100 protein-coding genes, 2 pseudogenes and 1 riboswitch are annotated in these 104,159 nt (G+C 47.3%); of the genes and pseudogenes, 65 read left to right on the top strand and 37 right to left on the bottom strand.

The window, feature by feature from the left end:
* On the top strand, window positions 1-128 hold a 128-nt coding region (locus FJM67_RS08115), incomplete at its 5' end, for a transposase domain-containing protein (RefSeq protein ID WP_140588298.1).
* 458 nt (window positions 129-586) lie between these two features.
* Here FJM67_RS08115 and FJM67_RS08110 read toward each other — a convergent pair.
* The 5 genes from FJM67_RS08110 to FJM67_RS08090 all read right to left on the bottom strand — a co-directional run bounded on the left by FJM67_RS08110 (window position 587) and on the right by FJM67_RS08090 (window position 4,531).
* A complete protein-coding gene (locus FJM67_RS08110; protein ID WP_140588296.1) occupies window positions 587-1,078 on the bottom strand; it encodes a cytochrome b in 492 nt (163 codons plus the stop codon).
* A gap of 91 nt (window positions 1,079-1,169) precedes the next feature.
* On the bottom strand, window positions 1,170-1,853 hold the full coding sequence (locus FJM67_RS08105) for a hypothetical protein (RefSeq protein WP_140588294.1): 684 nt from the start codon (window positions 1,851-1,853) through the stop codon (window positions 1,170-1,172).
* Between the two features lie 5 nt (window positions 1,854-1,858).
* Window positions 1,859-2,854, bottom strand: a complete 996-nt coding sequence (locus FJM67_RS08100; protein ID WP_140588292.1) for an ABC transporter permease — start codon at window positions 2,852-2,854, stop codon at window positions 1,859-1,861.
* Window positions 2,847-3,785 carry an ABC-2 transporter permease gene (locus tag FJM67_RS08095; RefSeq protein ID WP_140588291.1) on the bottom strand — a complete coding sequence of 313 codons (939 nt, stop codon included), beginning with the start codon at window positions 3,783-3,785 and terminating at the stop codon, window positions 2,847-2,849. The genes FJM67_RS08100 and FJM67_RS08095 overlap by 8 nt, the downstream gene beginning before the upstream one ends.
* The gene (locus FJM67_RS08090) at window positions 3,785-4,531 is read right to left on the bottom strand and encodes an ABC transporter ATP-binding protein (protein WP_140588290.1); all 747 of its coding nucleotides are present in this window, start codon (window positions 4,529-4,531) and stop codon (window positions 3,785-3,787) included. The genes FJM67_RS08095 and FJM67_RS08090 overlap by 1 nt, the downstream gene beginning before the upstream one ends.
* 208 nt (window positions 4,532-4,739) lie before the next feature.
* Here FJM67_RS08090 and FJM67_RS08085 point away from each other — a divergent pair, with 208 nt between their 5' ends.
* From FJM67_RS08085 to FJM67_RS08050, 7 genes and pseudogenes are all read left to right on the top strand, one after another.
* Window positions 4,740-5,414 (top strand): response regulator transcription factor, encoded by a 675-nt coding sequence (locus FJM67_RS08085; RefSeq protein ID WP_140588289.1) that lies wholly within the window; start codon window positions 4,740-4,742, stop codon window positions 5,412-5,414.
* Window positions 5,415-5,429: 15 nt separating this feature from the next.
* Window positions 5,430-6,830, top strand: a complete 1,401-nt coding sequence (locus FJM67_RS08080) for an ATP-binding protein (protein WP_140588288.1) — start codon at window positions 5,430-5,432, stop codon at window positions 6,828-6,830.
* A 119-nt stretch (window positions 6,831-6,949) separates the two neighbouring features.
* Window positions 6,950-7,642, top strand: a pseudogene (locus tag FJM67_RS18035) (IS110 family RNA-guided transposase).
* Between the two features lie 4 nt (window positions 7,643-7,646).
* A pseudogene (locus FJM67_RS08065) lies at window positions 7,647-8,330 on the top strand (IS5 family transposase); the annotation flags it as partial.
* Between the two features lie 538 nt (window positions 8,331-8,868).
* Window positions 8,869-11,064, top strand: coding sequence for an OsmC domain/YcaO domain-containing protein (locus FJM67_RS08060; protein WP_140588285.1), 2,196 nt, complete (start codon window positions 8,869-8,871; stop codon window positions 11,062-11,064).
* Window positions 11,065-11,221: 157 nt separating this feature from the next.
* A complete protein-coding gene (locus FJM67_RS08055; RefSeq protein WP_140588284.1) occupies window positions 11,222-12,778 on the top strand; it encodes a sensor domain-containing diguanylate cyclase in 1,557 nt (518 codons plus the stop codon).
* 160 nt (window positions 12,779-12,938) lie between these two features.
* Window positions 12,939-13,250 carry a high-potential iron-sulfur protein gene (locus FJM67_RS08050; protein WP_140588283.1) on the top strand — a complete coding sequence of 104 codons (312 nt, stop codon included), beginning with the start codon at window positions 12,939-12,941 and terminating at the stop codon, window positions 13,248-13,250.
* An 81-nt stretch (window positions 13,251-13,331) separates the two neighbouring features.
* Here FJM67_RS08050 and FJM67_RS08045 read toward each other — a convergent pair whose 3' ends face one another.
* The 6 genes from FJM67_RS08045 to FJM67_RS08020 form a co-directional block, all read right to left on the bottom strand.
* Window positions 13,332-14,129 (bottom strand): M48 family metallopeptidase, encoded by a 798-nt coding sequence (locus FJM67_RS08045; protein ID WP_140588282.1) that lies wholly within the window; start codon window positions 14,127-14,129, stop codon window positions 13,332-13,334.
* A 9-nt stretch (window positions 14,130-14,138) separates the two neighbouring features.
* Window positions 14,139-14,498: a DUF2750 domain-containing protein gene (locus tag FJM67_RS08040; protein WP_140588281.1), complete on the bottom strand. Its 360-nt coding sequence runs from the start codon at window positions 14,496-14,498 to the stop codon at window positions 14,139-14,141.
* A 136-nt stretch (window positions 14,499-14,634) separates the two neighbouring features.
* Window positions 14,635-15,702: a BMP family ABC transporter substrate-binding protein gene (locus tag FJM67_RS08035; RefSeq protein ID WP_140588280.1), complete on the bottom strand. Its 1,068-nt coding sequence runs from the start codon at window positions 15,700-15,702 to the stop codon at window positions 14,635-14,637.
* Window positions 15,703-15,758: 56 nt separating this feature from the next.
* Window positions 15,759-16,691 (bottom strand): ABC transporter permease, encoded by a 933-nt coding sequence (locus tag FJM67_RS08030; RefSeq protein WP_140588279.1) that lies wholly within the window; start codon window positions 16,689-16,691, stop codon window positions 15,759-15,761.
* A gap of 3 nt (window positions 16,692-16,694) precedes the next feature.
* The gene (locus tag FJM67_RS08025) at window positions 16,695-17,765 is read right to left on the bottom strand and encodes an ABC transporter permease (protein ID WP_140588278.1); all 1,071 of its coding nucleotides are present in this window, start codon (window positions 17,763-17,765) and stop codon (window positions 16,695-16,697) included.
* Window positions 17,762-19,312 carry an ABC transporter ATP-binding protein gene (locus tag FJM67_RS08020; RefSeq protein WP_140588277.1) on the bottom strand — a complete coding sequence of 517 codons (1,551 nt, stop codon included), beginning with the start codon at window positions 19,310-19,312 and terminating at the stop codon, window positions 17,762-17,764. Before FJM67_RS08020 ends, FJM67_RS08025 begins: the two co-directional genes overlap by 4 nt.
* Before the next feature lie 332 nt (window positions 19,313-19,644).
* On the opposite strand from FJM67_RS08020, the gene FJM67_RS08015 reads away from it, so the two are divergent.
* A complete protein-coding gene (locus FJM67_RS08015) occupies window positions 19,645-20,325 on the top strand; it encodes a pseudouridine synthase (protein WP_140588276.1) in 681 nt (226 codons plus the stop codon).
* Entirely contained in the window at window positions 20,322-21,377 is a 1,056-nt protein-coding gene (rlmM, locus tag FJM67_RS08010; RefSeq protein ID WP_140588275.1) for a 23S rRNA (cytidine(2498)-2'-O)-methyltransferase RlmM, read from the top strand. Before FJM67_RS08015 ends, rlmM begins: the two co-directional genes overlap by 4 nt.
* 74 nt (window positions 21,378-21,451) lie before the next feature.
* Here the strand turns inward: rlmM and FJM67_RS08005 are convergent, their stop codons facing one another.
* The 5 genes from FJM67_RS08005 to gatC form a co-directional block, all read right to left on the bottom strand.
* Entirely contained in the window at window positions 21,452-23,137 is a 1,686-nt protein-coding gene (locus FJM67_RS08005; RefSeq protein WP_140588274.1) for a L,D-transpeptidase family protein, read from the bottom strand.
* Window positions 23,134-23,412 (bottom strand): YkgJ family cysteine cluster protein, encoded by a 279-nt coding sequence (locus FJM67_RS08000; RefSeq protein WP_140588273.1) that lies wholly within the window; start codon window positions 23,410-23,412, stop codon window positions 23,134-23,136. The genes FJM67_RS08005 and FJM67_RS08000 overlap by 4 nt, the downstream gene beginning before the upstream one ends.
* A gap of 91 nt (window positions 23,413-23,503) precedes the next feature.
* Window positions 23,504-24,949, bottom strand: coding sequence for an Asp-tRNA(Asn)/Glu-tRNA(Gln) amidotransferase subunit GatB (gene gatB, locus FJM67_RS07995; RefSeq protein WP_140588302.1), 1,446 nt, complete (start codon window positions 24,947-24,949; stop codon window positions 23,504-23,506).
* Between the two features lie 2 nt (window positions 24,950-24,951).
* A complete protein-coding gene (gene gatA / locus FJM67_RS07990) occupies window positions 24,952-26,412 on the bottom strand; it encodes an Asp-tRNA(Asn)/Glu-tRNA(Gln) amidotransferase subunit GatA (RefSeq protein WP_140588272.1) in 1,461 nt (486 codons plus the stop codon).
* 9 nt (window positions 26,413-26,421) lie between these two features.
* Entirely contained in the window at window positions 26,422-26,709 is a 288-nt protein-coding gene (gene gatC / locus FJM67_RS07985) for an Asp-tRNA(Asn)/Glu-tRNA(Gln) amidotransferase subunit GatC (RefSeq protein WP_140588271.1), read from the bottom strand.
* Window positions 26,710-26,948: 239 nt separating this feature from the next.
* Between gatC and FJM67_RS07980 the strand changes: the two genes are divergently transcribed.
* The 7 genes from FJM67_RS07980 (at window position 26,949) to FJM67_RS07950 (ending at window position 36,041) form a co-directional block, all read left to right on the top strand.
* Complete coding sequence (locus tag FJM67_RS07980) at window positions 26,949-27,992, top strand: rod shape-determining protein (protein ID WP_140588270.1); 1,044 nt, start codon at window positions 26,949-26,951, stop codon at window positions 27,990-27,992.
* 64 nt (window positions 27,993-28,056) lie between these two features.
* Window positions 28,057-28,845 carry a rod shape-determining protein MreC gene (mreC, locus tag FJM67_RS07975; protein WP_235890017.1) on the top strand — a complete coding sequence of 263 codons (789 nt, stop codon included), beginning with the start codon at window positions 28,057-28,059 and terminating at the stop codon, window positions 28,843-28,845.
* On the top strand, window positions 28,842-29,315 hold the full coding sequence (gene mreD, locus FJM67_RS07970) for a rod shape-determining protein MreD (RefSeq protein ID WP_140588268.1): 474 nt from the start codon (window positions 28,842-28,844) through the stop codon (window positions 29,313-29,315). Before mreC ends, mreD begins: the two co-directional genes overlap by 4 nt.
* 8 nt (window positions 29,316-29,323) lie before the next feature.
* On the top strand, window positions 29,324-29,920 hold the full coding sequence (locus FJM67_RS07965; RefSeq protein WP_140588267.1) for a Maf family protein: 597 nt from the start codon (window positions 29,324-29,326) through the stop codon (window positions 29,918-29,920).
* Window positions 29,913-31,367, top strand: coding sequence for a ribonuclease G (gene rng, locus FJM67_RS07960; protein WP_140588266.1), 1,455 nt, complete (start codon window positions 29,913-29,915; stop codon window positions 31,365-31,367). The genes FJM67_RS07965 and rng overlap by 8 nt, the downstream gene beginning before the upstream one ends.
* Before the next feature lie 30 nt (window positions 31,368-31,397).
* Window positions 31,398-35,192 (top strand): YhdP family phospholipid transporter, encoded by a 3,795-nt coding sequence (locus FJM67_RS07955; RefSeq protein ID WP_140588265.1) that lies wholly within the window; start codon window positions 31,398-31,400, stop codon window positions 35,190-35,192.
* Between the two features lie 24 nt (window positions 35,193-35,216).
* Window positions 35,217-36,041: a carbon-nitrogen hydrolase family protein gene (locus tag FJM67_RS07950; protein ID WP_140588264.1), complete on the top strand. Its 825-nt coding sequence runs from the start codon at window positions 35,217-35,219 to the stop codon at window positions 36,039-36,041.
* A gap of 4 nt (window positions 36,042-36,045) precedes the next feature.
* Here FJM67_RS07950 and yjgA read toward each other — a convergent pair whose 3' ends face one another.
* From yjgA to FJM67_RS07905, 9 genes are all read right to left on the bottom strand, one after another.
* Window positions 36,046-36,588 carry a ribosome biogenesis factor YjgA gene (gene yjgA, locus FJM67_RS07945; protein ID WP_140588263.1) on the bottom strand — a complete coding sequence of 181 codons (543 nt, stop codon included), beginning with the start codon at window positions 36,586-36,588 and terminating at the stop codon, window positions 36,046-36,048.
* A 4-nt stretch (window positions 36,589-36,592) separates the two neighbouring features.
* Window positions 36,593-37,945, bottom strand: a complete 1,353-nt coding sequence (mgtE, locus tag FJM67_RS07940; RefSeq protein WP_140588262.1) for a magnesium transporter — start codon at window positions 37,943-37,945, stop codon at window positions 36,593-36,595.
* Window positions 37,946-37,964: 19 nt separating this feature from the next.
* On the bottom strand, window positions 37,965-38,234 hold the full coding sequence (locus FJM67_RS07935) for an HPr family phosphocarrier protein (RefSeq protein WP_140588261.1): 270 nt from the start codon (window positions 38,232-38,234) through the stop codon (window positions 37,965-37,967).
* A 10-nt stretch (window positions 38,235-38,244) separates the two neighbouring features.
* Window positions 38,245-38,694 (bottom strand): PTS sugar transporter subunit IIA, encoded by a 450-nt coding sequence (locus FJM67_RS07930; protein WP_140588260.1) that lies wholly within the window; start codon window positions 38,692-38,694, stop codon window positions 38,245-38,247.
* A gap of 10 nt (window positions 38,695-38,704) precedes the next feature.
* A complete protein-coding gene (locus tag FJM67_RS07925) occupies window positions 38,705-40,171 on the bottom strand; it encodes an RNA polymerase factor sigma-54 (RefSeq protein ID WP_140588259.1) in 1,467 nt (488 codons plus the stop codon).
* Window positions 40,172-40,246: 75 nt separating this feature from the next.
* Window positions 40,247-40,972 carry an LPS export ABC transporter ATP-binding protein gene (gene lptB, locus FJM67_RS07920; RefSeq protein WP_140588258.1) on the bottom strand — a complete coding sequence of 242 codons (726 nt, stop codon included), beginning with the start codon at window positions 40,970-40,972 and terminating at the stop codon, window positions 40,247-40,249.
* Window positions 40,973-40,974: 2 nt separating this feature from the next.
* Entirely contained in the window at window positions 40,975-41,481 is a 507-nt protein-coding gene (gene lptA, locus FJM67_RS07915) for a lipopolysaccharide transport periplasmic protein LptA (RefSeq protein ID WP_140588257.1), read from the bottom strand.
* On the bottom strand, window positions 41,468-42,028 hold the full coding sequence (gene lptC, locus FJM67_RS07910; RefSeq protein ID WP_140588256.1) for an LPS export ABC transporter periplasmic protein LptC: 561 nt from the start codon (window positions 42,026-42,028) through the stop codon (window positions 41,468-41,470). The genes lptA and lptC overlap by 14 nt, the downstream gene beginning before the upstream one ends.
* Window positions 42,029-42,039: 11 nt before the next feature.
* The gene (locus FJM67_RS07905; protein ID WP_140588255.1) at window positions 42,040-42,990 is read right to left on the bottom strand and encodes a calcium/sodium antiporter; all 951 of its coding nucleotides are present in this window, start codon (window positions 42,988-42,990) and stop codon (window positions 42,040-42,042) included.
* Window positions 42,991-43,151: 161 nt separating this feature from the next.
* On the opposite strand from FJM67_RS07905, the gene FJM67_RS07900 reads away from it, so the two are divergent.
* The 11 genes from FJM67_RS07900 to FJM67_RS07850 all read left to right on the top strand — a co-directional run bounded on the left by FJM67_RS07900 (window position 43,152) and on the right by FJM67_RS07850 (window position 50,951).
* On the top strand, window positions 43,152-43,961 hold the full coding sequence (locus tag FJM67_RS07900) for an ABC transporter ATP-binding protein (RefSeq protein ID WP_140588254.1): 810 nt from the start codon (window positions 43,152-43,154) through the stop codon (window positions 43,959-43,961).
* Window positions 43,958-44,740 (top strand): lipid asymmetry maintenance ABC transporter permease subunit MlaE, encoded by a 783-nt coding sequence (gene mlaE, locus FJM67_RS07895; protein ID WP_140588253.1) that lies wholly within the window; start codon window positions 43,958-43,960, stop codon window positions 44,738-44,740. Before FJM67_RS07900 ends, mlaE begins: the two co-directional genes overlap by 4 nt.
* A 1-nt stretch (window position 44,741) precedes the next feature.
* Window positions 44,742-45,200, top strand: a complete 459-nt coding sequence (gene mlaD / locus FJM67_RS07890) for an outer membrane lipid asymmetry maintenance protein MlaD (protein ID WP_140588252.1) — start codon at window positions 44,742-44,744, stop codon at window positions 45,198-45,200.
* A 3-nt stretch (window positions 45,201-45,203) separates the two neighbouring features.
* On the top strand, window positions 45,204-45,815 hold the full coding sequence (locus FJM67_RS07885; RefSeq protein WP_140588251.1) for an MlaC/ttg2D family ABC transporter substrate-binding protein: 612 nt from the start codon (window positions 45,204-45,206) through the stop codon (window positions 45,813-45,815).
* Window positions 45,815-46,099, top strand: coding sequence for an STAS domain-containing protein (locus FJM67_RS07880; protein WP_140588250.1), 285 nt, complete (start codon window positions 45,815-45,817; stop codon window positions 46,097-46,099). The genes FJM67_RS07885 and FJM67_RS07880 overlap by 1 nt, the downstream gene beginning before the upstream one ends.
* Before the next feature lie 79 nt (window positions 46,100-46,178).
* Window positions 46,179-46,415 carry a BolA family protein gene (locus tag FJM67_RS07875; protein ID WP_140588249.1) on the top strand — a complete coding sequence of 79 codons (237 nt, stop codon included), beginning with the start codon at window positions 46,179-46,181 and terminating at the stop codon, window positions 46,413-46,415.
* 21 nt (window positions 46,416-46,436) lie between these two features.
* Complete coding sequence (murA, locus tag FJM67_RS07870; RefSeq protein ID WP_140588248.1) at window positions 46,437-47,699, top strand: UDP-N-acetylglucosamine 1-carboxyvinyltransferase; 1,263 nt, start codon at window positions 46,437-46,439, stop codon at window positions 47,697-47,699.
* Between the two features lies 1 nt (window position 47,700).
* Window positions 47,701-48,339 carry an ATP phosphoribosyltransferase gene (gene hisG / locus FJM67_RS07865; RefSeq protein ID WP_140588247.1) on the top strand — a complete coding sequence of 213 codons (639 nt, stop codon included), beginning with the start codon at window positions 47,701-47,703 and terminating at the stop codon, window positions 48,337-48,339.
* Window position 48,340: 1 nt separating this feature from the next.
* A complete protein-coding gene (gene hisD / locus FJM67_RS07860; RefSeq protein WP_140588246.1) occupies window positions 48,341-49,645 on the top strand; it encodes a histidinol dehydrogenase in 1,305 nt (434 codons plus the stop codon).
* A gap of 4 nt (window positions 49,646-49,649) precedes the next feature.
* Complete coding sequence (locus FJM67_RS07855) at window positions 49,650-50,180, top strand: hypothetical protein (protein WP_140588245.1); 531 nt, start codon at window positions 49,650-49,652, stop codon at window positions 50,178-50,180.
* Window positions 50,181-50,192: 12 nt separating this feature from the next.
* Entirely contained in the window at window positions 50,193-50,951 is a 759-nt protein-coding gene (locus tag FJM67_RS07850; RefSeq protein ID WP_140588244.1) for a Nif3-like dinuclear metal center hexameric protein, read from the top strand.
* 77 nt (window positions 50,952-51,028) lie between these two features.
* Here the strand turns inward: FJM67_RS07850 and FJM67_RS07845 are convergent, their stop codons facing one another.
* A complete protein-coding gene (locus FJM67_RS07845; protein ID WP_140588243.1) occupies window positions 51,029-51,487 on the bottom strand; it encodes a ZapG family protein in 459 nt (152 codons plus the stop codon).
* Window positions 51,488-51,618: 131 nt separating this feature from the next.
* Here FJM67_RS07845 and zapE point away from each other — a divergent pair, with 131 nt between their 5' ends.
* The 8 genes from zapE to FJM67_RS07805 all read left to right on the top strand — a co-directional run bounded on the left by zapE (window position 51,619) and on the right by FJM67_RS07805 (window position 57,746).
* Window positions 51,619-52,725: a cell division protein ZapE gene (zapE, locus tag FJM67_RS07840; RefSeq protein ID WP_140588242.1), complete on the top strand. Its 1,107-nt coding sequence runs from the start codon at window positions 51,619-51,621 to the stop codon at window positions 52,723-52,725.
* A 154-nt stretch (window positions 52,726-52,879) separates the two neighbouring features.
* Window positions 52,880-53,308 carry a 50S ribosomal protein L13 gene (gene rplM, locus FJM67_RS07835; protein WP_140588241.1) on the top strand — a complete coding sequence of 143 codons (429 nt, stop codon included), beginning with the start codon at window positions 52,880-52,882 and terminating at the stop codon, window positions 53,306-53,308.
* A 14-nt stretch (window positions 53,309-53,322) separates the two neighbouring features.
* Window positions 53,323-53,715 carry a 30S ribosomal protein S9 gene (gene rpsI, locus FJM67_RS07830; protein ID WP_140588240.1) on the top strand — a complete coding sequence of 131 codons (393 nt, stop codon included), beginning with the start codon at window positions 53,323-53,325 and terminating at the stop codon, window positions 53,713-53,715.
* Window positions 53,716-53,909: 194 nt separating this feature from the next.
* On the top strand, window positions 53,910-54,512 hold the full coding sequence (petA, locus tag FJM67_RS07825; protein WP_140588239.1) for a ubiquinol-cytochrome c reductase iron-sulfur subunit: 603 nt from the start codon (window positions 53,910-53,912) through the stop codon (window positions 54,510-54,512).
* A complete protein-coding gene (locus tag FJM67_RS07820) occupies window positions 54,512-55,747 on the top strand; it encodes a cytochrome b (RefSeq protein ID WP_140588238.1) in 1,236 nt (411 codons plus the stop codon). The genes petA and FJM67_RS07820 overlap by 1 nt, the downstream gene beginning before the upstream one ends.
* A gap of 4 nt (window positions 55,748-55,751) precedes the next feature.
* Window positions 55,752-56,540: a cytochrome c1 gene (locus FJM67_RS07815; RefSeq protein ID WP_140588237.1), complete on the top strand. Its 789-nt coding sequence runs from the start codon at window positions 55,752-55,754 to the stop codon at window positions 56,538-56,540.
* A 117-nt stretch (window positions 56,541-56,657) separates the two neighbouring features.
* Window positions 56,658-57,290 (top strand): glutathione S-transferase N-terminal domain-containing protein, encoded by a 633-nt coding sequence (locus FJM67_RS07810; RefSeq protein ID WP_140588236.1) that lies wholly within the window; start codon window positions 56,658-56,660, stop codon window positions 57,288-57,290.
* A 66-nt stretch (window positions 57,291-57,356) separates the two neighbouring features.
* A complete protein-coding gene (locus FJM67_RS07805; protein WP_140588235.1) occupies window positions 57,357-57,746 on the top strand; it encodes a ClpXP protease specificity-enhancing factor in 390 nt (129 codons plus the stop codon).
* Window positions 57,747-57,754: 8 nt separating this feature from the next.
* On the opposite strand, the gene FJM67_RS07800 is transcribed toward FJM67_RS07805, so the two are convergent.
* The 3 genes from FJM67_RS07800 to FJM67_RS07790 are packed head-to-tail and all read right to left on the bottom strand — an operon-like array spanning window position 57,755 to window position 60,515.
* Window positions 57,755-58,348, bottom strand: a complete 594-nt coding sequence (locus FJM67_RS07800) for an SIS domain-containing protein (RefSeq protein ID WP_140588234.1) — start codon at window positions 58,346-58,348, stop codon at window positions 57,755-57,757.
* Between the two features lie 12 nt (window positions 58,349-58,360).
* On the bottom strand, window positions 58,361-58,735 hold the full coding sequence (locus tag FJM67_RS07795; protein ID WP_181161450.1) for a YraN family protein: 375 nt from the start codon (window positions 58,733-58,735) through the stop codon (window positions 58,361-58,363).
* Window positions 58,698-60,515 carry a penicillin-binding protein activator gene (locus tag FJM67_RS07790; RefSeq protein WP_140588232.1) on the bottom strand — a complete coding sequence of 606 codons (1,818 nt, stop codon included), beginning with the start codon at window positions 60,513-60,515 and terminating at the stop codon, window positions 58,698-58,700. Before FJM67_RS07790 ends, FJM67_RS07795 begins: the two co-directional genes overlap by 38 nt.
* A 34-nt stretch (window positions 60,516-60,549) precedes the next feature.
* Between FJM67_RS07790 and rsmI the strand changes: the two genes are divergently transcribed.
* The 5 genes from rsmI (at window position 60,550) to thiH (ending at window position 66,431) form a co-directional block, all read left to right on the top strand.
* A complete protein-coding gene (gene rsmI / locus FJM67_RS07785) occupies window positions 60,550-61,401 on the top strand; it encodes a 16S rRNA (cytidine(1402)-2'-O)-methyltransferase (RefSeq protein ID WP_140588231.1) in 852 nt (283 codons plus the stop codon).
* Between the two features lie 39 nt (window positions 61,402-61,440).
* Window positions 61,441-61,542: riboswitch (TPP riboswitch) on the top strand.
* 88 nt (window positions 61,543-61,630) lie between these two features.
* The gene (gene thiC, locus FJM67_RS07780) at window positions 61,631-63,562 is read left to right on the top strand and encodes a phosphomethylpyrimidine synthase ThiC (protein ID WP_140588230.1); all 1,932 of its coding nucleotides are present in this window, start codon (window positions 61,631-61,633) and stop codon (window positions 63,560-63,562) included.
* Window positions 63,559-64,500, top strand: a complete 942-nt coding sequence (gene thiE, locus FJM67_RS07775; protein WP_140588229.1) for a thiamine phosphate synthase — start codon at window positions 63,559-63,561, stop codon at window positions 64,498-64,500. Before thiC ends, thiE begins: the two co-directional genes overlap by 4 nt.
* A 3-nt stretch (window positions 64,501-64,503) precedes the next feature.
* Complete coding sequence (locus tag FJM67_RS07770; protein WP_140588228.1) at window positions 64,504-65,277, top strand: thiazole synthase; 774 nt, start codon at window positions 64,504-64,506, stop codon at window positions 65,275-65,277.
* Window positions 65,274-66,431: a 2-iminoacetate synthase ThiH gene (thiH, locus tag FJM67_RS07765; protein WP_140588227.1), complete on the top strand. Its 1,158-nt coding sequence runs from the start codon at window positions 65,274-65,276 to the stop codon at window positions 66,429-66,431. The genes FJM67_RS07770 and thiH overlap by 4 nt, the downstream gene beginning before the upstream one ends.
* A gap of 51 nt (window positions 66,432-66,482) precedes the next feature.
* Here the strand turns inward: thiH and aroA are convergent, their stop codons facing one another.
* Window positions 66,483-67,760: a 3-phosphoshikimate 1-carboxyvinyltransferase gene (gene aroA, locus FJM67_RS07760; RefSeq protein WP_140588226.1), complete on the bottom strand. Its 1,278-nt coding sequence runs from the start codon at window positions 67,758-67,760 to the stop codon at window positions 66,483-66,485.
* A 303-nt stretch (window positions 67,761-68,063) separates the two neighbouring features.
* Here aroA and FJM67_RS07755 point away from each other — a divergent pair, with 303 nt between their 5' ends.
* From FJM67_RS07755 to FJM67_RS07745, 3 genes are read left to right on the top strand one after another with little or no spacing between them, the layout of a single operon-like run.
* Window positions 68,064-68,558, top strand: coding sequence for a molybdopterin-dependent oxidoreductase (locus tag FJM67_RS07755; protein WP_140588225.1), 495 nt, complete (start codon window positions 68,064-68,066; stop codon window positions 68,556-68,558).
* Between the two features lie 8 nt (window positions 68,559-68,566).
* Window positions 68,567-71,296 carry a hybrid sensor histidine kinase/response regulator gene (locus FJM67_RS07750; RefSeq protein ID WP_140588224.1) on the top strand — a complete coding sequence of 910 codons (2,730 nt, stop codon included), beginning with the start codon at window positions 68,567-68,569 and terminating at the stop codon, window positions 71,294-71,296.
* Between the two features lie 8 nt (window positions 71,297-71,304).
* Window positions 71,305-72,369, top strand: coding sequence for an HD domain-containing phosphohydrolase (locus tag FJM67_RS07745; protein WP_235890016.1), 1,065 nt, complete (start codon window positions 71,305-71,307; stop codon window positions 72,367-72,369).
* Here FJM67_RS07745 and FJM67_RS07740 read toward each other — a convergent pair.
* Window positions 72,366-72,872 (bottom strand): YchJ family protein, encoded by a 507-nt coding sequence (locus tag FJM67_RS07740; protein WP_140588223.1) that lies wholly within the window; start codon window positions 72,870-72,872, stop codon window positions 72,366-72,368. The genes FJM67_RS07745 and FJM67_RS07740 overlap by 4 nt on opposite strands.
* Window positions 72,873-72,942: 70 nt before the next feature.
* Here FJM67_RS07740 and sbcB point away from each other — a divergent pair, with 70 nt between their 5' ends.
* The 8 genes from sbcB to FJM67_RS07700 all read left to right on the top strand — a co-directional run bounded on the left by sbcB (window position 72,943) and on the right by FJM67_RS07700 (window position 83,018).
* Window positions 72,943-74,391, top strand: a complete 1,449-nt coding sequence (gene sbcB, locus FJM67_RS07735) for an exodeoxyribonuclease I (RefSeq protein WP_140588222.1) — start codon at window positions 72,943-72,945, stop codon at window positions 74,389-74,391.
* 45 nt (window positions 74,392-74,436) lie between these two features.
* A complete protein-coding gene (locus FJM67_RS07730) occupies window positions 74,437-75,465 on the top strand; it encodes an AI-2E family transporter (RefSeq protein WP_140588221.1) in 1,029 nt (342 codons plus the stop codon).
* A 103-nt stretch (window positions 75,466-75,568) separates the two neighbouring features.
* Window positions 75,569-77,419: a DEAD/DEAH box helicase gene (locus tag FJM67_RS07725; RefSeq protein ID WP_140588220.1), complete on the top strand. Its 1,851-nt coding sequence runs from the start codon at window positions 75,569-75,571 to the stop codon at window positions 77,417-77,419.
* 74 nt (window positions 77,420-77,493) lie between these two features.
* Window positions 77,494-78,528, top strand: a complete 1,035-nt coding sequence (gene pyrC, locus FJM67_RS07720) for a dihydroorotase (RefSeq protein WP_140588219.1) — start codon at window positions 77,494-77,496, stop codon at window positions 78,526-78,528.
* A 69-nt stretch (window positions 78,529-78,597) separates the two neighbouring features.
* A complete protein-coding gene (locus FJM67_RS07715) occupies window positions 78,598-79,329 on the top strand; it encodes a DUF599 domain-containing protein (RefSeq protein WP_140588218.1) in 732 nt (243 codons plus the stop codon).
* Window positions 79,319-80,023: an O-methyltransferase gene (locus FJM67_RS07710; RefSeq protein WP_140588217.1), complete on the top strand. Its 705-nt coding sequence runs from the start codon at window positions 79,319-79,321 to the stop codon at window positions 80,021-80,023. The genes FJM67_RS07715 and FJM67_RS07710 overlap by 11 nt, the downstream gene beginning before the upstream one ends.
* Before the next feature lie 140 nt (window positions 80,024-80,163).
* A complete protein-coding gene (htpG, locus tag FJM67_RS07705) occupies window positions 80,164-82,086 on the top strand; it encodes a molecular chaperone HtpG (protein ID WP_140588216.1) in 1,923 nt (640 codons plus the stop codon).
* A gap of 80 nt (window positions 82,087-82,166) precedes the next feature.
* Window positions 82,167-83,018, top strand: a complete 852-nt coding sequence (locus tag FJM67_RS07700; RefSeq protein ID WP_140588215.1) for a DNA ligase — start codon at window positions 82,167-82,169, stop codon at window positions 83,016-83,018.
* A 9-nt stretch (window positions 83,019-83,027) separates the two neighbouring features.
* Here the strand turns inward: FJM67_RS07700 and FJM67_RS07695 are convergent, their stop codons facing one another.
* Window positions 83,028-83,336 carry an ArsR/SmtB family transcription factor gene (locus FJM67_RS07695; protein WP_140588214.1) on the bottom strand — a complete coding sequence of 103 codons (309 nt, stop codon included), beginning with the start codon at window positions 83,334-83,336 and terminating at the stop codon, window positions 83,028-83,030.
* Window positions 83,337-83,456: 120 nt separating this feature from the next.
* On the bottom strand, window positions 83,457-84,266 hold the full coding sequence (gene xthA, locus FJM67_RS07690; RefSeq protein ID WP_140588213.1) for an exodeoxyribonuclease III: 810 nt from the start codon (window positions 84,264-84,266) through the stop codon (window positions 83,457-83,459).
* 133 nt (window positions 84,267-84,399) lie between these two features.
* Between xthA and gorA the strand changes: the two genes are divergently transcribed.
* From gorA to FJM67_RS07655, 7 genes are all read left to right on the top strand, one after another.
* Window positions 84,400-85,761, top strand: coding sequence for a glutathione-disulfide reductase (gene gorA, locus FJM67_RS07685; protein ID WP_140588212.1), 1,362 nt, complete (start codon window positions 84,400-84,402; stop codon window positions 85,759-85,761).
* A 232-nt stretch (window positions 85,762-85,993) separates the two neighbouring features.
* On the top strand, window positions 85,994-86,767 hold the full coding sequence (locus FJM67_RS07680; protein WP_140588211.1) for a PAS domain-containing protein: 774 nt from the start codon (window positions 85,994-85,996) through the stop codon (window positions 86,765-86,767).
* Between the two features lie 230 nt (window positions 86,768-86,997).
* Window positions 86,998-87,693 (top strand): septum site-determining protein MinC, encoded by a 696-nt coding sequence (minC, locus tag FJM67_RS07675; protein ID WP_140588210.1) that lies wholly within the window; start codon window positions 86,998-87,000, stop codon window positions 87,691-87,693.
* Window positions 87,694-87,729: 36 nt separating this feature from the next.
* Window positions 87,730-88,539 (top strand): septum site-determining protein MinD, encoded by an 810-nt coding sequence (gene minD, locus FJM67_RS07670; RefSeq protein ID WP_140588209.1) that lies wholly within the window; start codon window positions 87,730-87,732, stop codon window positions 88,537-88,539.
* Window positions 88,540-88,542: 3 nt separating this feature from the next.
* A complete protein-coding gene (gene minE, locus FJM67_RS07665; RefSeq protein ID WP_140588208.1) occupies window positions 88,543-88,797 on the top strand; it encodes a cell division topological specificity factor MinE in 255 nt (84 codons plus the stop codon).
* Window positions 88,798-88,903: 106 nt separating this feature from the next.
* Window positions 88,904-90,064 (top strand): cytochrome-c peroxidase, encoded by a 1,161-nt coding sequence (locus FJM67_RS07660; RefSeq protein WP_140588207.1) that lies wholly within the window; start codon window positions 88,904-88,906, stop codon window positions 90,062-90,064.
* 99 nt (window positions 90,065-90,163) lie between these two features.
* On the top strand, window positions 90,164-91,216 hold the full coding sequence (locus tag FJM67_RS07655) for an aldo/keto reductase (protein ID WP_140588206.1): 1,053 nt from the start codon (window positions 90,164-90,166) through the stop codon (window positions 91,214-91,216).
* Between the two features lie 71 nt (window positions 91,217-91,287).
* Here FJM67_RS07655 and fusA read toward each other — a convergent pair whose 3' ends face one another.
* The 4 genes from fusA to FJM67_RS07635 form a co-directional block, all read right to left on the bottom strand.
* Window positions 91,288-93,378: an elongation factor G gene (gene fusA, locus FJM67_RS07650; RefSeq protein ID WP_140588205.1), complete on the bottom strand. Its 2,091-nt coding sequence runs from the start codon at window positions 93,376-93,378 to the stop codon at window positions 91,288-91,290.
* 147 nt (window positions 93,379-93,525) lie between these two features.
* Window positions 93,526-94,695, bottom strand: a complete 1,170-nt coding sequence (locus FJM67_RS07645; protein WP_140588204.1) for a cation:proton antiporter domain-containing protein — start codon at window positions 94,693-94,695, stop codon at window positions 93,526-93,528.
* Window positions 94,696-94,716: 21 nt separating this feature from the next.
* Complete coding sequence (locus tag FJM67_RS07640) at window positions 94,717-95,382, bottom strand: TIGR04211 family SH3 domain-containing protein (RefSeq protein WP_140588203.1); 666 nt, start codon at window positions 95,380-95,382, stop codon at window positions 94,717-94,719.
* Window positions 95,383-95,569: 187 nt separating this feature from the next.
* Window positions 95,570-96,154, bottom strand: coding sequence for a superoxide dismutase (locus tag FJM67_RS07635; RefSeq protein WP_140588202.1), 585 nt, complete (start codon window positions 96,152-96,154; stop codon window positions 95,570-95,572).
* A gap of 148 nt (window positions 96,155-96,302) precedes the next feature.
* On the opposite strand from FJM67_RS07635, the gene FJM67_RS07630 reads away from it, so the two are divergent.
* The 6 genes from FJM67_RS07630 to aspS all read left to right on the top strand — a co-directional run bounded on the left by FJM67_RS07630 (window position 96,303) and on the right by aspS (window position 103,937).
* Window positions 96,303-97,274, top strand: a complete 972-nt coding sequence (locus FJM67_RS07630; RefSeq protein ID WP_140588201.1) for a coiled-coil domain-containing protein — start codon at window positions 96,303-96,305, stop codon at window positions 97,272-97,274.
* Between the two features lie 117 nt (window positions 97,275-97,391).
* Window positions 97,392-98,756: a prephenate-dependent tRNA uridine(34) hydroxylase TrhP gene (gene trhP, locus FJM67_RS07625; protein WP_140588200.1), complete on the top strand. Its 1,365-nt coding sequence runs from the start codon at window positions 97,392-97,394 to the stop codon at window positions 98,754-98,756.
* Between the two features lie 156 nt (window positions 98,757-98,912).
* Window positions 98,913-99,821, top strand: a complete 909-nt coding sequence (gene cysD / locus FJM67_RS07620; RefSeq protein ID WP_140588199.1) for a sulfate adenylyltransferase subunit CysD — start codon at window positions 98,913-98,915, stop codon at window positions 99,819-99,821.
* A gap of 18 nt (window positions 99,822-99,839) precedes the next feature.
* A complete protein-coding gene (cysN, locus tag FJM67_RS07615; protein ID WP_140588198.1) occupies window positions 99,840-101,441 on the top strand; it encodes a sulfate adenylyltransferase subunit CysN in 1,602 nt (533 codons plus the stop codon).
* 74 nt (window positions 101,442-101,515) lie between these two features.
* Window positions 101,516-102,007, top strand: coding sequence for a GreA/GreB family elongation factor (locus FJM67_RS07610; protein WP_140588197.1), 492 nt, complete (start codon window positions 101,516-101,518; stop codon window positions 102,005-102,007).
* A 160-nt stretch (window positions 102,008-102,167) separates the two neighbouring features.
* Window positions 102,168-103,937, top strand: a complete 1,770-nt coding sequence (gene aspS, locus FJM67_RS07605) for an aspartate--tRNA ligase (protein WP_140588196.1) — start codon at window positions 102,168-102,170, stop codon at window positions 103,935-103,937.
* The last annotated feature ends 222 nt before the right edge of the window (window positions 103,938-104,159 follow it).

Below are 104,159 nucleotides of genomic sequence, written 5' to 3'. Positions count from 1 at the left end.
AAACCGCCAAAGCTAATGGCCTAGAACCATCGAGTTACATCCAATACGTACTCGACCACATTGCCGACGCGGATACATTAGAAAAACTCGAAGCGCTATTGCCTTGGAACAGGGCGAAAGCAGGCTAGATTAGCAGGGCAAGACAAACCATTTTAGAGGGCTAATATAAGATCGCTTACCTTGAACAACAGAAGACACCCCAAAGACAAATTTTGCTAAATCGAAGCCGACACACATACTTTGCTTGGGGATGCCCCTACTCAATTGATTAACCCACCTGCAACATAGCGGCAAGATATCGGGATTGGGGGAGTACATTAAAAATATTCTCTAGCTGCATAGAACACGAAGTAATGACTATGGCTATTCGGACAGCAAGCCAAATATCAGGAAAAAACTCACGAAATGGAAATGAGAAATTCACGCGTAGGGTGGGCATGGAGACTCCGGGCTAAGTGAGAAGATTTCAACGCCCGGAGTGTAACCAGTTCACGTAGCTAGCGAAGCGAAAAGGATAGATAAAGAGAACTAGGGTCAGGAAATACGGCGATATTCATGTCTTAACTGCATAGTAAAAAGCCATCTCTTAACTGCGTCTTAAAAAGCTCATTCGTTCGATAACGCCATCTTTCAAGACAAAGCGATGGTAGAGCGCGCCAACAATATGTAAGCCGACTAGCCCAAGCATGACGTTCATAATAATAACGTGCACGTCGCCTAATTCATGAATATTGCCGTACCAAGCACCAATCCCGGCGAGAGGGACGAGTAGCATTAAGACATAAAGTGCTTTGTGTGCAATTAAGGCGAGTTTGTCTAGTTTCTTATTCGCGGTTTCAACGGGCTCTGGCGCACCAGAAAACAGGCGTACGACGATGCGAAGAAGTGCAAAGCCTAAAAAGGCCAATCCCACATAGACATGGAAATTCACCACGAATTCCTGACTCACATCTTGGCCCTCTAAATGCTTTCCTAACATTGGCCCCATACCATCACTGACAATGTAATTGGCTCCGAAGAGCAGAGCCACCCACCAATGTAACCCGATTTGTGCTAAAGAATAGTGTTTAGATTTCATGAATTTGCGCCTCAGAAAGATGAAGTAGGCCCCAAATGGAGCCCACTGATTGTGTCGTTAATTTATGACCAGTGAATGAAGACTTTGTGACTTAATCAGCCTGTTCTGCACCACCTGCATCTTTGTGAATGTTAGTGGTTACAGGTTGATAACCGCTAGCAGAAATCCAAACCGTGAACTGTTTTTCATCAGTGTTGGTTTTATACATGGAATTTGGATTCGCGCGGAAATGACCCGGTTTTACGCCGTCATCAAAATGCACGCGCTGTTCCTCTCCCGGTGCTAAAGTGAATTTACCAAGTTGAACGTGGTAACGCTCCATTTCGTCAGTAGCGAGGTTTTTAATCTGATAATCGACGTTCATGCCGGATAGGGTTTGTTTGCCGGTATTTTTAAGTAACAGCTCTAAGTGATCTGTTGCATCTTTTCGGAGTGCGTAGTCGTAGTTGTCTTCTACAAGCGCTTCTTTGATATCAATAGACACCTTGCCATTGCCCGCTGTTTGAGGCTCTATTTCAGAGAACACCGGTGTTTTATCATTTAGGTCATTTGTGCCATCGCCATCGGTATCTGCTATGGCGGGATCTGTATGAATCAGGGCTTCAGCGGTATCGGGAATACCATCTTTGTCTTGATCAGCCGCAGCGAATGCTGGTGTGGTTAGCATTAGTGATAACGCTGTTCCCATCGCAAGTGCCTTGATGTCAAAAGCAGATTTCAGCTTAGTTTGAGTAGACACGTTTTGATTAGACACGTTTTGATTAGACATAGTCATGAGTATTACTCCTTAACGAGTTTAGAAAATTGCAGTGGTTTGATGATGGTGATGAAAGCCAAGCCAAGGAAACTGAACAAAACCCACAGTAAATCACTGAGTTTTTCGCTGAGGATCGGCAGCAATGGTTTTCCGGTGTAGTTATCTTTAATACCGAGCACAGCGAAACTCGCACGCTCAAAGTGTTTGGTAATCGACGCGACTTCCACCCCATTACGAATGGTTTCGAAGGTGGCGTAACCCTGTTTAATTTTGTCCTGTTCCGCCTTTTGTACATGAAGCTGTTTGAAAACACCGCCAGCGACTTGGTTATCTGGGTCAAGCGTGTCACCGATCTGAGGTGCGATCAGTACCAAAATAAGCCATGTGATGAATCCAGCGAGTAACGCTGTTGCAGGATTCTTCAAATGAAGACAAAGGAGCAAAGTCAGTAGGAAAAAGGCACTGACATAAAGGGTAGAAAGCCCCCAAATTAGCCCGATTCGCGTCAAGTCGTCCGTAGAAAGACCAACACCGGAAATCACTATGAGAAAAATTGTCAGGGCAGCGAAGACCATCAACAAACTGCTCGCGATAAGGCTGATTCCTGCTAGGGCTTTACTCATTACAAACTGACGATGTGTGACAGGGCGCGTCAGTACGAGAGCGAGCGTTTGGCGACCACGTTCACCGCTCGCAGAGCGAAATCCAACAATAATGCCCAACACGGCACCGACGATTTCAATTTGCTCGATCGCGCCTCGGAGCAATTTGAGAGGATAGAACTCACCGGCGTCCAGATTGGTTATGGACTTACCCAGTGAAAGCAGTAGGTCCTTGGCAGATGTGAAATCTGCGACTTCAGCGGCTAATGCTATCGCGCCGGTGGTCAGGGAAATTAGAGCCGCCAATAGCATGAATCCAGTCAGTGCCGAGAAAAAGCGGTCACGTCGTGCTTCGAGCCATTCTTTGCGCACCATAGCAAATGTTTGATGGATGGTTGATTGCGCCGGATTAGACATCGAATTCACCTCGCTCTAGGGATATGTGAGTTAAGCCATACCATGCCGCACCAGCCGCGATCACGACGGACACAACCATTTGCATCAGTGCGCCTGTCGGAAAAACACTGCCATTCGGGCTGTAATCAAGCCAGTAGGCACTGAGACTTTTAAAGCTTTCGACCGTGGAAAAAGGGGCCAAAAACTGTTGGCTGAAATGGAAGAATGCGTTGTCGGGTGTCGCGGCAAGCGAAGATATTGGGTTAATCGCTGCGGTTGGGTGAATATTGGCGCTCAAAGACGGAAAGATGAATGTGAGCGTAATCCACAACGTCACTGGTAGAAGAAGGGCAACCGACTCTTTTGCTACTAATGCAGTAGATGCAAGGGCTAACAAGCCAAAAAATAATAGAATCAAATAGGCGCAGGCCATAAAAGCAACCAGCTGCCCCCACATCGCCGAGGTCAACACTACGCTTGGGAGTAATATCAAGGTGATAGCGGCAACGAATGCTGCAATCCCCGTCACGCCACCAAGTAAGGTCAGGAGCGCCTTAATTTTGCCGTCGAGATAATCGCTTCGAGACTCAATGCGAGTTCCAATTAGGGGCAACACGCCTTGTTTACGATCGCTGGCGATCAATTGGTGGCCGATGACCATCGCGGCGAGGCTACCAATTAAGCTGATGTAAATCGTCATGTTGCGCAACATACCCAGTGGCGAATCTAATTGGGCTGGATTCGGTGGGACTGGTTGGCCACTGGCTTGTAAGTAGATCACAGCGTCGGCGTAAATGGCGTTTACCGTCGATGTGGCGGAATACCCCAAGTACGCAGACAGCAAAATTAAGCCAACAAAAATTCCAGTAATGATCTTTATCGTGCCGAGCTGGATGGTTTGTGCGACCGATTGGCTGGCAATCAGCGAAGCCCGAGATGTGAAAATGGCCATCAAACGGTCTCCTTTTGCTGCGTTTGCAGCACATTCACATAAAGATCTTCAATGGCACCTTCGTGGGCAAAACGTTGATTAACTTCTGCGATTGTGCCGTGAAAAACCAATTTTCCTGCACTTAGAATCCCAATAGAGGTACACGTTTTTGCGATTTCACTGATCAAATGAGTATTCATGAAAATGGTCATGCCCATTTCTTGGTTTAACTTGGTGATCAGTTCACGAAGCATTTTCATGCCCAAGGGGTCGAGACCAGAAGCGGGCTCATCGAGAAACAAGAGTTTTGGTTGATGCAAAATGGCTTGTGCTAAACCGACGCGTTGGCGCATGCCTTTAGAAAAGCTGCCAACCTTTTTATTTGCTAGGTGTTCAATGTCTAAAAACGCTAGGGCAGATTGAATCGCACTGTCGATGTCTTCAACGCCGGAAAGCCCGGCAAAAAAAGCCAAATTTTCTTTCGTCGTTAGATTGTCATATAGACGCACATTTTCAGGGACGTAACCGATCAAACGGCGAATGTCTTGTGCTTGATCGTGAAGGTCGAATCCGAACACTTGCCCTTGGCCACCACTTGGTTGGGTCAAGGTCGTTAACATATGTACGGTTGTGGTTTTACCTGCGCCGTTATGGCCCAAGAAACCAAATATCTCGCCTTCTGGAATGGTGAGGGTCAAATGATCAACGGCGCGATGGACACCGTAGTGCTGACATAAATTGGTTAGATTGATTGCTGGGGTGCTCATCGTTCGCTCCATGTTGGTTGATGAGTACAGCTTAATGGCGTGTTGTTTGGAGATTCTTGGCGAATTCTTACAATCCTGTAAGAAACAGCGATTTGTACGTCGACTTATTGGCCAAGGTCGAGTGTTGTTCGGTACTCTAAAGAGACAAACCGAATGTATTCGATGCTTGAATAGACATTAATCAGCTAAACACCGGAGCTGCGCCAAAATGAAAATACTCTACGCTGAAGACGATTTAGAAACCGCGACCTTTGTTCAGGGCGCGCTGACTCAAGCCGGACACAGTGTTGATGTGGTTGGTGATGGTCGCCACGCTCTTGCACAAGCGAGCTTGCAGAAATACGACTTATATGTGTTTGACAGAATGATGCCGGGATTGGATGGCCTTGCCGTAATTAAGGCACTGAGAGCGGCCGATGATAGTACACCGGCAATTTTCTTAACGGGGTTAGGTAGTGTCGATGAACGCGTGAGTGGCTTGAAGTCAGGTGCCGATGACTACTTGGTGAAGCCGTTCTCGATGGCCGAATTGATGGCTCGGATCGAAGCCTTGGCAAGACGACCACAGATAAAAGCCGAAACCACACAGCTTGATTTAGGCGGGTTACAAGTAAAGCTACTCAGTCACGAGGTGTATCGTGATGGGCTTAAAATTGACCTGCAGCCCAAAGAATATGCCCTCCTAGTGTACTTAATGGAGCGGCCCGATCGAGTTCAGACGCGAAGCATGATTCTCGAAGCGGTCTGGAATATCAATTTTGATCCAAAAACCAGCGTCGTCGAAACTCACATCAGTCGCCTACGTGCCAAAGTCGATAAACCATTCGGCACCCGCAACATTCAAACACTTCATGGCTCTGGCTATGTCTTTAAATCGATGTAGGCATTAAGGGGTAACATGTCATCCATTTCTCAGCGCTTTACTTCATCGGTTGGCTTTGCGGCATTAATTACGGGCGTGTTTGCGATTGCGACCACATTGGCGGCGTGGATTGCCGTTAGTTTGCATAAACAGGAATTGGTCCAACGATTATTTTTCGACACACAATATCAAGCGGAATCCCTGCAGCGGGTCTATCAGCACCGCGGATTGGAAGAGTTACTCAGTCAAATCGATTTTCAACTGACCTACGATGATCAAGGCGCGATGTTGGTGGCCTTTCACGGTAAAAATGGTGCTCACGTCGGCGACTCATTTATATCCGAACCATTTGTTCACCAGCGCGTCTTGCAAGTTGGTAAGGACATTACCTTACCGGAAAAAATCGATGAAGAAAGTGATGGTACCTATTTTGGTTATGGGGTTGAAACGCCGGACGGGTGGATATTGGTTGCACGAGACAGCCGTTGGGTAACGGACAGTCAAGAAGTCCTTGAGCAATCAATTTTATGGGGGTTAGCGGCTTCCATGGTGTTAATTGCATTAGTTGTTTTCTACATTGCGCGATTTAACGAACGCCGAGTTCAATCCATTCGCTCCGTGTTAACCAAAGCTGCTGCGGGGAATATGGCGGCGCGTTGTGAGGTGAGTCCTGATACTGGCGATGCGTTAAATCAGGTGTCAGTTGGGATCAACCAAACACTGGATCACCTGCAACGTTCTATGGAGAGTTTGCGACAGGTATCGGCCGATATCGCGCATGATTTACGCCGACCGCTCACACGTTTAAGGCTTAAATTGGAACAAGTGCAATTGCAAGGAAATTTGGACCCTCCGAACGAGGGTGAAATCGACAGTCATCTAGAAAGTGGAATTTTGGCAACAGCTTTGGATGATATCGATCAAGTATCGACGACGTTCGATGCCATTTTGCGTTTAGCGCAAATTGAGAGCGGCGCCCAAACAATCGCGCGAAAACCGGTGGATTTAGTTCAACTCAGTCACGAGCTATATGACTTATTCGTAGCTGTTGCTGAAGACAACCAGCAAACACTCACGCTTCAAATTCAATGTCCAGCTGTGTTCGTCAATGGCGACATAGACCTGATTCGTCAAGCTGTCATTAACCTACTCGACAACAGTATTCGTTATGCAGAACCCAATGCGAACATAATCTTGCGATGTGGTGTGGACGATGACCGACGATATATTCAGGTTCAGGATAATGGACCGGGAATTCGGACTGAGTTGCATGAGAAGGTCACGGACCGCTTTTTTCGCGTGGATTCGAGTCGACATTTGGCAGGAACTGGACTGGGCTTGAGTCTAGTGAAGGCCATCGCACAGCGTCACGATGCCGAACTCCGACTAGAAGACGGTAAACCGGGGTTGGCGGTTACCGTGATATGGCGGAATTAATGGCGCTGCTACTTTTATTTCAAACCACTTGCAGTAAGGAAATGGGATGGACTCCCCCAACCCCGGCATCATGTGCCATATTGAAGGTGAATTAATCAATTAAATAGCGGGAGTCCACCATGAAAAGTATGCGTATCGGCTTGGATTTAGCAAAAAATGTCTTTGAGGTGTTTGCTGTTGATCAGGATGAAAAAGTACTACTTAGGAAGACCATTAAACGCTCCAAAGTACTCGAATTCTTCATTCAACAAGAACCTTGTGTCGTTGGTATAGAGAGTTGTGGCGGTGCGCACTACTGGGCAAGAGAGCTTCAGAAGATGGGGCATGATGTCCGTATGATGGCCCCACAGTTTGTCGCCCCTTATCGTAAGAGTTAGAAGAATGACCGCAATGATGCCGAAGCCATATGTGAGGCTGCAGGGCGGCCCAATATGCGTTTTGTTCCGATTAAGAATGAAGAACAGCAAGCCATTTTAACGGTTCATCGCGCTCGCTCCTTATTGGTTGCAGAGCGAGTTGCGTTGGTCAATCAGATTCGTGGTTTCCTAACTGAATATGGCATTGTTATACCGCAAGGTAGGCTCCATTTAAGGGCGAAATTACCAGAGATCTTGGAAGATGGAGAAAACTCATTACCCTATTTGGCACGAGAGGTTTTCGCTGATCAATATCGTAGATTGTGTGAGCTGGATCGCGTGATAGATGATTATGATCAGAAACTAGCATCGTTGGCCAAATCACAAGAAGTCACTCGACGAGTGATAATTGCCACGAAGTGGTTATGGACGTACAACAATGAAAGGCCAAACTAAAGGTGCGATTCCAGACCACACTACCATCATGAACTTCCGTCACTTACTTGAGAAGCACAAACTGGGTCGTAAACCCTTTAAAGAAGTAAACAAATGGCTGTCTGATTCCGGTATCTACTTTAAAGAAGGGACAATCGTGGATGCGACGATCATCGAGGCTGCGAGTTCGACTAAAAATAAGTCAAACGCCCATGATCCCGAAATGCATCAGACGCAAAAGGGCAAGCAATGGTTCTTTGGCATGAAAGCTCATATTGGCGTGGATGCAAAACGAGGTCTGGTGCACAGCTTCACTACGACGTCTGCTAATGATCATGATTTAAACCAACTGCCGGAGCTCCTTCATGGTAATGAATCCTTTGTATCGGCGGACTCTGGCTACCGTGGCGTTGAAAAGCGCGCAGAAACTAAGGATCGGAAAGTCGATTGGTTGGTAGCTGAGATGCCTAGCAAGATACGCGCTTGGAAAAAGCACCCTCGTAAAAATAAACAGCTGATCCGAACAGAATACTTAAAGGCAAGCATCAGGGCGAAAGTTGAGCATCCATTTAGAATGTTGAAATGTCAGTTTGGTTTTCGAAAAGCTGTCTATAAAGGGCTGACTAAAAATGACAACAAGCTCGCCGTGCTGTTTGCGCTTGGAAATTTGCTACGAATAGAGCAGATGATCAGGTCTGCAAAGGGTTAATCCGTCCAAAAGGCGGATTTTGGCTCCTCAGAGCAGCTAATAGCGGAAAAGTACGGCAAACTGCCACGATTTTAGCGTTGCTGGTATGTGGAACAAGTCAGACCAGAACTATCTTACTTGTTCGCAGCTTCCTTAGACAAATTTTTCTTTCAAAATCAATGACTTGGTGTTTCGACTAAGTTATAAACCTATATTTTTGGTCGCAAAAACCTCCTCTAAGTCATTGAAATAAAAATATTTTCTTAGTTCATTCATTATTTTTGGTCACACCTATAATCTAAATGAACTAACTTTACCTTTCATTGTGATCACTTGCTGATTTTGTCACATTATTCTTATTAATTAGAAGTTTATGATATTGTGTCGCTATCTTGTTTAAATTTTATGCAAAAAATCACTGTGGCGAATCTGTGACCAAAATCCTCTGGAAACACCTAAAGTTTCGAACTGAAAAATATCTTGGTTGGTCATCCGCTAGCCGACGATCTGCAACGCAATTGGTGGTAGACTTCGCGCCATATTGAGTTAGAGGTCCAGCATGGAAATCAAGGTAAATTTTTTAGACAATCTCCGCTTAGAAGCCAAATTCGACGACTTTACGGTTGTGGCGGATCAACCCATTCGTTACAAAGGAGATGGCTCGGCGCCAAGTCCTTTTGATTACTTTCTGGCCTCTTCTGCCTTATGTGCCGCCTATTTCGTAAAGGTGTACTGTAAGGCGCGGGATATTCCCACTGAAGATATTCGCCTGTCCCAAAATAATATCGTTGACCCGGAAAACCGCTATAACCAGATTTTCCAAATTCAAGTGGAGCTGCCCGAGTACATCAGTGAAAAGGATCGTGAGGGTATCTTGCGCTCAATTGATCGTTGTACAGTGAAAAAGGTAGTGCAAACTGGGCCGGAATTTAAGATTGAAACTGTTGATGACCTAGATGCCGGCGCTTCTCTTATGGCGCTGGCGCAACCTAATGGTGGCGAAAAGACAACGATCCTAGGTAAAGATCTTCCTTTAGAAGATACCATTGCGAACATGTCTGGTTTGCTAGCAGATTTAGGCATGAAGATTGAGGTGGCGTCCTGGCGTAACATTGTGCCAGGGGTGTGGTCGCTGCATTTACGAGATGCCGCGTCGCACATGTGTTTCACCAATGGTAAAGGGGCAACTAAAGAAAGTGCGCTGTGCTCGGCCTTGGGTGAATTTATTGAGCGTGCGAGCTGCAATTTCTTTTACAACGATCAATTCTTTGGTGAAGAGTTAGCTAACGCGGACTTTGTGCATTATCCAACGGAAAAATGGTTTCCCCTCACCGAAGATGATTCATTACCAGAAGGTTTGTTAGACGATTACTGCTTGGACATTTTCGATCCTGAGCAAGAATTGCTAGGTTCGCATCTTATCGATACTAACTCTGGCAATATCGAGCGAGGTATCTGTGCAATCCCCTACGTGCGCCAGTCGGATCAGGAAACGGTTTACTTCCCATCCAACCTGATCGAAAACCTATTCCTAAGTAACGGCATGAGTGCGGGGAATACGCTACCGGAAGCAATGGTGCAGTGTTTGTCGGAGATCTTCGAGCGGGCGGCGAAGAAGCAGATTATAGAGCAAGAGATCGTCCTGCCGGATGTGCCGATGGCGGTATTGGAAAAATACCCGCGCATTCTCGAAGGCATCAAGAGCCTTGAGGAAAATGGTTTCCCAGTGGTGGTGAAAGATGCCTCACTGGGAGGGCAATTCCCGGTAATGAATGTGACCCTGATGAATCCTCGTACAGGTGGTGTATTTGCCTCCTTCGGTGCGCATCCGAGCTTTGAAGTGGCCTTAGAGCGTAGCCTAACCGAGCTATTGCAGGGCCGTAGTTTCGAAGGCTTAAATGATGTGCCACTACCGACATTTAACTCGTTTGCAGTGCAAGAGCCAAATAACTTTGTGGAGCATTTTATCGACTCCACCGGCGTGATTTCTTGGAAGTTCTTTAGCGCGAAAGCTGACTACGAATTCTGTGAGTGGAACTTTTCCGGCACCACGGAAGAAGAGCGTGATCGCCTAATGGGCATCCTCGAAGAAATGGGCAAGGAAGTGTATATGGCCGTATTTGACGACTTAGGTGCAAATGTCTGTCGTATCCTAGTGCCAGATTATTCAGAGGTGTACCCTGTGGATGATTTGATTTGGGATAATACCAACAAGGCGTTGTTATTCCGCGAAGATATTCTCAACATCCATTCCCTTGACGATGATGCCCTAGAAGCATTACTAGAGCGGTTAGAAGAGAGTGAGTTGGATAACTACACCGATATTCGCACCTTAATTGGTGTTGAATTCGATGAAAACACCCCGTGGGGAAGGTTAGATGTCGGCGAGCTAAAGCTCTTGTTGTTCCTAGCGCTACAAATGCACGAAGAAGCGAAAGATCAGGTGCAGGAATTTTTAAGCTACAACAACAATACGGTTGAGCGTGGTTTGTTTTATCAGGCGATCAGCGCTGTTCTTGAAATTACCCTAGATGACGAGCTAGCGCTAGAAGACTTCCTGCCTAACTTGTCACGCATGTTTGGTAAAGCGACGATGGAAAATGTAGTGGGTTCCGTAAATGGCACAGTGAAATTTTATGGTTTAGCGCCGACGAATATGAAACTTGAAGGTCTGGATCGTCATTTGAAATTAATCGACAGCTATAAAAAGCTTCATGCCTATCGTGCGCAAAAGTATTCTGCTGCGACTAATTGAAAAAAGTACGTTTTGGTTTAATGGACGGGGGGCCGATATTGCATAATTTTGTTTAGCGATATCGGTAAAACTGATAAAATTATGCCCCGTTTTTGGGCTCTGACCGCCGTGTTTTTTCATGGTGGTAGTTTACTGACCGTAAGGATGCGAGGTTCCTTTGAAAATCCGCTTGTCGATTCGCTTTCTTATCATCGCGCTAGCCATTGTTGGTGTGTTGTTTACCTTTATTAACGGTTACTCTGCGACCTACCGTGCTCAGAAAGCGATGCTAGTAGAGATGGCGTTGGATTCGAACCGCGTTTATGCCGAGAAGTTAGCTAGTACCACGGAAGCGTTCCTCAGCCATGCCCGTTCCCAGTTAGCGCTTGGCGCCGAATTGGTTGCTCCTATGATGGAGGAAGGGGCTGATTATCAAAAAGTCCAATTAGAACTCGACCGTATTCAGGCGCTTAGCGAGGGATTTAACTCTGTCTCAGTAGTTAATCCTGCCGGTATGTTCGTATCTATTTCGCCCCAGGTGTTGGGGTTGAGGGGAATGTTTGTTCCCGATTCCTTAAAGTCAGTGCTGAAAGCAAACAAACCACAAGTCATTGGACCAATGATTGGTCCAGCTGGTAAGTATTTGGTCTCTTTGACACACCCGATACAGAACCTAGCTGGAGAGCACATGGGTGATGTGGTCGGTACTATCTATCTACATAACAACAACTTTCTCGATGGTTTATTGTCCCATCATGGCTATGACGATGACTCCTATATATATGTGGTTTCATCTAGCAAAGCCCTGATCTATCACGCCGATAAAACCCGTATTGGTGAAATTGTAAATGGCAATCGGGTAATAGATCGTGTTACGCAAGGCTACAGTGGCGCCCAGGAAGTTGTGAATTCGCGTGGTATTGCCATGGTGTCTGGCTACGCTTATGTAGAGGATACTGGATGGGGGATTGTGACTCAGCGCCCACTTACTTCTGTACTCAACGAGTTGGATCAGCAAATGTGGCTGGTCCTGTTAGAGGCATTGCCAGCCCAAGCTGTGATCCTACTCGTGATCGGCTTCTTGGCATTTCTAGTGGCACGGCCGTTACGCCAGCTGGCTGAAAGCACCATCAGCCTCGATTTAGACCGCCTCTCCCGCATCAATGCTTGGTATTACGAAGCCTATCAACTGAAGGGAGCTATCAACCACGAGGTTGATCTGTTGCACGAGAAGATTTCTCGATTTGATAATGATCGGAAAAAAGACCCATTGACTGGGTTGTTAAATCGCCGTGGCATGGAAGAAATGGTCCAAGCCAGCGTGGTAAAAAATACGAATTTCGCCTTGATTGTCTTTGATATTGATTACTTTAAAAAGGTAAATGATCAGTTTGGTCACGAAGTAGGGGACCAAGTATTGCAGTTTCTGGCGCAATCCTTGGGGCGCTATATTGGTCAAAAAGGTACCTTGATTCGTACCGGTGGCGAGGAATTCGTCGTATTTTTACCGGGACTTTCGCTTGAGCTTGCTGGCCAGTATGCGGAAGAAATACGCGCTTATACGGAGCAAGAGCCGATCGAGGCGATTCATCGTCCAGTAACCATTTCCCTTGGTGTGAGTTATTGGCAAGCGAATGAAGAGGTAAAAGAGGCTTTTCGACGTGCAGATATGGCTATGTATGAATCGAAAGGCGCGGGTCGCAATCGTGTGACCGTATTGGGAATAAATGATTGAGCCAAAAAATCGTTATATTCGTTTAATCGCATGATGTAAGTCATGCTGTGAGAATGATTCCACCCTTACTCTCATTGCACTAGTTAGGTTGGTTAAATCCTTGGTCTTAGGCAGTGATTTCACGTCATAGTCCAGCATTCAGTCTTTGAGAGGTTTTATTATGGTTGATAAGAGCCGTCGTTCGTTTATCCGTAAGGGTATGTTTGGTTTAGCTGTGCTTCCATTTGGCGCTGGCGTTCTGACAAGCAAGGCATTTGCAGCACTTCCTAAAGTGGATCCAAGTGCACCAAATGCTAAAGCTCTAAATTATGTTTCCGTTGCCGCAAATGCTTCTGGTCATGCTGCTTATCAAGCTGGCCGTGTTTGTGAAAACTGCAATTTCTTCCAGCCAGCGACAGGGGCTTGTCCGCTATTCCCTGGTCATGCTGTTGAACCAGCAGGCTGGTGTCAAGCTTGGATCAAACGCCCATAACAGCAGCACTAGCTTCTGGTTTGACCTAATAAAAAACGGAGCATTTCGCTCCGTTTTTGTTTATTAAGGCGTTATTGCTGTTCAATAGCAATTGGCTTGTCTACCCTCGGATACAAGCTTGTTGTACACCGCTAGCGGTCCCGGCATACCTTTTGATAAGTCATCAATACGGGTGCTGTTGGACGGGTGGGTAGAAAGCATCTCTGGAGTGCTACTGCCGCCTGCCGCTGACATGTTCTGCCAAAGTGTCACGCTTTGCTGTGGGTCAAAACCGGCTTTTGCCATCAGATCTAAGCCAATCAGGTCTGCCTCAGTTTCATGGGCGCGGCTAAAAGGTAATATCACACCGACTTGAGCGCCAATTCCTAACCCTTGAAAAATGGCTGTCTTAGTAGCTGATTCTTCACCGGCAAGTTCGTAACCCAAAGCCAGTACTTGGCTGGTGGCAAGCTGCGTCGATACGCGCTCATTTCCATGGCGAGCGAGTACGTGCCCGACTTCATGACCCACCACGGCTGCAAGCTGGGACTGATTAGTAGCCACGTTGAGTAGGCCGGTGTACACACCAATCTTGTAACCAGGCAAGGCGAAGGCGTTTACTTGTTGATCATCAAATACGACAACTTCCCAGTCTTGCTGACGGTATTTATCTGGTAGTACCGCAATAATTCGATCAGCTACACACTGAACGTTGCTCTTGGTGGCATCGCTACTGGAAATGGGGACTTCTTGCTTCATTTCATTAAATGAAGTGACGCCCATCTCGTTTATCTGTGCATCAGGCAATAGCACAAACTGCTTTCTGCCCGTCGGAGAGGAGCTACAGGCAGACATTAGAATGGCGCTAGCCAGTAGCGTAGTAACGATTCTTTTGTTCATAGTCTCTTCCTACTGTTGAGTTATGTCAGATAGAAATTCATTGGCATCCAAAACGATACATTCACCTGCAAGGTTTGGTACCACAGCAATCTGGAAACCATCGGCTTGCATGCCAGGCAGCCACTTTTCTATTAGGGCCTCTTGGCTAACGGTAAGAACTTGAAAGTCCCCTTCCTCTTTTTCCTGCCATGCCTCCGCCTGTTGTTCGGAGAGCCAGATAGGTAAGGCATTACCATCTCCAGTGGGAAGTACCAAACACCCAGAATCATCGGCGAGTGCATAAACACTTGCGCCTTTACGAATGGCGTCTACGGCAGTATCGTAACGTTGAGCACTGGGAAAACGGAAAAAGTCGATTGTGGTAGTCATACGTTGCTCGTCTCAAAATTTAGAGCAGTATATTACCATGTTGCAGCGGACAGACTGCAGTGAGAAGGATAAGAAAAAGCGCCATATTCATGAAGAATAGGGCGCTTTATTTTAGATATATTCGTGCTAAATGAAATTAGCGTGGCGCGGCATCAGTAATGCCTTCCACGTACCAGTTCACTTTCGCAAGTTCTTCATCAGTCAGTGTATGACCAGCAGGAACGACTAAGTTACCTTGGTTGTCCTTGATAGGACCGGTAAATGGATGAAACGCACCAGATTTGATAGAGGCATAAGTCTCATCGATTTTAGCGCGCACATCCGCAGGCAGATTGTCATTAATAGAAGCTAGTACTAGCATGTCTTCCGCGAAACCACCCCAGAAGTCAGAAGGCTTGTAAGTGCCATCCATAACCGCCTGTGTGGCCTTGATGTAGTAGGGTGCCCAGTTGTCACGTACTGAGAAGATATGGGCGTTCGGAGCGAATTGGCTTTGATCGGAAGCTTGACCGATGCCACGGATTCCGCGTTTTTCAGCCGCAATCAGCGGCGCTGCACTGTCAGTGTGTTGCAACATTACGTCAACACCTTGATCCATTAGCGCATTGGCAGCATCCGTTTCTTTACCTGGATCAAACCAGGAGTTCACCCAAACTATCTTCATTTTTACATCTGGGTTGACGCTTTTGGCTCCCATGTAAGCAGCGTTGATATCGCGGAATACTTCAGGGATTGGGAATGAACCAATGTAGCCGATGGTGTTGGTTTTGGTCATCAAGCCAGCGGTCACACCAGACACATAGCGGCCTTCGTAGGTGCGTAGGGCGTAAGTGCCTAAATTGTCAGCGCGCTTATAGCCAGTGGCGTGCTCGAAGGTCACATTAGGGAATTGTTTAGCTGCACGTACCGTTGGGTTCATGAAGCCAAACGAGGTTGTGAAGATAAGGTCATTGCCAGACTTGGCTAGTTGAGACAGTACTCGCAGGGCGTCCGCACCTTCAGGTACGTTCTCTACAAAGGTGGTTTCTACTTTATCACCAAAATGTTCCTGTAGTCCTTTGCGGCCTAGGTCGTGCTCGTAACTCCAGCCTAGGTCACCTACTGGGCCTACATAGATGAAGCCAACTTTAAATGGCTCTTCAGCCTGTACGCTGGCAGCGCCTGCCAGGATGCCTAAACCAACCAGTAAACTTTTTAATTTCATTTATTGCTCCTTTTGTGCCAACGTGGCGATAGTGATAAGGGTAATTGCCCGTGCTACTAAGCCATTTGTCTTGGGTCAAATGGTTTGCCTAAAGAGCGCGGTGCCAATAATTTTTCTTTAAAGTGATCAGCGCTGATGATGACCATGACGACGACCGTCGCAACGTAAGGGAGCATCGCCAAAAGGTTTGGTGAAATGCTCCAGCCCAGCCCTTGTAGCACTAGATGCAGAATACTTGCCATTCCGAATAGATAAGCTCCCAAGGCAATATTGCCGATACGCCAAGAGGCAAACACCACCAGTGCCAAAGCTATCCACCCCCGCCCAGCGGTAATATTCTCGACCCACATCGGTGTATACACCAGTGACATGTAAGCACCGCCAAGACCAGCCATAGCGCCACCAAACATGACCGCTAGGTAACGTACTCGCAACACTTTAATGCCGATGGCATTGGCGGCATGAGGATTCTCACCGACGGCTTTAAGGGTTAGGCCAATTCTTGTTTTATTCACAATCCAAGCGAGAATAAAGCACGCCAGCACGGCGCTGTAAACCAAAATATCATGGTTAAACAATGCTGGCCCGATAACCGGTATATCAACGAGGTAAGGGATGGGTAGTTGCTTAAAGCCTTGAATGGTCTGACCGACAACGCCAGAGCCGATGAAGGCACTGAGCCCTGTACCGAAAATAGTCAATGCAAGCCCAGTTGCCACCTGATTAGCACCAATATGGATCACTAAAAAGCCGAACAGTAAGCTCATTAATGAACCAATTAGAACGGCTCCCAAAATACCCATACCCAAAGAGCCAGTAGCCACTACCGCCATAAAACCAACCACCGCTCCCATCAACATCATGCCTTCTTGACCGAGGTTGAGAATACCGGACTTTTCGCAAATCACCTCACCCAACGCCACGAGCAATAGGGGCGTGCCAGTCTTAATGGCGGCAAATAGTATTTGTGTTAACAATTCGATATCCATGGCTTACCCTTTAAAAGACGATTTGGTAAATGTGATGCGATGGTTAATCAAGAAATCGCAGGCCAATAGGAAAAACAGTAAAGTCCCTTGAAACATACCAACTACCGCGATCGGGATGCCCATCTCGATTTGGGCTAAATCGCCTCCCATATAGAGTACCGCTAGGAAGATCGCCGCAATAATGGCGCCCATGGGATGCAAGCGCCCCAAATAGGCGACAATAATTGCAGAATAGCCGTAACCAGGAGAAACCACCGGTGTCAGCTGGCCAATCGGCCCAGCCACTTCCGCCACTCCGGCAAGTCCAGCTAATCCCCCAGCCACAAGCATCACAAACCAGCTAATACGGCGGCTATTAAAACCTGCGTAACGGGCAGCGGGTTCATCCGCTCCGAGTACGCGAATCTGAAAACCTAAGTGAGTTTTGCTGAGAACGATCCAAGCGCCAATAGCCGCTAGAAAAGCAAATAACACGCCTAAATGAACCCGGCCAAAGTCTGCTAAAACTGGGAGCGTGGTAGCATCGGAAAACAGTGCCGACTCAGGGAAGCCAAATCCATCCGGATCACGCAATGGGCCATGTACCGCCCACACCAAAAGGTACAAGGCAATATAGTTAAACATGATGGTGGTTAGGATGAGATTAGAATTGAAGCGTAGTCGCAAGAAGGTGGGAATGGCTGCCCATACCATGCCTGACAGGATGCCGGCCACTAGGGTGGCAACCAATGCCAGCGGAGAATCAAACTCGATCAAGGCTAGAGCCATGGCGCTACCGCCAAGTGCGCCAGCGAGTAGCTGGCCTTCCGCACCAATATTCCAAAGGTTGGCGCGGTAGCACAATGATAGGCCGACAGCACATAACAACAGGGGGCCCATTTTGACCAGCATTTCGCTAATGTTATAGGCATCCGAAAGAGGCTGAATGAGTAGCACATGGAGTGCCTGCAATGGGCTTTTATCGAGAGCTAAAAACAGTATGCTGCCAAAAATAAGCGTTAAGACAATCGCCATCACCGGCGACAAAAAGGTCATCAGCGTGCTGGGTTCTTTGCGTTTTTGAATTTCCATTATGGGTTCGCTGCCTCGATGTCAATAAAGGTGCCGGCCATCCATTCGCCGATTTGTTCGATACTGGTGGATTCTGTTGCTACGATCGGAGAAAGGTGCCCGTCACAGAGCGCTCCCATGCGATCCGCCAGCAGGAATAGCTCGTCGATATCCTCTGAAATCAATAATATCGCGGCTCCTTGATCCCGTAATTCCAGCAGAGCCTGATGAATAGCTAACGCCGCCCCCACGTCTACTCCCCACGTGGGGTGGGAGCACATCAATACCTTTGGCTCCTGTTCGATTTCACGACCGACGATAAATTTCTGTAAGTTGCCGCCACTTAAGCTTCTGGCTTCAGAATGATCACCGTGGCATTTCACCCGAAAGCGTTCAATCAGGCCTTGGGTATAGCTTTTAGCTTGCTGCCAATTTACCCAGCCATGTTTCACGAAGGGCTTATGGTTAGTTAGCAACATATTTTCAGTCAGACTCATTTCCGGTACTGCCCCGCGACCGAGGCGCTCTTCTGGGACATAAGTGAGTCCTAGACGTCGCCGCTTACCCGCATTGGCACGGCCGATCTCGGTGCCGTCCAGAAACAAAACGTTGGCAAGTGGTCGGCCATCTTCACCACTGATGGCTGCCATTAGCTCGTCTTGACCATTACCGGCGACACCCGCGATCCCGAGAATCTCACCAGCTTTTAGTTCGAAGTTGATATTTTTTAAGCTAGTGCCAAATGGTTGTTTAGCGCTGAGTGAAAGCCCTTTACTAACTAGGACTGGTTTTGTGCCCTGGGCTTTGCGGTAACCGGCATCTTGCTCGGCCAAGTCGCCCACCATCATTTTGGCAATACTGTTAGGCGTTTCTTCACTCGGTACACAGGTATCGATGACCTTACCGCCACGCAGTATCGTTGCGTGATGACACACCTCAGTGACTTCGTTCAGCTTGTGACTAATAAACAGAATACTGCAGCCTTCTGCAGACAGGGTGCGCATAATGCGGAACAAGCCCTCTACTTCCTGTGGCGTCAACACCGAAGTCGGTTCGTCGAGGATAAGTAAGCTAACGGACTGAACCAAACAGCGCATTATCTCTACGCGCTGGCGTTCACCAATAGATAGGGAATGGACATAACGCTCAGGGTCAACATTCAGTTGGTAATGATCCGATAGCTCTCGGATACGCTTCGCTAAATCACCAATTTCATGAAGTTGTGCTGGGGTGAGGCATAATTCGATGTTTTGCTTAACGGTTAGGGTTTCAAACAGGGAAAAGTGTTGAAACACCATGCCAATGCCTAAATCCCGAGCATGGGCTGGGGAGCGGATTTCAACCGGACGGCCATTCCAGAAAATGGTGCCTTTGTCCGGCGCGACGATGCCGTAGATGGTTTTCACCAAGGTGCTCTTACCAGCACCATTTTCACCTAGCAATGCATGGATTTCCCCAGGTTCAAGACTTAGGGAAATATGATCATTCGCCAGACACCCTGGATACTGCTTGGTGATATTGGCCAGCGCCAAGCGTGGGGTGTTGTCAGTGGTTGTATTCGTTGCAGACACCTTGTCAACTCTATGTTACGCAACAGCTTTAGGCTGTTAGCTGCGGGTGGGTGAACTGGACATAAACAACTTTTGTGCCAAAACGGCATTGTATGTCTACCGAAATATGGCGCCGAAGGATACGAAATTTTTGCTTGTTTGTCTGCACGGTCAGGAATAATTTTGTGTTGCTCTTGTCTTGTATCCCCATCTATTGCCAGTTGACTCAGTTTGACTTGACTTAATCCGGTTAGCTAGCCATCTGCTTTCAATGTTATTATGACGCTCATAATTTTAGCTTTGGCGTTATTCGGTGCGTCATTTTCCGGATGTGCCTCTTTCTGGTGCTTTTTATGTACGAGATTCTTTTGCGTCATCCTGATTTTTGGGTGGTGCACAAGCCTGCTGGGGTGAGTTTTCATAGTGAATCTGGCCTTGGTTTTATTGAGTTGCTGCGACAGCAGTACCCAGATGGGAATTTTTGGCCGGTACATCGATTGGATAAGATGACATCTGGGCTTGTTATTGTCGCAACGTCCGCCGAAGCTGCTGCCTTATTTGGTCAGCTGTTTAGTGCAGGCCAAATTGAAAAACGTTATCTGGCCTTAAGTAAGCGCAAGGGCAAGAAAAAGCAGGGGACGATTCAAGGTGGTATGCAGCCGGGCAGGAACGGCAATTGGTTGCTTGATCAAAGCTCGCAGAATCTTGCTTGCACGCAGTTTTTTAGTTGCGCTTTTAATGGCGTGCGGTTGTTTTATTTGCGCCCAATTACCGGTAAAACCCACCAGCTTCGTGTCGCCTTAAAGAGTAACAGCAGCCCAATTTTAGGGGATGCACGTTATGGTGGCGAAGCTGCCGAGCGTGGCTATTTACATGCCTACAGTGTGTCTTTTGACTGGCAAGGTGATTCCATCAATGTGATTTCTCGTGTGCCGGACGGACGTTTTGATAGCGCCTTGTTTGACCATGTTGCCACCCATTTTAATGAGGCTGAGTTAACTTGGCCGCAAACTAAATTAAGTAAAGTTGAATGAAAAATCTAGTGATTTACTGTCGCCCAGGCTTCGAAAAAGATGCCTTGGCGGAAGCGATTGACAAGGCTGCTGAAGCAGGAATATCTGGTTTCGGGCGAGTGCAGGAACAGGCTGGTTATGTGGTATTGGAAACAACGGAAGCCGATGCTGGTGAGCGTATCATTGCTAGCCACCACTTTAATCAGTGGATTTTTGCACGCCAGTTGATAGCCGCCAACGATTTGGTGAGTTTTGCTCAAGGAGAGCGTGTACAGGGACTCTTAGAGGCGGCAAGGCAGTTGCCTCTAGCCCAAGAGTTATGGTTAGAGACAGCGGATACCAACGATGCCAAAGCTCTCGCGCCGCTACTGAAAAAAATCGACAAGCCTTTGCGCCAAGCCTGGAAAAAGTCGGGTTTGTTACGCAATAAAGCGGTAGGTTTACGTCATCATGTGTTTTTTCTCAATACGGGGCAAGCCTATTTAGGGGTCAGCTACGCCGACTGTCGTAGTGAATTTGTGCAGGGTATCCGTCGATTGAAATTTCCACAAGATGGACCAAGTCGCTCCACTTTAAAACTGGAAGAGGCGTTTTTGCAATTCACTCCAGCGGATTTGTGGCACGGTGAGTCTCCCGAGCAGATGCGAGCGGTGGATCTTGGTGCTGCCCCCGGCGGTTGGACGTATCAGTTTGTTAAACGGGGCGTATATACCTACGCGATTGATAATGGCCCGATGCAAAAGCAACTTATGAAGACAGGTTTGGTTGAGCATATTATGGCGGATGGCTTTAAATATCAGCCGGAAACTCAAGTAGATTGGTTGGTGTGCGATATGGTTGAGCGTCCGATCAAGGTGGCTGAACTGATGGCCGATTGGCTGATTAACGGTTGGTGTAGCCGGACAATTTTTAATTTGAAGTTGCCGATGAAAAAACGCTATGCCGAAGTGACCCAGTGTTTAGTCTTGATAGAAGATCGTTTGCGTCAAGCGGGCTTAGGTTATCAGCTGCAGGTAAAGCATCTATTTCACGATAGGGAAGAAGTGACAGTATTTATCGAATTAATGGATTGATAGCCATTTGTCGTTCAGATTGAAAAGGGGAGCGTTTTGCTCCCCTTTGTTTTGCTGACTGCTACGGTCTTGGCTTAGAGACTTTCACCAGTACCAAACGCCAAGTAACCCATGTTTTCTTCCATGAGTTTATCCCGATCATAAACGTCATAACGGAACTCTGGCATACCGTTTTCATTTGGAACGACGGTGAAGTACACCAAGTAAACCGGCAATGACTGTTCTAATGAAATCACCGTTGTTTCACGGGTCAAACGCGCTTTATCCAACGCACTTTTGAGTTTGCTGTTATTGGCAATAATGAAATCTGCAAAATCGCCAGGGCGCTCTAAGCGAATACAGCCCGAGCTAAAGGCGCGATCCACTTCTTGGAACAAGTGCTTTGCGGGAGTGTCATGCAAGTAGATGTCGTTCTTGTTTGGGAACATAAACTTATAGGCTCCCAATGCGTTGCCTTCATCTGGAGTTTGTTCAAAACGGTAGCTCAGCTTACTTTGATCAATAGCCTTCCAGTCAATGGTGGTTGGATCAAGTTCTTTGGCACCAATGCTCCAGCTGGCGAACACTTTGTAACCGTGACGAGCCAAATAATTCGGATCCTTTTGAACCTTCGGCAACAAGTTTTCTCTTGCGATTCGGTGAGGAACGCGCCAGGTGGGGTTGGCCACCATATAGGTCATATTGCCAAAGAAAACTTGGGTTTTGCGTTCCGGTTTGCCGATGACTACTTTCATGGTTTGAGTGTTGCCATTTAGGCGGGTTTGCACCTCGTAGCCAGTAAGGTCTACCCACACTCGGTCCGCCTCTAGTTTGGACGGCAGCCAGCGCCAGCGCTCTAAATTGTAGGCAATTTGCTTCGCCCGCTGGGTCATGGGGATGTTAAGCATCTGAATGGTTTGGGAGCCAGCTGTACCATCCGCTAACAGATGATGGCGGCGTTGAAAGCGAATCAGGGCCTGTTTAAGTTCGTTATCAAAGACATCCTCCTGTACCTTACGGGTGGAGAAGCGAATGTCACCAAGCTGCACGAGTCGGGCGCGAAGTTGTGCGACACGGGGTCCTTCGTCACCTTCAAACAAGGGTACACCGACATCGATCTGAATATCGTTTTCTTTAGCGCTCAACTCTTGGTAGTACACCAACCATTTTTGCAGTACTTGGTAGTGGGGGTGGCTCGGTGCCAAGGTAGGTAAGTAGTTAACCATATCCGTGGCGTTCTTGAGGAAGAGTAGGTCGCGCCAAGTATTACTGGGAGCGTCCAATTGCCAGTTAGGGTCGATAAGTTGTGGCTCGTAACGACCGATACTTAAGTCATGGGCATAGGAGGACAAAGCAATGGTAGCGATTACGTCGAGCTCTGCTAGGTCTTGGGATGTAGGTGTCGGATTATCGAGATATTCTTTGAGTACATCCACATGGTAATGAATTGGATTGAGGCCATGTTGGTTGGCATCTTCCAAAATATCTACCAGTTTGTAGATGGACATATTCAGTGTTTTATCTTGAATCCACAGTGGCTCAAAATCGCGGAATTCGTAGGCTTCCAAGACGCTGTTGTTGGGTAAGGCCTGACCGGCAATCGGTGTAAAAGCCTCCAGCATCAAGGCAACTTGGTCACGAACGCTTTGCTCTATTTGCTTCTCACTGGGCGGTTCTACACTAAAGGTAATCGCAGTAGGGTTTTTAGGGGCTGATGAACAGCCACTCAGTACTGCGGCAACTGCCAGAGTGAGGGCAAACGATTTCGCTGGGAACTTCATTGAATCTCCTTGTTTGATACTGACATAGCGGTGTCTTTTTCCAGATCAGAGATAATCAGCATAGCTTCTGATGCGGAATTGCCACAAATGTATTCCATCGGTTGAAAATCCGCACAAACCTTAGGCCGGCGCGGATCGGTAAATATTAGGCAGCGTTTGTGCTCATCCAGATGGAGGCAAGGTACACCGGCGGGCTTGCCATTTGGCATGCCGGGAATCGGTGAGCTGATAGAAGGGGCAATACAGCAAGCCCCGCATTCTGGACGACATTGCACAGTGTTAATCTATCCTGTAACTCAACAAATAATTGTAGTGCTCGTTAGGCAAAAAAGGTGCCCATCAGAGCACCTTTTTTGACAGGCTAATTTAGCCATTAAGTAATTTGGTTAAAATTGGAGTCACTACACCTGGGTTGGCTTTGCCTTGGGAGGCTTTCATTACTTGCCCCATAAAGAAGCCAATCATCTTCTTACGCTTGTCTTCGTCAGCGGCGCGATATTGCTCCACTTGGGCGGCATTGGCGTCGATGATGCCTTGAATCATGGTTTCAATCGCACCCGTGTCGGTAACCTGCTTCAGCCCCTTGGCGCTGATAATTTCATCGGCACTGCCTTCACCGTCCCACATCGCCTGTAATACGCTTTTCGCGGTTTTGCCATTGATGGTGTTATCTTCGATACGAACTAATAGTTCGCCCAAAGCGGTTGCCGAAACAGGACTGTCCGTAATATCTAGGTTGGACTGATTCAATAGCTTGCTCAGTTCCCCCATTACCCAGTTAGCAGATACTTTGGCGTTGTTGCAGGTGGCGGCAACGGTTTCGAAGTAGTCGGCCATGGCGCGTGAGGCAGACAAAACTCCAGCATCATACTCGCTTAGCTGATAGGCTTCTTGGAAGCGAGCCGCTTTTTGACTGGGTAGTTCAGGTAAGCTGGCTTTGATGGCGTCTACATATTCCTGATCAATCACCACCGGTAGCAAATCTGGGCATGGGAAGTAGCGGTAGTCATTAGCATCTTCCTTGGTACGCATGCTACGAGTTTCGTCTTTGTCGGGATCGTAAAGACGTGTCTCTTGTACAATTTTGCCGCCATCTTCGAGGATATCGGCTTGGCGCTCAATTTCGCACAAAATCGCTTTTTCAATAAAACGGAAGGAGTTTACGTTCTTAATCTCGGTGCGGGTGCCGAACTCTTGCTGACCTTTCGGGCGTAATGACAAGTTAACGTCACAGCGCATGGAGCCTTCCGCCATGTTGCCATCACAAATGCCTAAGTAAGTGACAATGGAGTGAATCATCTTTACATAGGCGACAGCCTCTTTAGCAGAACGAATGTCTGGCTCGGAAACGATTTCCAGCAGAGGCGTGCTGGACCGGTTTAAGTCAATGCCTGTCATGCCATGGAAGTCTTCATGTAGTGACTTGCCAGCGTCTTCTTCTAGGTGAGCGCGAGTAATGCCCACGCGCTTAACGCTGCCATCTTCCATCGGAATATCTAGATAGCCCTTACCAACAATAGGATCGTCCATTTGGCTAGTCTGGTAGCCTTTGGGTAAGTCAGGGTAAAAATAGTTTTTGCGGGCAAATACGGACTTCATGCCGATTTCTGCATTTACCGCATGACCAAACATTACCGCCATGCGTAGGGCTTCTTTGTTGAATACTGGCAGTGCTCCAGGCATGCCCAAATCCACTAAAGTGGTATTGGTATTTGGCTCCGCGCCGAAACTGGTGGCAGCGCCAGAAAATAATTTTGATTTGGTCGATAGCTGAGCGTGAATCTCAAGACCAATCACAACTTCCCAATTCATCATTATGCTCCTTCTGCCAGGTTCGGGGTTTGCTGGTGCCAATCTGTGGCCAATTGGTACTGATGGGCCACGTTTAAAAGCTTAGCTTCGGCAAAGTAATTGCCCATGATTTGCAAGCCAACTGGCATGTTATCCGCAAAGCCAACAGGGATAGACATAGCCGGAATACCCGCCAAGTTCACAGAAAGGGTGTAAATATCCTCTAAGTACATGGCAACCGGATCATCGGTTTTGGCGCCAAGACCAAAAGCAGTGGTCGGTGCAACCGGCCCCATAATGACATCCACTTGTTTCAGAGCATTGACGAAATCTTCTTTGATAAGGCGGCGAATACGCTGGGCTTTCAAGTAGTAAGCGTCGTAGTAACCCTCAGAGAGAGCATAAGTTCCCACCATGATTCGTTTCTGTACTTCTTTGCCGAAGCCTTCTGCACGGCTGCGTTTGTACATATCCATCAAGTCTTTAGGATCTTCGCAGCGGTAGCCGTAACGCACACCGTCAAAGCGAGATAGGTTTGAAGACGCTTCAGACGGAGCGATCACGTAGTAGGACGGGATGCTAAGCTGCAAGTTAGGCAGCGAAATATCCACCACAGTTGCGCCAAGCTTTTCAAACTCTTTCACCGCGTTTTGAATTGCGACGGCAACGCCTTCTTGTAGACCTTCGCCAAAGTACTCTTTAGGTAGGCCGATGCGTAAGCCGTTTAGTGGTTGGTCGAGTCCAGCAAGATAGTCCTCGGTGGCTACTTCGGAGCAGGTAGAATCATTATGATCGAAACCTGCAATGGCTTGTAGCAAGTAAGCGCAGTCTTGGGCAGAGCGAGCCATTGGACCAGCTTGGTCAAGGCTGGAAGCATAAGCAATCATTCCGAATCGTGAAACGCGACCGTAAGTTGGTTTTAAACCAGTGATGCCACAGAAGGAGGCTGGTTGACGTATAGAGCCCCCCGTGTCTGTGCCTGTCGCTGCAACACATAGATTGGCTGCTACTGCCGCAGCACTACCGCCGGAAGATCCGCCAGGGACTTTGGTTAGATCCCATGGGTTTTTCACCGCTCCAAAATGGCTGTTTTCGTTGGATGACCCCATGGCAAATTCGTCCATGTTGGTTTTGCCAAGCATAACAGCCCCCGCAGACTTGATGCGTTGGGTCACTGTGGATTCGTATGGCGGTACGAAATTATGCAGCATTTTTGAAGCACAGGTCGTCAGTACACCGTCGGTACAGAACAAGTCCTTGTGGGCAACAGGGATGCCGGTAAGCGGAGAGGTATTACCCTGCTGAATCAGCTTGTCTGCATACTCGGCTTGGGCTAATGCTATTTCTTCCGTCACTGTGATGTAACTATTAAGAGCGCCGTCATGTTGTTTAATGCGGGCTAAGTAGTCTTTTGTCAGTTCAACGCTGGACACTTCTTTGTTGGCGAGCTGTTGGCTAAGCTCAGCAATGCTTTGCGTGGTCATGTCGCTTCCTTAATCAATTACTTTAGGTACGAGGAACAAGCCAGCTTCAGTCTGTGGCGCATTCTTTAGGAAGGCTTCCCGACGGTCGCTCTCGGTTACAATATCTTCACGCAAGCGTTGGGTTGCTTCATGTGGATTTGATAGCGGCTCAATGCCATCCGTATTGACACTTTGCATTTGTTCGACAAGATCAAGCACACTAGAAATGGCATGGTGATATTGCTCGGCATCCTGATCGCTGAGCCCCAAGCGAGCGAGGTGTGCAATCTTTTGCACATCTTGTTTATCGATTGACATGTTTCACCCAATTGTTTGGTTTTCAAAAATGGGGGTGATTGTAGCTTTATTGGCACGGGGTAGGAAGCGTCAGGCGGGAATTTGTCGTAACGCCGGCAAACGGTCGAAAAAAATCGAATAAACAACGAAATAGGGGCAAGTTAATGGCATAATACTGGCTAATCAGCTTGCCCTAAGCCAAGTGGATTGTTACATTTTTCGCTTACTTTCGTATCGTTTCTTTCAGGGTGTAGAAATTCATGTTTAAGAAAATCAGGGGAATGTTCTCGAGCGACTTGTCTATCGACCTAGGGACAGCCAATACCCTCATTTACGTTCGCGACCGCGGCATCGTTTTGGACGAGCCTTCAGTGGTGGCGATTCGTCACAACGGCAACCAAAAGACGGTTGCAGCGGTGGGTGTCGATGCTAAGCGCATGCTCGGTCGTACGCCTGGTAATATCACTGCAATTCGCCCGATGAAAGACGGTGTGATCGCAGACTTCAACGTCACCGAGAAGATGTTGCAGTACTTCATTTCTAAGGTGCATGAAAACAGCCTGCTCAAGCCAAGCCCTCGTGTTTTGGTCTGTGTGCCTTGTAAATCCACACAAGTAGAACGACGCGCTATTAAAGAGTCTGCCCAAGGGGCCGGTGCTCGGGAAGTATTCATTATTGAAGAGCCGATGGCAGCAGCGATTGGTGCTGGTTTGCCAGTGGCTGAAGCCTCAGGTTCTATGGTTATCGATATCGGTGGTGGTACCACGGAAATCGCTATTATCTCGTTGAACGGTATCGTGACGTCAGAATCTATCCGTGTCGGTGGCGACCGTTTTGATGAAGCCATTACTACTTACGTGCGTCGTCAATACGGTAGCCTAATTGGTGATGCCACCGCAGAAAAAATCAAAACTGAAATCGGTATTGCTTACCATACCGGCGAAGAACTACAGATTGATGTGCGTGGTCGTAATTTGGCTGAGGGTATTCCACGTCTGTTTACTTTACGTAGTTCAGAAATTCTTGAAGCCTTACAAGAGCCGTTAGCTCAGATTGTTCAAGCAGTTAAAGGCGTGTTGGAGCAATCTCCTCCGGAATTGGCGGCGGATATCGGTGAAACTGGTTTGGTATTGACCGGCGGTGGTGCCTTGTTACGTGAGATTGATCGCTTGATCAGTGAAGAGACTGGCTTGCCCGTTATCATTGCTGATGACCCGCTAACTTGCGTTGCCCGCGGTGGTGGTATGGCTCTGGAAATGATGGATAAGCATGCCTCCGAGTTGTTTTCGGCCGATCACGACTAACTGTAAGTAGGGTAGCCCCATTAGCAAGTTCTTCTACCCTGGTAAGGTATCCAGCGCCAAGTTTGTGTTGCTGGTTGCCTTGTCCGTATTGATTATCCTATTAGATGTGCGTACCAAAGTCTTTGCACCGGTGCGCCCCTATCTCTCTTGGTTGGTAACCCCAATTCAGTTGCTAGTTACTACACCGCGAAAAATCGTTGTTTGGACAGGGGAGCACTTAGAAAGCCGTGAAGATCTTGTGGCGCAAAATCAAGCGCTGAATGCCGAGATTTTGGTGTTGCAAAGTCAACTACAACGACTTAATTCACTCAAGGCAGAGAACGTGCGCTTGCGGGAATTATTGGACGCCTCTCAACGGGTTGATGAGAAGGTCGTTATGGCCGAGGTAATTGGTTATGACCAAAATGCTTACAGCCATAAGATCTTGATTGACAAAGGTTTCTCCAACGGAGCTTATGTTGGACAAGCGGTGTTAGGAGCGACCGGCGTTCTTGGCCAAGTAGTGGAAACCGCAGCCTACAGTAGCCGCGTGTTACTGATTGCCGATGCGAGTCACTTTGTCCCAGTGCAGCTAGCGCGTACTGGTTTTCGCAGCATTTTGCGTGGTACGGGCGATCTTAAACGCCTAGAGTTAATGAGCGTCCCCCATACTACCGATATCAAAAAAGGTGACATTCTCAATACCAGTGGTTTGGATAAACGCTTTCCTCAAGGCTACCCAGTGGGTGTTGTTAAGTCTGTAACTCACGTTCCCGGTAAACCTTATGCAGATGTTGTGGTCGTACCATTGGCGCAACTGGCACGTAGTCGGCATGTGATGTTGATTGACCGACAAGCGGAGTCTAAAGAATGAAGTCCGGTTTTATCTTTTTGCTGACTTTTATTGTTGCTTTGATGTTAGAGGCAATGCCTATCCCTGAGCAGTTTGTCTGGTATCGTCCGGAGTGGGCGTTATTGGTGTTGCTCTACTGGATTATTGCGTTGCCGTTTAAGGTAGGTATTGGCGCGGCTTGGGTGCTAGGCTTGTTGGTTGACCTATTGCAGGGGAGTGTGCTCGGGCAGCATTCATTAACTTACGTGCTAATTGCTTACGTTTGTGCGGTACTCTATAAACGGTTGCGGATGTATTTACGTTGGCAGCAAGGAGTATTTGTATTTCTGCTGGTCAGTGTCAACCAGTTAGTGGGCTTTTGGATCGACCATTATTTAGGTGTTGCCGAGCCAACGTTAATGATCTTTATGCCGGCAGTAATTACTGGTCTGTTGTGGCCTTGGTGTTTTGTCATTTTGCGTAGTGTGCGCAGACTGTATTCAATTAGTTAGGAGTATTCATGATTATCCTCGCGTCGGCGTCTCCGCGCCGCAAGGACTTACTATCGTTATTGGTCAATGAGTTTGAAGTAAGGCCAGCTGATATTGATGAAACTCCCCATGCTGGTGAAACACCAGAAGATTATGTGCTGCGTATGGCAGCAGAAAAAGCAGCCGCGATTGCTGAAACTGGGCGATTTCAGCCTGCCGATATTATTATTGCCTCCGACACTAGTGTGGTAAAAGATAATGCCATCTTAGGTAAGCCAGAGAGTTTATCGGATGCTAAGCGCATGTTGCGGCTACTGTCAGATACCCAGCATCAAGTCATGACTTCCCTATGTGTGAGGAACGTGGACGGAAGCCGAATCGTGACCAAAAATGTGGTTTCTACTGTCACCATGCGTCCTATTTCAGATTTAGAAATCGAGCAATACTGGCGTTCGGGGGAGCCCCAAGATAAAGCGGGCAGTTATGCTATTCAAGGTTTGGGAAGTGTATTTGTTAGTCATATCAGCGGTTCGTTTTCTGCGGTAGTTGGTCTACCTACTTTTGAGACAGCGCGCTACCTATCTGAATTTGGCGTTGCGGCGTTAAGGGAGAAGATTTGTGAGTGAAGATGTTCTAATCAACGTAACGCCCATGGAAGTGCGTGTCGCGCTAGTGGAAAATGGCGTGCTGCAGGAAGTGTATATCGAGCGCTCTAGTCGTAAAGGTATTGTCGGCAACATCTACCAAGGGAAAGTGGTGCGTGTTTTGCCAGGTATGCAAGCGGCATTTGTCGATATTGGTCTTGAACGTGCCGCGTTCATTCATGTGTCCGAAGTGGCGGATCGCGATGCGGTCAACGCCAGCGATCAAATTGGTGACTATCTACGCGAAGGGCAATCCTTAGTGGTGCAAGTTACCAAAGACCCAATAAGCACCAAAGGTGCGCGTCTCACTACTCACTTGTCTATCCCTTCTCGCTATCTAGTCTACATGCCGGACCAATCCCATGTGGGAGTGAGTCAGCGTATCGAGGACGAAGAAGAGCGTGAGCGACTCAAAGGTGTGGTTTCCAAGGCACTAGAAGACAGGGATGAGACCAGTGGTTATATTTTGCGCACTGCGGCGGAACGTGCCGGCGAGACAGAGATTTTAGCCGACATTAATTTCTTGACCCGCCTATGGCAGTCGGTCAAAAAACGCATTACTAATGCCAAGGCGCCTTCCATTATCTACGAGGACTTACCGCTGCATTTGCGTACCATGCGCGATTTAGTTTCCTTAAATACGGAAAAAATCCGCATTGATTCTCGTGAAAACTACGCCAAATTGAGAGGTTTCGCCGAGGACTTTATTCCAGACCTTTTGGATCGCATTGAGTATTATCCCGGTGAGCGTCCAATTTTTGACCTATATAGTGTTGAGGACGAAATTCAACGGGCGTTGGATCGTAAAGTTCAGCTCAAGTCCGGTGGCTATCTACTCGTGGAGCAAACCGAATCGATGACCACCATTGATGTTAATACCGGGGCATTTGTCGGTAGTCGCAACCTAGAAGAAACCATATATAAAACCAACTTAGAAGCCGCGACCGCTATTGGTAGACAGCTACGGTTGCGTAACTTAGGTGGCATCATCATCATCGATTTTATCGATATGGAAGATGAAGAGCACAAACGCCAAGTTTTACGTATGTTAGAAAAGGTACTGGAAACAGACCATGCGAAAACTAAGATTACCGGAGTTTCTGAGCTGGGTTTGGTAGAGATGACCCGCAAGCGTACCCGGGAGAGTCTTGGGCAGGTATTATGCGAACCGTGCAAGTCTTGTCGTGGCAGTGGTATTGTCAAAACGCCCGAAACGGTTTGTTATGAAATCTTTCGTGAAATCTTACGGGCAGATCGTGCCTATAACTCTGCTACTTACACAGTACTGGCTTCGACATCAGTGGTTGATCGTTTATTGGATGAAGAAAGTGCATCGGTTGCCGAATTGGAAGCCTTTATCGGCAAAACCATTCGTTTTCAGGTAGATCCTGTTTACACTCAAGATCAATACGACGTAGTGTTGCGGTAATTATTTTCAGGCTACCTTGGAGGAAGTCTCATGGTGTGGCTGTTTAGCGTTTTAGTCAGGACGATATTTTGGGGTGTAACAACCCTAATGGCGCTGTTCGCACTGGGTGTTGTTTTTTCTGACACTTTATTTCCTCTGGTGGATGAATACCGGCCACAGATTGAAAAGAATATTTCGCAAATTACTGGAATGGATGCCAGCGTCGCCAAACTCAACGCAAGATTAGACGGTTTGACGCTTGTGCTGCAGGCAGAAAAAGTTGCACTAGCGTTGCCCCAGCAAGAGCCGGTTATTCAATTGGATCAAGGGGAGGTGGCGTTAGATTTAGTGCAATCTTTGCTTAAATTTGCGCCTCAATTCACTAGCGTTTCCTTATCTGGCCCAACGATCAAGTTGGCAGAACAAGACGGTCATATTAGCCTACAGGGAATGCCGCCAGAAACTCAGTCCCAATCAGATCCCAATATTGCCGTTAGACGTGTTCTAAATTACATTTCCGATCAGCGTGACGTGCGCATCAGTGATGTCGCTTTGAGCTTCACGAGCCAGCGTTTTGGTCGTCACCAAGTGATGATTCCCTCGATTCGTGCAGCGCAACAAACGGATGGCAGCTACCTAGCGGCAGATGTTTATCTCAACGAACAAACTGCACCGCTAGTGCTGCGCGGTCATTCCAGCAAGACGGACTCTTTGCTCCCAGGTAAGCAATTCACCTTGTTCGCTAAGTTACCAGAACAACATGTGGAATTAGCCACTTTATTTAACGGTGACGGTCCCTTGCGGCGCTGGCAATCCCTTGATGTTGGTGGCCAGGTTTGGCTGCATTTGAGTGAGAATGGCGTAACGACGGTCAAATCTCAACTAGACACATTGACATTGAAAAGTGTCAGTGGAGATCAATTCCACTTGCCAGCCTTGCTGAATGCGCGACTTGATCAAGGCAATGTGCGAGGTGCTCTATCGCAAATTCAATGGCGATTGAATAACCAAGCTCTACCCACAACAAACATGGAGTTTGCTTGGTATGGTTCCGATCAGCGCATGGAAATGGCGTTTGACCGGTTAGATGCTCAATTCGCTAATCGTCTTGCACTTAATTTTTTGGAAGAGGAGTGGCGTGTACATGGTCTGCTTAGCGGGCTTGATCCGAGTGGCGTGGCTGCTAATGGTAGTTTGACATTACGGCTCGCGGATCAGGTTAGCTACCAATATCGTAGTAATCTAATTGGTGCGGCAGTGAAGGGAAATAATGGGATTCCACTCGCTTCTGGTGTGAATGGGGTGTTTTCCTTGAGCGATCAAGGTGGCTCGATAGAGTTTGTAGCCCAAGATAGCACCCTTGGCTTCCCGACGGTTTATGATCAAGTTTGGCAGACACAGCGGTTATCAGGTCATGTGGAGTGGCGACGTCAACAGGATGCTTTTATCGTCTCTGGCAAAAAGCTGCATGTTATCCGCAATGGCGCGGATATTCGTGGCGGTTTTCGCTTAGAGGTGGTGGAAGATGGTGAGGATTGGCTGGATCTTAATTTAAATGCCGTCAATATTCCGATCGACGACCGACTCGACTACATCCCACCGCGAGCCTTATCCCAGAATCTTACTGATTGGTTGCAAAATGCGTTTCAAGGTGGTCAAGTTGATAGTACTGACGTGCTCGTTCACACCAATTTAAGCAATGGTGCTACGCAAGTTAGGATCGACCTTAGCGCCCAAACTGAAGCCGTAAGTTTTGACCCGAGCTGGCCGGCAGCCACTGATGTGACGGCTCGATTTGTCTACGACCGTAGCGGTGTGAATGTCTTAGTAAGTAAGGGTGATCTTGAAGGGTTGGCTGTGAAAGACCTCAATATCACCGTTCCTATATCCCATGGGCAGGCAAACTGGCTAACCTTGGCGGGACAAGTGGAAGATGATGTGCCGACCATATTAAATGCACTTCGTAGCACGCCCCTTGGCGATAGTGTGTTAAGCCCCTTTGCACGTTGGACGGTATTAGGTGCTGCGGTTGGTAAGTACGCCGTCGCTATCCCTTTGGTGGCTGGCGAAAACGAGCCTAAAGTGAATTTGGATATTGAGTTTGCTGATAACGCTATGTACATGGAAGATTTGCAACTTGCGCTGCAGATTGATAAGGGCAAGCTACTTTACCGATCAAATGAAGGTTTAACCGGCAGTTGGTTTGAGGTCGAGACTTTAGGTGGCACCAGTCGAGCGGAGCTTAGTTCTAGGACGGTAGATGATCGCTTTGTGGTGCAATTAGGGTTATCAGGTACCGCATCCGGCCGCGATATTGCCCTATGGCGTCAGCTTGGTGATGGCGTTGCTGGTAAGCTTGCGGGAAGGTTGGCCTACGACGGTACTGTTGCTATCAATCAATCCCAACTAGGGCAAGTGGATATTGCGTTAGCGGCGGATCTTACCGACAGCGAGATGAAGCTACCGGCACCATTGGCTAAGGCTAATGGCGAAGCCGCGCAAGCTAAAATTGACGTACGTGTGTTTGAAAATCAAGCGCTTATCTCTGCGGATATTGACGACCAGATACACAGCCGTAGTTTATTTATTGATGGGCAAGCGGCCAGTGTTGATATAGCAATAGGGCAGCCATTAGACATTGACAGTCAATCCTTTCCGGAGGGAATGGCGCTTTCTGGGCAGGCAAAATCTACTGATCTACGTGATTGGATGGAGCTTATTCAATCCTTTGCCGATAGGGAAAGCCCTAGCACTCTTGAGTTAAGCGCGCCGAGTTGGTTGCGCAGTGCCAATATCCTTGTTGATGAAGTGGTTCTCAATGATAGCAATACCCTCCACAATGCTAAATTGGCGTTTGACCGAGCCACTGGAACGGATCTTAGTCTTTCTTCTGACGAGATTAACGCCAAGTTGGGGCGCAAAGACGGTTTGCCCCTGTTGCATGTGGGGTACTTAAATTGGCGTACTTCGAGCAGCGAAGACAAAGTCGATGATAGTAATGAATCCCCTATCTCGGTAGAGAGCCTGCCATCTGCCTACATTCGCATTGACAATATGTTTATTGATGACCAGCCTTATGGCGATTGGCAGGCAACCATTACGAAACAGAATGACAGCGTGGTTATTAATCCTATTACCACTTCGCTAAAGTCGGGTAACTTCTCTGGCTCTCTATTCTGGCAAGGCGGTAGTTCTCCCAATGTTGAGCTAGTGGTTAAAGTATCGGGTAAAGATGCAAAGGAGCTAACCAGTAAGTTCTCCCCAGTGCCATTTATTTCCTCGCAGAACTATGAATTGGATGTGGTGCTCAGTTGGCAAAGTCATGTGTTTGATTTTGACCGCGACACTTTAGATGGGCGCATTGCTTTTGCAGTCGAGAACGGTAACTTCAACCAAGTTGATAAGTTGCCGCCTTTCTTGAGAGTTTTGGGGATTTTCAATATCAACGCCCTCACTAAACGTCTAGCATTTAATTTTAAAGACTTGTATGAGCCAGGCATGCCTTTCGATGATTTTACTGGTCTGTTAAATATCGAAAATGGTCAGCTATTAACCACTGAACCTGTATTGGTATCGTCGCCAACTGCTGAGGTGAGCCTATTCGGTAAGGCGGATTTGGTGAATGAGGTATTGGATGAGCGTCTTACCGCGACAGTACCGATCAGTAGTTCTTTGCCAATTGCAGGGTTGCTGTTAGCGACACCTCAGATAGCGGGTTTGTTATTTATTACTGATAAATTGATCGGTGATCAGATATCGAAGGTAACCAGTATTCAATACCAAATTGACGGCCCCTTTGATAACCCGAATGTTGAGCCGGTTAAATACAAGCCAGTTCAACGTTAATTCGATAATAGGAACTTGACCCCTATGCGTATCGCAGCCGTGCAAATGACGTCCACCGCGGATTGGCGTGCCAACTTGATAAAGGTAAAGCAGCAGGTGCGAAATGCCGTAGATAGCGGTGCACGGCTTGTTGTCTTGCCAGAAAATGCCTTGTTGTTTGACGGACCTGCGTTGCGACAATTTGCCGAGTCAAACGAGTCTCAGTTGGTGTTGCAAGAGTTGGCGCAGTTGGCAGCCGATTTAGCGATCTATTTGGTGGTAGGAGCTTATCCTATGATCAGCCGGGAAGATGGCTCCACTGTGGATCAGGGGCGAGTGCGTCAGTCCTGTCTAGTGTTTTCCCCCCAGGGCGAGCTGGTCGCCCGCTATGATAAGATTCACCTGTTCGACGTAACCGTAGCGGATCAAAAGGGAACTTATCAGGAATCAAAGATTATTGAACCTGGGCAAATCTTTGTACCAATCTTTGCCGTTGACGGTATTAAGGTGGGTCTTTCTATTTGCTATGACATCCGCTTCCCAGAGTTTTATCGAGAACTTGCCATGGCGGGTGCAGAGCTAATCCTAGTGCCTTCAGCTTTCACTTATAAAACTGGTGCAGCCCACTGGCAGGTGTTGCTACAAGCTAGAGCAATCGAAAACCAATGTTATCTGCTGGGGATAGACCAATGCGGTTGGCATTCTGAGACGCGCCAGACTTACGGCCATTCGATGCTAGTGAATCCTTGGGGCGATGTGGTAGCGGCGTTAGGGGAGGATGAGTCAGTGCTTATTGCGGATTTAGATTTATCAATGCTGCAGCAAACCCGACAGGCTATGCCGGTGCTGCAGCATCGACGCATCAAATGAGAACTTAGATATCCAACCCCAACTTGCGGTCTTGATGTTCCCTTAGTAACTTGAACAGTTTCTTGCGGGCAGCAGTGCCAGCGCCTTCCTTGTTAGCTTCTTGCTGTGCCGAGCGAATAGCTTGGCGTAAGGCTTGGATATCAATGTCGGGATTGTCATTAATATACTGGGCCATAACATCATTTCCGTTTTCACCGATAAGGGCATCGCGGGTATGCTCAAGTTGATGAAAGCGTTTATTGTGTAATGCAGAAGTAGTGTCGAATAGATCCAGCTTTTCCTGAATGGCTTCAGCATCTTCATTACGCATTACCTTGCCTATGTATTGTAGATGGCGTCGCTTCGCACCCCATTGTTTAATGCGATCAGCTTCGACCAGTGCATCCCTTAGGGTATCGGACATAGGGATTTTTTGACGTTGTGCTTTGGAAAGCTTCGTTAGTTTTTCGCCGAGATCTTGCAGCGCTTCCATCTCGCGTTTAACGCGAGTCTTACTCTTGAGTAGTTCTTCTGGGGTATCGTCGTAGTGTTCGAATTCTTCGGTCATAGTCTTACAGTAGGAAAATTGTGGCTAACCCCAGGAATGACAAAAAGCCAATCACATCGGTTACTGTGGTTAGAATAACACTACCGGCCAGTGCCGGGTCGATGCCAAGCCGCTTGAGCAATATCGGTAGTAACGTGCCGGTTAAAGCGGCAAAGATCAGATTGATCACAATTGCGCCCGCAATGATATAGGCTATTTCGAGACTGTCAAACCAAAACGCGGTTAAGGCGGCAATAACCGTAGCCCAAAGCAGGCCATTTAACAGCCCAACGACCAATTCTCTATTCAATAACCAACTGGTATTAGCTGCACCTATCTGATTTAAGGCAATACCGCGGATGACAAGGGTAAGCACTTGAGAGCCAGCGATACCACCCATGCTTGCAACAATTGGCATTAGAATGGCGAGAGCCACCACCTGGTCAAGGGTGTTTTGGAACAAGCCGATCACGTAGGAAGCAATAAAAGCAGTGATGAGGTTGATACCAAGCCACACAGCACGCCGTTTAGTTGTCTGCATAATCGGAGCGAAGGTATCTTCATCATCGTCAAGGCCGGCCATAGAAAGCATCGAGTGCTCAGCCTCATCCCGAATGACATCTACCACGTCGTCGATCGTGATACGCCCCAATAGTTTTTTGCTTTCTGCATCGATAACCGGGGCCGATACTAGGTCCATCTTCTCAAACAGGGAAGCCACCTCAGAAACCGGTTGGTTAGCCGTAATGTAGGGGCAGTCAGTGACCATAATATCTCGCACCGTATCACTTGGATCGGCTACCAAGAGCTTAGTAAGTGGAAGTGTTCCCAGGAAACGATCGGAACGGCTCACGACTAAAAGATTGTCGGTCATATCGGGGAGTTGGGTGTGGCGCCGTAGGAAACGGAACACAATGTCGACTGTGATATTGGGACGGATAGTAATGGTGTCCGTGTTCATTAAGCCGCCCGCTGTATCGTCGGAGTAGCTTAACAAGGCTTCCATGCGGGCACGATTCTGTGCTGTCATCGACGCCAAGACTTCTTTTACTAGCGTCTCGGGCAGCTGTTGCAGAATGTCTGCAAGGTCGTCGTTGTCAAAGCGCTCAGAGGCGGCGAGTAGCCGTTCGGTATCCATGGTTTTCATGAATTGGATACCGATTTCTTCCGGCAAGTACTGGAGCACTTCCCCTTCGTTTTTATCGTCGATCAATTCCCACAGGAGCTTCCTTTCTTTTGGTGGAGAGGACTCTAGTAGGCGGGCAACATCCTGTACTGGTAGTGCGCCATTAAGCAAATAGCGTACACGAGCAGTGGCCCCTGATTCGAGGGACTCTGAAACGGCCTGTAAATGATCAAGGGTCGTCTGTTCGCTCATGATAGCTTAACCAGTGACGCTATTCGGCTTCGCCAAACCGATTATTGATAAGGGCGATAACGGCTTCCATCGCCTCGACTTCGTCATCGCCGTTAACTTTCACTGTAATAATCGTACCCTTGGCGGCAGCTAGCATCATCATTGCCATAATGCTTTTGCCATCCACATTGCGCCCATCTTTATCAATGGTGATATCGCTGGAAAAACGGCTAGTTGTTTCTACTAATTTGCCGGCAGCCCTTGCATGTAAGCCCAGTTTATTAATGATTTCTACGGATTGTTCGAGCATATTCAGTATCCTACAGGCTGCTTTGAAAACGGGCCAAGAGAGCAGCATTATCACCTGCTGCACGTAACTGCGATAGTTTATCAGTAGATTGAGCTAATTCGGCGATAGCAGCCAAGGTTTGTAAATGGCTGTCACACTGCTCGGGCGGCACGATTAACGCGAAAATCAAGTCTACAGGTTTTCTATCGATAGAATCGAAGTCTATCGTATCCGCTAGTGAAATAACTACCATCGTGGCTTGATGGGCCTTGTCCAGTCGACAATGGGGAATACCAATACCGTTACCAACACCGGTACTACCAAGCTTCTCTCGGCTCAGTAGGGCATCATACACCTCATCAGCTTCACAATGCAGGCGGTCGCCTACCGCTTGGGCGATAAATTCAAGTACGCGCTTCTTACTAGAAAGCGCTTGTTTGGCAAATACTAACTCGGGTTTTACTAAATCTTTTATGGCCATCGATGTTGCCTTAAATCAGTCGTTTACGCTCGTTCGAAGGGGGGATATTCATTGCTTCGCGATACTTGGCAACAGTGCGTCGTGCTACTTGGATGCCTTGATCTGCCAAAATACTGGCTAATTTGTTGTCACTAAGGGGCTTTTTCGCTGGCTCTTCGGCAACTAATTTCTTAATCATGGCGCGAATTGCGGTGGAGGAACACTCTCCACCGGAGGCGGTATTAACATGACTAGAGAAGAAGTATTTTAGCTCAAAGATACCCCGAGGAGTGTGCATGTATTTTTGTGTCGTGACACGAGAAATAGTGGATTCATGCATGCCAACTTCTTCGGCTACATCATGCAAGACCATGGGCTTCATGGCTTCTTCACCAATCTCGAAAAACTCAATCTGTTTTGAAACGATGCAGCTAGCTACTTTAAGCAGGGTCTCATTGCGGCTCTGCAAACTTTTTATAAACCATTTTGCTTCCTGCAGCGAATTCTTGATGTAGGAAACATCTTCCGAGGATGCGGTTTCTACCATCGCAGAATAGGTTTCATTGATTTTTACAGGGGGCAAGGCGTCGTTATTTAGTTCTACCTGCCACACACCATTTCGCTTTTTCACCGTGACATCTGGAATCACGTAATCTGTATCGCCGCTATCAATAGCCGCGCCTGGTCTCGGATTCAACTGTTGTATTAGGGTGATAACCTCAGATAAAGCCTGCTCTTTTAGCTTGGTTTTGCGCGAAAGCTGGGCATAATCTCGACTACCGAGCAATGCTAAGTACTGATCAACCACCAACACGGTGCTGCGATAGAGGGGATGCTCCGTGAAGGCTTCCAACTGGATGAGTAGACTTTCGCGTAAGTCCTGAGAGCAACAACCAACTGGGTCAAAGCGTTGCAATCGATGTTGTACAGCGACCAATTCATCCATTTCTAGGTCATCTAACGTATCGGATAAAGCATCAAATAATTCATCCAGAGTAATCGATAAATAGCCGTCTGGTTGAACGCATTCCACAATAGAGTAGGCTATCTCAAGATCCCGCTCTGACATCGGTGTTAAATTAAGTTGCCAAATAAGATGGTCTTGCAGGTCTTCGGTAGCGGAATTGCGACTATCGAAATCAAATTCCCCATCGTAGCTTGGGCTGTCACTAGCACTAGCGGCATTTTGGAAAGTATCGTCCCAATTACTATCGATAGTTAATTCAGACGGGATGGAGTCGGTCCATTCGGAATCGACACGATCCTCTTCCGAAGAGGTTGTCTTCTCTTCGTTGTTTGATTTGTCTTGCTCTATCGATGACGTATCGGTAATGAGTTGTTCGTTATCATCAAGTTCCAGCAGGGGATTAGATTCTAAAAAATCATGAATTTCTTGCTGTAGATCCAACGTCGACAGTTGCAGTAAGCGAATCGCCTGCTGCAACTGGGGGGTCATTGTAAGTTGTTGGCCTAATTTAAGTTGCAACGACTGCTTCATAACGCAACTCTTGTCTCATAGTTTGAATATGGCGAGTGCCGCATACTACTCCCTTTTGCCAAGGAACTTAAGTGGTTACAGACGGAAGTCATCGCCCAGATAGATTTTTTTAACCTGTTCATTCGATATCACTTCTTCAGCACTACCGGAGGCAATAATATGTCCGTTCCCGACAATAAAGGCTTTATCGCAAATGTCCAAGGTCTCTCTGACGTTGTGGTCGGTGATCAGTACTCCAATACCGCTTCGTTGCAAATGACGGATAATCTGTTTGATATCCCCAACAGAAATGGGATCGACACCCGCGAAAGGTTCATCTAACAAGACAAATTTCGGGTTCATAGCCAAAGCGCGAGCGATTTCAACACGTCGTCTCTCACCGCCAGATAGGGCCATGCCTAAGTTGGTGCGGATGTGAGTAACGTGAAACTCTTCTAGTAACTGCTCTAGTCGTTCATGGCGTTGAGCTTTATTTAGTTCCTTTCGAGTTTCTAAAATAGCAAGAATGTTGTCTTCCACCGACATTTTACGGAAGATGGAGGCTTCTTGTGGCAAATAGCCAATGCCTTTCTGCGCCCGTGTATGCATGGCGTCTTTAGTAACATCTAAATCATCAATAAAGATACCGCCGGCATCATTGGTGATCATGCCTACAATCATGTAGAAACAAGTGGTTTTTCCGGCGCCATTAGGGCCAAGTAAACCCACAGCTTGTCCGGATTCGACGCGGATAGAAACGTCCTTTACGACTTGACGTTTCTTGTAGCTTTTAGCTAGGTGTTTTGCTTCTAAAACCGCCATAATCAAGGCGTCTCTTCATTCTTGGCAGGCTGCAAGGTCATGTTCACACGTCCTTGCCCCCTGTTCTCGGCGCGAAAGGTTTCGTCATTCAGCATGTATAGAATGTATTCGGCGTCGATTTCATCTAGGTCTCGTTTTAAATAGCTGTCACCGTTTAGCTCAAGTTTAGATGCTACCGTATCGTACTCTAAAGCATCTCCCTCGGAGATGATCATGGCGCCGGTTTCGTCGAGTTGTTGCCGAAACTTGCTGGGGGTGCCTTTGGCTTCGAGTCGCTTTAGCTCCCCAGAGGTGGGGTCACTAAATATCTTCAAGTAGTCTGCTTCGATTTCTATGGTACCTTGACGCACCAAAACTGAGCCTTCATAAATTGCGGTTCCGGCTTTTTGATCCATAAACGCCTTGTCGGCCTCTATCTGAATCGGTTGGCTGGTATCGCTAGGAAGAGCGAAACTTGAGCCACAAAAACAAAGTGTTGCTAGAGTGATGATTAAACTAGAGTTTTTCATAATACCCCGTGACGTTTCCTTCTAATTGGGCCTGCTCGCTAGCTTGGTCGTACTGTATTTTATCTGCTTTGGTGGAGCCCTCGGCTGAGATGACGGACGCATTACCTTCGCTGACTAAGATCTGTTGGTTCTCCAGATAATGAATCGCATCCGCTGTGAGGGTCATTGTACCACCGTCTTGCCGTTGTCGTACTACCGTTGCTGCTCCCTTTAATAGTATATCCTTGCTCCCATCTTTTATTTCACCATTTTCAGCACTCGCGTGCCACACCGAGCGGTCTTGGCTCCACTGTTGTATATCGGGAGTGGTTAATAGGGTGATATCACGATCAGCATAATGCAGCAATTTTTCCGATACGATGGTGCGCTGTTTAATACCATTCGCATCAAATTCATTCGCCGTTACGCCTTCCAGAAAGTAATCTGGCGTGCTTTCCAATGCCTGGTTGCTGAGCAAATCAGCTGGCGGAGTTAGGCCAAACCAAAAGATGCCAACAGTCAGTACGCCGCCACCCAGGAGAAGAGGGATTTTCTGGATTTTAAACATAAACGCTGTCCTTAGCTGGCGAGAATAAAGAGATAGATAGCATAGCTCCCCAACAAGGGAAGGGCGATAATGCGCGGAATCTGTTGCTTATTGGAGCGAACGAATAATACACACACTAGTGCTATAAAGACCGTCAGACCTAACATCCAACCGTAGTCACGGGACACAACACTTGCTTGTAGTACCCCGGGAGCGATGAAGGCAGGCATAGGTAATACAGTCGCTAGGTTAAAAATGTTTGAGCCAATGACATTGCCAATCGCGATATCGTGGTGACCTTTACGTACGCTGGTAATAGATGCTGCTAATTCCGGCAGGCTAGTGCCTATCGCGACAATGGTTAGACCAATGACTAATTCACTGACACCTAGCGCCGAGGCAATACCGGTTGCTCCCCATACCAATAATTTCGAACTGCCAATAAGTACTATTAATCCCAGTAAAGATTTCGCGAGTGTCTGCCAAAGTGGCGCGTTGTCCTGGGGAGGTAACTCTTCAGTCAATTCTGCCTCAAAGTCTTTTGCGCCTCGTAGAAGTAGCACTAAAGCAATTGCAAACGCAGTTACCAAAATAGTGCCGTCGATCCAGTCTAGGGTGCCGTCGAAGAAACAGTATCCGGTGAGCAAGGTGATACTAATTAAAATCGGAATTTCTTTACGGATTAAGCCACCGTTTACCGGGATAGCGCCAAATAGCAGTGTCGCGCCAAATACTAGTGCGATGTTAGCAATATTGGAGCCAACAACGTTGCCAATGGCGATATCGGCGGCTTGATCAATTGCAGCGACGGCGGAAACAACCATTTCTGGTGCAGAGGTGCCTAATGCTACTAAGGTGACCCCAATAATGATCGGGCTGACATTTAGCTTTTCTGCAACGATAGCTGCGTTTTCAATAAAGAGGTCTGAGCTCCAAACCAATAATACAAGGCCTAAAACTAAGGCGATGGAAAACAATAACATAGTATCTATTACCTAAAGGAATGAGTGGCATGGGCCGAGGAACGGCGCACATTTAAGATGGTTTGACTACAAAATTCAAGTTCGTATCCGTTAAGTGCGTTTTATTTGTTCGGGTAGGGTGCTAGTATCCCAAATCATTTTTATAAAGGCAGGAGTTACCCGTGCTTCAAGAAGAAGCGTTTGTAGCAATTAAGGATCTCGTCTTTAGGCGTGGAGAGAGGGCTATCTATGATGGCGTCTCTTTGACCATTCCAAGAGGGAAAGTTACCGCAATTATGGGGCCTAGTGGTACTGGCAAGACGACTCTGTTGCGTATCATTGGTGCTCAACTATATCCCGATTCAGGCTCTGTCATCGTTGATGGGGTCGATATTCATCGCGCATCCCGTGCCGAGCTTTACAAACTGCGTACCAATATGGGTATGTTATTCCAGAGTGGCGCGCTCTTTAGTGATATGAGCGTCTACGAAAATGTTGCGTTCCCTCTGGAAGAGCATACTGCATTCGATGAAGAAACTATCCGTGATATCGTGCTAATGAAGTTAGAGAGTGTTGGACTTCGCGGCGCAGCGGAGTTAATGCCTGCTGAGTTATCCGGAGGTATGGCGCGACGTGTGGCACTCGCCCGGGCTACAGCCCTTGACCCCAGTCTAGTCATGTATGATGAGCCGTTCGCCGGACAAGACCCAATTTCTAAGGGCGTTTTGGTGGCGTTGATCAAGCAATTAAATCAATCGGCCGGTATCACTTCGGTGTTGGTTTCACACGATGTTGAAGAGTCCCTCTCTATCGCTGATCATGTTTGTATTTTGGCGGGTGGTAAAGTCTTGATTGAAGGTGGGCCAGATGATATCCGCGCTTCAACTCATCCAGAGGTGGTGCAGTTTCTGAATGGTCATGTAGATGGTGCGGTGCCGTTCCATTTTCCGGCCCCAGATTACCGCTCCCAATTACTAGGAGGTAAGTCATGAGGCCATTTCGACATACCGGTGGTACCTTGTTTGACTGGATTGAGTCGGTTGGCCGAGCTAGTGTTTTCCTGTTTCAAACCTTGTTCCGCTGGCCAACACGCTGGGACGAAGCTTGCACTCTATTGATCCGCCAGATTTATACGGTTGGTGTACAGTCTCTTATCATTATCATAGTGTCTGGTACCTTTATCGGCATGGTATTAGCGCTTCAGGGCTATTCAATTTTATCTCGTTATGGTTCAGAGCAAGCGGTAGGGCAATTGCTGGCGCTTACTTTACTGCGTGAGTTGGGTCCAGTGGTGACGGCGTTACTATTCGCGGGTCGGGCAGGGTCTGCCCTTACTGCGGAAATTGGCCTGATGAAAACCACGGAGCAACTTTCAAGTTACGAGATGATGGGAGTTGATCCTCTGCGTCGGGTAATTGCTCCCCGTTTACTTGCAGGCATGATGTGTATGCCGATGCTGAGTATTATCTTTAATGCGACAGGGATCCTCGGTGGCATGCTAGTGGCGGTAAACTGGCTTGGTGTGCATGATGGTTCATTTTGGTCGCTGATGCAGCAGTCGGTTTATTTCGATCGTGATGTATTCAACGGGATCGTCAAAGCCATCTGTTTCGCCATCGCTGTTACTTGGATCGCGGTCTATCAGGGGTTTGAGTGCGTTCCGACCTCTGAAGGTATCGGACGAGCTACAACACGTACGGTTGTACAAGGTTCTCTTGCGGTACTGGCACTGGACTTTATTTTAACTGCAGCTATGTTTGGAGATTTTTAATATGAGAAATAAGCACACGGAGTTGCTAGTAGGGATATTCGTAATTCTCGGATTATCTGCCTTTGCTTACTTGGCGATTCAAGTTAGCGGACTTGCTTTCAGTAAAAAAGATCAGGGCTATACTTTGATTGCTCGGTTTGACGATATCGGTGGTTTAACTGAGCGTGCTAAAGTCACCATAGCGGGGGTGACTATCGGTGAAGTGAAGTCGATTACCTTCGATAAGGAATACTTTATGGGTAAGGTAACCATGAGCCTAGATGCGGATGTGAATAACATTCCGGTGGATAGCTCGGCAGCCATTTTGACCAGCGGTCTTTTGGGTGAAAAATACATAGGTATTTCCATTGGTGCCGAATCAGATGTGCTGAAAGATGGCGATGAAATTTTTGATACCCAATCGGCTCTAGTTTTGGAAAATCTGATTGGGCAGTTCTTGTTTAATTCCAGTGAGGAGTAGGTCATGTTACTGAGATTCTTGTTGGCTTGGGTCGGTGTAATGGGGTTTGTTTGGCATGCCAATGCTGATGACTCTGTCGCCCGCGATACGGTAGTAGCTGTCGTTGATGCATTCAAAACGGAAATTGTCGAAAAGAAGGCAGTATTGAAACAGGATGAAGTGGCTCTACGCAAAGCGGTGAGAGAGGTGATTTCCCCGGTAATTGATTTTGCGGATTTGTCCAAAAAAGTTATGGGTAAATATTACCTTCGAGCAACGGATGAGCAGCGGGAGCGTTTTGCGGTGGTCACAGAGCAAACCCTGTTAAAAACCTACGGTGCTTCTATGTTGGATTTTGATCCGAGTAAAATCAATGTTCTACCGGAAGTTCGTCCTAATCGGAATGATACCGTGTGGGTTGACACTGAGTTTTATACCGATGCGGGCGCTGCAGTGAACGTGGCGTTTCTGATGGAGCAGATTGAAGGGCGTTGGTGGTTGAGTAATGTGGTGATCAATAATATTAACTTCGGTCTTACCTTTCGTAAGCAATTTGGTCTAATGGTGCAAAAGAGTCGTAATGATCTCGATGAAGCGATCACTGCCTGGGAAGCCTCATTGGCTCAGGGGCAATAATGCTAACTTTTGCATGTGATGCTAGTTGTTGTCGGTTGACGGGAAGTTTCACTGCCGAAAGTTTTCGGGCAGTGAAGCAGGATGTGAGGGTGAAGGTATCGCCGAACAGTCCTTGTTCGTTAGACGTGTCTGGCTTGGCGGTTGTTAATAGCCCAATTTTGTCGCTGCTGCTGGAGGTGGCTAGAATTTCCGGTCACCCGGTAAGTTTGGTTGGTGTCACGGATTCTATCCAGCGTATGGTGGCCTTATATGGCTTACATCCGGTGCTGAAAATTTCTGACTAACTTATTAATCGGATGACACAAGGTTAAGAAAGTCAGGTAAAATCGGCTTTTTTAAAGATATGATAGTTTTGGAGCTGAAGTGAACGCGACAGAAGTAAAAGCATTGTTAGAGCAAAAAATAGATCAGAGCCAAGTTTTTGCTGAGGGTGAAGGTTGCAACTTCCAAGTGGTAGTCGTTTCTCCTGTATTTGAAGCTCTGAATACCGTAAAACGTCAACAGCTCGTTTACTCCCATCTGCAGGAAGCCATTGCTTCCGGTGCCATCCACGCGGTTACCATGAAAACCTATACCCCAGATCAATTCGCTAAGCTGTAACCGCCTGCACGAGACTTTGTTATGGATAAATTACTGATTACCGGTGGCAATACGCTTGAGGGTGTAGTGCGTGCATCGGGCGCTAAAAATGCCGCTCTTCCAATACTCGCTGCTGCGTTATTGACCCAAGAAAAAATCACCATCAAAAACCTACCGCACTTGCATGATATAACGACCATGCTTGAGTTATTGGGCTCTATGGGTTGTGGTGTTGTAGTTGATGACAAGATGGGGGTGGAATTAGACGTATCCACATTGGTCAATTGTGAGGCACCTTACGAATTGGTAAAAACCATGCGGGCGTCAATTCTAGTGCTTGGACCATTAGTGAGCCATTTCGGTAAGGCAATTGTATCTTTGCCTGGTGGCTGCGCCATTGGTAGCCGCCCCGTGGATCTGCATTTACGCGGTTTAGAAGCGATGGGTGCTAATATCGTCGTCGAAAACGGCAATATTATCGCCACGGTTGACGGTCGCCTTCAGGGCGCACGTATCTTTTTTGATAAAGTGACTGTTACAGGGACAGAAAACTTACTCATGGCGGCTGTGCTTGCTGAAGGCAAGACTGTTATTGAAAATGCTGCTAAAGAGCCTGAGGTTGTTGATCTTGCAGAATGCTTGATTGCAATGGGGGCGAAGATTACTGGGCATGGCACAGACACCATTACTATTGAAGGTGTGGCTAAACTTGGCGGCACGACTTATTCAGTAATGCCTGATCGTATAGAAACGGGTACCTTTCTCGTTGCTGGTGCCATTACTGGTGGTAAGGTTCGAGTAATAGATACGGACGTTGGCGCCTTAGAAGCCGTTCTTGCAAAACTCGAAGAGGCCGGTGCCACTATTACCACTGGTGACAACTGGATCGAGCTTGATATGAAAGGGCGTCGTCCCAAGTCAGTCAATATTAGTACGGCGCCATATCCTGCTTTCCCTACTGATATGCAAGCTCAGTTTATGGCTTTAAATGCAGTGGCCGATGGTGTTGGTCGAGTCGTTGAGAATATCTTCGAAAACCGTTTTATGCATGTGAATGAAATGGTGCGTATGGGTGCGGACATTGAGGTCACTGGTAATACAGCCATTATTAAAGGTGCGGCTTCTCTTAAAGGGGCGCCGGTGATGGCAACAGACTTGCGTGCATCAGCATCACTAGTTTTATCTGCTCTAGTCGCCCAAGGAGATACCAAAATCGACCGTATTTATCACATCGACCGTGGGTACGAGTGTATCGAAGAAAAACTAGGGTCACTGGGTGCAAAGATTTCGAGGGTAATTAATTAGTATGGCTGAAACATTAACCATCGCCCTGTCAAAGGGGCGAATTTTGGAAGAGACGCTGCCGCTATTGCGTGACGCAAACATTGTACCGGCGGAAGATATCAGCAAGAGTCGTAAACTCATTTTTGATACCAATCACGATCATATTAAGCTAGTGATCTTGCGTGCCACGGATGTTCCAACCTACGTCGAACATGGTGTAGCTGACCTTGGCGTTTCTGGTAAAGACGTGTTAATGGAGGCCACTACTAAAAATTTGTACGAGTTGTTGGATCTGCAGATTTCAAAATGTCGATTGATGACGGCGGGTGTGGTTGGGCAGCCCCTACCAAATCGCCGCTTAAAAGTGGCGTCCAAATTTGTGCATACGGCAAAGCGTTATTTTGCTGAGCAAGGCATTCAAGCCGACATCATCAAGCTGTACGGGGCGATGGAGCTTGCGCCGATCATGGGATTGGCTGATTTGATCGTAGATATCGTTGATACGGGTAACACCCTCAAGGCGAACGGTCTTGAGCCTCGTGACCATATTGCAGACATCAGTACTCGTCTCGTGGTTAACAAAGCTGCATACAAAACTAAATATGGTCAAATTCAGCCAATCGTCGATATGTTAAATGCCGCGGTTCAGGCAAGGGGGTAATATGAAACTGGAAATTAGACGTCTCGATGCGGCTACCGAAGGTTTTGCCGAGCAATTGGATGCGCTCTTGGCATGGGAAAGCGTATCGGATCAGCGCGTTCAATCTGCTGTAGATGAGATTGTTGAGCAAGTACGCTTGCATAAAGACGCAGCTCTAATCGAATACACCAATCGCTTCGACCGCCGCCAGGTTGTCGCTGGTGTTGAATTGGTAATTGAGCATGACCGTCTTGAGCAGGCAGCCAAATCTATTCCCACCCAATTGTTAGAAGCACTAGAACAGGCGAAAGAGCGTATTACTCGCTATCACCAGCGTCAGGCGCAAACTTCTTGGCAGTATACAGAAGAAGATGGCACCGTGCTCGGTCAGCAAATTACACCACTGGATCGTGTTGGTGTTTATGTTCCGGGTGGTAAAGCGGCGTATCCATCCTCTGTGTTGATGAATGTACTGCCAGCTAAGGTAGCAGGCGTAAAAGAGATCGTTATGGTTGTACCTACCCCTGACGGTTTTGTTAATGAGTTGGTGTTAGCGGCTGCACATGTGTCGGGCGTAGACCGTGTTGTGACTGTAGGTGGCGCCCAAGCGGTAGCTGCATTAGCGTACGGTACCGAGACAGTACCCAAAGTTGACAAGATCGTTGGGCCAGGCAATATCTTTGTTGCAACAGCCAAGAAGAAAGTGTTTGGTATTGTTGGTATCGACATGATCGCTGGGCCGTCCGAAATTTTGGTTGTTTGCGATGGTAAAACGGATCCGGATTGGATCGCTATGGATCTCTTCTCCCAAGCCGAGCACGATGAAGATGCACAGTCAATATTGATTTGTCCTGACGAGGTTTACCTTGATCAGGTGAAGGCGGCGATGGAGCGTCTTATCGAACCCCAAAGTCGTAAAGACATTATTAAAACCTCGTTAGAGGGGCGCGCCGCCTTTATTAAGGTCGCTGATATGGCTCAGGCCATGGAGGTGGCGAATTTAGTAGCAGCTGAGCACTTAGAGTTATCCGTAGATGAGCCGGAGCAATATCTGCCCCAGATTCGCCATGCCGGTGCTATATTCATGGGGCGTCACACGCCGGAAGCGTTGGGTGACTACTGTGCTGGGCCAAACCACGTGTTGCCGACCTCTGGTACTGCTAGGTTCTCATCACCACTTGGTGTTTATGATTTCCAGAAACGTAGTTCTATTATTTACTGTTCTGCGGACGGCGCATCCGAGTTGGCAAAGATTGCTTCACCCTTAGCTCGAGGAGAGTCTCTAGAGGCTCACGCAATGTCAGCCGAATACCGTATCAAATCTTAGTGTAATGGCAGAAACTCTACGCAATCCAACTTATTTGCTAGTGAGAAGCGGCATGCGTGTGGCGGCTTTAGTCGTCACACTCTTAGTCGTTGCTGGCTTTTTTCTACCCTCTGATTACGTTATCCGTCGTTCCCAATTGATCAGCTCGGATCAAATGCAATCGATAGGGCTGGCTTGGCAAGATGCGAGACTATGGCATCGATGGATGCCTTTGCCAGAAGGTAGTTCGGTGCGGGCAACTGCTTTACAAGATAGGTTTGAAGTTTTGGATGGTGCAGACGTGATTCGTCAAACTATCCAAATAGTAGACCGTACGAGTGATGGCTTTCACTTCATTGTACAGCCTGTAGCGAATTCCTCTCCAATTGATAATAAGCTGTTTCTAGATTCGAAAGGAGACACTTTGGAGCTAGTGTGGGAGATCCGCGGCGAGTTGTCAGTGGGTTTTCTCGGGCCTTATTTGGCTCTAGTAGCGGATAGTATTGCTGGTGATAATCTTGTTAAGGGGTTATCTGTATTATCTAAACTTGATTAATGGAGCAAAGCTATGCAGCGTCAAGAGTTAACGTCCTTGTTGTCAGGGCTGTATGAGCCGCAGAAGTTTCGCGACTATGCTCCTAATGGTCTTCAGGTGGAAGGCAAGCAAGATATTGTCAAAATCGTCACTGGTGTAACGGCGAGTGAAGCGCTGATTGATCGCGCTATTGCTGAAAAAGCGGACGCTATCATTGTTCATCACGGCTACTTCTGGAAGGGTGAAAGTGAAGTAATTACCGGCATGAAGTATCGCCGTATAGCCAAGCTAATTCGTAATGATATCAATTTATACGGTTATCATTTGCCCATGGATGCACATCCACAACTGGGTAACAATGTGCAGCTTGCGTTAGCGCTTGGTTTAGAGGGATTGGCTCCGTTGGAGTCTGGCAAGGAGTTGGATGAATCTATCGGTGTAGTGGGAAGTTTACCGGGCTCTGTTGCTACCATGGATTTTATCGAAAAAGTTGCCACTGTTGTGGATCGTCAGGTGCTTGCAGAGGTGGTGATTCCGACAGTTCAGCGCGTTGCTCTTTGTACTGGTGGTGCTCAAGGCTACATACACAAAGCTATCGCTATCGGCGCTGATCTTTTCATTACTGGAGAAGTATCAGAGCAAACGATCCACGTGGCAAGAGAAGAAAGTATCAGTTTTTGCGCTGCTGGGCATCATGCTACCGAGTGCTTTGGTCCTAGGGCATTAGCTGAGTATCTTAATCGTCTAGAGGGAATTGATGCTTTATTCGTCGACGTGCCGAACCCTGCGTAAGAGTAACTTCTATGTAGAAAATTGAGTAATAAAAAAGGGCTAGATAAACACTAGCCCTTTTTTGTCGGTGTACATGTTTACGATGCTTTAGGTGTGGAAGGCTCGTCTTGATCGCGGCGCAAGCCAAATCCCTCGCTTAATGTGCCAGCCTCGTTTTGTTCTTTATTGGCGTAGTCGCGAGGTACGTAAGCTAGATCTAGCTCTGTGGTTTCTTCTTCATTTGTCGCCATTTTAATAGCAGGGGTAGCTGAAATACTAATGCCGCTGAGTTGACTTGAGCCTTCTGATAGAACTTTGCGTAAATCGGCAATTTTGCGATCTAGGGCTGTTAACTGGGTGTTGACCTGCATGAAGTGGTCATCTGCCAACACTTGACGGCGCTCGATATCCTGCTGCAGTGCATCTATCGTCGCTGTAGTTGCTGAAGACTTTAATTGGGACGAACGTTGGCTCATGCTCTTGAAGGCTAATGCAGCGACAAAACCAAGAATAATCCCCGTAACAAACACAATAATATTAATAACTTCAAATTCCATGGCTAACTCCAAATTACAACTTAGGCCATTATAGCGGATTTACTCGTGTGGCAATATAGGATTAGGTGTGGTTTTCGCTAGGTTTTGCTAATATTCGTGCCTTCATGTAACCAGAGGTCGGTTAATTGCCAATGACTCCGTTAGAACGCTACCAGCAAGATCTGAAACGTGCAGATTTCAACTATGATCCCGCTCAGGAAGAAGCGGTGAAGGAATTGCAGGATTTATTTGATCGTATTGTGAAAAATCCTGGCAGACCAAAGCCTAAACGCTCGCTGTTTTCTGCGCTTAAAAAGCAAAAGCCGGAAATTACGGTGGAAACCGGTTTGTATTTTTGGGGTGGGGTTGGACGTGGCAAAACGTACTTGATGGATACGTTTTTTGACTGTTTGCCTATCGAAGATAAGTTGCGCTTACACTTCCACCGTTTTATGCAAATGGTCCATCAGGAGTTACGTAAGCTCGAAGATGTGAAAAATCCACTGGAGATTGTTGGTAAACAAATCTCCGCCAAGGCCAGAGTCTTATGCTTCGATGAGTTTTTCGTAACCGATATTACTGACGCTATGATCCTAGCGGGATTGTTGGAGCAGCTGTTCTTGAATGGCACTGTGCTTGTGGCGACATCAAATATTGAGCCAGATGGTTTGTATAAGAACGGCTTACAGCGAGCGCGTTTTTTGCCTGCAATAGAGTTGGTTAAGAAACACACTAAAGTGTTAAATGTGGATGGTGGTGTGGACTATCGGCTGCGGACTTTGAAGCAAGCCAAACTCTACCATTTCCCAATTGATGCCAGTGCAGACGCGGCACTGGAAGAGCGTTTCAAAAGCTTGGTGTCTGATCCAAAGCATGTGCAAGAGGGGGGCGCTATAGAAATTGAGGGGCGCAATATTCCTGTAGTGCGTAGTGCTGAGGATTTGGTGTGGTTTGATATCAAAGCTCTGTGCGATGGCCCCCGCAGTCAAGTGGATTACATCGAGATAGCAAAGTTATTTTCGACTATCATCATTGCTAATGTGCCCCAGTTTGACTCTTCCCGGGATGATATGGCGCGTCGTTTTATTAACTTGATTGACGAGTTTTATGACCGGCACGTTAAAGTGATTATTTCCGCCGCTGTGGCGATACCAGATATCTACGTGGGGACGCGTCTATCCTTTGAATATGATCGTACTGTAAGTCGTTTGTTGGAAATGCAATCGGAAGAGTATTTAAGTTTGGAACACCGTCCATAGCGCTGGTATTCATAAGGCTGGCTGTGTATAATGCGCGCGCCTTGATTATTTAAGGTATGAGATTGTTAGTTGTTGTCCTGTTGTTTGTAACACAACAACTAACCAATAATAATAGGTATTGACATGCTGCGGCATGAAAGATAAAGGGTTTTTGATGAAAACTTTTACTGCTAAACCTGCTGAAGTGCGCCGCGACTGGTTCGTGGTTGATGCTGAAGGTAAAACTCTAGGTCGCTTGGCTACTGAAATCGCTCGCCGTCTACGCGGTAAGCATAAAGCGGAATACACTCCACACGTTGATACTGGCGATTACATCGTTGTTATCAATGCAGAGAAAGTTCGCGTAACTGGTAACAAAGCGTCTGCAAAACAATACTACCGTCACACTGGTTACCCAGGTGGCTTGCGTTCTATGAATTTCGAGAAGTTGATCGACCATGCTCCTGAGCGTGTTCTTGAACTTGCTGTGAAAGGCATGTTGCCAAAAGGTCCTCTAGGCCGCGCAATGCACAAGAAAATGAAAGTGTATGCTGGTACTGAGCATCCACATGCAGCACAACAGCCACAAGAACTTAACATTTAAAACGGAAGGTCATTATGTCAGCTACTCAATACTACGGTACTGGTCGTCGTAAAACGTCTACCGCGCGTGTATTCCTAAAAGCAGGTTCTGGTAACCTAGTTATCAATAACCGTTCTTTGGATCAATACTTTGGTCGTAAAACGTCTCGCATGGTTGTTCGTCAGCCATTAGAATTGGTTGAAGCAACTGAGAAATTTGACGTTTTCGTTACTGTTAAAGGTGGTGGTATCTCTGGTCAAGCCGGTGCTATCCGTCACGGTATTACTCGTGCTCTAATGCAATACGACGAGACTCTACGTCGCACCCTTCGTACTGCTGGCTTTGTTACTCGCGACTCTCGTCAAGTTGAGCGTAAGAAAGTTGGTCTACGCAAAGCGCGTCGTCGTCCACAGTTCTCTAAGCGTTAATAAAACGTACGATATTAGAACAAAACGCCTGCTTAGTCAGGCGTTTTTTTATGCCATAAATCAGTGTTTTGGTGATTGTGTAAAAATGGTGCCTTGCTAGAGCAGGGGGTTTTTCTTAATATGCCTTGGGCAATTAACCCCTTGCACGATTAGTGTTTGGGCTAATTATAGTAAATTGGTGGGAGAGAACCATAATGAGTCAAAGCGGCGTAAATAAAGGACGTCGTCGGTTCTTGATCGGAGCCACTAGCGCTATTGGTGCTGTTGGTGCGGTTGGGATCGCGACCCCCTTTGTTGCTTCTTGGAATCCAAGTGCAAAAGCCAAAGCGGCTGGTGCACCGGTGAAAGCAGATGTCAGCAAATTAGAAGTTGGACAACAAATGATTGTTGAATGGCGTGGTCAGCCTGTATGGGTTGTGCGTCGTTCTGAACAAAATCTCGCTGATTTAGGTAAAATCGGTGAGCAGCTTGCTGATCCTAAGTCTCAAGTAGAGCAACAACCGACTTATGCGCAGAACGAGTTCCGTGCAATCAAGGCGGAATATGCTGTAATGCTCGGTATTTGTACGCACTTGGGCTGTTCTCCAACATACCGTCCTGAAGTGGCTCCTGAAGATCTAGGGCCAAAATGGGTTGGTGGATTCTTCTGTCCGTGTCACGGTTCCCGTTTTGATTTGGCTGGCCGCGTCTACAAGTCTGTGCCTGCACCAACGAACCTAGTTATTCCTCCACATCGTTACCTTTCTGATACAGTAATCGAGGTTGGTGTGGATCCAGAAGTTGGAGGAAACGCTTAATGGCTGCGCTCAAGAATTTAATGGGATGGATTGATGATCGCCTCCCAGTTACTCAGGCTTTTGAAAAGCACATGAGTAAATACTACGCACCAAAGAACCTAAACGTTCTCTATATCTTTGGTGTGTTGTCTCTTTTAGTGTTGGTTAACCAAATCCTCACCGGTGTATGGTTGACTATGAGTTTTAACCCGTCTGCCGAAGGTGCCTTTGCGTCTGTCGAATACATCATGCGTGATGTCGAGTACGGCTGGTTGATTCGCTATATGCACAGTACCGGAGCCTCTGCTTTCTTCGTAGTGGTTTACCTGCACATGTTCCGCGGCCTGTTATACGGTTCTTACCAAAAACCACGCGAATTGGTTTGGTTGTTTGGTATGGCCATTTACTTGGCGTTGATGGCAGAAGCTTTCATGGGTTACCTGTTACCATGGGGACAAATGTCTTACTGGGGCGCTCAAGTAATCATCTCACTATTCAGTGCGATTCCTGTAGTTGGCCCAGACTTGGCGCAATGGGTTCGTGGTGACTATTTGATTTCTGGTATCACGCTAAACCGTTTCTTCTCCTTGCACGTTATTGCATTGCCATTGGTTCTAGTGGCATTGGTCGTGTTGCACTTGTTGGCGCTTCACCATGTGGGTTCGAACAACCCTAAAGGTGTGGATATTAAGAAACACAAAGATAAAAACGGCGTGCCATTAGATGGTATTCCTTTCCACCCTTACTACACTGTCCATGACATTGTTGGTGTTGCGGTGTTCTTGTTTGTCTTCTGTGCGGTTATCTTCTTCTTCCCTGAAATGGGTGGCTACTTCCTAGAGAAGCCAAACTTTGAAGCGGCCAACCCGCTGAAAACTCCTGCACACATTGCGCCAGTCTGGTACTTCACGCCTTTCTATGCGATTTTGCGTGCTGTGACTTATCCATTATTTGGTTTAGATGCCAAGTTCTGGGGTGTGGTTGCTATGGGTGGTGCAATTGCCATTCTGTTTGTATTGCCTTGGCTTGATCGTAGCCCAGTGAAGTCTATGAAATATAAAGGCTGGATGAGCAAAATTGCTCTGATTGCTTTCTGTATTGCATTCGTCATTTTGGGTGTTTTGGGTGTGTTGCCTGCAACAGAAGCTCGTACAACAGTTGCTCAGATTGCGTCGGTTGTTTACTTTGCTTACTTCATTCTGATGCCTTTCTACACTCGTTGGGAAAGCACTAAGCCAGTGCCAGAGAGGGTTTAACAACATGAAAAAGATTTTCGCAACTCTAGCGCTAGCGGTTGCTCCGATGCTTACTTTTGCTGCGGGTGGTGCTGGTGTTCATTTGGAAGACATGCAGGCTGATCTGCATGACAAGGCTTCCTTGCAGCGTGGTTTGCAAATTTTTAGCAACTACTGTGCTGGCTGTCATGATGCGGGCTACGCCCGTTATGAGCGTGCTGCTACGGATCTTGGTATCCCGGCTGATATTTTTGAAGCTAATTTATTGCCAGCAGGTAAGAAAATTGGTGATCTGATGTCCAATGCTATGGCAGCGGAAGACGGTAAAGGTTGGTTTGGTGCACCACCACCAGATTTAACACTTGAAGCGCGCCTACGTGGAGAGGATTGGGTCTACACCTACTTGAAATCTTTCTACGAGGATGAGACTCGTCCATGGGGTGTAAACAATACCGTATTCCCTAACGTAGGTATGCCAAACGTACTAGAGCACCTACAGGGTGTGCGTCACAAGACTTGTGCTCCAGCACCTGCGGTAGATGCCCACGGAAAGCCTTTGTTCGATACCTTGACTGGTGATGTGTTGATGGAGCAGAAATGTGATGTCATCGCTCAAAAATCTCCAGGTCAACTATCAGAGGAAGAATTTGATCGCGTTGCGTATGACGTTACCAACTTCCTAGTTTACATGGGTGAGCCAAGTCGTCTGCAATCAGAGTCATTAGGCTTGAAGGTTCTATTGTTCATTGTTCTATTTGGTATATTTGGTTACTTATTGAGCAAGGAATACTGGCGCGATATCGACGGACACTAATTAATAGTGTAAATGTCGGCTAACTTAAAGGCGGCGTCTTTATCAGGCGCCGCCTTTTTTGATACTATAAAACACTCCTGTTTGGGGTATTCTTTGTTTTTGGATTAGGGGTTTTTCATGGGTGTTATCGCCAAGCGCTCTTCAATGACATTTTTCTCCGATGGAGAAGATCATTACAGTCATCGTGTTCGTATTGTTCTAGCGGAAAAAGCCGTTACCGTAGATGTTATTGATGTTGATCCATTTAACAAACCAGATGAATTGGCTGACATCAATCCTTATAACGAGTTGCCTGCTCTGGTGGACCGTGACCTGGTGTTGTATGAGCCAAACGTGATGATGGAGTATCTTGATGAGAGATTCCCACATCCGCCGTTGTTGCCAGTTTATCCGGTTGCCCGTGCAGAGAGTCGTTTGTTCATGTACCGTATCCAACGTGACTGGGCTGGGCATGTAGATTTGATTCTTTCTAGTAAAGATCGTGAAGCGGTAGAAAAAGCTCAGAAGGAACTGCGTGAAAGTTTGACTAGCATTTCTCCGATTTTCGATGAAAAGCCATATTTTATGAGCGATGAGTTCACTATTGTGGACTGTTGTCTTGCGCCAATTTTGTGGCGTTTGCCGATTTTAGGAATCGATATTCCTAAAGAGCAAGCGCGTGGTTTATACAAATATATGGATTTGGTTTTTTCTCGTGATTCATTTAAAGAATCACTTTCAGAAGCTGAGCAGGAAATGCGTTTGGATTGAAATGTTCTGACGTGAAGAAATTTCAAAGGGGCAAATAGCCCCTTTTTCTTTGATTTGAGGTTTTCTATGACACCAAAACGAAGCTATCTGTTAAATGCTGTGTATGAATGGATTGTCGACAACGGCATGACTCCTTATTTATTGGTTGATGCAGAGTATCCAGGAGCCATTGTACCGTTAGAGTTTGTTAATGATGGTCAGATTGTACTAAATATCGGCATGGGAGCAGTAAGACACTTACATGTTGATAAAGCGGCGGTATCCTTTAGTGCCCGCTTTGGTGGTAAGCCAATGGATGTTTATGTGCCAATGGGCGCTGCTTTAGCCCTATATGCCAAAGAAAATGGCGATGGCTTGATGTTTCCGCCGGAAGACTTTAACTCTGATGTAGATGATCCTGAGCCGACAACACCAGCCAAGCCAGAAAAAGGCTTTACCTTAAAAGTAGTCAAATAGCCTGCTTTTTAGTCTTCGTAGCCAAACAGTTGCCGCTCTAATAGGTCTATCAGGGTGTGGATAATCACTGTTTGGCACTCATGCACCCTCGCTGTGCCACTGAGATTTACTTTTATCTCAATGTCATCGCGAGAGGTTAGGGATGAGACATTCTTAGCGTCTGGTGATGTAATGGCGACAAGATTCATCTTGCGTTCATGGGCGGCTTGAATAGCCTGAATAATAGGTGACGTGTTGCCACGATTGGCAATGACAAACAAGGTGTCGCCAGGGTTGCCAAGAGCGGTAATTTGCTTCGAGAATACATCATGATAGCTGTCGTTATGAGTGATAGCGAGTAAGGTGTTGCTATCAGCCGTGAGCGTGATAGCAGGCAGCCCTGGCCGCTCTCTATCCATTCTATCCATCATTAACGTTGTGAAATACTGTGCAAGCACTGCTCCGGTTGCATTTCCTACCGCAATAACTTTTCCGCCATTCGCTACGCAGTTAAACAGTACTTTTGCAGCATGTTCCAAATGGGGGGTTATCGGCTCCAATCCATATTGCTGTGCTTCAAAACTTTGTGCGAATTGTAGGTAAATTGCTTCTTGAAAATCCATCGTATGCCATTCTTATAAGGTAATATTTTTTAGCCAGCGAATCCTTGGATTGGATAACTCGCCGTCGATCGCTACCACATCTATTTGAAAGAAAGCCCTGTTCAGGTGGTTTTGCTTTAGCCAATACTGGGCAGCCTTAATACATTTTTGTCGCTTGCTGTGTGTGATGGTTGCTGCTGCACCACCAAATTCGGCGTTTCTACGATGACGCACTTCAACAAAATGGAGGCGCTGATTGCGTTGGCAAATTAGGTCTATTTCGTAGCGCCCACAGCGGACATTGCGCTGTAGAATCTGCAATCCTTGTTGTTCCAAATAGCTCCCAGCAAGTTGCTCTGCCTGAGTGCCATCAATTTGTTTCTGTGTAGAAGTTGTCGTTGGTTGCATCCTGCAATACCCCATTCCTATAGGTGACGATATTCGGCCTACGCGAAAAAGTCTGGTTGTCGTTCAAGCTAAGAACCCCTGTTTGAGACGATAACTTAGCGTGCTGTACTTTCTTGAACAAATGTAATCGAGTTGCCAACAGGTAACTATCTGTACCAAGAGCGCTCAGCCTTGCTAGCGTATAGTTGGGTTGGCTACCTGATTTTTTCACTAGCTCCGGTATCTCAGTAAAAACAATGCGCTCTATATCCTCTACTTTACTGATGTTGTTGGGTGGAGCGTCATGTAGGCTACTGGTTGCCACCATGGTGATCTTATTCGCAAAGTAAAAATCAAGCATCGGTCTGATTTGCTTGGCGTTATCTAGCTTGCCGGCGTAGAAAACAAAGTCTAGATCGTTACGAGCTCGGCTACTCGCCTCTAAATCGGGTGTACCAAGCCATTGTTTTATTGACTTGATTCGCTCTTCACTTTCGTCAACTAGCAACAGCTTCTTTACTGCCTGTTGTCTGCCAAGAGGGGTATCTTCGTAGCTTAAATGGGCTAAGACCGGCATTCCTAACTGCTGAGCCTCATCGACAAACTGATCCCCTTGGCGCAACGCCCAGGTCGACTGTAAGGTGAGTACCGCGCCTGAACGAGCTCCCTCACGCTTTGCAAATGTTAGCAACTCGTCTATTTCATCAATGGGGTTGAGAGAAAAATGGTATAAATTCTCTTGGGCGGTGGAGTTGTCTAATTGGTTTAAGGCAATCACTGGCCGGTCTAGCTGGTAACGCATTAGCTGTGCAACGTTTTGTTTGCGCAGTGGGCCAACCATAACATCAGCGTTAAACGTAAACGCTTGAGTCATTACCTCATCAAAGGTTGTGTATCCATCTGTGTCTATCACATGTAATTTTGGTCTGTCACCGATACCTGCAAAATAGCGGCCGATGATGCCATCAAGTATTGCTTCCGATGCCGCTGACAACTCTTTGCTGAGTGGCAACATCACAATGATGGTTTTGGGTTTAAAAGATTCCAGGTCTGCCATTACCTGGAAATCTAGTGGTGCTGTTTGTGCTGCAGGGTGCAACGGATTGGTGCGTGTCCATTCTTCGTAGCTGGCGAGCTGCTGATCTATCGTTTGATCAGCTCGTCGTAGCATTTTATTTACGGCAACCCAGCCAGGTAGAAGCTCTAGTGGGTAATTCTCTAGGGCGGCTAATTCATTGTCTGTCAGGTTCTGTAAGGCCTGCCATAGTTGTTCTTGGTTCTCTTGACGAGCTTCAATGGGTAACAACAGAGAGAGTCTAACTCTATCTTTGGCGACGTTGGTCCAGCTACCTAGTGTTTCTAATACGGGAATGCGTTGTTGGTAATAGCGAATTTGATTCTGTGGCTGCCGAAATCCCGCCAAACCACGGGCATAACTTAAGCGCCCTAAAGCTCGCAAGGGTTGTTCTTGCTTAAGGTACACTTCACTTAAAAGTAAATTAGCGTCGTATTGGCGGGCGAAGGAAATATCAACCACATGTTGTTCGAGAATATCTTGCGCGACTGTGAATTCTTGATCCTGCTTGGCGATTATCGCCGCGTTGTAATAGTACGGCGCAGCTGAAGTCTTGGAAGCCTGCTGTTCTGCTAACCAGACTTGGTATTGCAGCGGATCACTCGGTACCGGATTTGTCTCGGATTGCTGAACTTGCGCCGGTTCCGGCATATTTAACTCAACTGATCCACAGCCAACTAACGCCACAACCAGTGTGCTTAATGTTAAGATACGCGACAACCACATGAATTCGAATCTTCTGCAAAACTAACGAGGGCACATGTTACCACAGACTGAAAATGAAGTAAGAGGGCGGCTGTACATAGTGGCGACGCCAATTGGCAATTTGGAGGACATGTCTGCCCGCGCACTACGGACCCTTGCGGAGGTAGATGTGATTGGTGCGGAAGATACCCGCCATACCCGTAAATTACTCACCCACTTTGGCATAGATAAGCCTCTGTTTGCGCTTCATGATCATAATGAAAAAGACAAAATCAGTGATATCGCCAAGAGTCTGGATGCCGGCAAAAATATGGCACTAGTATCTGATGCAGGCACACCGCTAATTTGCGATCCCGGTTATGCCGTTGTGAGTGAGTTGCGCCAATTAGGTTATGATGTCACACCGATTCCCGGGCCAAGCGCCGTCATTACCGCATTATGTGCGGCTGGTTTGCCAACCGATAGGTTTACCTTCATTGGTTTTCTACCGGCCAAGGCGATGGCGAAGCAGGGGGTTGTCGAGCAATGGTCACCACAAATGGGGACCATCGTTTTCTACGAATCGACACATCGCATATTGGATACCCTAGAAGTGTTGTCCGAGATACTTCCAAATGATGCTAAGGTGGTTTTGGCTCGTGAATTGACAAAAACTTTTGAAACATTTTTGTCTGGTAGTGCCTCAGAGGTACTTGGTTATTGTCAGATGGATGGTAATCAAACCCGGGGAGAATTTGTGGTTATGATCTCGTTACCACAAGCCGAAGTTACCGATGCCGAAGCGGAGCGAGTACTCCGTATTTTGATGAAATCCATGCCCACCAAACAGGCTGCTGCCACCGCTGCAGAATTGCTCGGAGACAAAAAAAACCGGTTATATAAACTAGCGCTTACGTTAGCCGAATAAGCTCCCCATTTACTTTAGTTAGTTTATTTGTATACTGGAATCCACTTGTCGGAGTGCCTTTATGGCTGAGATCGCATTTATGCGGGATCCGCAGAACCTGATCGGGGTAACCCCCGCGTAGGGAACAAGAAATCCTCTTGGTATCCATTCTGCATGGTATCGCCACTGTTCTAGTGGTGAGGCCCTTTCCGGCAAGCATTCCTCAAATTAACTGAACTGGGAAATGCTCATGTCGCAACAAGTAAAACCAACCAAAGCTGATCGTGAACAAGCGCGTTTAGCGGCTAAACAATTTATCGAAAACCTTCAAGCCAGCCCTTTTCCTTCCTCTGAGCGCATTTATCTTGCGGGTACCCAGCACAATGTGCGCGTGCCGATGCGCAAAATATCACAGACACCGACACCTATTGGTCAAGACGAAAACCATCTAACCTTCGAAACCAACGAGCCCATCTATGTTTACGATACAGCGGGGCCTTATGCCGATCCTGATGTTAAGTTGGATGTGAATCGTGGGATTCATCCGCTGAGGGAGGAATGGATCGCCGAGCGTCAAGATACTCAATTGCTAGATGGTCTTAGCTCTAAGTTCGCGCAACAACGGCACAATGATATAGCACTCGAGCCATTGCGGTTCCAGCGCCAAACTTCCATACGCAAGGCTCTGCCACAACAATGTGTGACGCAGTTACATTACGCCCGCGCCGGCATTATCACGCCAGAAATGGAGTTTGTGGCGATCCGTGAAAATCAAAATTTTCAAGCAATACAAAGTGAGCTACTACGTCGCCAGCACCCTGGGCAAAGTTTTGGTGCCAATACCCCGACAGAAATCACCCCTGAATTTGTGCGTCAGGAAGTGGCTTCGGGGCGCGCCATTATTCCAGCCAATATTAATCACCCGGAGAGCGAACCGATGATTATTGGTCGCAATTTTTTGGTGAAGGTAAATGCGAATATCGGCAACTCTGCTTTAACTTCCTCCATAGAAGAAGAGGTGGAAAAGTTGGTGTGGGCCACGCGCTGGGGCGCTGACACGGTCATGGATCTTTCCACCGGGAAAAATATTCACGAGACACGGGAATGGATTCTGCGTAATTCGCCTGTACCTATCGGCACCGTTCCTATCTACCAGGCTCTGGAAAAAGTCGACGGGGTGGCTGAGCAACTGAATTGGGAAATATTCAAAGACACCTTAATTGAGCAAGCCGAGCAAGGAGTAGACTACTTCACTATTCATTGCGGTGTGTTATTGCGTTACGTGCCCCTGACTGCCAAACGACTCACTGGGATTGTTTCCCGTGGGGGCTCTATTATGGCGAAATGGTGCTTAGCCCATCATCAGGAAAACTTCCTTTACACCCATTTTCGTGAAATTTGTGAGATATGCGCGGCCTATGATGTGTCCTTGTCCTTGGGTGACGGCCTTCGCCCGGGCTCCATACTTGATGCTAATGACGAAGCTCAATTATCTGAGTTACGTACGCTTGGCGAGTTAACCAAAATTGCTTGGGAATATGATGTCCAAGTCATGATTGAAGGCCCTGGCCATGTGCCGATGCAACTGATTGAAGAAAACATGACCAAACAGTTAGAGGCATGTCATGAGGCCCCGTTTTACACTCTTGGGCCATTAACCCAAGATATTGCTCCGGCCTATGATCATATTACCTCTGGCATCGGTGCCGCCCAGATCGGCTGGTATGGCTGTGCCATGTTGTGCTACGTGACTCCCAAAGAGCATTTAGGTTTGCCGAACAAGGAAGATGTAAAGGAAGGTCTGATCACCTACAAAATAGCGGCCCATGCGGCGGATTTAGCAAAAGGTCATCCGGGTGCCCAAGTACGTGATAATGCGCTTTCGAAAGCTCGTTTCGAATTCCGCTGGGAAGACCAATTTAATCTATCCCTTGACCCCGAACGCGCCCGTGCCTATCACGATGAAACCTTGCCTCAGGCTTCTGGAAAAGTGGCACATTTTTGCTCTATGTGTGGCCCCAAGTTTTGTTCTATGAAGATTACTCAGGAAGTAAGGGAATATGCAGCCAACTTTGAGCAGGGTGCCGATCCGCAAGCAGGTATGCAAGCCATGTCTGAGGAGTTTAAAAAGCAGGGCGCTCAGGTTTACGTCGATGTGACAAAAACGGAGCAAGCTGGATGATGGAAAACCGTTACCTCAAGTTAATTGAGCGCCTTGAGCAATCCCAAACCTCGGATGCTCAAGAGTTGTTAGCGTACCTAGGTCAGATCAAAGCTCAACCTAGGTCCTTCCTGCCTATTGATAGGGAAAAGTTGGCTGTCTATCCTGTGGTGGATAGTCTTGAATGGGTAAAATTATTACTCAATGAAGGCGTAAAAACCCTTCAGTTACGTATAAAAGATGCGCCTTCTCCGACGTTACAGGCGGATATCAAGCAAGCTATAGAGCTTGGGCAAGACTACGATGCTCAGCTTTTTATAAACGACCACTGGCAGCTAGCCTTGGAGCTGGGCGCTTATGGTGTTCACCTAGGGCAAGAGGATTTAGCGGATGCCGATTTGCACGCCATTGCTTCGGCTGGTCTACGCTTGGGCGTTAGCACCCACGATTTAGCTGAGGTGGCAATTGCCGCCTCTGTTAACCCAAGCTATATCGCACTGGGCCATATTTTTCCCACTACAACAAAGCAAATGCCTTCTGCTCCTCAGGGGGTGATGGCATTGCAGCGTCAGGTGGCTTTGCTACAGGATAGCTTTCCACTGGTGGCTATTGGAGGAATAACCCTAGAGCGAGCCCCAAGCGTTTGGCATACCGGAATTGACAGTATCGCTGTGGTAAGTGCCATCACCAAAGCAGCGCAACCGCTTCAGGCGTTACAGCAACTCAATGATTTGACTCAGCAAGTGCGCCACAACCATCAACTAATGTTGTTGGTCAATGGGGAGCGCTACCGCTCTAATACTCGTAACCTAGCTCAGTTTGTGTCTGGTGTAATACTGGAACCTGCTCGCATCGTGGTCGCCATAAATAGCGAAGTCGTGCCTAAATCTCAGTGGCATCGAACAGAGCTAAATGAAGGCGATACGTTAGATATATTTGAATCCATCGCGGGGGGCTAGCCAATGTCATTGATTATTGCTGACCATGAATTTCACTCCCGTTTATTTACGGGTACCGGTAAATACGCCAGCTCACAGGCGATGCTTGCTTCTATTTCTGCTAGTGGCAGTGAGTTAACGACATTGGCGTTACGGCGCATCGATCTCAAAACGCAAAGTGATGATCTCTTGCCCCCTTTGCAGCAGTTGGGGGTAAAGCTGCTGCCCAATACGTCCGGCGCACGAACAGCAGCAGAAGCGATTTTTGCGGCGCGATTAGCTCGGGAGATGCTGCAGACGAACTGGGTTAAATTGGAAATTCACCCAGATCCACGCTACTTGATGCCTGATCCTATAGAAACTTTGGCCGCAGCAGCTACGTTGGTCAAGGAAGGATTTGTAGTGATGCCCTATGTTCATGCTGATCCCGTGTTATGCAAGCGTCTGGAAGAGGTGGGATGTCAGTGTGTGATGCCCCTAGGGGCGCCAATCGGTTCAAATCAAGGGCTGGCGAGTAAAGCATTTTTAGAAATTATTATTGAACAGGCTCGCGTTCCGGTCATTGTGGATGCTGGAATCGGCGCGCCTTCCCATGCTGCGCAAGCCATGGAAATGGGTGCGGATGCTGTGTTAGTTAACACGGCTCTAGCCAGCGCCCGTGATCCGCGGGCTATGGCGGAAGCATTTAAGTTGGCGGTACAAGGAGGGCGCTTGGCATTTGAAGCAGGGTTAGGAGGTCGATCCCAAACCGCAGTCCCTTCAAGTCCGCTGACAGATTTTGTGCAGGGGTTGGTATGACAGACGTTATAGCCAGCTCCGTTAATAGCGAGCCAACAAAAGGTTATTTTGCACAGCAGTTAAGTGATCTCAATTGGTCAGAAATCACTGCTTTGCACCAAAACGCAACGAGCTCCGATGTGGACCGTGCTTTATCTGCGAGTAAACGTACACTTGCTGATTTCGCAGCATTGATTTCTCCGGCTGCGGTGCCCAAGCTGATGGACATGATAGCTCAAGCTAATGCCCTGACTCGTGCTCGGTATGGGAATACAATGAGTTTGTTTGCTCCCCTCTATCTGAGTAATACCTGTGCCAACGAGTGTACTTACTGTGGTTTTTCCATGAGTAATCCATTGAAGCGCCTCACCTTAAATCAAGCTCAAATAGAACAGGAAATAGCAGCCATCAAAGGCAAAGGGTTTGATCATGTTTTGTTGGTTACCGGTGAGACCAGTAAAGTTTCCATGCCTTATTTTCAAAAAGTGTTGCCCTTGTTCCGGCAGCATTTCAGTCAAGTGTCCATGGAAGTGCAGCCCCTATCCCAGCAAGACTACCAGCAGCTTCAGGCGCTTGGGCTTGATGGCGTGCTGGTGTATCAAGAGACATATCATCAGCCTACATATCAGAAGCATCATCTGCGTGGTAACAAAACGGATTTTGTCTATCGCTTGGAAACGCCAGACCGGCTGGGGCAAGCGCAGATGCATAAAATTGGTCTTGGGGTACTGCTTGGGCTGGAAGACTGGCGCACCGATACGTTAATGATGGCGAGTCATTTGCGTTTCTTGCAGAAAAAGTACTGGCGCTCTCGTTTCAGTATTGGCTTTCCACGATTGCGTCCCTGTGTAGGTGGCATTGAGCCGAAATCGGTGATCACAGATCGTGAGCTTGTGCAGTTAATCGCGGCTTGGCGTTTATTTGACGCGGATGTGGAATTGAGTCTTTCTACGCGGGAATCGCCGGAGTTTCGTCGTTTCGCAGGACAATTCGGGATTACTACCATGAGTGCCGAATCGAAGACACAGCCAGGGGGGTATGCCGAGGAAACGCCCAAAGCGCTAGAGCAGTTCAGTATCCACGATGATCGCAGTGTGGCGGAAGTGGCGAAAATGTTAACGGAGCAAGAATTGCAGGTGGTTTGGAAAGATTGGGATCCAGCGCTACGCAGCTAACGGACACCTCACCGGCTTGGGGCCGGTGAGGTGAGCCAGAAAGATCAAAATCTATTCGGTGATACCTGTGAAAAGATCAAAATATGTTGGGAAGGTCTTTGATGTGCAGCCTGGGTCATTGATCGTAACCGGGGTATTAGAGAAAGCTACTAGCGAAAAACACATGGCAATACGATGATCGTTGTAAGTGTCGATAGCGGCGTGTTGTAGATTGCCGTTTGGTTCAACACGGATGAAGTCATGCCCCTCTTCCACTACTGCCCCAAGTTTCTTCAACTCCGTCGCCATCGCATTCAAACGATCCGTTTCTTTTACTCGCCAGTTATAGATGTTACGAATAGTTGTCGGCCCCTTGGCGAAAAGCGCCGTGGTGGCGATGGTCATGGCGGCGTCAGGAATGTGGTTCATATCCATATCCACGCCATTTAGTTCACCACGGGAGGCTTCTACCCAAGTTGGCCCATAGGTGATTTTTGCACCCATAGCGGCTAGCACTTCCGCAAATTTAACGTCCCCTTGTACGCTTTCAGAACCAATGCCGTGTACCCGTACCGTGCCACCGGCGATTGCTGCTGCAGCAAGGAAATAAGATGCCGAAGAGGCATCGCCTTCGACCATAATTTCCCCGGGGCTAACGTACTGCTGTCCACCTTTAATCACAAAGGCAGCGTAGTCTTGGTTTTCTACCGCGACGCCAAACTGGGACATAACATGCAGCGTGATATCGATATAGGGCTTAGATACAAGTTCACCATCTACGCGAATCGTTAAGTCTTGTTGGGCCATTGGTGCTGCCATCAACAATGCGGTCAAGAATTGGCTGGAAATGTTGCCTTTAATGGAGACCTCGCCGCCCATCAAGCCATTGGCGTTGATCGTAATCGGTGGGTAGTTGTTATTGCCATCGTATTGCACATCAACGCCGAGCTGCTGCAATGCATCAACTAGATCGCCAATTGGGCGTTCATGCATACGTGGCTCGCCGTGAAGTTTGAATGTGCCATGACCAAGGCAAAGGGCGGCTGTCAAGGGACGCATTGCCGTTCCGGCGTTGCCCAGGAATAAATCCGCCGATGCGGCATTAAATGGAGCACCGTTACCGACGACTTCACAGACTGTTTTATCGGCGCTTAGTTGATATTCCACACCAAGGTTGGTGAGAGCGTTCAGCATGTGGCGAATATCATCACTATCCAGCAAATTAGTGATCTTAGTGGTGCCTTTTGCCAGTGCGGCCAACAGTAAAATGCGGTTGGAAAGGCTCTTTGAACCGGGGATTTGGATCTCGCCATTTGCCCGAACCAGTGGGCCAAGGGTAATCGAATTCATGGAAGTGTCCATCATAGTGTGCTAGTTAGAAGTATGGCTGATCGTTATTCTAAGTGCGTGATCATACCTAGCTGAGACGCGCAGCGTTAGGCGCCACAGATATACGTGAAAGAGCTCTATAATACCCTTTCATGAAGCGGAATGGTATTGCTGTGTTTTATCGTAAAAAGTGTTGATTTAGTTGGTGTTTTGATCGCAATGAACTGATTAAAACGTAGCAAATCGTAACAAGAGCGTACACCGTGCTGAAAGCAAGATATACTCAAGCAAATCTTCTTACGACTGGTATTGCGGGAGTGAACAATGTTGAAAAAGTCTGTTTTTCTTTCTTTGCTGATTGCAGCAGCATCACAAGTAATGGCGTTAGAGCAACCGGTAGGCCGTGTTATCTTGACGGTAACAGGCGCAATTTCAGAAACCAATCAACAGGGCGCTGCCGTGTTTGATCGGAAAATGCTGGAAGATCTCGGTATGAAAACTCTAGTGACATCCACACCTTGGACGGAAGGCGTTAATACTTTTAAAGGTCCTAAGTTGCAGTCGTTGCTGGATGCGGTTGGGGCTAACGGAACTACCTTAACCATTACCGCGTTAAACGACTATGCGGCGGAAATGCCGGCAGCAGATGCAGCAGCCCACGATGTACTGATGGCAATGGAAATGAATGGCGAAAATATGCGGGTGCGTGATAAGGGGCCAATTTTCATGTTGTATCCTTTTGATAACGAGCCCTCGTTGAATAACGAGGTTATTCACAATCGTTCAGTTTGGCAGGTAAAGTCAATTCACGTTCAGTAGTAGAGTGAATGCGCGAATTTCTTAAAACTAAGGTTAAAGCAACTCTTGCAGTACTGGTAACCACTGCCGCCATTTTTCTGGCGGTGGTGGTTTTGTTGTATGTGGAGTTGATGGATCGACAAGCCGCACTTCTATCTGCGGCAGAAGAGGATGCACTTTGGGCTTCCTACCAGCTTGATCGAGAAGCGCTAAAACTGCGTAACTCCGTTCGCTTACTAAGAAATAACCCAACAGATTATGATTTGTTGGATGAAGCCCAACTGCGTTTTGATATTTTATTTAGCCGCATCAACATTATATCAGCAGGGCAGCTGAAGGAATTGTTTGAGCGTCTCCCTGATGCCTACAAAAATAAAGATTTGCTGCGGGCGCAGTTATCAAGCATTGACGGTTTGCTGTTTTCTGATCGCCTTACGGAAAGGCAGTTGAATGAAATTCTGACGCGAGTCGAAACAGTATTGACCTTGACGGAACAAATAGTGCTTGATGCCTTAGCAAAGCGCTCCCAAGATAAAGTTGATGCTCGTAACGATATGACTAAGCTGTTCAGCTACCTTGGAGCACTAGTCGTGTTGTTGACCTTCACCATGATGGTGATTATCGGCATGCTCTTTAGTCAAGTGAGACAGAGCCTAGAGTCTTACCGCAAGACCAAGCAACTCGCTAATGAGCTACAGAAGACGGCGATAGCGGCACAAGCGGCTACAAAGGCGAAGAGCGAATTCCTTGCAACCATGAGTCATGAAATTCGTACGCCGATGAATGCCATTATCGGTATGACTCATCTGGTGTTAGATACCGAGCTTTCCGTCAAGCAAAAAGATCACCTAACTAAAATCCAATCTGCAGCCCACGGCCTGCTCGCCATCATAAATGACATTCTCGACTTTTCCAAAGTGGAAGCGGGGAAGATGGAGCTAGAGCGCGTGGAATACAACCTCGATGAAGTGCTGCAATATGTGTACGAGATTTGTTGCTCTAGTGCCCATGCTGAAGGGTTAGACATCATGGTAAGGAGAGATTTTAATCTTCCCGACAATTTAGTCGGTGATGTAACGAGATTAAAGCAAATTCTGGTCAATATTGTCGGTAATGCTATCAAATTTACCCATGAAGGTAGTGTAGACGTTGATGTAACGCGACTTGATGGGAATTTCGTTTTTACTGTACGTGATACTGGCATCGGTATTGGCGCAGATGTAGATATTTTCGAAGGGTTCACCCAGGCTGACAACAGTACTACGCGAAAGTATGGTGGTACTGGATTAGGTTTGGGTATCACCAAGCGTTTGGTGGAAATGATGGGAGGGGAGATTCACTACCGCAGCTTACTTGGGCAGGGAACGACTTTTAGTATCAAGATACCACTTGAATTAGCTGAGCAAAAAAGTTTGGTGCTTAAACGAACAGTACTCGCTGTCATGGATGATGACCGAGATGCACAAAGCATCTTCCAAGGAACGTCAGTGCAGCTGTCCCGTTATCGTCCTGATAATTTGGTTGCGAGTCCGGAGGAAGCATTGGTTCTAAGTCCTCATTGGTGTGAAGCCCAGTCAGCGCAGACCTTGTTGGATGTGGCGGCGAAGTGGCATAAACCCACCATAGTGCTTGGCACCAGTTCAATTCGTTACTTGCCCCAAAACTGGCAACAGTCGCCGCTGCTAACTCCTTTCGTGTTGCAGAAGTTAATAAAAGGCGAGTCTGAGCAGAAATCTTCTGGTGGTGCTTTAGCGGCTTACCATCAAGCTGGAAGTTTGTTAGGTAAGCGTATTTTATTGGCGGAAGATAATCCAATAAACGCTGAAATCGCCAAGGCCCTGTTGGAAAAACTGGGCGTTATGACAATACATGCGGCAAATGGTCGTCTTGCGGTTGAGATGCTGGCACACAATGAAGTTGATTTGATTTTGATGGATGTGCAGATGCCGGAGATGGATGGTTTTGAAGCCACGGAAGCTATCATTGAACGTTATGGAAATCAGCGACCGCCAATTTTGGCACTTACCGCAGGTGTACTAGAGTCTGATCGCAATCAGGCGCTCCAAGCTGGTATGGATGACTTTCTAACTAAGCCGCTCGATCCGTTGTTGCTGCTTAACAAGCTGGAGCAGTGGATTTTAGGTGATGAAAATGAGGCTCTCCCGCCACTTGAGACCCAGTCTAAGCCGATTTTGATATTGGATGTAGATGCGGGTCTGATGCGCTTTGGCGGCGACAGTGAGCGCTATCGTCAAATCTTGGAGCGCTTCGAGCTAATGCTAAAGGTGTATCTCGATGACGCTAAAAAGCTGCCGACTAGCGGTTATGAACTGCACTCTATGAAAGGCGCAGCGGCTAACATCGGGGCCGATGCCTTCGCTGTAAAACTCGCTGACTACGAGCACCAACTGGGCTCTGATGATTCGCGTATAGACGATGCGGATATCCGCCTTGCAGCTAAGCATTTATCCCTTGCGATTGTGGAGTTCAAAGAGTCTGGTCGTGTTAGTCAAGGTTTCCCGCAAGCTCCAATATCTACTAATCTCCCAAGCCTGACTAGTGTTCACGCTGACCAGTTGAAAAAGTTGCTTGAGCTATTGGATGAGGGTGGTGCTGATGCGTTGGATGTGTTTGATCAGTTGGACTTACCATCCCAAGGTAAGATTGCTAAAGAACTCGCTGCGATTCGCAACGATCTACAAGAATATGATTTCGATGATGCCCGTGAGCGTATCGAAGCTCTATTGGAACAATGTTAGGAGCGATTTTGTTAGACCTTGATTACATGAACGATTCGCTAGCTCTCCACGATGCGGATATCGCTCCTCGGACTATCCTTGTGGTAGATGATATGGCCGATAATATTGATATTCTGCGCAGCATATTATCCCATCATTATCAAGTGCGAGTAGCGAAGAGTGGCGAGCAAGCGCTGGCGCAGATAGAAAAAAAGGCTCCCGATTTAATCTTGCTAGATATCATGATGCCGGGCATGAATGGCTTTGAGGTATGTCGTTCTATCAAGCAAAATCCCCATACAAAAGCGATTCCAGTGATTTTCGTCACTGCTATGAGTTCTGTGGAGGATGAGCGTTTAGGCTTTGAAGTTGGGGGGGCCGACTTTATTACTAAACCCATTACACCGCTAACGACATTGGCCCGGGTTCGTAGTCACATTGAGCTTGCAGAGCGTCAATATCGCCATGAACTTCTAATCGCCCAACGCACACAGCAGCTTGAAGAATCTTTGCGTTCGGCGGTTTCTATGCTGAGCGTCGTCAGCAATTATAAAGATGAGGATACCGCCAGTCATATGGGACGTATGGCTGACTATAGCGCCTTGTTGGCAAGTGCTATCGGTTGGAGTAATGAGGAATGTGAACGTATACGCCTTGCTGCGCCGTTACACGATATCGGTAAGATTGGTGTGCCGGATTCGATACTAAAAGCCCCTCGGGCATTAACAGACAGCGAGCGTCTGGTCATGCAACAGCATACCCAGTTTGGCTACGATATCCTTTCACAAAGTCAGGCTCCCTTATTTAAAATGGCGGCACAGATTGCGTTGGCTCATCATGAGCGTTGGGATGGGACCGGCTATCCTAGAGGATTAAAGGCAGATGACATTCCGCTCGCTGCTAGAATCATTACCCTAGCTGATGTGTTTGACGCCCTAACCAGTAAGCGGCCATACAAAACCGCTTGGGGCTTAACAGAGACATTTCACCACCTAAAAAGCGAGGCGGGTAAGCTGTTTGATCCGAACTTGGTGGAGTTGTTTATTCAGTGTGAACCACAAATCCGTGAAGTGATGGAGAAGTGGAGCGACTAAGCGCAACACTTCTTAAATTTCTTTCCTGATCCGCAATGGCATGGGTCGTTGCGGCCGATCTTGTGTTCTTCGGGTAGTATATGAGGCGTATTGCCTTGAATCTGATGGCGGCCACCAGTGTAGTACCACTTGCCGTCGATTCGTTCAAAGTTGGATGTTTCGGTAAGCTTGCCGGTATTGCTGCCTTCTTTGAACTGAGCACAAAAGGTAACCTGTCCAGTTTTGTCTTTCTCAGAACCGTTTACGGAGTCCAAAATCTCCAGCTTAATCCACTGGGTGGCGCCATTGCTGTCTTCAATGGCTGCTGCGGTTTCTGGCGTTTCCCCAAGCTGTTGAGTGGCAATGATATAGTCAAATTGCTTTAGCGCAAACGCACTGTAGCGGGAGCGCATTAAAGTTTCTGCAGTAGGGGCAGTGCCAGGGTTATGATGGTACATACCACAGCACATCTCATAGGGCATGGATGTGCCGCAAGGGCAGTGTGATGGAATCGTATTATTCATTACTATGATCGCCAAGCCATTGATTACCTGCGTATAATACCTATTTATTTGGCGACAAACAGGGCTTATTGTGAGTAATTCCACCGAGCAGACCTATTTTTGGTTCGACTTCGAAACGACGGGTACGGATCCTATTCGGGATCGCCCGATGCAATTCGCCGGTATGCGTACCGATATGAACTTTAATCCTATTGGTGAGCCAGTAATGCTCTACTGCAAGTTAGCAGATGATGTGCTGCCCCATCCTAAGGCTTGTTTGCTCACAGGCATTTCCCCGCAGCAGGCAAACCGCGACGGATTATGTGAAGCGGAATTTATGGGAGAAGTGCAAAAGCACCTCGGCGCGCCAAATACCATCGCCTTGGGCTACAACACCCTGCGGTTTGATGACGAAATTGTGCGTCATGGCTTTTACCGTAATTTTATCGACCCCTATGCTCGCGAATGGCAAAACGGCTGCTCCCGTTGGGATGTGATTGATTTGGTGCGTATGTGTTTTGCTATGCGCCCCGATGGCATTGTTTGGCCGAAGAGAGAAGACGGAACTTATTCACTGAAGCTAGAAGATCTATCCGTCGCCAATGGACTTGCCCATGAACAAGCCCATGATGCTTTGTCGGATGTTTACGCCACCATCGGCTTGGCGAAGTTAATTCGGGATAAGCAACCGAAACTGTTCGACTATTACCTGTCGATGAAAGACAAATCTGCCCTGCAAAGTTTCATCGATCCCTTACGCATGAAGCCGTTTCTCCATATTTCTGGCATGTTTGGCCAAGAGAAAAAATTTGCTGCTTTTGTGGCTCCTGTCGCCCATCATCCTAGCAATAAGAATGCGGTGGTGGTCGTTGATTTAATGGGGGAAATAGCGCCATTGCAGGAATGGACGGTGGATGAGATCCGACAGAATTTATTTAGTACCAAAGAGCAGTTGGGGAGTCAGCTCCGCTTGCCGGTTAAATTGATTCATTTGAACAAGTGTCCTGCGGTAGCCCCTGCTACTTTTTTGAAGGATCCTACGGTGGTGCAGCGTTTGCAGTTAGATGGAGAAGTGTGTCGCCAAAATCTCGCGTTATTGCGTCAAGCAGATGGTATCGCAGCAAAATTAGTGCAAGTGCATGAACGGGAATTTAATGATATTCCCAAAGATCCTGACCAGATGCTGTATTCGGGTGGGTTCTTTTCCAATGAAGATCGTCGGCGTATGGAAGAAATTCGCGCTACACCCGGATATCTATTGGGGGAGATGGAGTTTTCCTTCGATGATCGTCGTCTAGATGAAATGTTAACCCGCTATATTGCTCGGAACTATCCCGAGGGGTTAACGTCAGAGCGACGGGAGCAGTGGGAGGAATTCCGCTCCACTCGTCTACTCGAAAGAGATGGTGGCGGTACACTGACAATGAGTGAGTATTTTGCCATGCTGAACGAAATTGCAATCGGTGGCGAATTAACAGCTGCGCAGCAGCATATGCTGCAAGATTTGGCTGACTATGCCCAAAGCATCTATCCCTACTGACGCGTTATAGGCATCACATTAAAGGCAGTGGAAAGGAGTAATTAAGTGAGCGAGCAGCACAAAGGAACTCAGTGGTTGATTGGTTTTGCCGCATTCGTAGTAATTATTGCTGGGCTAAAGGCAGCGTCTCAAGTGGTGGTGCCGTTTATGTTGTCGGTTTTTATCGCCATTATTTGTGCGCCATTAATGAGTGCGCTCCGAGCTAGGCATGTGCCAACTGGGTTGGCGGTATTGCTGGTGGTGCTGATTATCGTAGTTGGGCTTGGCAGTGTCGGCATGCTGGTGGGGTCTTCCCTGGATGACTTTTATAAGCAGATGCCGTTTTATAAGCAACGCTTTGCCGCTGAAATGAGCAATATCATTACTTGGTTGAATGGACTAGGCGTGCAGCTCTCGACAGAGCAAATTCGCAGTCACATTGATCCGTCGTCCTTGATGCAGCTATTTGCCAATACCCTGGCGAGTCTCGGTGGTGTACTGACTAATTTGGTGTTGGTAGTGATTACGGTGGTGTTCATTTTATTTGAAGCAGCCGAATTGCCCAAAAAACTCTCTATTGCTCTAGAAGACGCCAGCAAATCCATGCAAACGGCCGAGCATTTTATCGCTACCGTGAATCGCTATTTGGTTATCAAAACCCTTGTCAGTATCGGTACTGGCGTATTGATTACGGCGTGGCTGTGGGTGTTGGGTGTGGACTTCCCAATACTCTGGGGAGTGTGCGCCTTTATGTTGAATTTTGTGCCCAATATTGGTTCTATCATTGCAGCGCTGCCAGCCGTAATGTTGGCGTTTGTGCAGCTTGGCTTGTTTAGTGCCGGCCTAACCGCATTAGGATTTTTGGTGGTGAATTTGGTTATGGGCAATATGATCGAGCCCCGCTATATGGGGCGCGGTTTGGGTTTGTCCACCCTCGTCGTTTTTCTATCATTATTGCTTTGGGGGTGGGTGTTTGGCCCGGTTGGCATGTTGTTGTCGATTCCGCTCACGATCATTTTAAAAATTGCTTTAGAAGAGAACCCTCGTACTCGTTGGCTCGCGATTATGATCGACTCTTCCCCCAAGCAGCGCTAGCTAATTCCCAAGGGATGGATTATAATCACTGGTCAATTTCCAAGATTGACACCGCGAAAGCCGAGCTTGGCTTTCCCCATCCCTTACTAAGGTACTCTAATACATGTCTGACGCTGATATTCAGCCTACTTTCGATACGTTGGGCTTAGCTGCCCCTATTCTTAAAGCGGTTGCCGAACTCGGTTACGAGCAACCGTCCGCTATCCAAGCGCAATCAATTCCTCATTTGTTAGAGGGGCACGACCTACTAGGGCAAGCGCAGACGGGTACCGGTAAGACAGCAGCATTCGCGCTGCCATTGTTGTCGCGCATTAATCTAAACGATAAAACGACACAGTTGTTGGTGTTAGCACCAACACGAGAATTGGCAATCCAAGTTTCTGAAGCATTCCAAAGCTATGCACGTTACCTTCCTGATTTTCACGTGGCTCCAATTTACGGCGGCATGTCTTATGACAGCCAGTTGCGTCAATTGCGTCGTGGTGTTCAGGTCGTTGTTGGTACGCCTGGTCGTATCATGGATCATATTCGTCGCAAAACGCTTAACCTAGATGGTTTGCAGGCATTGGTACTCGATGAAGCCGACGAAATGCTACGCATGGGCTTTATCGATGATGTTGAATGGATTCTTGAACATACACCAGCGACACGCCAAATCGCTTTGTTCTCTGCCACCATGCCAAAAGAAATCAAAAAAGTGGCGCAGCAGCATTTGCAAGACCCGAAAGAAGTTAAGATAGTCACCAAAACTTCTACGGCAATGACGATCACACAAAAATACTGGCAGGTAAGTGGCTTGCATAAGCTAGACGCCCTGACTCGTATTTTAGAAATGAATGAACATGATGGCATGATCATCTTCGTTCGCACCAAAGCGGCGACCATTGAGTTAGCAGAAAAATTGACTGCTCGAGGCCATGCCTGTGAAGCACTTAACGGTGATATCAGCCAGAATCTGCGTGAGCGAACGGTTGAACGTATCAAGTCAGGTAAGATTGATATCTTAGTCGCAACCGATGTTGTGGCCCGGGGTTTGGATGTCGAGCGCGTATCCCACGTGGTGAACTACGACATTCCATACGATACGGAATCCTATGTACACCGTATCGGCCGTACCGGTCGTGCAGGTCGTTCTGGTACAGCAATTTTGTTTGTGGGTCATCGTGAACGCCGTATGCTTCAAGCAATCGAGCGCGCTACACGTCAGCCGATCGAGCGCATGCAATTACCGACGGCTTCCGATATTAACGCTCAGCGCGTTGCTCGCTTTAAAGAGCGTGTTACCGACGTATTGGATAACGAAGATTTAGATTTCTTTATGGAGTTAGTGGAAGGCTTCCAAAAAGAAAACGAGGTTGATCCGTTAAAAGTTGCCGCAGCTCTAGCTCACATGGCACAAGGTAAATCACCTTTAATACTTAAAGAGGCGGAATTTAAAGCCGAACGCCCTGAGCGCGAAGATCGAGGTGATCGCTCAGATCGTGATCGTGGTGAGCGTAGCCGTCGTCCTTCCCGTCCAGTGACCGCGGAAGCAATGCCGCTCAAAGATAATCCAGATGTAGCAATGAAACGCTTTGTCGTCAGCGTCGGTTACCGCGATGGTGTTAAACCTGGCAACATCGTTGGCGCCATTGCCAATGAAGCAGACATTGAAAGTCGCTTAATCGGTCATATTGAAATTTATGAAGCCTTCTCTACCGTTGATCTGCCAGTACAGCAAGCTGATAAAGCACTGAAAAAATTGGCTAAAACACGTATCTGTGGGCAACGTGCGGAATTGTCTGTATTGGAAGACGTAAATAGTCTGCCAGAGGACAACGGTTTTAACCGTCGTAAAGGTGCGCCAAGCAGTGGTCGTGGTCGCAAACCAAACGGTGGTGGCGAGCATCGCTCAAACAGTGGCGAACGTCGCTTCAATGGCGGTGAGCGCAAGCCGCGCCGAGAAAAACACTAAATTTTAGTGCAAAAGCCGAGTCTGACTCGGCTTTTTTATGAGTGGCGAGTAGTTAAGCAAGGAATAAAACGAGCATGAATGAAATTACCCTAATTAAACCCGACGACTGGCATTTACACTTCCGTGATGGGGATATGCTACGTGAAACCGTCCCAGCCACAGCGCGTTGTTTTGGACGTGCGATTGTAATGCCGAATTTGGTGCCACCGGTGACCACGGCGCAAATGGCGGTCGAATACCGGGAGCGAATTGAAGCTGCTGTACCAAACAATACGCAATTTACGCCCTTGATGACGATTTATTTAACGGATAAAACCACCCGTGAAGAGATCAAAGCGGCGAAAGCGGCTGGGGTTGTGGCTGCGAAAATGTATCCGGCAGGAGCAACGACCAATTCAGACGCCGGTGTTAGCGGGTTAGATTCTTTGTTTCCTGTGTTCGAAGCGTTGGCGGAAGAGGGGATGCTACTGCTTATTCACGGCGAGGTTACGGAAAAGCATGTGGATATTTTTGACCGAGAGAAGGAGTTTATTGACCGTCACTTAGTAAGAATTGTTGAGAAAGTGCCTAGTCTTAAAGTGGTGTTTGAGCATATCACCACCAAGGAAGCGGCTCAGTTTGTTATGGAGGCTCGTGAAGGAGTGGCCGCAACTATTACACCTCAACATTTGCTATTGAATCGTAATGACCTGTTGGTTGGCGGTATTCGTCCACACAACTATTGTTTGCCGGTGCTAAAGCGCAACATTCACCAAGAGGTATTACGCGCTGTGGTCGCATCGGGTTCAGAGCGATTTTTCCTTGGTACCGATTCCGCCCCGCATCCTAAACATAAGAAAGAGCATTGCTGTGGCTGTGCCGGGTGCTACAGTGCATGGTCGGCGATCGAGCTTTATGCACAAGTGTTCGAAGAGCTCAATGCTCTGGATAAGCTAGAAGGTTTTGCGAGTTTGCATGGGCCGAAGTTCTATGGCTTGCCGGTAAATACAGAGACCATTACGTTAGAAAAATCTCCATGGACAGTGCCGGACGAGATAGCCTTGCCTGCTGGTGATAGTATCGTGCCTTTCTTTGCCGGCCAAACCGTCAATTGGAAATTGAAAGGTTAATTAGCTTTGTGCCCGCGGGTGGCGCTCGTTATCCGCGGGTATTTCTAGGTTTATTTCAGACGAGACATCATGGCTGCTGAATCCCCATTTGCGTTTATACGTCCTATCGACTTGATCACATTGTCTTTTTTCCTTGCCTGTTGGTGGGGATACGCATTCTATGCACTCTACAATTCCAAGCGCAAACACTGTCTCGTAAGCGTGCTGCATCAGTTTCGCTTAGCTTGGATGTCGCGGCTACTGCGCCGAGACAATCGCATTGCTGATGCCTCGGTAATGGCTAACTTAGAGCGTAGCAGCTTGTTCTTCGCTTCTAGCAGCTTACTGATAATCGCCGGTTTATTTACGGCATTTAACTATTCGGAGAAAGCCCTTGGCATTCTCAACGATTTCCACCTTTTAGCACCGACGACCCAGCAGGAGTGGGAGCTCAAGGTGATTGTTCTTATCGTCATCTTTGTGTATGCCTTTTTTACTTTTACCTGGTCGGTGCGCCAGTATAATTTCTGTTCCGTATTAGTCGGTAGCGCACCGTTGGCAACGGAGCGGGGCATTGAGGAAAGTGAGCGGGAGCTGTACGCCCGACACATGGCGCAGATCTGTAGTCTAGCGGCGAATCAATTTAATTACGGCTTACGCGCTTATTATTTTGCCATGGCGTTTGCTGGTTGGTTTTTAGGGCCATACATTTGTATGATCTCCAGTGTCCTAGTGGTAGCCGTACTCTATCGCCGCGAGTTTCGCTCAAAAACTTTTAAAACGCTTTACCGTGGATTGGTGATTAAGTCCAATGCTGCCTAATTTTCCGAAACAGGTGCCGGTAGATAATCCTCCGGTCAATCGCACTGTTCAAGTCACCGATCAGGTCTATCGTTATTTACTTAACGTGTCAGTACGAGAGTCTGAGCTATTACAAGCGCTACGTCGTGAAACTGCCCAGTATCATATGGCGCGTATGGCCGTTTCTCCAGAAGTGGGGCAATTCTTAGGACTATTGGTTTCGCTGATAAAGCCACAGCGGCTATTGGAAGTTGGTGTATTCACTGGTTACAGTACGGTTTCCATTGCGCAAAAGATGGGAGCTAATGCGACCTTGCTTGCCATTGATAAAAAGTCCATGTGGTTAGAGATAGCTCGTAAGTATTTAGAACAGCTGCCTAATCACCAAAATATCGAAACTCGTTGCGCCAACGCCGTGGATGTTTTAGTGGAACTAGCAGACACCACTCCCAGTAGTTTTGATTTTATTTTTGTTGATGCGGACAAGCAAAACCTATTGCGCTATTACGAGCTAGCCACGCAGCTATTAAGACCTGGGGGGCTACTTGTCGTAGACAATACCCTCTGGTGGGGCAACGTGGCAGATGAAGGCTTTCAAGATCGAGATACTCGACAAGTGCGTGAACTCAATCAAAGACTACATTGCGACCCTCGCTTTGATATCAGTCTGTTGCCGATTGGAGATGGCTTAACCCTAGCACATTTTATTGGTTAACCGGCCCCATCGTTTTTATGCCCTAAGTTGTTAGGGTTGAATTTTGTCGGTCTTACCCCATATCACCAACTACAGGTTAATTTGAGATCTCGTCACCTTAAGTGACGGGTGGTTGGTAAAAATAGGGAGCATGCGAGTCCATGACAACTGAAACCCAAAAAGAAACTCTTGGCTTTCAAACTGAAGTAAAACAGCTTCTCCATTTGATGATTCACTCTTTGTACTCTAACAAAGAGATTTTCTTACGGGAGCTAATTTCTAATGCTTCCGATGCGGTTGACAAGCTGCGTTTCCAGTCCGTTTCAAATCCAGATTTGTTGGCGGACGATCCTAATCTGAGGGTGCGCATCAGCTTTGACAAGGATGCAGGCACCTTAACCATCGATGACAACGGCATTGGTATGAGTCGCGAAGAAGCGATTGCCAACCTAGGTACCATCGCAAAATCTGGCACCGCCCAATTCCTAGAGCAGCTCAGTGGCGACCAGAAGAAAGACAGTCAGTTAATCGGTCAGTTCGGTGTAGGTTTCTATTCCGCTTTTATTGTTGCTGATAAAGTCACAGTTGAAACACGACGTGCCGATGAACAACAGGCGGTTCGTTGGGAGTCCGAGGGCACCGGCGAGTTCACTATCGAAGAGATTGAAAAAGCCACTCGTGGTACTCGCATCACTCTACACTTAAAAGCGGATGATAAAGAGTTCGCTGATAACTGGCGGCTGCGTTCGCTAGTCACCAAATACTCCGATCATATTTCTATCCCAGTTGAGATGGAAAAAGTGGTTTATCCAGAGTTTGATGAAGAGGGTAACCCTAAAGAGTCGGAAGAAAAGTCAGCCCCAGAGTGGGAGGCAGTGAACTCAGCAAAAGCGCTCTGGACTCGCTCTCGTAGTGAAGTGAGCGATGAAGAGTACAAAGAGTTTTACAAGCACGTTTCCCACGATATGGCAGAGCCATTGAAATGGTCCCACAATAAAGTGGAAGGTAAGCTGGAGTACACCAGTTTGCTATATATTCCTTCAAAAGCTCCATATGACCTTTGGAATCGCGACATGCAGCGTGGTTTGAAGCTGTATGTGCAGCGTGTATTTATCATGGATGAAGCGGAGGCCTTCTTGCCCCCTTACATGCGCTTCGTGAAAGGGGTTGTGGATTCCAACGATTTATCGCTAAACGTATCCCGTGAGATTCTGCAAAACGACAGCGCTGTTGATTCCATGCGCTCCGCTTTGACGAAACGCGTGTTGGATATGCTCACCAAGATGGCCAAAAACGAACCGGAAGACTACCAGAAATTCTGGAATGAGTTCGGTGCGGTAATCAAAGAAGGCCCAGCGGACGACTTTGGTAATAAAGATAAGATTGCCAAGTTGTTGCGCTTCAGTACGACCCACACGGACAAACCAGAACAAACTGAGTCCTTGGATCAGTATATTGAGCGTATGGCTGAAGGCCAGGATAAGATCTATTACATCTACGCCGAGACTCACAATACGGCGAAAAATAGTCCTCACCTAGAAGTGCTACGTAAAAAAGGCTACGAAGTGTTGCTATTGAGTGACCGCATTGACGAGTGGATGATGTCTTCATTGCGTGAATACGAAGGCAAGTCATTCCAAGATGTGACCAAAGGCAAGCTCGACTTCGAGGCAGAAGAAACGGAAGAAGCCAAGAAAGAGAAAGAGCAGAAGCAAGAGCAACTTAAACCTTTGCTTGATCGTATGAAATCCGTGTTAGACGAAAAAGTAGCGGAAGTGAAAACTACAGATCGTCTGACGCAATCTCCTGCTTGTTTGGTAGTGGGCGAGTTTGATATGGGGCTACAAATGCGCCGCTTGTTAGAGCAAGCGGGTCAAAAAGTGCCGGAATCTAAGCCAACCTTGGAAGTGAATCCTGATCATCCTATTGTGCAGAAAATGGATCAAGAGTCCGATGAGGAGCGTTTCGCGGATATGGCTTGGTTGCTATTTGAGCAAGCAACCCTATCGGAAGGTGGTCAGTTGGAAGATCCAGCCTCTTTCGTCAGTCGCATGAACAAAATTATCGTGCAGATGTCAGCCTAGTAGGACTGTGCTAGACTCAAAACCCGAGCCGGATGCTCGGGTTTTTTATAGCTCACATAAACAAACAAGGAGAGTTACTTATGTTGCGATTCATCAGCGGGCTATGTTTAGCCTTCCTATTATCTTTTGCTAAGGTAATAGCTGGTCCTCAACTCGCTAAAGTCTACGATGGGCAAGATGTAGCTGATTATCTCGTCAGTGAAAAGTACGATGGGGTAAGAGCAATCTGGGATGGCTACCAATTGCTGTCTCGGCAAGGAAATCCTATTCATGCCCCCAGTTGGTTTACAGAGCCACTACCTAAAGGCGTCGTCTTAGATGGGGAATTGTGGGCGGGTTACGGGGTGTTCCAGCAAACCACATCGACAGTGCTAGACGATATACCTAATGACGCCCATTGGCGCAAAATCACTTACCTAGTGTTCGATGCGCCTAGTTACGGCGGCTCATTTGCAAAACGCTGGGAATATTACCATGAACTGATTCAGTCCATTGGCGTGAGCCATGTTCGTCCGATTACACAGTTTTCTGTAGAGAGTGTCGAAGAGCTCTATAATCACTTGGATCGTGTGGTGGCGAAAGGTGGAGAGGGACTGATACTGCATCAGGCTAGTGCTTCCCATGTGTCTGGCCGTAGCGATCATTTGCTGAAACTAAAGCCGTACCAAGATATGGAGGCCATGGTTATTGGATATGTGCCAGGCAATGGCAGACTTAGTGGCAAGTTAGGGGCCTTGAAAGTACAGTTGGAGTCGGGTCTGACGTTCAAAATAGGTACAGGCTTTACCGATGAGCAAAGAGCGAATCCTCCCAAGATAGGGGAGGTTATTACTTTCCGCTACCAGGGGCTAACCAAGCGAGGAGTGCCTCGCTTTGCCAGCTTTTTGCGTATCCGTAATGACGGCTACCCGTTTAAAGCATCTCGTGAGTAACCGTAGACTTTACTTACAGAATACGCGGTGTAAGGTCGCGATTACTTCATTAATGCGTTCATCAGCGATGGAATAATAAATCGTTTGTGAATCGCGACGTGTCGCGACCAAGCCATCTTTACGTAACACCGCAAGATGCTGCGACAAGGCCGATTGACTAAGGGGAACTTTCTCGTTAAGAGCACCAACGGAGAGTTCCTGATTCAGCAGATTGCAAAGTATGATCAGGCGATTTTCATTGCTCAGCGCCTTTAAGAAACAGGACGCTTCGCTGGCTGACTCTAGCATGCTATCAATAGATAAATTGGAATTTTGCATCTTACTACAGTGGCTCCGTAATGTCTTAGCTTGGTAAGCTCAGTTGTTATTATTAGGCGAGAAGGATTTTCTCTTTGCCCAGTCAGTTAATATAAGTATATATTTCTAATTTAGCAAACCCTAAATATCAAGCTCCGCCCAAATAGGAGCATGATCGGATGGTTTCTCCATAGCACGTATTTCGTAACTGATGCCAGCTTGGCTCAAAAAAGGAACTAGGTTATCGCTGCAAAGTACCCCATCAATACGCAGCCCCCGTTTAGGGGTATCCTCGAAGCCTTTTGAGCGATAATCAAACCAACTGAACTGGTCATTGTTGCTAGGGTAGATATGGCGGTAACTGTCAGTAAATCCAAGGTCGAGTAGTGCTTTAAACCACGCTCTTTCTTCCGGCAAGAAACTACACTTTCCGGTGCGCAACCAGCGTTTGGCATTTGCATCACCAATACCAATATCGCAGTCTTCTGCTGAAATATTAAAGTCCCCCATTATTACTACCTGCTCAACGTCATTGTGTTGCGTCAAGTAGGCTTGAAGGTCTTGGTAGAACTTCTCTTTAGCGGGAAACTTAGTGGGGTGATCGCGACTCTCTCCTTGGGGGAAGTAGCCGTTGATAACTTTTAGTGGCCCTTTTTCTGTGGCGAAAGTGGCCATGATGACCCTACGTTGAGCTTCACTATCATCATTCGGGAAGCCATACTCAACTTTCGCGGCATGTAACTTGGATAGAAGTGCAACACCATAATGTGACTTTTGGCCAAAGTAGTAGGCGTGATATCCGTACTGTTGTGCTACTTCCAGCGGAAATGCGTCATCATGGACCTTGGTTTCCTGCAAACCAATTACATCGGCATCCAAGGAAAGTTTAACCGCGTCCAGCTGATGGGGTCGCGCGCGCAGGCCATTAATGTTAAAAGATACGATTTTCATAAAATTCAGTAAGATTGATTAAAATTAATCGACGAATAATGACAAATTTGTCGAGAAATTACGACTAATTGCGCCTTGTTTTTCTAGAACCATTTACTATTTAGTAACTATTAGACGGTTATTAGGGGGAATTGTGACTTATCAATATGATTTATTCGTCATCGGGGCGGGTTCCGGTGGAGTTAGAGCTAGTCGGATGGCAGCCAGCAAGGGATGGAAAGTGGCTGTGGCAGAGTCCTCGGCCCTAGGGGGCACTTGCGTTAATATCGGCTGCGTACCTAAAAAGCTATTTGTTTATGCGGCAGAGTATGGTCATGTGGTGCAGCAGGCTAAGGGCTTTGGTTGGGATTTTCCTGAGCCCAGTTTCACTTGGCAACGACTACGGGATAATAAGACTCAAGAAATTCAGCGTCTAAATGGAATTTACGAAAAGTTACTGGTCACACCTGGGGTGGATATTTATCAGGGTAAGGCTTCCCTAGTTGATGCTCATACCGTAATGGTAAATGGTGAAAGAATCACCGCTGAAAGGATTTTAATCGCGGTAGGTGCGCGTCCTTTTGTACCTGACATAGAGGGTAAAGAGCATATTTGGGTGTCGGATGATATCTTCTATTTAGACGAGCTACCAAGCAGCGTGTTGGTGATTGGTGGCGGTTACATCGCGGTTGAGTTTGCTGGGATCTTTAATGGTCTAGGCGTGGAAACGACCTTGGTTCATCGCGGCGATAAGCTGTTACGTGGATTTGACGAGGATATACGTGATTTCGCTCAGCAAGAATATGTTAAGTCTGGCATTCAGTTGCGGCTTAATTGCGAAGTTAAAAAGATCGCTCAACTTGAGGATGGCGAGAAATTAGTCACCTTGTCAGATAACAGTCAAATCAAAGTCGGGGGCGTGTTGTGCGCTGCTGGCAGGGTACCTAACACGACGGATTTGGGTTTAGAAGCCGCCGGTGTGGCGCTCACTGAATCTGGTGCGATCGCGATAGACAGTAACTTTACGACAAATATTGCTAGCGTTTTCGCTTTGGGAGATGTCACCGGTAAAGTGCAATTAACCCCCGTTGCTATCAAAGAAGCGATGCACTTATTGGCCTACTGGTTTGATAGTCAACCAGTGACTTTGTCCTACGACAATATTCCATCAGCAGTATTCAGTCAGCCGAACATTGGTACAGTGGGGCTCAGCGAGCAAGAAGCTGTCACAAGAGGCTTTGCTATTGATGTCTATCAGACGGATTTTCGCCCAATGAAACACACGTTATCTGGTGCCGATGAACGTTCATTTATGAAACTCATTGTCGACCAAGGGACCGACAGGGTGCTAGGTGTGCATATGGTGGGTGATCATGCCGGCGAAATTATTCAGGGCATGGGCATTGCGGTAACCGCTGGCGCGAAAAAAGCCGATTTTGATACCACCATAGGAGTGCATCCCACTGCGGCGGAGGAGTTCGTTACCTTCTCTGCGAATGCACTGAAGAAGCGTTAGTTAGCGACTAATCGGCTTTTACTAATGGAGTCATAGTTGGCTCCATTTAGCTTGATCTTGTCTTTTATTGTGCTGTTACTGAGTGAGATTGTTAATGAGTGTGTGTAAGCGTGACAATCCACGAATTTGTCTGCCAAAAGCCAACAAATATAAACAATGTTTTCTCCTTGCAGTTGCTAAAGTTTGATTTACAGCGTAAGTCCTCTACTTCGCATTCTGGCTGAGAGCGGTAATGACACGATTCAATGGTTTACTATTGGTGGTAATAACAGTCCTGTTAGGAATAGTGGCGGGATTATTTCTATTGGCGCCGTTAACACCTAGTGCAGTATCGCCGGTGGTCGGCTATTGTCTTGTGTCGTTGTTATTGCTTGCTGTGGTCGCTGTGGTTGCTTTGCGGCACAGATTGCTGAAGCATCTTGTTCATCATCCTTCACTTGAGCATCTCCATATTGATGTGGATGGCCTTGGTGTGGTCAAGCGTTTGGCAGACCGATGTGTCGCTCAAGTTGTGGCAATGGAACAGATCAAACAAGCACTTGAGTCACAGCGGTTACAAAGAAAAGAGTATCGTAGCCTAGCCGCTGCCTTGTTAAATCAAATTGGCGAGGGTGCATTTGTTCTTGATCGATGTGGTCGGGTGATTCTCGTGAATCAAGATGCCCAAGCTATGACCGGTTATAAAGAAGATGATCTCATTAATAAATCGTTAGACATCGCATTGCTCTCCAAACTGGACATGCTGTATCTGCACGGCTGGCAATCTGAACTTGCGGCCAATAAACCAGTTTGGTTGGAATGTCCCCACACTGATGTGCTAACTCACAGACATGGGGGCCACAAACAATGTGAGTGGATGCTTGAGCTACTCCCAGAGACCGCTATTGGTACCTATCTATTGCGTATAGCGCCACCGCGTGGTTCAGGGACAATGCGTCGCGAGCTTCTATTGCGCGGAAATCCTGATCGTGGCATCGAGACTCCGACTCGGTTAAATTCACGTTAAGTATCCCGTGGTTTGACTGTTACTTATCCCCAGTTTTACTAGTACAACCTTGTTAATATTGCCAAAAAATCTTTTTAAATCATGGCAGTACAAGAATCGTTTGAAACTTGATCATGTGTCCTAGTTGGCTTTCTACAATAAATTCCCATTATTTTGTGTTGTTATGTTAACATGCGGGAAATTCAACTTGATTTGTTTCAAGTGTTTGATCAGTAGGGGATTTTGCCGCAATGGCAACACAAGATTTCAAATTAAAAGGTAGCGTTGTCACCACGGTCGTGCTGGAAGTGCTAGGTGACAATGATGTGCAGATTATCCATGGCATAAGTGACAAAGTCGCTGCTGCGCCGAGCTTTTTCCTCAATGCACCACTATTAATTAGTTTCGCCGACCACGTCAATTTAACTGCAGAGCGCTTGTCCCACTTAAGTTCTTCATTAAATGAACTGAAGTTTGCCGTGATTGGGTGGCGTCAAAATGACGAACTTCAGTATGCTTGGCAACCTAATCTTTCCATCCCTCGTTTGAGTAATGCCAAGCGTGCCGCGGAAAAGCCTATTCTCACCGCTGCTGAAGTTACTCCCCAACAGAATATCGAAGCCCCCCGCACGACCATTATTGATAAGCCAATTCGTTCAGGCCAGCAAGTCTACGCCAAAGGTGATTTAGTAGTATTGGCTGCCGTTAGTCCCGGAGCAGAAATACTTGCGGAAGGTAGTATACATGTATATGGGGCATTACGAGGGCGCGCATTAGCTGGTGTAAGTGGTAACGAACAAGCACGGATTTTTTGCCGTAGCCTTGAGGCTGAGTTAGTCTCGATTGCCGGCAATTTTATGTTAAGCGATAGCATGGAAACTGGAGTGTGGTCCAGTCCAGCGCAGATATATTTAGTCAATGACAAGTTAAACGTGGCTGCACTATAGTGTAGTCAGACGCAGATTGAATTAGGAGACGCAACTTTGGCCAAAATTATAGTAGTGACCTCCGGTAAGGGTGGTGTAGGTAAAACAACGACCAGCGCTGCAATCGGCACCGGTATGGCACTGAAAGGATATAAGACAGTGATCATCGATTTCGATGTAGGTCTGCGTAATCTCGATTTGATCATGGGATGTGAGCGTCGAGTTGTATATGACTTTGTTAATGTCATTAATCAAGATGCAACATTGTCCCAAGCTTTGATTAAAGATAAGCGCACCAAGGATCTGTACATTCTGCCTGCCTCCCAAACTAGAGATAAGGATGCGCTCACTAAGGAAGGGGTCGAAGCGGTGCTAAACGAATTAGCGAAAGACTTTGATTACATTATCTGTGACTCTCCAGCTGGTATCGAAAAAGGAGCACAAATGGCGCTCTACTTCGCTGATAGTGCCATTGTAGTGACTAACCCTGAAGTCTCTTCTGTGCGTGACTCGGATCGCATTTTGGGTATTCTGCAGAGTAAAAGCCGCCGTGCAGAAAATGGCGATAGCCCGATTGAGGAGCATTTATTACTGACTCGATACAACCCCACACGGGTTGAAGAAGGGGAAATGTTGAGTGTGGCGGATGTGGAGGAAATTCTAGCCATTCCTTTGCTCGGCGTCATTCCTGAATCTGAAGCAGTGCTGAAGGCTTCTAACCAAGGTACGCCGGTAATACTTGATCAAGCGGCAGAAGCGGGGCAAGCCTATGAAGATGCGGTTGCTCGTTTACTTGGGGAAGAGCGACCATTGCGCTTCACTCAGGTGCAAAAGAAGGGCTTTTTCAAAAGATTATTGGGGGGTTAACCAATGGGCTTGTTTGATTACTTTAAGCGAAAAGGGGAGCCAACCTCGGCAACCGTTGCCAAGGATCGTTTGCAAATTATAGTTGCTCATGAGCGCAGTCAAAGACAGCGCCCTAATTATGTAGCGCAAATGCAAGAAGAAATCATCGCTGTCATTCGCAAATACGTTAATGTGGATAAAGATGCGGTAAGTATCGCAATAGATAATGCGGATGATTGTACGATCTTGGAACTTAATGTGACCTTGCCGGACAAGTAGCGTCTAAATTGTTGATGTTTGTCATTAGCATTTGAAAAAGATTCTTATTAATTGAAGAGGGCGAGTCGATTTTGTACTATTTAGCTCAGTTTATATTGAGGTGAATATGTACAAAATTGTCTCTGTTCTTGTTTTAGCTTCATCGCTTATCGCCTGTTCCTCCTCGGTTTCCGATTCTACAAAAGTAGCAGCAAAGCAGTCTGATTTGCCTGTTATGGCCTCTAACCCCAAGGCCCAGCTTGGCGCTGGCTTATTTTTCGATACTAGTTTATCTAAACATCGCAATCAGTCCTGTGCCAGTTGCCATGATATCGCCAGTGGCTTTGCTGATGGACGTGAGCAGGCAAAGAGGCTTGGTGTGTCGGTGGGTAGTGATGGTATTTCAACTGGTGGCCGTAATGCGCCAACAGCGAGCTATGCTGCCTTGACGCCGATTTTTCATCAAACGAGCGCTGGTGTCTATCGGGGTGGGCAGTTCTGGGATGGGCGTGCGTCCACGCTGGCAGACCAAGCAGCGGGTCCGTTTTTAAATCCAGTGGAGATGCAGCTTTCTAGTGTTCATGAGTTAGTTACTCGTATCCAAGAAAACACTCAATATGTAAATCAAATCAATGAATTATATGGAGAAACGGTTTGGTTGGACGAAAGTGCCGTCTATGCTGCGGTGACGGATGCCATCGCCCATTTTGAAATGACAGAATCTTTTATGCCTTTTGACTCTAAATATGATCGTATGCTGCGTGGTGAGGCCACTTTTACCCCCCAAGAAGAATTGGGTAAAACCTTATTCTTTTCTCAGCAATTTACCAACTGCAATAGTTGTCATCAGCTAAACAAATCTCCCTTTTATGCTAGAGAAACTTTTACCAACTATGAGTATCGCAATATTGGGGTACCAGCAAACGAGCGTCTAAATGTGCCAATTGACGAGGGCTTATTTGCTAACCCACTAGTAAATGATGCTAGTGAGCGAGGGAAGTTTAAAGTGCCGACTTTACGTAATGTGGCGGTAACTGGCCCCTATATGCACAACGGTGTGTTCCAAGATCTTCGTACAGTAGTCGAATTTTACGATCATTTTAATAACCCGAAACGACAAATTAATCCTGAGACAGGCGAGTCATGGGGGAGTGCGGAGATACCAGAAAATATCGATCTGGCGACACTAGAAGCCGCTCCGGCGCTGAATGATCAACGTATTGATGCGTTAGTGGCGTTTATGAAAACCCTAACCGATCAGCGCTACGAGCATCTGTTACAGCAATGACCCAGTGACTTTCATATTGTGTAAAAAGTTCCCTCTGGTATTACTGCAAGCCATTGATTAAAGTGTTCATGTTAATTAATTCATGAGGGAACCTATCTAATGAAATATACCGAATTAGGCAAGACAGGCTTACAAGTATCACGTGTTTGTCTTGGTACTATGACCTGGGGGACACAAAACACCCAAGCGGATGCAGATCAGCAAATTGAGTATGCTTTAGCTCGCGGTATCAACTTCATGGATACGGCTGAAATGTATGCTGTGCCTCCGTCTCCGGCAACTTACGGTAAAACCGAGGCGATCATAGGAGACTGGATATCTCGCAATCCATCACGTCGCGAGGAATTTGTTCTAGCGACTAAAATCGCTGGCAACGGACTGCATTACATCCGTGAGGGTGGTGACATAACTGGTGAAGCCGTCATCAAGTCAGTGGATCAATCCTTAGAGCGACTGCAAACGGACTATATCGATCTTTATCAGTTGCATTGGCCAAACCGAGTTTCGCCTCACTTTGCCAAGCATTGGCCTGGGCGTATCAACTTTTCAGATGTTGATCGTGATGCCCATGTGGCGCAGATGCTAGAGATCCTACAAGCCTTAGATGTATGTGTTAAAGCAGGTAAGATTCGTCACTTTGGTTTGTCGGATGATACGACCTGGGGTATTCATCAATATTTACAATTAGCTGAAAAATATGATCTCCCCCGTGTGGCATCGGTGCAGAACGAGTTCAGTTTGTTGCATGCGAAAGATTGGCCCTATCTGCTAGAGCATTGCGTTCATGAAGATGTTGCTTATTTGCCTTGGTCGCCACTTGCTGCCGGAGCGCTTTCTGGTAAGTACATAGACGGTGCTCGCCCTGAGGGTAGTCGCTGGTCGTTTGCTCAGCGCAATGGTTTATTCCGCGATACCGCCCAATCCAATGCAGCCATTAAAGGCTATAAAGAAGTGGCAGAAAAGCACGGTCTTTCATTAGTGCAGATGGCGTTAGCTTGGGTTGATCAAGTGGATGGGGTGACATCGACAATTATTGGTTCTACTAGCATGTCGCAGCTAGAAGAAGACATTGATGCGTTCGAGTTGGCGTTAAGTGATGAGGTGCTCAAAGATATTGGCGATGTGTTCCGTCAGTATCCGTCGCCTTACTAACGGATAATGGCTTAAATAAAAAACCCGGCAGGCGCCGGGTTTTTTGTGTCTTTAAAAATAATCTTTAGGGATTATTTCTCAGCTTTCTTAGCTTTAGCTGCTTCGATAACTGTTTCTGCTACGTTAGCAGGACATGGGTTGTAGTGAGAGAACTCCATGGAGAACTGACCACGACCAGATGTCATAGTACGTAGGTGACCGATGTAGCCGAACATTTCAGAAAGCGGTACGTCCGCTTTGATACGTACGCCAGTTACGCCAGCTTCTTGGTCTTTGATCATGCCGCGACGACGGTTCAAGTCACCGATTACGTCACCCACGTGATCTTCTGGAGTGAACACGTCAACTTTCATGATTGGCTCAAGAAGTTGTGCGCCAGCTTTTGGAATAGACTGACGGAAAGCGCCTTTCGCAGCGATTTCGAACGCGATCGCAGAGGAGTCAACGGCGTGGTAGCTACCATCAAACAGTTCAACTTCTACGTCAAGTACTGGGTAGCCAGCTAGCACACCCTCTTGCATCATAGACTTGAAGCCTTTCTCAACTGCAGGCCAGAATTCTTTCGGTACGTTACCGCCTACTACAGTAGAGGTGAACTTGAAGCCAGAGCCAACCTCACCTGGACGGATGCGGTAATCAATCTTACCGTATTGACCAGAACCACCAGATTGTTTCTTGTGGGTGTAGCTGTCTTCAACTTCGCGAGTAATGGTTTCGCGGTAAGCAACCTGTGGTTGACCAACGATTAGATCTACACCGTAAGTACGTTTTAGGATGTCTACTTTGATATCCAAGTGTAGCTCACCCATACCTTTCAGGATGGTTTCGCCAGACTCTTCATCAGTTTCAACTTGGAAAGATGGATCTTCTGCAACCATTTTACCGATCGCAATACCCATTTTCTCGTTGCCGCCTTTGTCTTTTGGCTGAACAGCAATGGAAATTACTGGCTCAGGGAAGATCATGGCTTCAAGTGTACATTCGTGCTTAGGATCACATAGGGTGTGACCAGTTTGAACGTTCTTCATACCGATAACAGCTAGGATGTCACCAGCTTGCGCTTCGGTAATCTCGGTGCGGTCGTTCGCTTGCATCTCAACCATGCGGCCGATACGTTCAGTTTTACCTGTTGCAGAGTTAAGAACGGTATCACCTTTCTTAAGACGGCCAGAGTAAATACGGATGAAGGTTAGGGCACCGAAACGGTCATCCATGATCTTGAATGCTAGGGCGCGAAGCGGTTCGTCAGCAGAAACGATTGCTTTTTTACCAGTTGGCTCACCAGTTTCAGGATCAGTTAGATCTTGTGGATCAACTTCTGTTGGGTTAGGTAGGTAATCTACTACTGCGTCAAGAACAAGTTGCATACCTTTGTTTTTGAATGCAGAACCACAGAAAGTTGGGAAGAAGGCAAGGTCGCGAGTACCTTTGCGGATACAACGCTTGATTTCTTCTACAGATGGAACTTCACCTTCTTCTAGGTAAGCCATCATTAGCTCTTCGTCTTGCTCAAGAGCCGTTTCGATCAAGGCTTCGTGGTATTCTTCTACTTTGTCAAGCATGTCCTCTGGGACATCTTTCACTTCGTAGTTTTCTGGCAGACCAGTGTCATCCCACACGTAAGCTTTTTTAGTTAGTACGTCAACCACACCAACGAAGTCATCTTCTTCACCGATTGGCAAAGTCATAACAAGTGGGTTTGCCGCTAGTACGTTCTTAACTTGATCTACGACGCGGTAGAAGTTAGCGCCCAAACGGTCTAGTTTGTTAACGAAAATGATACGAGCTACTTCAGACTCGTTAGCGTAGCGCCAGTTAGTTTCTGATTGTGGCTCAACACCACCAGAACCACAGAATACACCGATACCACCGTCAAGAACTTTAAGAGAACGGTATACTTCAACTGTGAAGTCAACGTGCCCAGGGGTGTCGATAACGTTTAGGCGGTGACCATTCCATTCACAGGTTACAGCAGCAGACTGGATGGTGATACCACGTTCAGCTTCCTGTTCCATGAAGTCGGTAGTAGATTCGCCGTCGTGTACTTCACCGATCTTGTGGATTTTACCTGTAAGTTTCAGGATACGTTCTGTTGTAGTAGTTTTACCCGCGTCTACGTGGGCAAAAATACCGATGTTTCTGTAAAGAGATAAGTCAGCCATTACATTACTCTGAATAAGTGTAGGATGAATTTGTGCACGTTAGTATACAAGACTTCGCAGTTTTGTAGTCCAATACTGGCGCGTATTCTATATTAATTATGGTCTACAAAGAAAGGGGCTATTCGGCCCCATTCCGAAGTTGTCAATCTAATCGCGTCTTAATCGATCTGAAATGGCGATTGGATTGGGGAAGTTGAGGATCACTACATAGGTGGACAGGGCGAAACTTAGAATCGCCGTTGCCTGAATAACGTGACTTACTTCGGTACCTATCATGCCAATCGAAGCGGCCAGATAGGCGATAAGTAACGAGAATTCGCTCACTTGGCCAAGGCGAAAGCCAACTTCCCAGCTAGTGCTGGGGTCTTCCTTCAGCCCTTTAAGCAAAAAGCGAAAGGTCACCGGTTTTAATGCCAACGATGTCAGTGCGAGCAACAGCGCCGGCACAATCACCAGCGGTAGCAAGTCTAAGTTGAAACTAGCACCTATGGAGAAGAAAAACAGAATCAGGAAAAAGTCCCGTAATGGCTTTAGATTGGTAGCGATATATTGGGAAATTGGGCTCGTTGCTAACGCGACACCAGCCACGAATGCGCCCATCTCTGCAGATAAACCAGCTGTTTCTGCCACTACCGCCATCGCCAAGCACCAGCCAATCGACAACAAGAAAATGTATTCATGGTAGCGATCGAATCGTGCAATTAAACGCAGCAAAATGTACTTTACAAAAACAAACGAGACGCCGATTAACAGCGGTAGGCCAATTACCGGAATGAGGTAATTTAGGTAGCTGGATTGCTCCTGACCGCCAACCGCGTATAAAACCAATAATACAGCGATTGCAATCATGTCTTGGAGCAAAAGCAAGCCAACAACCAATTCTCCCGTGTGTTTATGGTGGAGCACGGTAGTGGGTAATAATTTGATGCAGACAATCGTACTGGAAAACATCATCGCAACCCCGACGATTATCGCTTCTGTCGTGGTGTAGCCAAATGCCAAGGTAATAACATAACCGAGCAACGCAAAAACAGCGGAAGAAGCCAGAGCAACCCAAGATGCTTTTTTCAGCATATTCAGTAGATGGCTAGGTTGCATATCTAGGCCGAGCAAGAACAGTAAGAAAATGATCCCGATGTGGGACATTTCATCCATCAGTTTGGGTTCATTGATATATGAAAGCCCAGATGGCCCGATTAATGCCCCCAATGCAATATAAGCAATGATTAATGGTTGCTTGGTGAACAATGCCAAAGACGCCACTACTGCGGCGCCGGCAAAGATCAAAAAAAACGAGTGGACTATGGAAGCTTCCATAAGGCTCCTCTGGGAGCTGAATTACCAGCTTGAATTAGATACTTTTTTGCGTCGAGTCATGGGTAACAGCAACCCAAGCAATATGCCGCCGAAAATGGTCCCAGCCCCGATGACAAACCAGCGTTGTTCATGGGAAGAGGTGATGGCCAAGTTCTCCTGCTGAATCGCTGCTAATTGCTGATTTAATGACTCGATCTTGTAAGCATTCTCTTCATTATTAGCTACAATAGTTCGAGCGCGATCGGCAAGCTGCTTTACTTCCAGCAGTTGCGTCTCTAAAGATTGCTTTTGTTGAGTTAGATTTGCCACCGTTTGTGACAGTGTTTCGTTGTCATTTCTGGCTTCGAGTAAGGCTTCATTGATATTGGCTTGCGCAGATTTGGCTTCAGCAAGCTGATTTTGTAATGACACAAGTAGGTCGCGACTCACCATGTCTTCGGTGGTGAAATAATCCGCAATCCATCCCACATTGCCTTCGGGCGTACGTACTTGCACGTAACCTTGATCCCGCGCCAAGACCTCTAATGGTGTACCGCTCTTGATGCCCCGTTCAACAGCACGGGTACTGTTATTCTGTCCTTCTCGGATGGCAACAAATTGGATGTCGGACACGTAAATGGTTTCGGCCTTCGCTAATGAGGTTAAGCAGGCGCAGGCTAAGAGCCCTATGGTAAAATTCTTCAGCACGTCAATACCCTTTAACAATCAACTACTTCTAGCAGAGTACGATAATCGGCTGACTGTCTGAGTGCAACCTATATAAGATTAAATGATGGTCACATCAAAGCGATTGGTGGGTGAAATACGTTGGATTAGGCGAGAAATAAAGGCGATAAAGAAAACAAAGCGCGGCGAACCGCGCTTTGTTTGGAAATTAAGCAGCGAAGTTCGCAGCAGCAAATTCCCAGTTTGCAAGTGCCCAGAAACCTTTCAGGTAGTCAGGACGCACGTTGCGGTAGTCGATGTAGTAAGCGTGTTCCCACAAGTCAACAGTGATCAAAGGAGTTTGACCATTTGTTAGCGGTGTGCCAGCGTTACTAGTGTTGACGATTTCCAAAGCACCTTCAGCGGTTTTTACTAACCAAGTCCAGCTAGAACCGAAATTGTTTACTGCTTTGTCGTTGAACTCTTCCTGGAACGCAGCGAAAGAACCCCATTTAGCGTTGATAGCATCAGCCAATGCGCCAGTAGGCTCGCCGCCGCCATTTGGGCTTAGGCTGTTCCAGAAGAAAGTGTGGTTCCAAATTTGCGCTGCGTTGTTAAACACAGGGCCAGCTGGAGCGGCAGCAATGATTTCTTCAAGAGACTTGCCTTCGTATTCAGTGCCAGGAACAAGACCGTTCAATTTAACAACATAAGTGTTGTGGTGCTTGCCGTGGTGGAACTCAAGAGTTTCTTGAGACATGTGTGGCTCAAGTGCGTCTTTTGCGTATGGTAGAGCAGGTAACTCAAATGCCATTTCTTTTCTCCTTGCTTTGTAAAAACGAAAAGTGCTTGTTATCAAGCAGTTAATGGTGGTTAGATACTAGCACTTAACTGAGCAAAGTTATATTCACTCAGTTCGTAAGGTTATTTGTTTCATAGTTTTTGTAAATTAGTGAATACCTATGCGTAAAGATGACGATGTAGAGATTCCGAGCTTATCGCTTGATCAAGATGAGGTGTTGGCTCGTCAGACAGCAAAGCAAGGTGCCCCGAAGCGTAAACTAAATCCTCCTCCAGCACGTCCTGCCCCGACTAAACCTGCTCCGTCGGTACAAAAGCGACAAAGTTTGTTTGGTGTGTACTTTTTGATTGTCGTTTTGAGTGTTGCCGCTGGAGGGGCAGGTTTTTGGTTGTGGCAACAAAACCTGCTGTTAACTGCTGAGTTGGCCGCGGCTCGAAACGAAATTAAGGATTTAGGACATCAGTTGATTGCTGCTGACGTATCAGTAGGAGAAATTGGTGACACGGTTGAGGAAACCCTCAAATTGCATGACTCTGAGATTCGTAAATTATGGGGTGTGGCTAACGACCGCAACCGTAAAGCGATTAAAGAAATCAATGACAAGCTAGCTGCGGTAGAAGAAAAGCTCTCTGCAGTGCGCGAGTCTGTTTCGACTCAGGGCAAGCTAGTGGCAATCCAGGGAGATGCGTTCAATGAAATTGAGGCAGCTTATCAGCGGTTGCTTGAATCATCTAAGTTGCTCGAAACCCAAGCTGCTGAGCAGGCTCAACAGTTAAGTGCAATTCAAGGGCGACAGGAAATCCTCGATACGCAAGCTCAAGGCGTGCAGGTCGCGCTCGGACAAAAGGATCAGCAGTTCGCCCAATTGCAGTCAGCAGTGGCTGCTGTACGAGAACAAACCGTTGCCTTAGAAGCGGCAAATCAAACGTTGGTCAAAGACGTAGATGGGCTCAAGGTAGCAGCATCTAAACCTGCCGTCGCAGCAAACAACGGTGCAACTAGCGAACAGGTGGCTGAGTTGACTGATGCTGTCGTATCCATGGATTCTTTCCGTGCCCAGGTTTTGCAAGACATCGATGTGCTCAAGCGCCAAGTGAATCAGCTGTTCTTGGACCAATCCTTAGGGCAGTAATTTTGATCTAAATCAAGAAAGGTCGCAGGTGGCGGCCTTTTTTTATGTTCATCTTTGCCGTCTAGGCGCATTTGGATAGAATGCGCCCATCTCAACTTCCTGCTATCAAAAAATCTTATGACTGAGTTACTTTCTCCTGCTGGCACGCTAAAAAATATGCGTTATGCATACGCCTATGGCGCTGATGCGGTTTACGCGGGACAGCCCCGCTACAGTTTGCGCGTGCGCAACAATGACTTTGATATGGCAAATCTTGCGACTGGTATTGAAGAAGCCCATCAGCAAGGAAAGAAACTGTATGTGGCGACAAACATCGCGCCCCATAATTCCAAAATTAAGACTTTCTTGAAAGACATGGCACCGGTCATAGAGATGCAGCCAGATGCGCTGATTATGTCTGATCCGGGGTTAATGATGCTGATCAAAGAGCAGTGGCCGGATATGCCAATCCATCTGTCGGTGCAGGCGAACGCGGTTAACTGGGCCTCAGTTAAATTCTGGCATAACTTTGGTCTATCTCGGGTGATTTTGTCCCGTGAGTTATCACTGGAAGAAGTGGGCGAGATTCGTCAAATGGTTCCAGAGATGGAAATCGAGACCTTTGTCCATGGCTCTTTGTGTATAGCTTACTCTGGTCGCTGCTTGCTGTCTGGTTACTTCAATCGCCGTGACCCAAACCAAGGTACCTGTACCAACTCTTGCCGCTGGCAATATGATGTGAAAGCGGCAGTGCAAGATGAAAATGGCGATGTGGTACCTGCCGATGGTAGTCACTTGAAAGGCGTGCAGGACTTTGACCCGAAAGGATATGTTGCGCCAACCTTGGGCGAGGGTAAGCCATTTGATGACATAGTCTTATTGCGGGAGCAAGGTCGTGAAGGCGAATTTATGCCGGCCTTCGAGGATGAGCACGGCACCTACATCATGAATAGTCGTGATTTGCGTGCGATCCAGCATGTGGAAAAGCTTATCGAGATGGGGGTTCATTCTCTAAAAATTGAAGGGCGCACCAAGTCCCATTTCTATGCGGCTCGTACGGCGCAGCTATATCGTAAAGCGATTGATGATGCTCTTCATGGGCAGCCCTTTGATATGTCATTAATGGGTAAGCTCGAAGGTCTTGCTAACCGCGGCTACACCGAAGGCTTTTACCGCCGCCATGTGCATGACCAATACCAGAATTACCAATATGGTAACTCTATTTCTGATCGCCAACAGTTTGTTGGTGAAATGCTGGATTGGAATAACGGTTGGTTGACCATTGATGTTAAAAACCGTTTCAAAGTAGGAGATTCGATTGAATTAATCACTCCTCAGGGTAGTGTGAACTACACCATTCCTGCAATGGAAAATACCAAAGGGGAGCGAATGGATGTGGCTCCGGGCAGCGGTTATGTGGTTCGCATTCCGTTGGATTTAGAGCCACAAGATGTAGCTTATGGCTTGGTAATGCGTAATTTGCCTGCCGGGCAAACTATTTAACGGTATCTACCTAAAATCAGTGTATTGAAAGGCTCCTTGTGAGCCTTTTTTAATATCTATATTTCATTTCAATCTATTTTATGTGGTTTTTATAACTATAAGGCATGTTATAGTTGCGCCAATACATTAGCCTTACCACATTAAGACGAGATAACTATGACCGAGGCGAGACTGACACACCTAAAGCAGCTTGAAGCTGAAAGTATCCATATCATCCGCGAGGTGGCAGCAGAGTTTGATAACCCTGTCATGCTGTACTCCATTGGTAAAGACTCTGCGGTGATGCTGCATTTGGCAATGAAAGCCTTTTATCCCGGTAAGCCACCCTTTCCATTGCTGCATGTGGATACAGGATGGAAATTCAAGGAAATGATCAAATTTCGGGATGAGATGGTTGCTAAGCTAGGTCTTGAGTTGTTGGTACATCAAAATCCAGAGGGCGTTGCGCAAGGCATTGGTCCATTTACTCATGGTAGCGCTAAGCATACCGATGTGATGAAAACCCAAGGGCTAAAACAAGCGCTTGATAAGTACGGTTTTGACGCAGCCTTTGGTGGCGCGCGCCGTGATGAAGAAAAGTCCCGTGCCAAAGAGCGGGTGTACTCTTTCCGTGATAGCAAACATCGCTGGGATCCTAAGAACCAGCGCCCAGAGCTTTGGAATATCTACAATGGCAAGGTGAACAAGGGTGAGAGTATCCGCGTATTCCCGCTTTCTAACTGGACTGAGCTGGATATTTGGCAATACATCTACCTAGAAAGCATTCCAATTGTGCCTTTGTACTTTGCTGCGAAGCGCCCAGTTGTAGAGCGTGATGGTGTTCAGATCATGGTGGATGACGAGCGTATGCCCCTTAAGGAGGGTGAAGTTCCAGAAATGAAATCAGTACGTTTCCGTACCCTTGGCTGCTACCCCCTAACAGGTGCTGTAGAGTCTGAGGCGGATACCTTACCTGAAATCATTCAGGAAATGCTGTTGACGAAGAGTTCCGAGCGCCAAGGCCGTGTCATTGATCATGACTCCGCTGGCTCGATGGAAGAAAAGAAAAAGCAAGGTTATTTCTAAAAGGTTGGAGTAGAACACATGTCTCATCAGTCAGAATTGATCAGTCAGGATATCCTTGGCTACCTAAAACAGCATGAAGAGAAAGACCTACTTCGCCTGCTAACCTGTGGCAATGTGGATGATGGTAAAAGTACCCTTATCGGCCGTTTATTGCATGACTCTAAGCTGATCTATGAAGATCATTTGGACGCGGTAAAGCGTGACAGTAAAAAATCGGGCACCCAAGGCGAAGAAGTGGATTTGGCGTTGCTAGTGGATGGCTTGCAGGCGGAGCGTGAGCAAGGTATCACCATTGATGTGGCGTACCGTTATTTTTCCACTGAAAAGCGCAAATTTATCATCGCCGATACTCCAGGGCACGAGCAATACACGCGCAACATGGCGACTGGCGCATCGACTTGCGACTTGGCTGTTATTCTTATCGATGCCCGTTACGGGGTGCAAACGCAGACCCGTCGTCACAGTTACATCGCCTCGTTACTCGGCATTAAGCACGTCGTGGTAGCGGTAAATAAAATGGACTTGGTTGACTTCTCTGAGGAGCGCTTCAATCAAATTCGTGCCGATTACTTAGCTTTCCTTGAGTGGCTTGGTGATCGTAAACCGGAAGATGTTTACTTTGTGCCAATGTCAGCGCTACGTGGCGATAACGTGGTAAATGCATCGGCAGCCACGCCTTGGTATCAAGGTGGGCCTTTGATGCAAATTCTAGAGTCGGTACAAATTGACCGTGATGTGAAGAAAGACTCGTTCCGCTTCCCGGTGCAATATGTTAACCGACCAAACCTAGATTTTCGTGGTTTTTCCGGCACCGTTGCTGCTGGTCAGGTTAAGCCGGGTGATGCAGTGGTGGCGTTGCCTTCTGGTAAGCGCTCGACTGTGGCAGAGATTGTGACCTATGACGGTAGTCTTGATGTAGCAAAAGCTGGCCAAGCGGTGACCATCACATTGGCAGACGAAATTGACGTTAGTCGTGGCGACATGCTTGTACATGTTGGTGATGAGCCAAGCATTAGTACTGCAATGCGTGCATCCGTCGTATGGATGGCGGAGCAGCCATTGGTGCCAGGTAAACTATATGACTTCAAAATCGGTACTCAGACGGTTCCGGGTAAAGTCACCAAAATCAATCATCGAGTGGATGTGAACACCCTAGAGCATTCTCAAGTAGATAGATTGGAATTAAACGTTATTGCTGATTGCGATTTGCAGTTCGATGCGCCAGTCGCCTTTGATAAATACCAAGACAGTCGTCTAACCGGGGCGTTGATAGTGATTGATCGCCTTTCCAACGTGACTGTCGGCGCGGGTATGGTTGAGGATGTTGCAGCAGAGGTGGATGCGAACGGCCCAGTAACAGCGGAAGAGCGCGCTGCTCGTCTCGGTCAAAAGCCAGCCATTGTTGCTGTAGATGGTGTTGAGCCGACAGAGTTGGAGCGAGCCCTACTAAAACGCGGCGTTGTGGCGTTGGCCACTGCAGCTAGCGGCGATGTGCTATCCCAGCTGAAACAGACCGGTGTCGTAATTTTGGTTACTGCAAACGGAGAAGGGGACCTGACCGTTTCTGCAACTAAAGTAGATGAAGCGGTTGAACAGATAGTGGCACTCGTGTCCCTGTAATTGCGGCAACATTTATCTTAAATGAAAGCGCGCTAATGGTAACATTGGCGCGTTTTTTTATTGGGGCGGAATAAATGAGAGTGAGTGCAGCTAAACTCCGGGCTTGCTTAGTTGAATTAGTGGCGGATCGTCTGGCGCTAGCGCAGCGGGCCGCCGAGGAAGCTAAAGCCGCGGCTACCGATGCCGAATCAACGGCAGAAACCAAATGGGATACCTTTGGTTTGGAAAACTCCTATTTGGCCCACGGTCAAGCCGCACGTGTAGAGCAGATGAAGGAAGATTTGCAATATGTGAAGTCGCTAATTCTAGTATCTGGTGATGAGGTGCGAAGCGGTGCATTAGTGGAATTGGAGTTGGACACTGGTGTAGTGAGTTGGTTTCTACTGGCAGAGCGATTAGGTGGTTTGCAATGTCAGTTTGATGGTAAAGACATTACCTTGGTGACCACCCAGTCTCCAATTGGAAAACAGTTAATTGGTAAGCGTTTGGATGACGAGATTCGACTGATGCGAAAAGGCGTTGAACACCATGCTGCTATTATTGAGATAGCACACTTTATCGATTAAATGCGTTGGGGCTCTAGAGAGAGTTTATCCCTTAGCATATAATACCGACCCTTTATATCCGTATTCATCTGGCTGCTTGCCTCTATTTTCGGCGACAACTAGGCAGGCAGTGAACAATTGTCACTTATTCTCAGAACGAGACAGTAATAAGGTACACATTATGCGCAGCCATTATTGCGGCGAATTAACAGCGAAAAATATCTCAGAAATCGTTACTTTGTGTGGTTGGGTGCATCGTCGCCGTGACCACGGCGGGGTGATCTTCCTTGATTTGCGTGACCGTGAAGGTATCACGCAAGTGGTGTTTGATCCGGATCGTGCCGAGAGTTTTGCATTAGCTGATAGTGTGCGTAATGAGTATGTAGTAAAAGTAACTGGTCTAGTGCGCGCTCGTCCAGAAGGCACCACTAACGCGAACATGACGACAGGCGAAATTGAGCTATTGGGTCATGAGCTAGAAATCCTGAATAAATCCGCTACGCCTCCGTTCCAGTTGGATGAGCACCAATCAGTTGGCGAAGACGTACGTTTGAAAAACCGCTTCGTAGATTTGCGTCGCCCTGAAATTCAGCAGAAACTGCGCTTCCGTTCTAAAGTGACTTCCGTATTGCGTCGCTACTTGGATGAAAATGGCTTCCTAGACATTGAAACGCCGATCTTGACCCGTGCAACACCAGAAGGTGCCCGTGACTACTTGGTGCCAAGCCGTACTCATCAGGGTAGCTTCTTTGCTTTGCCGCAATCGCCACAGTTGTTTAAACAGTTGCTGATGGTGTCTGGTTTTGACCGTTATTACCAAATTGCTAAGTGTTTCCGTGACGAAGATTTGCGTGCCGACCGTCAGCCTGAATTTACTCAGATCGACTTGGAAACCTCTTTCTTAGGGCAAGAAGATATTATGTCCCTAACTGAAGGAATGATTTCTAACTTGTTCAAAGAGTTAAAAGGTGTTGATCTTGGCGAGTTTCCACGCATGCCGTTCTCTGAGGCAATGGAAAAATACGGCTCAGATAAGCCCGATCTACGTATTCCGCTTACTATCGAAACTGTTTCGGATCTGATGACAGAAGTAGACTTCAAGGTTTTCTCAGGCCCCGCAGCTGATCCTAAAGGTCGTGTAGCGGCCCTAAAAGTTCCTGGTGGCAATGCGTTAACCCGTAAGCAGATTGACGAATATACGAAATTTGTTGGTATCTATGGTGCCAAAGGTTTGGCTTACATTAAGGTGAATGACAAATCTGATCTGGAAGAAGGTTTACAGTCGCCAATCGTTAAGTTCTTGCCAACAGAAGTGCGTCAAGCATTGCTTGATCGTGTAGCGGCAGAAGACGGTGACTTGATTTTCTTTGGTGCTGATAAGGCATCGATTGTAAACGAGGCTCTTGGTGCACTACGTTGCAAGCTTGGTGCTGATCTTGATCTGTACACTTGCGAGTGGGCGCCTCTTTGGGTTGTTGATTTCCCGATGTTTGAAGAAACACCGGATGGTGGCGTAACTGCCATTCACCACCCATTCACCGCTCCTTCTTGTTCCCCAGAAGAGCTACAAGCGAAGCCACTGGAAGCGCTTTCCCAAGCTTATGACATGGTCTTGAATGGCACGGAGTTGGGTGGTGGTTCTATTCGTATTCACCAAGCTGAGATGCAGCAAACTGTATTTGGATTGCTGAATATTTCTCCAGAAGAACAGCGTGAGAAATTCGGCTTCCTGTTGGATGCGTTGAAGTTTGGTGCTCCACCACATGGCGGTCTAGCGTTCGGCTTGGATCGTCTGGTAATGTTGATGACTGGTTCCTCTTCAATCCGCGACGTTATCGCTTTCCCGAAAACACAAAGTGCGACCTGTCTATTAACCCAAGCACCTGGCGAAGTAAGCGAAAAGCAGCTTAAAGAGCTAAGTATTCGCGTACGTAAACCAGTTACTGAATAAGTATTCTGTTTGTTGAAAAGGCCGCTCATCTGCGGCCTTTTTTGTTGCATCTTAGTTGGGTGGCTGGTCAAATATGGCTGTGTTGCATTTGAGTGTTGGTGGTCTATGCTGAAAACTGTAGTCCAGATGCACCGGAGCCTTCATGAGCACTCAACGCCTTCGCAGTATTCTCCCACATCTTGAAGAACTCACATACGCAGAGCTGAAGAAGCTCAAGCATGA

It is taken from the genome of Maribrevibacterium harenarium (assembly GCF_006385675.1).
Lineage (GTDB): Bacteria > Pseudomonadota > Gammaproteobacteria > Pseudomonadales > Marinomonadaceae > Marinomonas > Marinomonas harenarium.
The sequence above is the reverse complement of the archived record's forward strand: the minus strand, read 5'-3'. Positions and strand labels throughout refer to the sequence as shown.

Coding starts and splice junctions, on each gene's coding strand:
- FJM67_RS08110 (WP_140588296.1), bottom strand. CDS start 1,078: ATGAAATCTAAACACTATTCTTTAGCACAAATCGGGTTACATTGGTGG.
- FJM67_RS08105 (WP_140588294.1), bottom strand. CDS start 1,853: ATGACTATGTCTAATCAAAACGTGTCTAATCAAAACGTGTCTACTCAA.
- FJM67_RS08100 (WP_140588292.1), bottom strand. CDS start 2,854: ATGTCTAATCCGGCGCAATCAACCATCCATCAAACATTTGCTATGGTG.
- FJM67_RS08095 (WP_140588291.1), bottom strand. CDS start 3,785: ATGGCCATTTTCACATCTCGGGCTTCGCTGATTGCCAGCCAATCGGTC.
- FJM67_RS08090 (WP_140588290.1), bottom strand. CDS start 4,531: ATGAGCACCCCAGCAATCAATCTAACCAATTTATGTCAGCACTACGGT.
- FJM67_RS08085 (WP_140588289.1), top strand. CDS start 4,740: ATGAAAATACTCTACGCTGAAGACGATTTAGAAACCGCGACCTTTGTT.
- FJM67_RS08080 (WP_140588288.1), top strand. CDS start 5,430: ATGTCATCCATTTCTCAGCGCTTTACTTCATCGGTTGGCTTTGCGGCA.
- FJM67_RS08060 (WP_140588285.1), top strand. CDS start 8,869: ATGGAAATCAAGGTAAATTTTTTAGACAATCTCCGCTTAGAAGCCAAA.
- FJM67_RS08050 (WP_140588283.1), top strand. CDS start 12,939: ATGGTTGATAAGAGCCGTCGTTCGTTTATCCGTAAGGGTATGTTTGGT.
- FJM67_RS08045 (WP_140588282.1), bottom strand. CDS start 14,129: ATGAACAAAAGAATCGTTACTACGCTACTGGCTAGCGCCATTCTAATG.
- FJM67_RS08040 (WP_140588281.1), bottom strand. CDS start 14,498: ATGACTACCACAATCGACTTTTTCCGTTTTCCCAGTGCTCAACGTTAC.
- FJM67_RS08035 (WP_140588280.1), bottom strand. CDS start 15,702: ATGAAATTAAAAAGTTTACTGGTTGGTTTAGGCATCCTGGCAGGCGCT.
- FJM67_RS08030 (WP_140588279.1), bottom strand. CDS start 16,691: ATGGATATCGAATTGTTAACACAAATACTATTTGCCGCCATTAAGACT.
- FJM67_RS08015 (WP_140588276.1), top strand. CDS start 19,645: ATGTACGAGATTCTTTTGCGTCATCCTGATTTTTGGGTGGTGCACAAG.
- rlmM (WP_140588275.1), top strand. CDS start 20,322: ATGAAAAATCTAGTGATTTACTGTCGCCCAGGCTTCGAAAAAGATGCC.
- FJM67_RS08005 (WP_140588274.1), bottom strand. CDS start 23,137: ATGAAGTTCCCAGCGAAATCGTTTGCCCTCACTCTGGCAGTTGCCGCA.
- gatB (WP_140588302.1), bottom strand. CDS start 24,949: ATGAATTGGGAAGTTGTGATTGGTCTTGAGATTCACGCTCAGCTATCG.
- gatA (WP_140588272.1), bottom strand. CDS start 26,412: ATGACCACGCAAAGCATTGCTGAGCTTAGCCAACAGCTCGCCAACAAA.
- gatC (WP_140588271.1), bottom strand. CDS start 26,709: ATGTCAATCGATAAACAAGATGTGCAAAAGATTGCACACCTCGCTCGC.
- FJM67_RS07980 (WP_140588270.1), top strand. CDS start 26,949: ATGTTTAAGAAAATCAGGGGAATGTTCTCGAGCGACTTGTCTATCGAC.
- mreD (WP_140588268.1), top strand. CDS start 28,842: ATGAAGTCCGGTTTTATCTTTTTGCTGACTTTTATTGTTGCTTTGATG.
- FJM67_RS07965 (WP_140588267.1), top strand. CDS start 29,324: ATGATTATCCTCGCGTCGGCGTCTCCGCGCCGCAAGGACTTACTATCG.
- FJM67_RS07955 (WP_140588265.1), top strand. CDS start 31,398: ATGGTGTGGCTGTTTAGCGTTTTAGTCAGGACGATATTTTGGGGTGTA.
- FJM67_RS07950 (WP_140588264.1), top strand. CDS start 35,217: ATGCGTATCGCAGCCGTGCAAATGACGTCCACCGCGGATTGGCGTGCC.
- yjgA (WP_140588263.1), bottom strand. CDS start 36,588: ATGACCGAAGAATTCGAACACTACGACGATACCCCAGAAGAACTACTC.
- mgtE (WP_140588262.1), bottom strand. CDS start 37,945: ATGAGCGAACAGACGACCCTTGATCATTTACAGGCCGTTTCAGAGTCC.
- FJM67_RS07935 (WP_140588261.1), bottom strand. CDS start 38,234: ATGCTCGAACAATCCGTAGAAATCATTAATAAACTGGGCTTACATGCA.
- FJM67_RS07930 (WP_140588260.1), bottom strand. CDS start 38,694: ATGGCCATAAAAGATTTAGTAAAACCCGAGTTAGTATTTGCCAAACAA.
- FJM67_RS07925 (WP_140588259.1), bottom strand. CDS start 40,171: ATGAAGCAGTCGTTGCAACTTAAATTAGGCCAACAACTTACAATGACC.
- lptB (WP_140588258.1), bottom strand. CDS start 40,972: ATGGCGGTTTTAGAAGCAAAACACCTAGCTAAAAGCTACAAGAAACGT.
- lptA (WP_140588257.1), bottom strand. CDS start 41,481: ATGAAAAACTCTAGTTTAATCATCACTCTAGCAACACTTTGTTTTTGT.
- lptC (WP_140588256.1), bottom strand. CDS start 42,028: ATGTTTAAAATCCAGAAAATCCCTCTTCTCCTGGGTGGCGGCGTACTG.
- FJM67_RS07905 (WP_140588255.1), bottom strand. CDS start 42,990: ATGTTATTGTTTTCCATCGCCTTAGTTTTAGGCCTTGTATTATTGGTT.
- mlaE (WP_140588253.1), top strand. CDS start 43,958: ATGAGGCCATTTCGACATACCGGTGGTACCTTGTTTGACTGGATTGAG.
- mlaD (WP_140588252.1), top strand. CDS start 44,742: ATGAGAAATAAGCACACGGAGTTGCTAGTAGGGATATTCGTAATTCTC.
- FJM67_RS07885 (WP_140588251.1), top strand. CDS start 45,204: ATGTTACTGAGATTCTTGTTGGCTTGGGTCGGTGTAATGGGGTTTGTT.
- FJM67_RS07880 (WP_140588250.1), top strand. CDS start 45,815: ATGCTAACTTTTGCATGTGATGCTAGTTGTTGTCGGTTGACGGGAAGT.
- murA (WP_140588248.1), top strand. CDS start 46,437: ATGGATAAATTACTGATTACCGGTGGCAATACGCTTGAGGGTGTAGTG.
- hisG (WP_140588247.1), top strand. CDS start 47,701: ATGGCTGAAACATTAACCATCGCCCTGTCAAAGGGGCGAATTTTGGAA.
- hisD (WP_140588246.1), top strand. CDS start 48,341: ATGAAACTGGAAATTAGACGTCTCGATGCGGCTACCGAAGGTTTTGCC.
- FJM67_RS07855 (WP_140588245.1), top strand. CDS start 49,650: ATGGCAGAAACTCTACGCAATCCAACTTATTTGCTAGTGAGAAGCGGC.
- FJM67_RS07850 (WP_140588244.1), top strand. CDS start 50,193: ATGCAGCGTCAAGAGTTAACGTCCTTGTTGTCAGGGCTGTATGAGCCG.
- FJM67_RS07845 (WP_140588243.1), bottom strand. CDS start 51,487: ATGGAATTTGAAGTTATTAATATTATTGTGTTTGTTACGGGGATTATT.
- zapE (WP_140588242.1), top strand. CDS start 51,619: ATGACTCCGTTAGAACGCTACCAGCAAGATCTGAAACGTGCAGATTTC.
- rplM (WP_140588241.1), top strand. CDS start 52,880: ATGAAAACTTTTACTGCTAAACCTGCTGAAGTGCGCCGCGACTGGTTC.
- rpsI (WP_140588240.1), top strand. CDS start 53,323: ATGTCAGCTACTCAATACTACGGTACTGGTCGTCGTAAAACGTCTACC.
- petA (WP_140588239.1), top strand. CDS start 53,910: ATGAGTCAAAGCGGCGTAAATAAAGGACGTCGTCGGTTCTTGATCGGA.
- FJM67_RS07820 (WP_140588238.1), top strand. CDS start 54,512: ATGGCTGCGCTCAAGAATTTAATGGGATGGATTGATGATCGCCTCCCA.
- FJM67_RS07815 (WP_140588237.1), top strand. CDS start 55,752: ATGAAAAAGATTTTCGCAACTCTAGCGCTAGCGGTTGCTCCGATGCTT.
- FJM67_RS07810 (WP_140588236.1), top strand. CDS start 56,658: ATGGGTGTTATCGCCAAGCGCTCTTCAATGACATTTTTCTCCGATGGA.
- FJM67_RS07805 (WP_140588235.1), top strand. CDS start 57,357: ATGACACCAAAACGAAGCTATCTGTTAAATGCTGTGTATGAATGGATT.
- FJM67_RS07800 (WP_140588234.1), bottom strand. CDS start 58,348: ATGGATTTTCAAGAAGCAATTTACCTACAATTCGCACAAAGTTTTGAA.
- FJM67_RS07795 (WP_181161450.1), bottom strand. CDS start 58,735: ATGCAACCAACGACAACTTCTACACAGAAACAAATTGATGGCACTCAG.
- FJM67_RS07790 (WP_140588232.1), bottom strand. CDS start 60,515: ATGTGGTTGTCGCGTATCTTAACATTAAGCACACTGGTTGTGGCGTTA.
- rsmI (WP_140588231.1), top strand. CDS start 60,550: ATGTTACCACAGACTGAAAATGAAGTAAGAGGGCGGCTGTACATAGTG.
- thiC (WP_140588230.1), top strand. CDS start 61,631: ATGTCGCAACAAGTAAAACCAACCAAAGCTGATCGTGAACAAGCGCGT.
- thiE (WP_140588229.1), top strand. CDS start 63,559: ATGATGGAAAACCGTTACCTCAAGTTAATTGAGCGCCTTGAGCAATCC.
- FJM67_RS07770 (WP_140588228.1), top strand. CDS start 64,504: ATGTCATTGATTATTGCTGACCATGAATTTCACTCCCGTTTATTTACG.
- thiH (WP_140588227.1), top strand. CDS start 65,274: ATGACAGACGTTATAGCCAGCTCCGTTAATAGCGAGCCAACAAAAGGT.
- aroA (WP_140588226.1), bottom strand. CDS start 67,760: ATGAATTCGATTACCCTTGGCCCACTGGTTCGGGCAAATGGCGAGATC.
- FJM67_RS07755 (WP_140588225.1), top strand. CDS start 68,064: ATGTTGAAAAAGTCTGTTTTTCTTTCTTTGCTGATTGCAGCAGCATCA.
- FJM67_RS07750 (WP_140588224.1), top strand. CDS start 68,567: ATGCGCGAATTTCTTAAAACTAAGGTTAAAGCAACTCTTGCAGTACTG.
- FJM67_RS07740 (WP_140588223.1), bottom strand. CDS start 72,872: ATGAATAATACGATTCCATCACACTGCCCTTGCGGCACATCCATGCCC.
- FJM67_RS07725 (WP_140588220.1), top strand. CDS start 75,569: ATGTCTGACGCTGATATTCAGCCTACTTTCGATACGTTGGGCTTAGCT.
- pyrC (WP_140588219.1), top strand. CDS start 77,494: ATGAATGAAATTACCCTAATTAAACCCGACGACTGGCATTTACACTTC.
- FJM67_RS07715 (WP_140588218.1), top strand. CDS start 78,598: ATGGCTGCTGAATCCCCATTTGCGTTTATACGTCCTATCGACTTGATC.
- FJM67_RS07710 (WP_140588217.1), top strand. CDS start 79,319: ATGCTGCCTAATTTTCCGAAACAGGTGCCGGTAGATAATCCTCCGGTC.
- htpG (WP_140588216.1), top strand. CDS start 80,164: ATGACAACTGAAACCCAAAAAGAAACTCTTGGCTTTCAAACTGAAGTA.
- FJM67_RS07700 (WP_140588215.1), top strand. CDS start 82,167: ATGTTGCGATTCATCAGCGGGCTATGTTTAGCCTTCCTATTATCTTTT.
- FJM67_RS07695 (WP_140588214.1), bottom strand. CDS start 83,336: ATGCAAAATTCCAATTTATCTATTGATAGCATGCTAGAGTCAGCCAGC.
- xthA (WP_140588213.1), bottom strand. CDS start 84,266: ATGAAAATCGTATCTTTTAACATTAATGGCCTGCGCGCGCGACCCCAT.
- FJM67_RS07680 (WP_140588211.1), top strand. CDS start 85,994: ATGACACGATTCAATGGTTTACTATTGGTGGTAATAACAGTCCTGTTA.
- minC (WP_140588210.1), top strand. CDS start 86,998: ATGGCAACACAAGATTTCAAATTAAAAGGTAGCGTTGTCACCACGGTC.
- minE (WP_140588208.1), top strand. CDS start 88,543: ATGGGCTTGTTTGATTACTTTAAGCGAAAAGGGGAGCCAACCTCGGCA.
- FJM67_RS07660 (WP_140588207.1), top strand. CDS start 88,904: ATGTACAAAATTGTCTCTGTTCTTGTTTTAGCTTCATCGCTTATCGCC.
- FJM67_RS07655 (WP_140588206.1), top strand. CDS start 90,164: ATGAAATATACCGAATTAGGCAAGACAGGCTTACAAGTATCACGTGTT.
- fusA (WP_140588205.1), bottom strand. CDS start 93,378: ATGGCTGACTTATCTCTTTACAGAAACATCGGTATTTTTGCCCACGTA.
- FJM67_RS07645 (WP_140588204.1), bottom strand. CDS start 94,695: ATGGAAGCTTCCATAGTCCACTCGTTTTTTTTGATCTTTGCCGGCGCC.
- FJM67_RS07635 (WP_140588202.1), bottom strand. CDS start 96,154: ATGGCATTTGAGTTACCTGCTCTACCATACGCAAAAGACGCACTTGAG.
- FJM67_RS07630 (WP_140588201.1), top strand. CDS start 96,303: ATGCGTAAAGATGACGATGTAGAGATTCCGAGCTTATCGCTTGATCAA.
- trhP (WP_140588200.1), top strand. CDS start 97,392: ATGACTGAGTTACTTTCTCCTGCTGGCACGCTAAAAAATATGCGTTAT.
- cysD (WP_140588199.1), top strand. CDS start 98,913: ATGACCGAGGCGAGACTGACACACCTAAAGCAGCTTGAAGCTGAAAGT.
- cysN (WP_140588198.1), top strand. CDS start 99,840: ATGTCTCATCAGTCAGAATTGATCAGTCAGGATATCCTTGGCTACCTA.
- FJM67_RS07610 (WP_140588197.1), top strand. CDS start 101,516: ATGAGAGTGAGTGCAGCTAAACTCCGGGCTTGCTTAGTTGAATTAGTG.
- aspS (WP_140588196.1), top strand. CDS start 102,168: ATGCGCAGCCATTATTGCGGCGAATTAACAGCGAAAAATATCTCAGAA.